Origin of the sequence: Erwinia rhapontici, assembly GCF_020683125.1 — a bacterium.
Taxonomy (GTDB): domain Bacteria; phylum Pseudomonadota; class Gammaproteobacteria; order Enterobacterales; family Enterobacteriaceae; genus Erwinia; species Erwinia rhapontici.
Genome location: NZ_CP085627.1, coordinates 4138773 through 4254115 on the forward strand (window position 1 = coordinate 4138773; position 115343 = coordinate 4254115).

Below are 115343 nucleotides of genomic sequence, written 5' to 3' on the forward strand. Positions count from 1 at the left end.
TCATCATCGGTTTCTGCATCCACCACCAGCAGCGACGGTGTGCTGTCGGCGGCCTGTTGCATCAGCGCCAGCAGCTGTGGCCCGCGCACCTGCGCCAGCGTCAGGCCGCCGCAAGGCAATGTGCTCTGCTCCAATAACCGCCGGGCAATGTTCGCTGTTGTCACCGGCGTTTTCGGGTCGCTGGCAAATTCGGTCTCGGTCAGTCGCAAGCCGTGAATAAAGCACTCACCGTCGCGGGTAATGCGCCCCAGCCGTGGAACCGCCGGAACTACCAGCGCCAGCGATGCACCGCTGGCCAGCAGAGCCGCTTCGGTTTCTGCGCCCAGATTGCCGCGCAGAGTGGAATCCATCTTCTTAAACAGCCAGCCTTCGCGGGCAACCGGCGACCAGTGCATCAGCGCACGATGCACCCGCTCTGCAGCATCCTGGGCAGAGAGCGCGCGGCTGTCCGTGCTGACCACCCAGACGTCGGCCTGCTCGTCACCACGCGGTGACTGGCTGTCAAAAAGCACATTCACCCGCGCTCCCGCTCTGGCCAGCCCGCTGCCCGCATCATTGGCCCCGGTAAAATCATCCGCAATCACCAGTACCGGCGTTTGCCATTTACGCTGCGTCATCGCCACTCCTGTACGGAACATTGAGGTGCCTGTCTGTGAAGAGAGGTTCAGGACACCACTCATTATCTTAATATGATTATATTCAATCACATTTGATTAAATGTGAGCAAGTTCAAATTAATCAGAATCAATATGCCCTATAAATTACCCATCAAAGTCGGAAAGTCCTTACAAATGACGAAATGCAATCACCCGTAACTGAAAGCGGCGTGATGAGGAGAAATCAGGCATGAACATAAACAGTACCGTGATCGCGGGCTACCAGACACTCAATGACATTGGCTACCTGTTAAAAGGTAAGCTGCGTGTGTTGCTGGTCACCGATAAGAATATTGCGGCGATCCCGGCAGTGCAGACGCTGACGGAGCAGGTACGCCGTCAGGTCTCAACCTTACATACCGTCAGCAACGTGCCACCCGAGCCGAGCCAGCATGATGTAGCAGAGATCCTCGCCGGCCTGGCCTCGCGCGATGTGGATCTGGTGATTGGCGTAGGCGGTGGCAGCGTGCTGGACGTGGCAAAACTGCTGTCGGTGCTGTGCGTTGAGAATGCGCCCACGCTGGAGGCTCTGCTGGCCGGAGAGAAACCTCAGAGACGCACCTCCTCGTTGCTGATCCCGACCACTGCAGGTACGGGGTCAGAAGCCACGCCAAACGCCATTCTGGCCATCCCGGAGAAAGAGACGAAAGTCGGCATTATCTCCCCAGTGATGCTGCCGGACTATGTGATTCTGGCCCCGGAACTGACCACCAGCATGCCGGCACATATTGCATCTTCAACCGGGATTGATGCGCTCTGCCACCTGATTGAGTGCTTTACCGCGACGGTGTCAAACCCGGTGAGTGACAACTACGCGCTGATCGGGATGAAGAAGCTGTTTGCCAGCCTGGAAACCACCGTGGCTGAACCCGGCAACCTGGAGGCCCGACTGAATATGCTGTGGGCATCTTATTACGGCGGTGCGGCCATCGCCCATGCCGGGACTCATCTGGTGCACGCCATGTCCTACCCGCTGGGAGGCAAATATCACCTGCCGCACGGCGTGGCGAACGCTATTCTGCTCGCTCCCTGCATGCGCTTTGTACGCCCGGCGGCGGTAAGCAAATTCGCCGAAGTCTACGATCTGTTGCCAGAGGCTAACCCGCAGCTCAACGCGGATGAGAAGTCTCACGCACTGGTGGATTACTTCGCGGCCCTGGTCCAGCGACTGAAGCTGCCTGCCAGCCTCGACGAGCTGGGGATCACCTCAGAACACCTGCCTTATTTAGTGGAAGCGGCACTCGATGTGCAGCGCCTGATGAAAAATGTCCCGGCACCGGTGAGCGCAAACGACGTGCGTAACGTGTACCTGACGCTGTTTCCGGCACTGAATCACTAACAGAGAGATTATGATGAGCAAAATTATTCGGGGCGTACTGACCGCCATCGTCACGCCTTTCGATCATGACGGCGCCTATGCTGAATCGGCCATGCGCCGTCAGGTGCAGCGCCAGTTGGCCGCCGGAAACGGTATTTTCTGCGGCGGCACCAACGGTGAGTTCTTCGTATTAAACGAACAGGAAAAGCTGGCCGTGACGGCCACCTGCGTCGACGAAGTGGCCGGAAAAGCCAATGTGGTGGCCCACGTCGGCGAAATTTCCACACGCGACACCATTCGCCTCGGTAAACAGGTTGCCGCGCTGGGTGTGGATGCCGTGTCGGTGATCACTCCGTACTTTGTTCCACTCAAACAGTCAGAGCTGATCGCCCACTACACCGCCGTGGCGGATGCACTGACGGTGCCGGTGTTTCTCTACAACATCCCGGCGCGTACCGGCAATACCTTACAGCCGGAAACCGTTCGCCAGCTGGCTGCCCACCCCAACATTATCGGCATCAAAGACAGCGCAGGCAGCTATGAGAGCCTGAGCGGCTTCCTGAAAGCAGCCGAAGGTATTGATCACTTTAACGTGCTGAACGGTCCGGACTCGTTGATCCATCAAGGATTCGTGGACGGCTGCTCGGCGTGTATTTCCGGTCTGGCTAACGTTGCACCGCAAGAGATCAACGCCATCTGGTCGCACTTCCACGCGGGCGATATCGCGGCCTCACGCAAAGCCCAGGAGAACGTCACCGGACTGCGTACCGACCTGTATGCCGTGGCCTTCTCACCCGCAGCGGTGAAAAAAGCCGTGGCACTGATGGGCTTTGACGTGGGTGACAGCCGCTACGCGGTGCAGTTTAGCGCGGAAGAAGAGCAAAAAATTCGCCAGATCGTTAACCAGTATCTTCAATAATTTTCCGGCAGCGGCACTGCGATGCCGCCTGCTCTGACTCAATCAGACACTAACAGCAATACAGGCACACCTTCCTGTGAGGTGTGCATCGCTCTCTTTTGCCTTTGTACCCTACTGAAGCGCCACAAGAGCCTGAAGGCCAGCGCGCTTTTTACAACTTAAGAGGTTGTTATGAAAGAATTTACCACGCAAGGTACGCTGATCATCGTCGGGATGGTGCTGGTGTACATCCTGTTTACCAGTTGGCTGACCTGGCGACTGCGCAGTAAAACCTCCGGTGAACATATGGAAGGCGCACGCGCCATGCCCGCGTTTATCGTCGGCATCCTGCTGATGTCGGAATATATCGGCGCCAAATCCACCATTGGTACCGCACAGGCGGCGTTCGAAGATGGCTTCGCGGCCTCCTGGTCGGTGATTGGTGCCGCCATTGGCTTCCCGATTTTCGGTCTGCTGCTGGTAAAACGCATCTATAACACCGGAAAAATTACTATTTCTGGTGCCATTGCCGAGAAGTACGGCAACACCACCAAATGCATTATCTCGCTGATTATGATCTACGCCCTGCTGCTGGTGAACGTGGGTAACTACGTCAGCGGTGCGGCGGCGATCTCCACCGTGCTGAAAGTGAACCTGCCGGTGGCGGCCTTTATTACCGCCATTGTCAGCACCTTCTACTTTGCCTTTGGCGGTATGAAGGGGATGGCCTGGGTCACGATGCTGCACAGTGGCCTGAAGTACATCGGTATTCTGATTATTCTAGGCGTGGCACTGAAGATGACCGGCGGGATTACGCCCATGGTTGAGAAAATGCCATCGTTCTACTGGACCTGGGATGGTCACGTTGGTGCCAGTACGATTATGGCGTGGCTGATCGGAACTATCGGTTCGATCTTCTGTACCCAGTTCGTGATCCAGGCGATCTCCTCCACCAAAAGCCCGGCCTCTGCGCGCCGTGCCACCTGGGTGGCCTTCTTCTTCTGTCTGCCGATTGGCCTGGCGATTGCGGTGATTGGCGTGGCGGCCAAGTTTCTGCATCCGGATATCAACAGTCTGTATGCCCTGCCCGTGTTCTTACAGGATATGAGCCCGTGGCTGGCGGGTGTGGTCACGACATCGCTGGTGGCCTCGATCTTCGTCAGCGTCAGTACGGTAGCGCTGGCGATTGCATCGCTGATTGTGAAGGACTTCTATGTGCCGATGCGTAACCCAACGCCAGAGCGTGAGTTCAAAATGACGCGCTGGCTGTCGCTGGCCATCGGCTTTGCCCCGCTGATTTTTGTGTTGCTGGTGCCGGAAGTGTTGAAACTATCATTCTTCACCCGTGCTATCCGTCTGTCGATTTCCGTGGTGGCGATTATCGCCTTCTACCTGCCGATGTTTAAAAGTGCGCGCGGCGCAAACTGGGGGCTGATTGGTTCCTGCGTCGTGACCTCGGTCTGGTTTGTCATGGGCGATCCGTTCGGCATCAATAACATGTACATCGCCCTGATTGTTCCGGCGCTGGTGATGGTGATTGATCGCATGATCCCATCGCGGGACAGTCAGAAAAAAACCGCACACCAAATTCAAAAAAGTGGAGCCTGATATGACACTGGAAACGCTCACCGTAGAACGTAACGGCATTATCGCTACCGAGGGTGACAGGCAGCAGGCGATGCTGCCCTCATCCTGCCCGCAAAATCATGCGGCTAACCTGCTGCCGCTGCCGGATGGCGATGTGCTGTGCGTATGGTTTGGCGGTACTCAGGAAGGGATCGCCGATATTTCTGTCTGGTGCTCACGCCTGGAGAAAGGGAGCGAGCGCTGGTCCGACGCGGTAAAACTCTCGGACGACCCGACCCGCTCGGAGCAGAACCCGGTACTGTTCCTCGACCCGGACAACGTGCTGTGGCTGCTGTACACCGCGCAAAAGTCCGGCAATCAGGATACGGCAATTGTGCGCTACCGCCAGTCAATGGACTTCGGCCAGAGCTGGGGACCGATTGCCACGCTGCTCGACCAGCCCGGCACCTTTATCCGTCAGCCAGTAGTCGTGCTGGCTAACGGCGACTGGCTGCTGCCGGTGTTCTACTGCCGTACCCAACCGGGTGAAAAATGGGTGGGCAATAATGACGACAGCGCGGTGAAAATCTCGCGGGATAAAGGCAAAAGCTGGCACGATGTGGCCGTGCCGGACAGCACCGGCTGCGTCCATATGAATATTACGCTGCTGAAAGATGGCTCGCTGCTGGCGCTGTATCGTAGCCGCTGGGCAGATCATATCTATCAAAGCCGGTCCGACGACGGCGGGCAAAGCTGGTCCGCCCCACAGGCCACCGAACTGCCAAACAATAACTCGTCGATTCAGGTGACCACGCTGGCGAACGGTGACCTGGCGTTGGTGTTTAACGCCATGAGTGCCGAAGGGGCCAGCGAACGCCGCACCTCACTGTATGACGAAATTGAAGATGAAGAGGATGACATGGCGGTCGCCGCCGAACCGGTGATCCACAGCGGTAAAACCGCCTTCTGGGGAGCACCACGAGCCCCCATGACGCTGGCGATTTCACGTGATGGCGGAAAAAGCTGGCCGTTCCGGCGTAATCTGGATGAAGGTGACGGCTACTGTATGACGAATAATTCGCAGCAGAAGCTGAACCGTGAGTTCTCCTACCCCAGTATTAAGCAGGGGCTGAACGGGGAACTGCATATTGCCTACACCTATTTCCGCCAGGCGATTAAATATGTGCGTGTGGAAGAGGAATGGGTGACAGGAGATCGCCGATGATCGCCGGTAACCTCAACCATCTGACGCTGGCTACCCTACCTGCATCACTGTTTCAACTGCTGGCGCAGCCCGCGCACAGCGTGGCGGCATTGAGTGCGCTGCCCGATGGGCGATGGCAGCCGGAGGGGGCCGCCTGGTTCTGTCATATCGGCTCACAGCAGAGTGCACCAGCGGTCACACGCCATACCGAGTTTCACCGGGAATATCTCGATATTCAGATCGTGCTGACGGGCGAGGAGGTTATCCGCTACGGACTGACCGATGCACGCCCGGCCGGCGGTGAAGAACGTAAAGCGGATCTGTATATCGTCGCCGATCCACAGCTGACGCAGCAGGTCCATCTGCGTCCCGGCGACTTTGTAACGTTTGCACCAGGCGAAGCGCATCAGGCACTGTGCGCCATCGGGCAACCGATGATGGTCCGCAAGGCCGTTTTTAAGATCCCGGTGGGAATGCTGGAGGGCACACTATGAGCCGTCATGCGCTGGTGACCGGCGCCAGTTCAGGCATTGGGGCGGCGATTGTTGATCATCTGTTAGCAAAGGGCTGGCAGGTGACAGGATTAAGCCGTAGCCACATTGAACATGATAACCCGCAGTTTCGGTCTGTCAGCGTGGACCTGTTCGACAATGCCGCGCTGGCCCGGGTACTTGCCGGAATGGAGACACCGCAGGCCATTATTCACGCGGCCGGGATGATGAAAGCGGCATTGCTGGGGGAGCTGGATGTCACGGCCAGCCAGCAGCTATGGCAACTGCATATTGCCGTAGCGGAAACGCTGGCCAATACCTTTGTGCCGCATATGCGCAGCGGTGGGCGCATCGTGCTACTGGGCAGCCGCACGTCACGCGGGGCAGCAGGCCGTAGTCAGTATGTCGCCACCAAATCGGCCATGATAGGTATGGTCCGCAGCTGGGCAGCAGAGCTGGCACCACGTGGGCTGACGGCCAATATCGTTGCGCCTGGCGCCACACAGACACCGATGCTGAACAGCCCCGGACGCGAAGGTTCGCCGCCAAAATTGCCACCTATCGGCCGCTTTATTCAGCCACAGGAAGTTGCCGAACTGGTGGGCTATCTGCTGTCACCTGCCGCCGCCGCCATTACCGGGCAGGAGCTGGTGATGTGCGGTGGAGCATCGTTATAAACCAGGCATGTATTGGCAAGGGCCGGGCATGCCCGGCTCCTGCGGGGCTTCTGCGTAAACGTTAACGCCCCTGTAAAAATTCCCGGTAGGCGGCAATCACGGCCAGAAAGTCTTCCACTCCGCAGAATGACAGACTCTCTTCATCGTAGTAATTCATCCCCTCTTCCATCTCATCGCCTTCAAAGTTGAGCTGGTTTGAACGGATCATCACTTCTTCTTCATCCAGTAACAGCGTGTACTCTTTGCCCACGCGCTGCCACTGACGCACACTGCCTTTGACGTCTTCGGCAGCGGCTTCGACCTCATCCAGCAGGGTGAGGTCTTCATTCACTTCATCATTAAACCAGTGACCGACGGCTTCATGGCCCATCGTCATGCGAACCTTCACACCACCGGTGATATCTCTTAAAAATTCATATTCCATCGCGCTTTCCTCCCGGCCAGCCTGCTCACAGGCTCAACCACATTTTGCGCGTCTGCCGCGACAATACTGAGCTTTGGCGCGCATTATCGCAGCCCGGCGCGGGAAAAGCAGGAGGTTTTACGTAGCGCTTTCCAATATTGATAACGGAACAGTGAAAATACTGGCCTGTCCGCTTTCCCCCATGGCATGTTCTGCCCGGCACAACGGTAATGCCCGTTCACCGGCAACATAAAATTACGTAATCACGGAAAAACAGTTGCTTAAAATTACGTAATTCCGTAAATTCATCAACAGGGAAGAATCGAATGAAAAAAATCTGTTTTCTTGGTAGCTCGTTGAGCGACCTTAAACACTTTCCCAGGAATGTGATGCATGATGCGGGTTATCAACTCGCTCAGCTACAGGCGGGTGCGACACCTGTAGATTTTAAATCACTGGCTGCTGTTGCCAGTGGGGTGTGGGAATTGCGAATACATGATGGTGACAGCGGGACATTTCGCGTGGTCTACGTGTCAAAGCTCCGCGATGCTATCTATGTACTGCATGCTTTCCATAAGAAAACGCTCAAGACCAGCCCGCAGGATGTGGCACTGGTCCGCCAGCGTTATCAGCAACTGATACAGGAGTTCAGCTCATGATCCAGCGTTTCGACAGTGTCTGGGATGCCCTTTCCGACACCCCGAAAGAGGCCGAACAGCTCAAAGCACGCTCACAATTACTGATGGCGTTGCAGGAAAAAATTGACGGCATGCCGCTCAAAGAGGCCGCCGTACTGCTCGGCGTCACCGTCTCACGTATTTCCGAAATTCGTAGCGGAAAGTTTCATCTTTTCAGTCTGGATAAACTCGTCACACTGCTTGCCAAAGCCGGCTATCAGGTGAAGTTCGAGATCGCAGCCATCCACTGAGCACATAAAAAAACCGGGCACATGGCCCGGTTTTTTTAGCGCTAACTGAAGATTAAACCGCAGTCTGGAAAATCACGCCGTCGGCTTTGTCGGTGTACTGACTCAACTGGTCGAAGTTCAGATAACGATAGGTGTCCACAGCGGTTTTATCCACCTGGCCCATAAACGTCAGATACTCTTCCGGCGTTGGCAGTTTACCCAGCAGAGAAGCGACTGCGGAGAGCTCAGCAGACGCCAGGTACACATTTGCACCCGTTCCCAGACGGTTCGGGAAGTTACGCGTGGAGGTCGATACCACCGTTGCGCCATCTGCCACACGTGCCTGGTTACCCATGCACAGTGAACAGCCCGGAATCTCAATGCGCGCGCCGCTCTTACCGAATACGCTGTAGTAGCCTTCCTCGGTCAGCTGTGCCGCATCCATCTTGGTTGGCGGAGCCACCCAAAGACGCGTAGGCAGCTGGCCTTTATGCGCATCCAGCAGTTTCCCAGCCGCACGGAAGTGGCCGATGTTGGTCATGCAGGAACCGATAAAGACTTCATCGATTTTTGTGCCCTGCACATCAGACAGCAGACGGGCATCATCCGGGTCATTCGGTGCACACAGAATCGGCTCTTTAATATCTGCCAGATCGATGTCGATCACCGCAGCGTATTCCGCATCCGCATCGCCTTCCAGCAACTGCGGGTCGGCCAGCCATTTTTCCATGCCCTGAACACGACGTTCAAGCGTACGACGATCGCCGTAACCTTCAGAGATCATCCATTTCAGCAGCACGATATTCGAGCTGAGATATTCGATGATCGGCTCTTTATCCAGCTTGATGGTACAGCCGGCTGCGGAGCGCTCTGCTGAAGCATCCGTCAGTTCGAATGCCTGCTCAACTTTCAGTTTCGGCAGGCCTTCGATTTCCAGCACGCGACCAGAGAAGATGTTTTTCTTCCCTTTCTTCTCAACGGTCAGCAGGCCAGCTTTAATCGCATACAGTGGGATCGCATGCACCAGATCGCGCAAAGTGATACCCGGCTGCATTTCACCTTTGAAACGCACCAGCACGGACTCTGGCATATCCAGTGGCATAACGCCGGTCGCAGCAGCAAAGGCCACCAGACCTGAACCCGCCGGGAAGGAAATACCAATTGGGAAGCGAGTATGTGAGTCACCGCCTGTACCTACGGTATCCGGCAGTAGCATACGGTTCAGCCAGCTGTGGATTACCCCATCCCCCGGACGCAGCGACACGCCGCCACGGTTCATAATGAAGTCAGGCAGCGTATGGTGCGTGGTCACATCGACCGGCTTCGGATAAGCCGCGGTATGGCAGAAGGACTGCATCACCAGGTCTGCAGAGAAACCGAGGCAGGCGAGGTCTTTCAGTTCATCGCGGGTCATTGGACCGGTGGTGTCCTGCGAGCCAACCGAGGTCATTTTCGGTTCGCAGTAGGCGCCAGGGCGCACACCGTCAACGCCGCATGCACGGCCGACCATTTTCTGCGCCAGTGAGAAGCCACGGGTACTGGCTGCCACATCTTTCGCCTGCTCGAACACATCACTGTGCGGCAGATTCAGAGATTCGCGGGCTTTGGTGGTCAGGCCACGGCCGATGATCAGTGGAATACGGCCACCAGCACGAACTTCATCCAACAGTACGTTGGTTTTCAGTTCAAAGTTAGCCAGAACTTCGTTGGTGTCGTGATTGCGGACTTCACCTTTATACGGATAGATGTCGATAACATCGCCCATATTCAGACGGTCAACATCGACTTCAATTGGCAGTGCGCCTGCATCTTCCATCGTGTTAAAGAAGATAGGTGCGATTTTACCGCCGAGGCAGACGCCACCGCCCTTCTTGTTCGGCACGTAAGGAATATCGTCGCCCATAAACCACAGCACCGAGTTGGTAGCGGATTTACGCGAAGAACCTGTACCGACCACATCACCAACGTAGGTCAGTGGGAAGCCTTTAGCCTGTAATGCTTCGATCTGTTTGATCGGGCCTACGTTACCAGCATCGTCGGGTTCGATGCCTTCACGGGCGTTTTTCAACATCGCCAGCGCGTGCAGTGGAATATCCGGGCGAGACCATGCATCCGGCGCCGGAGAGAGGTCGTCGGTATTGGTTTCGCCGGTCACTTTGAACACGGTTACGGTGATTTTTTCTGCAAGTTTAGGACGCTTCAGGAACCATTCAGCATCAGCCCACGACTGAATAATCTTTTTCGCGTGTGGGTTGCCTGCTTTAGATTTTTCTTCGACATCGTAGAAATTGTCGAACATCAGCAGCGTGTGGGACAGCGCTTCAGCGGCAATCGGTGCCAGCTTTTCATCGTCAAGCGCGTCAATCAGCGCATGGATGTTATAGCCGCCCTGCATGGTGCCCAGCAGTTTGATTGCCAGTTCAGGAGTAACCAGAGGAGAAGTTGTTTCGCCTTTCGCGACAGCAGCCAGGAAACCCGCTTTGACATACGCCGCTTCGTCAACGCCCGGCGGCACTCGATTGATTAACAGATCGGACAGAAATTCTTCTTCACCCGCTGGAGGGGCTTTTAGCAGTTCAACCAGCGCGGCCATTTGGGAAGCATCTAACGGTTTTGGAACAATCCCCTGGGCAGCACGCTCGGCAACGTGCTTACGGTATTCTTCTAGCACGACGTTCTCCTCGCTCTCATTGTATTTAGCATCCCGGGCTACCTGAGTTCACCGCAAAGTGAAAACCATCCATGTGTAGGGTAAGGTGCCCGGTTCCGCGAGGGCCAGCATAGCAGGATTTCGGTTGCGTGTTAATCCGTTTACAAAAAAGCAACATCAATAGCCTGACAGTTTTTATGGGCAAAAAAGCCTTTTTCCAGCGTTTTTAGCTGCTTTTTTAACATGACCATATTGGATGTTCTTCACTTGCGACTAAAAAACCGCATTCCTGCCGCACAGCAATCTCCCGCTACTACCTGTGGAAATAAATGCAGCTTATTTTAAACAGCGGTTCGATGACTTATGGAGAGGGGCACACAGGGGATATTTTTTGCGGGGAGAAAAACAAAAAAAGCCGCACTTGGCGGCTTTTTTATCACTAACACATCACTGCTCAGGCTAATGCCCTCATCGCTGTCGTCGGTGTTAGCGAGATTATCGCAAATTACAGAGCGATAACGTTTACAGCTGATGGACCTTTAGCGCCGTTCTCGATAGAGAACTCAACTTTCTGGCCTTCATCTAAGGTTTTGAAATCGCTGCTCTGGATAGCAGAGAAATGTACGAATACATCTTTGCTGCCGTCTGCTGGAGTGATGAAACCGAAGCCTTTATCAGCGTTAAACCATTTTACTAAACCAGTCATTTTGTTAGACATAGATATTTCCTTTCAATTTTTGAGCCACTTAACATGGCGAACATGGCCTGTTCATCAGATTTAAACTTATGGGCACTTAGGAGGAGGCTCTCGATGAAGGGATATCTTTGATAACACTTGTACTGAGGACTGCTTTACTAAAACTGCTTTCATAAGGTCTGTATTCCAAACCGATGAAGCATAGTAGACCGGATAAGACTCAACAAGCAAGGATTCATTTCACTTATATTTTTTGAACTTTATGGTTCACGTCTGGTCAGCGGGTTGTTCTGAAGGATGAGTGCTCATGTGGGTAAGCTCATGAAAATGCCACCAGGCTTAAATGATAAAAGCCCTGACAGAGATTGCCAGGGCTTTTAAGGTACTGCTAACTCAAACTTTAACATTAATGAACTTAACGAGTAATGACTTCTATTAGTACTTCGTCAAATGTACGTGTTTATTACGGATAGTATAAGTGACTAAGATTCTAGCTTACCTCCATAAATGACAGTTAACATCATCATGCCTGTCGAAAGACATGGCCGGTTAAACAAGTACACACCCAACGCGACGTAGACTCTTTGATACGTGGCTTGACTTCCATTGTGACTTATTAACACACATCACAATACTCGGACTCGCTTATATCGGTAAAACATAGCCTTATGTCATCGCGCTTACGTTCCCACCCTGCGATTTCGCAACTGACTGCGTGGCCTTAAGCATCATCGAAGCGAGTGGATAACAATAACTAAACTCACAACGACTCTCCCATACAAAAATACTTCGTGACCTTCATCGCAAAATAAACATTAAACTTTATCTGACACAACCCGGTAATATTCCCGTGCTGTGAGTTCTAATCTACTGCTTTAAAAACAAGAGTCAATACTGTTTTTAATGCCATGTGATTATTATCAGTGTTTATCACCTCAATTGTCAGGCAGGGAGAAAATCTGGTGATATAAACGCCAGCTGTCCGCCAAACCGGGTAGAAACCATTATAAATGGGCAAAAAAACAAGGTAAAAATCAATATCCATGCCAAGAAAGCCATTACTCGAAAATAATTTAGGCTACGTTCAACTTTTTCCTGCATTTATTTTTAACATGCACATGCTTCAGTCAACGCGTGGCCCTTCAGGATTGCCAAACAGCAAACGCTGCGCCCACGGGTGACATTATCGACATGATAATGCTTAGCGGGGTAAATCGCTTTCCACCAGCGTAAGCTCCTGTGCCGTATAGCGTTCACCGATAATATTCTCCGCCGCAAACAAGCGATCGAGCAGTGCCAGATCATCCTCTGCCAGACGGATATCGACGGCACGGCAGTTATCTTCCAAATGGGGAATTTTGCTGGCACCTGGAACAGGCACAATGTTCTCACCTTTCGCCAGTACCCAGGCCAGCGCCATCTGCGCCGCGCTACAGCTATAGCCGTAAGCCACGTCTTTTAGCTGCTCGACTAACAAAAGATTGTGGGCCAGCGCCTCTTTCTGGAAACGCGGCAGATAATGACGGAAATCATCGGCTGCCAACACGGGAAGCTTTCCTGAAAGGAAACCTCGACCCAATGGACTGTAAGGGACAAAACCGATGCCAAGCTGACGACAGGTTGAGAGCAAGCAGTGTTCAGGCTCACGTGACCACAACGAATACTCACTCTGCACGGCGGTGATGGGATGCACCGCATGTGCACGCTGTAATGTTTCGCTGGAAATTTCTGACAAACCCAGGTGCAGAACTTTCCCCTCACGTACCAGGTCGGCCATTGTTCCCACCACGTCCTCCACTGCTACGCTCGGGTCGAGGCGGTGTTGATAGTAGAGGTCAATCACTTCTACCCCCAGACGCTGTAAGGATGCCTCTACCGAGGCACGAATATTTTCAGGCTGGCTGTTCACGCCTTTAATACGTTCCCAGCCTTCCCCCTCATCTGTGATATGAAAACCAAATTTGGTAGCGATCTTTACTTTACCCGCGTGGCCTTTCAGTGCTTTGCCAATCAGAGACTCGTTGGTGAACGGCCCGTAAACTTCCGCAGTATCAAGGAAATCTATGCCCAGATCGAAGGCGCGATGCAGCGTTTTGATCATCTGCTGTTCATCGCCCGGCTGCCCGTAGGCAAAACTCATTCCCATGCATCCCAGACCGAGAGCGGAAACGTGAAAATGTTCACTGCCCAATGTTCTTTGTTTCATCATCTTTATCCCGTTGATTAGCGACAATGTCGTTATACTTTCCCCGGTTAAAATCAACAATTGACGCTGATTGAGCGCTTTAATGAAAAATAATCATCAATATGAAAAATCGCACTACGCTACAGGAATTAGAGATTTTCGCTGCCATCGCCCGCCATCTCAATTTCCGCAAGGCGGCGGAGGAGCGTAATGTCACACCTTCGACGTTGAGTCATACCCTCACAAATCTGGAGCAGCGTATCGGTTTGCGGCTCCTGAACCGCACCACGCGCAGCGTATCGTTAACTGAGGCGGGTCGTGCTTTTCTGTCGCGTATTGAACCGGCACTGGTCGATTTGTCCAGTGCGGTGGATGAGTTGAACACCTGGCGTGCCGATCCACGAGGCACACTGCGTCTCAATATGCCGCGCAATGCGGAAGCCCTTGCTCTGCACCCTGTATTGCTGCCGTTCCGCCAGCAGTACCCCGACATTGCCCTGGAGATAGCCACCAGCGATGGCTTTGTGAACATTGTGGAAGAGGGTTTTGATGCCGGTGTACGTTTTGGCAACGTCATTCCGCAGGATATGGTGGCGATCCCCTTCGGCATGCCCGTCACTGGCGCAGTGATTGCCAGCCCGGCGTTTGTTGCCCATCACGGTGCGCCGCAGCATCCGGATGAACTGCCAGACTATCCCTGTATCCAGCGGCGTTTTCCCAGCGGAATGCAATATAAATGGGAGTTCCAGGTGCAGAGCAAATTGAAGGAGATTGCGGTCAACGGCAATCTGACACTGGATAACGATCAGATGATGATTAAGGCCGCACAAGCCGGGGCCGGCATCGCCTTTGTGCTGCGCAACCTGAGTGAAAGCGCGCTGGCAAGCGGGGAACTGGTGGAGCTGCTGACTGACTATGTGGCGCCAGCTGAAAGTTTCTGGCTCTATTATCCCAGCCGTAAATACCACTCCGCCGCGATGCGCTGCTTTATTGAGTGGGTACAACAGGCCAATCGCGGCGTGATACACTCAAATTCCTTGCTGAATCACGCTGAGCCACGATGAATAGCGAACAACCGAATACGCAACTGGTCCGCTGCGACCGCCCCATCCCACACGTTGCGCGCCTGACGCTCCACCGCCCCGCCGCGCGTAATGCCTATAATGCCGTCATGATCAGCGAGCTGGAACAGTGCCTGAACTGGTGCGAACAGCAGGCCGATATCCGCACCGTTATCCTTACTGGCAGCGGAACCGTGTTTTGCGGTGGGGCCGATCTACAGGAGGCCTTTACCGACGGTGGCAAAGGCCTGATCAATTCGCACGGTGGGTTTAACCCGTTGCAACATCTGCCACGGCGCAAAATCTGGATAGCGGCACTGAATGGTCATGCCTTTGGTGGTGGACTGGAACTGGCGCTGGAATGTGATTTTATTATTGCCGCTGAGCAGGTGAAAATTGCGCTACCCGAAGTGAAGCATGGCCTGCTGCCGCTTGGCGGGGCCATCGGCCAACTGGCAACACGGCTGCCTGCGAGCGTTGCACGAGAGATGCTGCTTATTGGTGAGCCCATGGACGCTCAGCGTGCGCTGGCGCTGGGCCTGTTTTACCAGGTGACCACAGCGGAAGACCTTTTGGAAAATACACTGACGCTGGCTGCCAGCCTTAACCGCAACGCACCGCTGGCCGTTCAGGCCTGTAACGCCCTGCTGAAAGCAGCCCACGCCCAGGATCTTTGTCAAATCAGCGCTGCAGAATTGCAGCAGCTCCAGGCGAGCCTGGATTATCAGGAAAGTCTGCTCGCCTTCAGCGAAAAGCGCGCTCCGCAGTGGCGCGGAAAATAGGTTTAAAGCCGCACGGCTTTAAATAACGCACTTAACCCCAGCCCTCCGGCGATGCCCAACATCGCCAGACCAAAGCCGCCACTGTGCGGTTGGCCCAGAAGCTGGCTGAACAGACGCGTTACCATTATCGCGCCTGATGCGCCATAAGGATGCCCCAGAGCAATAGCGCCGCCCTGGCAGTTAATCCTCAGCTCATCAATGTGCAGCGCATCAACCGACCCCAGCACCTGGGCAGCAAAAGCTTCGTTAAACTCAATGACGTTGACCTGATCCAGCGTCAGACCCGGCTGGCGTGCCAGCAGTTTCTGCGTGGCGGGCACCGGCCCGAGGCCCAGCAGATTAGGATCGACGCCTGCGCTACAGGCATCCGCAAACAGCAGTCCTTCGGTAAAACCACTGGCACGTGCCCTGCGGCGGCTCATCACCAGAAGCAACGATGCGCCATCATTCAGCGGGCAACAGTTGCCCGCCGTTACTGTTCCGTCGGCGGCAAACACCGGCGACAATGCCGAGAGCTTAGCCAGCGAGGTGTCGGCACGCGGACACTCATCGTTCTCTACCAGACGCCCCCTGACGCTAACCGGGACAATCTCTTGCCGAAATGCCCCCTGCTGCTGTGCCGCCAGCGCACGCTGATGGCTGCGCAGGGCAAACTGATCCTGACGCTCCCGGCTGATGCCACACTGGCGCGCCACATTCTCGGCCGCCATGCCCATCTCCGGGTCACCGATATCATCCGGTGAAAACTGCGCGCGTCCGAAGAAACGCGGCATCTGTTTCAGCGATGCGGGTTTTTCTACGCGCCACGGTGCAGTACTGACACTTTCAACGCCGCCCGCCAGATAACACTCCCCTGCTCTGGCCTGCACCAGACGGCAGGCATTAATCACCGCTTCCAGCCCGGAACCACACTGGCGATCCACCGTGACGGCAGGAACAGAGAGCGGCAAGCCCGCCGTCAGCGCTGCCAGCCGGGCAATATTGCCGCCGCCGCCCGTCGCATTACCGATAATCACTTCATCAATCGCGGTAAACCCCGCTGGCAGGGTCGCCATGATCTGCTCAAACAGCGGTGTCAGCAGCTCGGCCATTGGCACACCGTCAAAGATGCCATAAGCTCTGCCAACCGGAGTACGTCGTGCAGCGACGATCACCGGCTGCCAGTCATCCTCAGGCTGGTAATTCAGTAAGCTCTTTGCTGCTGCCATGTTGTGCGATCCTTTTTTCCAGCTCGGTGCGTTTTATTTTACCGCTCGGCGTCAGTGGCCAGTGTGTAATATGATAAAACTGGCGCGGAATTTTATATTTCGCCAGCAGTGAGCGACAACGTTGTGATAACTGTGTCAGTTCTTCTGGTGCGCCCTCAACAATAGCGACCATTTTCTTACCCAGATAATCATCATCAACCGCAATCACTACGGCTTCAATAATTCCCGGCAATGATTTAATCGCTGACTCTATTTCAGAGAGATAAATATTATTGCCACCGCTGAGGATCATATTTCCCCGACGGCCAATGACATGCAGGCGATCATCATCATCGAGATAACCGATATCGGCCACCGTCGCCGTTGACTGATATTTCACGAACGCGCTGCCGTCATCGCCCCACAAATAACGGTCGATAATTTGTTCGCTGGTTATATAAATGGTGCCCGGCTGGTTCGCGGGAAGAACCTCTCCCTGATCATTACGGATGCTAATCTCCACGCCGGGAAACGCCTGGCCGACCGTTGCCAGCGATGCGCTGATATCGGCATCCTCAAGGGTGGAAACGGCAATAAAGCCCAGCTCTGAAGCACCGTAATATTCCTGCATTCGCGCGACGGGAAACAGTGTCCGCGCCTGACGGTAGTGATTTAGCTCCAGCTTGGCACCCGCGCTTAACAGACGCTGGAGGCTGGGATATGCGCTGCCTTCTGCCACACGAGCAAACCCGGCGATCATCGTGGGGACGACCACCAGCCGTTCGATCTGTCGCTGCGCAATCAACGCCAGCGCCGCCGCAGGCTGCCACTGCCCGGGGCTGTAGAAGGTTCCTCCGGCGTACAGCGTTTCATTCAGGCAGTAAAGGCCAATACCGTGAGAAAGGGGACCGGGAAACAGCGTTGAGGGGGCATGTTTTAACCCAAAGAGCGCTTCACCGTTTTCAAAGCTACAGCGCCAGGATCGTCGCGATCGGATAAAGGCTTTCGGCAGATTGGTGGTGCCGGAGGTAAAGTTGATCAGAAACGGCGTTTCAGCCTGCATCCCGGCGGTAAATTCGGGATCGTCTGGCAGAACACGTGGCGCGGGTTCGCTATCGACGGCCAGCCAGCGGATCGCCAGTTGCTCGGCCTGTGCGATCAGCGCCCGATCCTCTGCTTTCAGCAGCAACAGATCCGGCGCCAGCCGTTGCAGCATATCGTGGCGTTGTTCAACGGGCACCTGAGGATCGATAATCGACGCCGTAAAAGGCTGCGCAGTGGCCGCCAGCCAGGCAACGGGGAAGGTAATATCGTTACCGATGGCTATTGCTACAGTGCGGTTTTCACTAGTGGAAGGCATCCGGCACAGCTGCTGGTACAGCACCTGCGCACGCTGCCACAGCTGCTGCCAGCTCAGCGTGTAACCTTCAATATCAACGGCGGTCAGGTCGGGATGGTTTTCTGCATGCTGCTTAACTCTGTCGTGAACCGGCATGACGATCAGGCCCCGACAAACGGAAAGTGCCGGGTGAGCGCCTGACGGGCTTCATCCGGGATCGGGCACGGCTTATTATCCGTCAGACTTACACAGACCCAGATGAATTTGCCTTCGGCGCACAGCGTGGTTTTATCATCGAGCATTAAACGGATGGTGAAAATTAAACTGCTGTTACCGATTTTCTCAATCAACACCTGAGGTAACACCACATCATCCACTGACAGCGGATGAGAGAAAGTGGCTTCGCATTTTTTCACGTGGTAGGCCACACCCGCAGTGTGTGGTCGAAATAAAGGCAGAATATCAGCGCGGCGAAACGCATTAACCACGGCATCTTCACAATAGTCTAAATAAACAGAATTATGCACGTGACCGTTTAAATCTATATCGCGCATTGATACGCGAAATGTTTCGCTATTATACTGTTCCTGCATAAAAAACATTAACCTGTCAACCGGACAACACTGAAGAAAATATACCATGAAAGAGACTTTATTCACCAGAGCAGTCGTCCGGGAGTTCGGCAAAATCGGTGAGGTGATGCAGCTTGAACAGAGTCCACTCACAGAGTTAACCGCAGGCCAGGTGCGGGTGAAAATGGCCTTCGCCACCATCAACCCCTCTGATATTATTACTATTTCTGGTGCCTATCGTTCACGTATCGCCCTGCCCTTTGTGCCGGGCTTCGAGGGAATGGGCAGAATAAGCCAGAGTAATGAGGCCGGGTTGCCTGTTGGCCAGCGTGTGTTACCCGTTGGCAGCATGGGAGCCTGGCAGCATTATAAGGACTGCGATCCGCAGTGGTGTTTTACGCTGCCAGACTTCGTGACTGACCAGCAGGCGGCGACCAGCTACGTCAATCCAATGACCGCGCTGCTGATGCTGACCGAGGAAATGCATTTCACCCCGGGGATGCGCATTATCATCAATGCAGCAAACTCGGCCATCGGTAAAATGCTGATCCGCATTGCCAATCATCTGGGGCTGAAGCCGATTGCAATTGTGCGTAAAGCAGAGAACCTCGACATCTTCGGCGGGTATGCCACAGAGCAGGTGCTGAACAGCAGCGCACAAGATTATCCACAGGCGCTGGCCGCGTTAGCACAACGCGGCGGCGTAGCGACTATTTTCGACTGCATCGGTGGTGAAGAGTCTCTGGCGCTGGCCCAGGCACTGACGCCGGGTGGGCAGTTTATTCACTATGGCCTGCTGTCTGGTCAGCCGATCCCGGCGACCTTCTGGCGCAGCCGCCCGGATATTCGCTTCTCTAATTTCCATCTGCGTCTGTGGGTGCACGGCCATGAGAAGACGCGGGTTCAACGCAAAATCAATGAGGTGATGGCGCTGATCCGCGACGGCGTGATTGCCACCGAGATTGTCGCCGAATATGCGCTGGAGGAGATCGACCAGGCGGTCAAAGCCGTGCAGTCAGGGGAGTTGAAAGGGAAGATTTTATTGCGGATGTAACCATTATTCCGGGAAAAAACCCGGGCGAGGCTTGCCTCGCCCCCACGCAGATTCCCGTAAGGGGTCGGGCATGCCCGCCCCGTTTACAACGTCAGATAAGCCCCCACGCAGATCCCCGTAGGGGGCGGGCATGCCCGACCCGTTTACAACGTCAGATAAGCCCCCACGCAGATTCCCGTAAGGGGTCGGGCATGCCTGCCCCGTTTACAATGTCAGATAAGCCCCCACGCAGATCCCCGTAGGGGTCGGGCATGCCCGACCCGTTTACAACGTCGGATAAGCCCGGCGCACCGCGCGAATGATCAGCACCGCCAGCACCACTTTGACAATATCGCCCGGCAGGAAGCCCAGTGAACCCAGCGCCGCCTGCTTTAAAGATAACCCGGCCACTGCCGCAATCCACGGAATACCTGCCGAGTAGATCAGTACTACCCCGCCCAACACCAGGAACAGCACCTCTTTAACCAGCGTCAGTGAACGCAGGTTACGCTGATACAGGAAGCCAATCAGTAATGCTGCCAGCGGCCATGCCAGAATAAAGCCACCGCTTGGACCGAGGAAAATCCCTAAACCACCGCGACCGCCCGCCAACAGCGGCAGGCCAATCGCCACCAGCACCACAAACAGCACCAGTGCCAGCGCACCGCGCTTCGCCCCGGCAATGGCACCGGCCAGCATCGGGCCTAAAGTCTGAGCGGTGATCGGCACAGCAATCACCGGCAGACTGAACGCCGGAAACAGACCCAGCGCGGCAGTGATGGCGGCAAACAGCGCAATATAAACAATATCTCGGGTGGACATTAAGATCCTCTCACTTTCTCAGCATCGGTGCGCTCACGGCGCAGTTGGGGGTCATAAGCGCGGGCTTCAAGCGCCGCCGCAATATCATCAGCCATTTTCAGGGTACGAACGATCACCGGAATGGCAATGGCGATCAGGCTGCGATCCAGCCCACGCGCTTTTTGCGCCTCCCGCACTTCAGCAACAATCGCTGCCAGTACCGGAATAAAACGCATCGCCAGCGACAGCGCCAGGCTGACCTTCGCCGGATTAATACGTACATAACGCAGCCAGAACAGGCCTTTCTCCAGGGCGTCAATCATCTCAGTGGTGCGCGTGGTGAGCGTCACCAGCGCCGCCATCAGCATCAGCGCCGCCAGCCGTGCAATCACCAGCACGCCGGACTGCCAATTGACCATCCACCACTGCACGGCAAACAACAGCACCAGTACCCACAGCAGCGGTTTAAGCTGCAACAGCATAATGCGGGGTGAGATACGCGCCAGTGGATAGAGCAATCCTACCAGCAGAAGAGCCACCAGCGAGGTTTCCAGCCGGGGGAACACAAACAGCAGCGTGCCCAGTAACGCCAGCGAAAGGATCTTCAGGCCGGGGGGCAGCCGGTGGATCATCGAATTTCCCGGGATGTAATCGCTTAATATCATGACATCATCCTGACGTACTCTTTCAGTGCCACTGCGGGCACATCATCAATCACCACCTGCCCGCGCTCAAACACCAGCACGCGATCGAAATCCTGTAAAAATTCCAAATCGTGAGACACCACGATCGCTGTCTGATCGAGATCGGCAATCGCCTGCGCAATACGCCGTTTATTACGCAGATCGAGTAACGTGGTTGGCTCATCAAAGACGATATATTCCGGCTCCATGACCAGCACGCCAGAGATAGCCAGCAGTTGCTTTTGCCCGCCGCTTAACAGATGAGCCGGATGCTGACGCAGATCCTGCATATCGTAACGTGCCAGCGCCGCATCGGTGCGTTCGCGGATCACCTGCTTTGACAGCCCAAGGTTTTTCATGCCGAAAGCGAGATCTTCTTCAACCACCGGAAAGACAATCTGGTTGTCCGGATTCTGAAACACGAAGCCGACTTTACGCCGTACCGCTTTCCCCTGCTGACGGGTGTTCAAGCCATCAACCAGCACCTCGCCCTGTTGCGGCAGCAGCAGGCCGTTCAGCAGACGGGCAAAGGTACTTTTGCCGCACCCGTTGCTGCCGACAATACCAATGCGCTTTTCTGCGAGTTGCAGAGTGATGTTATCGAGGACCTTACGCTCACCATAAGCATGCGATACCCCTTTCAGTTCCAGCATAACGTCTCCTGGGTCAGACGGGTTTACGTGGACGATACTGCCGCCCGATGGTGAGTTGCTCCACAACCGCAGCCGGAGACAACGACATCACGAAATCAACCGCGCGGCACAGATCGTCGGTACTCAGCATCTCATCGGCTGCCAGACCGGAACCCTGCGCCATATCGGTATCCACCACATCGGGGCACAGCGTGGTGACTTTAATCCCCTGAGCTCCCAGTTCACGTGCAATGGATCGGCTGTATCCGACCAGCGCATGTTTGCTGGCGGCATAGCTGGCCACGCTGCCATAAGGCTGCACACCGCTCACCGAGGCGAGATTAAAGATGCGCCCCTCAGGCGATTTCGACAGCCAGGGAACACACAGCTGGCAAAGATGATGGATAGCAGTGACGTTAGTCGCCAGCATAGCGCTGAAATCATCCAGCGCGGTCTGCGTTGATCCGCCACGGAAGATCCCCGCCGCGTTGATCAGCACATCAAGCTGTGCGTGCACGCTCAGTGCCTGCTGCACCTGTTGTGCCACCGCCGGATAATCGCAAACATCCAGTGCCAGCGTCTGCACGCGTGCAGAGCCGAGAGTGTTTGCTAAGGCGTTCAGCGCCTGCGCATTCCGTGCAATGAGTATCAGGTGATAGCCCGCAGCATGGAGATGGCGGGCAAGATGGTGACCGATACCACGTGAGGCACCGGTGATCAGGGCAACTTTATTCGACACAACGAGCCTTTTGACCGGTCAGAAATTGCCAGCAAAGATACGCGATTTTGCGGCGCCCTGCGCGGTTTTTTACGGAAAGACAGAAAGCAAAACGGCCCCCGCAGGAGCCGTTTTTTAAACACGAAGGCGAGTTATTTCTTTTTCGCTTTCGGGTTTGGCAGGTCGGTAATGCTACCTTCGAAGATTTCCGCCGCCAGACCCACCGATTCGTGCAGGGTTGGGTGAGCGTGGATGGTCAGAGCCAGATCTTCAGCATCACAACCCATCTCGATAGCCAGACCGATTTCACCCAGCAGCTCGCCGCCGTTGGTGCCAACAATCGCACCACCGATCACGCGGTGAGTGGTTTTGTCGAAGATCAGTTTGGTCATGCCGTCTGCACAGTCGGAAGCGATAGCACGGCCTGATGCTGCCCACGGGAAGGTGGACGTTTCATAGCTGATGCCTTTCTCTTTCGCTTCTTTCTCGGTCAGACCGACCCAGGCAACTTCTGGCTCAGTGTAAGCGATCGATGGGATCACTTTCGGGTCGAAGTAGTGCTTCAGACCAGAGATCACTTCTGCCGCTACGTGGCCTTCATGCACACCTTTGTGTGCCAGCATTGGCTGACCCACGATATCGCCGATAGCGAAAATGTGTGGCACGTTGGTACGCAGCTGCTTGTCGACACGGATAAATCCGCGCTCGTCCACTTCCACGCCCGCTTTGCCAGCATCCAGGCCTTTACCGTTAGGTACACGGCCAATGGCTACCAGAACCGCGTCGTAACGCTGTGGTTCTGACGGCGCTTTTTTACCTTCCATCGTTACATAGATGCCATCTTCTTTGGCTTCAACCGCAGTAACTTTGGTTTCCAGCATCAGGTTGAACTGCTTGCTGATGCGTTTGGTGAAGACTTTCACCACGTCTTTATCAGCCGCCGGGATCACCTGGTCAAACATCTCGACCACGTCGATCTGAGAACCCAGCGCGTGATACACGGTACCCATTTCCAGACCGATGATGCCGCCGCCCATAACCAGCAGACGCTCAGGCACTTCTTTCAGTTCCAGCGCATCAGTGGAGTCCCACACGCGTGGATCTTCATGGGGAATAAAGGGCAGTTCAATCGGACGGGAACCCGCCGCGATGATGGCATTGTCAAAAGTGATAACGGTTTTAGAACCGTCTTCAGCGGTGACTTCCAGCGTGTTAGCACCGGTGAATTTACCCAGACCGTTGACCACATTCACTTTGCGGCCTTTCGCCATGCCCGCCAGACCACCGGTCAGTTGGGTGATGACTTTTTCTTTCCAGGTACGAATCTTGTTGATGTCGGTTTGCGGCTTGCCGAACACGATACCGTGCTCTTCCAGCGCTTTGGCTTCTTCAATCACCTTCGCCACGTGCAGCAGGGCTTTAGAAGGGATACAGCCGACATTCAGACAAACACCACCGAGGGTGCTGTAACGCTCAACGATCACGGTCTCCAGACCTAAATCCGCTGCACGGAAGGCTGCAGAGTAGCCTGCAGGACCTGCCCCAAGTACCACGACCTGAGTTTTAATTTCTGTACTCATCATGACCTCTTATTTGATTGTCCGGCGGGTCAGAGCAGATACCCGTCATACTTGAATCTGCATCTGTGTTGGCTACGCTCGCTCACCCGAATCACTGACTTATGTAAGCTCATCGGGATTCCCTCGCTTGCCGCCTTGATGCAGCTCCAATTATTTTGGGTATATATTTCAACGCCCTTCATCCACCGGGACGCGTTCACCGCAAGAGTTTACAGAATTGTTAATAAACTGCAAAGCGCGGTGCCACGAATCACTACAACAACTTACCAGAAGGCCGGCTTACGCCGGCCTTCTTCAGGATTACATCACCAGGCGGCGAATGTCGGCCAGTGCGTTGTTAATGATGGTGATGAAACGCGCACCATCAGCACCGTCAATAACACGGTGGTCGAAGGAGAGTGACATCGGCATCATCAGACGCGGCGTGAACTCTTTACCATTCCAGACCGGCTCAATCGCAGACTTGGACACACCGAGGATAGCCACTTCCGGCGCGTTAACGATAGGCGCGAAGTGGGTCGTCCCGATACCACCGAGGCTGGAGATGGTGAAGCAACCGCCCTGCATTTCGCCCGCAGTCAGTTTGCCATCACGTGCTTTTTTGGAGATAGCCATCAGTTCGCGAGACAGCTCAGTGATGCCTTTCTTGTTCACATCTTTGAACACTGGAACCACCAGACCGTTTGGCGTATCAACCGCCACACCGATGTTGATGTATTTCTTCAGCGTCAGTTTCTGTGCGTCTTCAGACAGCGAGCTGTTGAAGCGTGGCATCTGCTCAAGCGCAGCCGCGACCGCTTTCATGATGAACACCACCGGGGTGAACTTCACATCCAGCTTACGCTTCTCAGCTTCGGTGTTCTGCTGTTTGCGGAACGCTTCCAGCTCAGTGATGTCGGTTTTGTCGAAGTGAGTCACGTGTGGGATCATCACCCAGTTACGGCTCAGGTTCGCACCAGAGATTTTCTGGATACGGCCCAGTTCAACTTCTTCGATCTCACCAAACTTGCTGAAGTCCACTTTCGGCCACGGCAGCATGCCAGGCAGACCGCCGCCAGCAGCAGCAGGTGCTTCAGCGCGTTTTACCGCATCTTTCACATAGCTCTGCACGTCTTCTTTCAGAATACGGCCTTTACGTCCGGTGCCTTTGACTTTCGCCAGGTTTACACCGAATTCACGTGCCAGACGGCGGATAACCGGAGTCGCATGGACGTAAGCATCGTTTTCTGCGAATTCTGACTTCGCCTCCGCTTTCGCAGGCGCAGCAGCCGGAGCGGCTTTCTCTTCCTGTTTAGCCGGAGCAGGTGCAGCGGAAGCGGTGGTCTCGGCAGGAGCGGCGGCTGGCGCAGCGCCTTCCACTTCGAAGACCATTACCAGAGAGCCGGTGCTGACTTTGTCGCCAGCGCTGATTTTGATCTCTTTAACCGTACCCGCGAATGGTGCAGGCACTTCCATTGAGGCTTTGTCGCCTTCAACGGTGAGGATCGACTGTTCAGCTTCAACTTTGTCGCCCACTTTCACCATGATCTCAGTGACTTCAACTTCGTCGCCGCCGATATCCGGTACGTTAACCTCTTTTGCTGCGCTGGCCGCAGGGGCCGCTGCAGGTGCGGCTGCTGGAGCCGCTTCTTCTTTCTTCTCTTCGGCTGCTGCCGGTGCTGCTGCACCGCCTGCCGCTTCGAAAATCATGATCAGTTTGCCGGTTTCGACTTTATCGCCGGTAGCGACTTTGATCTCTTTAACCACACCAGCCTGTGGGGACGGCACTTCCATTGAGGCTTTATCGCCTTCAACGACCAGCAGTGACTGCTCAACTTCTACAGTGTCGCCCACTTTGACCAGAATCTCGGTGACTTCAACTTCGTCTGCACCGATGTCCGGGACATTAATTTCGATAGCCATTACTCTATTACCTCTTATGCCAGACGTGGGTTGACTTTATCAGCGTCGATATCGAACTTAGCGATAGCGTCTGCCACCACTTGTTTGTCGATTTCGCCACGTTTAGCCAGTTCACCCAGGGCTGCAACCACCACGTAAGATGCGTCCACTTCGAAGTGGTGACGCAGATTCTCACGGCTGTCTGAACGACCGAAGCCGTCAGTACCCAGTACGCGATAATCGCTGGCAGGGATATAGCTGCGAACCTGCTCGGCGAACAGTTTCATGTAGTCAGTCGATGCCACAGCAGGTGCATCGTTCATCACCTGAGCGATGTACGGCACGCGGGCTTCTTCTGTTGGATGCAGCATGTTCCAACGCTCACAGTCCTGACCATCACGGGCCAGTTCGGTGAAGGAAGTCACGCTGTAGATGTCAGAACCGACACCGTAATCTTTCGCCAGGATCTCTGCCGCGTCACGCACGTGGCGCAGGATAGAACCTGAACCCAGCAGCTGAACTTTACCTTTGCTACCTTCTTTGCTGTCCAGTTTGTAGATACCTTTACGGATACCTTCTTCTGCACCGGCCGGCATTGCTGGCATGTGGTAGTTTTCGTTCAGTGTGGTGATGTAGTAGTAAATATTTTCCTGAGCATCGCCGTACATACGCACCAGACCGTCATGCATGATGACCGCGACTTCGTAAGCGTATGCTGGATCGTAAGAGATACAGTTCGGGATAGTCAGAGACTGAATGTGGCTGTGACCATCTTCGTGCTGCAGACCTTCACCGTTCAGGGTGGTACGACCGGAAGTCCCGCCGACCAGGAAGCCACGAGCCTGCTGATCACCTGCTGCCCAGCACAGGTCGCCGATACGCTGGAAACCGAACATGGAGTAGTAGATGTAGAACGGGATCATTGGCAGGTTATTGGTGCTGTAAGACGTTGCCGCCGCCAGCCACGATGCGCCTGCGCCCAGTTCGTTGATACCTTCCTGCAGGATCTGACCTTTCTCGTCTTCTTTATAGTAAGCAACCTGCTCACGGTCCTGCGGGGTGTACTGCTGGCCATTCGGGCTATAAATACCGATTTGACGGAACAGACCTTCCATACCGAAGGTGCGCGCTTCATCGGCAATGATTGGCACCAGGCGATCTTTGATCGACGGGTTCTTCAGCATCACGTTCAGGGCACGTACGAAGGCGATCGTGGTTGAGATCTCTTTGTTCTGCTCATCCAGCAGCTGACGGAAATCTTCCAGTACAGGCATGGACAGCTTCTCGCTGAAGTTCGGCTCACGGGTTGGCAGGTAGCCGCCCAGTTTTTCACGCTGACCATGCAGGTAGTTGTATTCGTCAGACCCTTTATCAAAGGTCACGTACGGCAGTTTTTCGATGGCTTCATCGCTGACCGGCACGTTGAAACGATCACGGATATAGCGTACGCCATCCATGTTCATTTTCTTCACCTGGTGCGCAATGTTTTTGCCTTCGGCAGTCTCACCCATACCATAACCTTTAATGGTATGTGCCAGAATCACCACAGGTTTACCTTTGGTATCCTGCGCTTTTTTCAGTGCAGCGAAGACTTTCTTCGGATCGTGACCACCACGGTTCAGAGACCAGATCTCGTCGTCGGTCAGATCTTTCACCAGCTCAGCCGTTTCCGGATATTTACCGAAGAAGTGCTCACGAACGTAGGCACCGTTACGGGATTTGAAGGTCTGATAGTCACCGTCAACGGTTTCGTTCATCAGTTGGATCAGTTTACCGCTGGTATCTTTACGCAGCAGCTCATCCCAACGACCGCCCCAGATCACTTTAATCACTTCCCAGCCAGCACCACCGAAGATACCGTCCAGTTCGTTGATGATCTTGCCATTACCCGTCACCGGGCCATCAAGGCGCTGCAGGTTACAGTTGATGATGAAGACCAGGTTATCCAGTTTTTCACGGGTCGCGATAGTGATCGCCCCTTTGGATTCCGGCTCATCCATCTCACCGTCGCCCAGGAAGGCGTAAACGGTCTGCTGAGAGGTATCTTTCAGGCCACGGTGTTCCAGATATTTCAGGAATTTAGCCTGATAGATCGCACCCAGTGGGCCCAGGCCCATAGAAACGGTCGGGAACTGCCAGAAGTTAGGCATCAGTTTAGGGTGCGGGTAAGAGGACAGGCCTTTACCGTCAACTTCCTGACGGAAGTTGTTCATCTGGTCTTCGGTCAGACGACCTTCCAGGAAGGCACGCGCGTAAACGCCCGGAGAAATGTGGCCCTGGAAGTAAACCAGATCGCCGCCGTCTTTTTCAGTGCGCGCACGGAAGAAGTGGTTGAAACACACTTCATACACGGTGGCAGAAGACTGGAAGGAAGACATATGGCCGCCCAGATCCAAATCTTTCTTGGAAGCACGCAGAACGGTCATGATGGCGTTCCAGCGAATAGCGGAACGGATACGACGCTCTAAAGACGTGTTGCCCGGGTATTCCGGCTCATCTTCAACAGCAATAGAGTTAATGTAGTTATTGGCTCCCGCGCCGGCAGCCACTTTAACGCCACCTTTGCGTGCACCGCTCAATACCTGGTCAATCAGATACTGTGCGCGCTCAACACCTTCTTCACGGATGACCGATTCGATCGCTTCTAACCAGTCGCGAGTTTCGATCGGATCCACGTCATTATTTAAACGTTCTGACATGGGGGGTATTCCTTATCTGTGTCTAATTACGTTGAATTGTCTGGAGCCTGTCTCTTTGTGCTCTGTGGGCAAAACACAAAGAGACAGGCCCGTCGTTTATACCTTTATAGGTACGTGCCGCGTTATATTTACGCGTTAATCCTTACGTTGCTGTAAACGTCGCAAGGAGCGCTCTCTACGACTTTGCTCCCGACTTCTGTCCAGCAATACTTCCTCGATAAACGCCAAGTGGCGGTGTGAAGCCTCGCGTGCCTGCTCTGGCTCACGTGCCACAATCGCCTCAAAAATACTGGCGCGGTGGCTACTTACTTTCTCCAGCATCTCACGACGCGTGTAGAGCATTTCGAAGTTCTGTCTGACGTTCTGTTCCAGCATCGGACCCATGCTACGAAGCAAATGCAGTAACACCACATTATGCGCCGCTTCTGTTACAGCGATCTGATACTGCATCACCGCTCCCGCTTCTGCGTCGAGATCGCCATTTTGCTGGGCGGTCTGAATATGCAGATGGCAGTCGCGGATGCGTTCCAGATCGTCGTCAGTGCCGCGCAATGCGGCGTAATAGGCAGCAATCCCTTCCAGTGCATGACGTGTTTCGAGCAGGTCGAACTGGGATTCAGGATGGCCGGCAAGTAATTCTACGAGCGGGTCGCTCAGGCTTTTCCACAAATTGGTTTGGACGAAGGTACCACCGCCCTGACGGCGTAATAGCAGGCCCTTAGCTTCCAGACGCTGAATAGCTTCGCGCAGGGAGGGACGGGAGACATCGAACTGCACGGCCAGCTCTCGCTCAGGCAGCAGTTTTTCTCCGGGACGCAGTGTCCCTTCCATAATCAGGGACTCAAGCTGCTGCTCAATAGCATCAGAGAGCTTAGGTTGGCGGATCTTGCTGTAGGCCATCATCCCTTCTTTTCGATTTGCCAGAGTAAATTGGTAATACCAATTGCAAAAAGGTGCCCGTAAAGTAACAAAGTATTCACCTGATGTCCATATGGCAACTGCCCGAAACCAGACCGCCGTCTCCTTCTCTGTCAGGGCACAGGCACGCCGTTGACACGCGAATTTACCTGACGACAAATGTTAAATTTCGTCACTTTTTCGAAAGCAGGCAGCAGCTTAGTGGATAGAATACGATACCCATACCTTCGCAGATAAGGCGTTATTACCCTTTTCTGCATCTTGTTATTTACCTTATCGCACCCGGTGCGATCGGTGGTTTTTTATCCAACCCAGCACACATAATGAGAAAGAAAGTGCAAAGTACCGCTCCTAACATTATTCTCTGCGCCATACCAGACTCATACGCATTTTCGTACTGACATAAGTGTAAATATATCAGTACGTTATTGGTTTTTTAGCCGATGCAGTCATACACAGAAAGCGCATTACGAGGATTATTATGGAGCAACAACCGGGAGAGACGCTGCAGCGCGGATTAAAAAACCGCCATATTCAGCTGATCGCATTAGGCGGGGCCGTGGGCACAGGACTGTTTCTGGGCAGTGCATCGGTGATCAAATCCGCCGGTCCGGCAGTCATTCTGGGCTATGCCATTGCCGGGTTTATCGCCTTCCTGATTATGCGTCAGCTGGGTGAGATGGTTGTCGAGGAGCCAGTTGCCGGCAGTTTCAGTCACTTCGCCCACAAATACTGGGGCGCTTTTGCGGGCCTGGCCTCCGGCTGGAACAACTGGATGCTCTACGTGCTGGTGGCGATGGCTGAACTGACCGCCGTGGGCAAATATATCCAGTTCTGGTATCCGGACATTCCGACCTGGATGACAGCGGCGGTGTTCTTCGTGATCATCAATGCGATCAACCTGACCAATGTGAAGGTGTTTGGCGAACTGGAGTTCTGGTTTGCCATTATTAAGGTTATCGCCGTTGTCGCGATGATTGCCTTTGGCGGCTGGCTACTGTTCAGCGGCACCGGCGGCCCACAGGCAAGCATCAGTAACTTGTGGAGCCAGGGTGGCTTTATGCCGCACGGCATGGGCGGGCTGGTGATGATGATGGCCATCATCATGTTCTCCTTTGGCGGGCTGGAAATGATCGGCCTGACCGCCGCAGAAGCAGAGAACCCGGAAAAAAGCATCCCGACGGCAATCAATCAGGTGATCTGGCGCATCCTGATTTTCTATGTCGGTTCACTCACCGTGCTGCTGTCGCTGATGCCATGGACGAGTGTGACAGCAAATACCAGCCCGTTTGTACTGATTTTCCACGAGCTGGGTGATGCTCTGGTGGCTAACGCACTGAATGTGGTGATCCTGACCGCGGCACTGTCGGTCTATAACAGCTGCGTTTACTGCAACAGCCGCATGTTGTTTGGCCTGGCGCAGCAGGGTAATGCACCAAAAGCCCTGCTAAAAGTTGATTCACGAGGTGTGCCGGTCGCCGCTATCCTGATGTCTGCCACTGCCACCGCCTTCGGCGTGCTGCTCAACTATTTGATGCCCGCTTCTGCTTTCGAGCTGCTGATGGCGCTGGTGGTTTCCACGCTGGTGATCAACTGGGCCATGATCAGCCTTTCCCACCTGCGGTTCCGCAAACGCCTCGTCGAGCAGGGGGTTCAGCCTCGCTTTAAGGCCCTGTTTTATCCGTTTGGCAACTGGCTGTGCCTGGTCTTTATGGCTGGGGTGCTGGTTATTATGGCAATGACGCCGGGTATGGCTATTTCGGTGTGGTTGATCCCGGTATGGATTGGCATCCTGGCTATCGGCTACCAGGTTAAGCGCCGCACTTCGCGCACCTGATCTCCCTCTCCTTTATCCACGTTCCGGCAGCCTACGGCCGGAACGTTCTTCAGCCCCACTCGTAACGCCCCGTCATAAGACAATGTTATTCGTCATTTTCGATAATTTATGACAAAACAAATACAGCGATAAATGAGACGCCGCGCTGCTTTTTTAGTCGTTCCTGCGCATGTTTATCAGAAAGCGAGTGCAAACCTCTGCACATAGCACTATTCTCATCCTGAGGCTACGCCTTGAATTATATTTACTTACACAGTGCCGTAAAGTTTTTAATACACCTGGATAACAGGGCCAGCCGTAGACATAAAAAATAATAAAACATCATGAGGTCATACATGGAACATCAGCAGGGCGAAACGCTGAAACGTGGCTTGAAAAACCGCCATATTCAGCTGATCGCATTAGGCGGTGCCGTTGGTACCGGTCTGTTTCTGGGCAGCGCATCGGTCATCCAATCCGCAGGACCAGGCGTCATACTGGGTTATGCTATTGCCGGATTTATTGCCTTCCTGATCATGCGCCAACTGGGCGAGATGGTGGTAGAAGAGCCGGTAGCCGGAAGCTTCAGCCACTTTGCTTATAAATACTGGGGCAACTTTGCCGGTTTCGCCTCTGGCTGGAACTACTGGGTACTGTATGTGCTGGTGGCGATGGCAGAGCTGACAGCCGTAGGCAAATATATTCAGTTCTGGTATCCGGATATTCCTACCTGGATGTCGGCAGCGGTGTTCTTTGTGCTCATCAACGCCATCAACCTGACCAACGTGAAAGTGTTTGGTGAGATGGAGTTCTGGTTCGCGATTATTAAAGTCGTTGCCGTGGTGGCTATGATCCTGTTCGGTTGCTGGCTGCTGTTCAGCGGCACGGGTGGCCCACAGGCCAGCGTGCGTAACCTTTGGGAACAGGGCGGCTTCCTGCCCAATGGCTTTAGCGGGCTGATCATGATGATGGCGATTATCATGTTCTCCTTCGGGGGTCTTGAACTGGTCGGCATTACCGCTGCGGAAGCGGATAACCCGGAAACCAGCATTCCAAAAGCCACCAATCAGGTGATTTACCGCATTCTGATTTTCTACATTGGTTCCCTGGCGGTCCTGCTGTCGCTGATGCCATGGACCCGCGTGACGTCTGATACCAGCCCGTTCGTTCTGATTTTCCACGAGCTGGGTGATGCGCTGGTGGCGAATGCCCTTAACGTGGTGATCCTGACGGCTGCGCTGTCGGTATACAACAGCTGCGTTTACTGTAACAGCCGTATGTTGTTTGGCCTGGCGCAGCAGGGTAATGCCCCTAAAGCGCTGTTAAAAGTCGACAGCCGCGGCGTGCCGGTGATCTCTATCCTGTTCTCCGCGATTGCGACGGCATTGTGCGTACTGCTCAACTATCTGATGCCGGGTGAGGCGTTTGGTCTGCTGATGGCGCTGGTGGTCTCAGCTCTGGTGATCAACTGGGCGATGATCAGCCTCGCGCATATGAAGTTCCGCCGTAAGAAAGATCAGCAGGGTGTCACCACCCGCTTCCCGGCGCTGCTTTATCCGTTGGGTAACTGGATTTGTCTGCTGTTCCTCGCGGGAATTCTGGTACTGATGGCAATGACCCCAGGCATGGCGATCTCTGTCTGGCTGATCCCGGTATGGGTACTGATCCTCGCCGTGGGTTACTGGATTAAAAACCGCACACAGCGCGCGTAATCATCACGTCTGCTATTGATTCGGCCAGCACTAGCTGGCCGAATTGTTATCTGCTTCACACTTTCCCCTCTCCAGGCGTTTTGTCCATCTCTGCGACGTTTTGCACCTGCGCACCGCATCCGATAAGCGTGAATACTCTCAAGCACTAAAGACACGCGGGAGAATTATCCATGAAGGGCTCAAAACTCTCAGTCAGAGAGAAAATTGGTTACGGAATGGGCGATGCCGGATGCAATATGATCGGCGGCGCCATCATGCTCTTTCTTAACTATTTTTATACGGATGTCTTCGGACTGGCGCCTGCATTGGTGGGCGTTCTCCTGTTATCTGTCAGGGTGCTGGATGCAGTCACGGACCCGATTATGGGTGCGATTGCCGACCGGACTCAGAGTCGCTGGGGTCGTTTCCGCCCCTGGTTACTGTGGGTCTCCGTACCCTATGTGCTGTTCAGTGTGCTGATGTTCACCACGCCAGACTGGAGCTATAACAGCAAAGTCATATGGGCGTTTGCGACCTACTTCCTGATGTCGCTGACCTATACCGCGATCAATATCCCCTACTGTTCCCTGGGTGGCGTGATCACCAACGATCCCGGCGAACGCGTCTCCTGCCAGTCGTACCGGTTTGTGATGGTCGGGATTGCCACGCTGATCCTGTCACTGACGCTGCTGCCGCTGGCAGAGTGGTTTGGCGGTGACAACAAGGCGCGCGGCTACCAGATGGCTATGGGTGTGATGGCGCTGGTGGCACTGCTGATGTTCCTGTTCAGCTTTGCCACGGTACGCGAGCGTATTCGTCCGGCAGTGCCCAGCAATGACGACCTGAAAGCTGACCTGCGCGACGTGTGGAAGAACGATCAGTGGGTACGCATATTGCTGCTGACCTTCTGCAACGTCTGCCCTGGCTTTATTCGTATGGCTGCCACCATGTATTACGTCACCTGGGTGATGCAGCAATCGACTCACTTCGCCACGCTGTTTATCAGCCTTGGCGTGGTAGGCATGATGATCGGCAGTACGCTGGCGAAGATCCTGACCGACCGCTGGTGCAAGCTGAAAGTGTTCTTCTGGACCAACATCGTGCTGGCAGCATTCTCCGGTGGCTTTTACTTCCTTGACCCGCAGGCAACGATGCTGGTGCTGGTGATGTACTTCCTGCTGAACATCCTGCATCAAATCCCGTCACCACTGCACTGGTCGTTGATGGCCGACGTTGATGACTACGGTGAGTGGAAAACCGGTAAACGCATTACCGGTATCAGCTTCTCCGGCAACCTGTTCTTCCTAAAAGTCGGGCTGGCGGTGGCTGGTGCCATGGTCGGTTTCCTGCTCTCCTGGTACGGTTACAATGCTGGCGCGAAACAACAAAGCCCCGCTGCGCTGAACGGTATCGTGCTGCTGTTTACCGTTATCCCAGCGGTGGGATACCTGATTACGGCTGGCGTGGTACGCCTGCTGAAAGTGGACCGCACGCTGATGCTGCAAATCCAGAGCGACCTTGAGCAGCGCCGTACAAACTATCAGGAGCTGAATGACTATCATGAGCACAAAGAACTGAAAACCAAACCACAAGGAGCCGCACGATGAGCCACTGGCCTAACCCGTTAATTGAACAGCGCGCCGATCCCTTTATTCTGCGCCATCAGGGGAGCTACTATTTTATCGCGTCGGTACCGGAGTACGACAGGCTGGAGATCCGCCGCGCCGCTACCCTGGCAGAACTGGCACAGGCCGATGCCGTCGTCGTCTGGCGCAAACCTGAGCAGGGCCCCATGAGCGCCCTGATTTGGGCACCGGAACTGCATCTGATTGACGGCCAGTGGGTGATCTATTTTGCGGCAGCGCCATCACAGGAGATTAAACAAGGTCTGTTCCAGCACCGCATGTTTGCCCTCACCTGCGATGATATCGATCCACTGAAAGGAGAATGGGTCGAACGCGGTCAGATCCTGACCCCCATCGACAGCTTCGCGCTGGATGCCACACACTTCGTCCATCAGGGGAAAAACTGGTATCTGTGGGCGCAGAAAGATCCGGCCATCCCCGGTAATTCCAACCTCTACCTGGCAGAGTTGGCTACCCCCTGGCAGATAAAAGGCGAGCCGGTGATGCTCAGCCGCCCGCAGTATGAATGGGAGTGTGCAGGATTTAGCGTCAATGAAGGCCCGGCGGCAATACATCATGGCAGGCGCCTGTTTGTCAGCTACTCGGCCAGCGCCACCGATGAGAATTACTGTATGGGGTTGTTGTGGATTGATGTCGATGCGGATCCGCTACAGCCAGAAAACTGGCATAAATCTGCTGCGCCCGTATTTACCACCGACTGGGAGAACCATCAATATGGTCCGGGCCACAACAGCTTTACGGTCGGGGAGAATGGCGAAGACGTCTTGGTGTATCACGCACGCAATTACACCGAAATTGAAGGTGACCCGCTATACGACCCTAACCGCCATACCCGGGTGAAAACATTCAGCTGGAGTGCCGATGGCCTGCCGCAGTTCGGCACACCACCCGCAGACAGCGTGTTACACCAGCGTGCCGTAAATAGTCAGTAACGCCACCACCACCACGAGGACCAGTGACACTTTTTTCGCCAGCATCACTGCCACACGCGGGGTCTCCACCTTATCCAGGTGGGGATCGCGCGCCAGTGAGAACTGGGCCAGACGTGTCAGCACCTGATACTGCGGTGTGTGGCGATCGCCCAGAGACGCAAACCACGCGGGTAATGCACGCTCACCGTGCCCCAGCAAGGCATAAGCTACGCCCACCAACCGTACCGGGATCCAGTCAACCCAGTGCAGAATGGCATCAACACCGGACTGCGCGCGCGCCAGCGGATTCTGCTGCCGCGCCAGCCAGCTCTGCCAGGCACGCAGGAACGCATAGCCCACCAGCAGCACCGGCCCCCAAGGCCCCCCCACCACGAACCAGAATAGCGGTGCCAGATAGAAACGGTAGTTAATCCACAGCAGCGCATTTTGCAGTTCAGACAAAAACTCACGTTCGCTACACTCGCCGGGTACGCCGTGGATCAACGTCAATTCCTCAATCATGGCGTTATGAGCATCAGTGTCGTTATGGCTGGCCGCCTTCAGATAAGCGTGATAGTGCAGACGCACCGACCCGGCGCCAATACAGAGCAGACCGATCAGTATCCAGAACAGCAGCTTAGGCACTCCAAAAAACAGCCCTTTTAGCGCCAGTAAGCACAGAGCGACGATAGCCATGATCATCACAACCATCAACAGCGTACGCACCAGAGAAAAACGCTGACGAGCGCGGAACAGTGGCACCAGATGATGATCCAGTTGCCAGTGTTCACCCATTTTAAATAATCGTTCCCATCCGAGAACCAGCAACAGGCTGAATAACGTCATGCCTTAACTCCCATTGAGTGTGGTCAGGGTGTTATGCCCAAGGTCGGCGCGAAAACGCGCCCAGTCGAAAGAGGGTCCAGGGTCCGTCTTACGTTCAGGTGCAATATCGCTGTGCCCGGTGATGTGCTGCGCCATCATCGGGTAGTGTTCAATTAACAGCTGCGTCACGGCCTGCAACGCCTGATATTGCGCATCGGTATAGGGCAGCGTATCCGTGCCTTCCAGCTCGATACCTACGGAGAAATCATTACAGACTTCACGCCCCTGATAGCGAGAAACCCCGGCGTGCCATGCCCGCAGATGAAAAGGCACATACTGCACGATCTCGCCGTCGCGGCGGATCAGACAGTGCGCAGACACCTGTAAATGACAGATATCAGCGAAATAGGGATGAATGCCAGGATCAAGCTGACCGGTAAACAGCGCATCGATCCAGGGGCCACCAAACTCACCGGGCGGCAAACTGATATTGTGCACCACCAGCAGTGAAGGTGCTTCATCGTCAGGTCGCTGATTAACATGCGGCGACGGAACATGCCGCACGCCAGCGATCCACCCATCTCGCAACTGCATACCGATCTCCTGTGTTCAGACTCTCGCAGATTAACATGGTTTTTTTCAGCTTAATCAAACTTATCTGTCGGCCTTTTTACTGTGGCAAAAAATATTTTCATCTTTTTGCATCCGATTTCCACTCTCAACCGTAGATAGATATAACCAGCATAATTGGAGTTACAGCAGGCCAGCATCCGATGATGCTCATGCCGTTGCCGCTTCAAACATGACGGGACTATGTAAGGCAAAAATGCCTTCTCTTACCCAAAGGAATTCATCATGAAAACGTTCATCCGTACCGCTCTGTGTCTCTCAGTGTTGTTCAGTGCCGCATCAATGGCTGAGATGTCCAAGAATACCGTGATGGTGGGTGGGGCCGCTATGCTCCCTTCCCATAATATCGTTGAGAATGCCCTGAACTCGAAAGATCACACCACGCTGGTCGCTGCTGTAAAAGCGGCAGGCCTCGCGGATACACTGCAAGGCCCTGGCCCCTTCACCGTCTTCGCCCCCACCAATGCCGCTTTCGCCAAGCTGCCCGCTGGCACGGTGGATAACCTGCTGAAGCCGGAAAACAAAGCAACGCTGACCAGCGTGCTGACCTACCATGTGGTGGCCGGAAAGTATGATATGAAGACGCTGGTGAAAAAAATCAAACAAGGCAACGGCAGCACTGAGCTGAAAACCGTGAATGGCGCCCCGTTGTGGCTGATGATGAATGGCCCACACAATATTCAGGTAAAAGATGATAAAGGCAATGTTGCCAATATCAGCACCTATGACGTGCAACAAAAAAATGGCGTGATTGATGTAATTGATACGGTACTGATGCCTTAATCCATCGTGTGCCAACACCAAGGGAAAAATTAAATATACCCGCTGATGTAAAAATAAAGGGTATATAATTGGTGCAGCAGGTTTTTTTCATACTCCTTCTGCACCTCTTTTTTTTCAGGACGTTTCATGACGGACGACGTAACAGATAGCCAGATTTTGTTAATGAAGGCCATTGCGGCCGGCGATAAACGGGCTTTTGAAGCGACCTACCACCGTTATTCACCCTACCTTTTTGCCATCGCATTGCGGATGTTACGCCGACGCGACTGGGCAGAAGAGGTTCTGCACGACAGTTTCCTTACTGTCTGGCAGCGTGCTGGCAGCTTCGACCCGGCGCTCAGTGCCCCCAAGACCTGGCTCACCAATATTGTGCGCAATCGCGCTATTGATTATCTGCGCCTGCAGGACAACCGCGTTGAAGAACTGGAAGAGGATGACACCCTTTTCGATGTTGACCGTTCACCAGCAGAGTTACCTTCAGGCTCGGAGTCGCGCAGGCTGGCAGACTGTATGACGCAGTTGACGTCTGAACAGCGGCAAAGCATCACGCTGGCGTATTACCAGGGGCTGTCGCACAGTGAAATTGCCCTGCACCTGGAGCAGCCTGCCGGAACCATTAAAAGCTGGATCCGCCGTGCATTAACTCAACTAAAAGAGTGTGTGGGCATATGAAAAGCAGACGCGATTTTGACTCAGCACTGGCCGCAGAATATGCCCTTGGCACCCTGCGTGGTGCAGCACGCCAGCGTTTTTCCCGTCGCCTGACGCAGGAACCTGAGCTGGCGGCAGAAGTCAGCCGTTGGCAGAATTCACTCTCTGAACTGGATCAGCGGGTTACGCCTGTTATCCCGCCGGAAGCGGTGTGGCAACGCATCGCCCGTGGGCTTCCTGCCGATAAAATGCGTAAGAGCAGTGTGCGCTGGCCATGGCTCGGCTGGGCGCTGGCCGCCTCGTTTGCCGGGGCATTGCTGTATAACCAGTTTACTGTGCCTCCGGCACCGCAGACCGTGGCGGTCCTTAACGGTGACAGCCAGCAAGGATCCTGGGTGGTCAGCCTCAGCCCGGATAAAACGCAGCTCACAGTCCAGGCCATCAATGCCTCTGCCGTGCAGTCCGATCGCAGCTTGCAGCTGTGGCTGATCCCGCCAGGGGAAAAACCGCAATCGCTTGGGCTGATTGATCATTCAGCTCTTCAGCAGGTGGCCGTGAAGGAAATTCAGCTGGCCAGCCTGCCAACGCTTGCTATCAGTCTTGAACCGCGCGGTGGCTCCCCAACCGGGCAGCCGACCGGCCCCGTACTGTACAGCGGTAAAGTTATCCCGCTGTAGCGAGGCTGGCCTGCGGCAACACCGGGGCCAGCTGCGCAAGCAGTATTTCGCGTAAACGAGCGGCGGCAGGAGGTAAAATCTCCTGCCCCAGATGCAGCACCAGGCCTAAATCGGCCACTTGCGGCAACAGCGGATGCTGCAGTCGCTGTAGTCCGACTGGCAGGCCAAACCCGCTACGTAGCGTCACGCCCAACCCGGCGGCAGCGGCGGCCCAGATGCCACTCAGACTCCGGCTGGTAAATGCCACCCGCCACGGAATTGCAGCATGGTCCAGTGCATCAATAGCACGGGTCCGCATCACACAAGGTGCATCAAACAGCAGCAGCGGTAAAACATCACCTTGTTCCATCCATTGCGTAAACGGCGACTCATCACATCCTATCCAGCACAGCGGTGCAGCGGGTAGTGGCTGCATAAAACGTGAGGTTTCCTCACCCTGCCAGCACAGTGCCAGATCCAGCTCTCCCTGACGAATCCCCTGAAGTAGTTCGCTGTTACGCCCGATGCGCGCGGAGATCTGTATCAGAGGGTGTGCCCGGGAAAACTGCCCCAGCAGCGCTGGCAGCAACGTCTCGCCAAAATCTTCCTGTAACCCAATGCGCACGTTGCCAGCAATATCCCGCCCGGACAATGCGCTAAACGCTTCATCATTGAGCGCCAGCAGGCGCCGCCCGTAAGCCATCAGTAACTCTCCATCATCGGTGAGCATCAGGCGTCGCCCGCTTTTCTGCAACAGGAGTAACCCCGTTTGCTGTTCCAGTTTTTTAAGCTGTGCGCTGACGGCAGATGTCGAGCGGTTCAGGCGATCGGCCGCCTGCGCAAAACTTCCCAGTTCAATACCGAGAACAAACGTGCGTAACGCATCCAGATCGAAAGTCATACGTTTAAACGGTTGCATTAATCATCCTGTTTTTCGGGATTATTGATACCAATCTATGCGATTTTATAAACTATTTTCGCGTTCTATGCTGCTGACTTCTTCCTCACTACAGGAACAGCAACATGACCACCCCTCTTGACCGTCACAGCCTGGCCAGCGTCGCGCCCACGCTGGCAGCGATAACTGAGCAGACACTGTTCGGCACGATCTGGCAGAGACCCGAACTGAGTAAGCGCGAGCGCAGCCTGATCACGGTGGCGGCGTTAATCGCCCTCGGCCGAGACCAGCAGTTACCCTGGCACCTGGATTTTGCCCGGCAACATGGCCTGAGTAACGCCGAACTGGCCGAAGTGATGACGCACCTGGCGTTCTACTGCGGCTGGCCCGCTGCCGTCTCAGCCCTCGGCCATTTACCCCAGCCCGGTCATCAACCTCAGGAGTAACCGACATGCCTTTCAGCCGTATTGCCCTGCCCGCAGGCACAACGCCTGTTTTCCGTCAGGCGTTGTCTGAGATTCTGCACCGCACCCTGGTGGACTTCTTCGACGTCCCCACCGACGACTGTTTTCAGCTACTGGATGAATATGCGCCAGGCCAGCGCGTGTTCCCGCGCCACTATCTTGGCGGCCCACGCTCGGAGGGATTTATCTGGTTCCATATCACTGCCGGCCGGCCCCGCTCGACACAGCAAAAACATCAGTTCTATCATCATCTGGCACACCGATTGGCCTCTGAACTGTCGGTACGCCCGGAGGATGTGATGGTCACCCTGAGCTTTACGCAGCCAGAGGACTGGTCTTTTGCCAGCGGTAACGCCTTTCACTGGCCGGTGGAGAATGACGGATGATCACGTGGCGCTGGCTGGTATGGGTGCAGTAAACGCGCTAGCATGTCAGCCTCTGTTATCCGACCTTTCGGAGTTTGATCATGACCTCCCGCCGTTACGATCCGGACAGCCGCCGAGCTGAATTGATGGGCCGTATTGAAGATGATATTCCCCCTGGCGTTGCCCAGGCGCTGCGTGAAGATCTGGGCGGGGAAATCGATCCCTGTAAAGACATCACCGCCAGCCTGCTGTCTGCCGACACCCTGTCTCATGCGGTAGTCATCACGCGTGAACCCGGTGTTTTTTGTGGTAAACGCTGGGTAGAAGAGGTGTTTATCCAGTTGGGCGACAACGCGCAAGTGACCTGGCACGTTGAAGATGGTGATGCGATCACCGCCGATCAAATCCTGTTTGAAGTCACCGGCCCGGCGCCGTTGATCCTCACGGCTGAACGCACCGCGCTGAACTTTGTGCAGACGCTCTCGGGCGTGGCGACAGAAGTCAGCCGCTATGTTGCCCTGCTGGAAGGCACACGCACACAGTTGCTCGACACGCGTAAAACCCTGCCGGGGCTGCGCACTGCGCTGAAGTATGCCGTTCTGTGCGGCGGTGGAGCGAACCATCGCCTGGGTTTGTCCGATGCGTTTCTGATCAAAGAGAACCACATTATTGCCTGCGGCTCGATTGCCAAGGCGGTCGAGAAAGCCTCCTGGCTGCGCCCTGATGTACCGGTAGAAGTGGAAGTTGAATCGCTGGACGAGCTGGAACAGGCGTTGCAGGCCGGTGCTGACATCGTGATGCTGGACAACTTTACCGTTGAACAGATGCGTGCAGCCGTCACGTTGAGCGATGGCCGTGCACTGCTGGAAGTGTCGGGTAATGTGACGGATAAAACCCTGCGGACCTTTGCCGAAACTGGCGTGGACTATATTTCCGTAGGTGCTCTGACCAAACATGTGCGTGCCCTCGACCTGTCGATGCGCTTTCGCTAAAAGGTAACGACGCTTAAGAGATATCGCGTCAGACAATGTCCTCGTTGTACCCCAGGCCAGCCATACATGCTGGCCTTTTTTCTGCCTGCGTTTCGGTTTTGCGAGATGGCTTCCTGGTTACCCGCAACTCTCTGTAACGCCCAAAACTCTTTACGTCCCTCCTCTGAAAGCTGCCGTTTGCCGCTGGCTGACCGCACATCCCGGGTTTATGTTGCCAGCCTCAATACACAAGGAGGTTTACCATGAACTACCAAGAGGGCTTTACCCTGATCGAACTGATGATTGTCATCGCGATTATTGCGATTCTCAGCGCCATCGGCCTGCCCGCTTACCAGGGCTATCTGCAAAAAGCCGCACTCACCGATATGCTGCAAACGGCGATGCCGTATAAAACTGCCGTAGAGCTGTGCGCCATTGAACGCGGTGGCAGTGGAAACTGTAGCGCGGGGAGTAACGGGGTTCCGGCTGAACGGACCTCACGCTATGTTTCGGCACTGACCACCAATGCAGGAGTCATCACGCTTACCGGCCAGGAGAGCCTCAAAGGGCTGAGTGTGAAACTGAGCCCCCAGTGGAATAGCAATGATGGCCAGTTAAGCTGGCAGCGCAGTTGTAGCAGCACCAATAGCGGACTGAAGGACGCCTGTCAGGATGTATTCCGTTTTGATGAGGATGAGACGCCATGACAGTAGAGACACAGCGGGCGCTGGAGGCTATCTGCCACCGTTACCAAGCCGTAATTATTGAATGCAATCCGCAACGGCTTCACATTGCGCTGGCAGACTCACCCAGTCATGAAATGATGACTGAATTACGCTTCGCTACGCATAGCGCAATTAATGTCGAATGCTGGCCACAGGCAAGGCTGGAGCAGTTTTCCCGACAGACAATGACAACAGCCGCGCAAGAACCTGCCCCGGAAGAGCATAGCGGTACAGCGGTAGAAAAAGTGGATTATCTGCTGGCCCAGGCACTGCAAAAACGTGCCTCTGACCTGCATATCGAACCACAGGAAAACGGGTTACGTCTGCGCTTGCGCGTCGATGGCGTCATGCAACTGCTGCCGGCAACAGGCTGTGAAAATAGCGCAGCACTCATCGCACGACTTAAAATTCTTGCGGGCCTCGATATTGCGGAACGCCGCGTCCCACAGGACGGGCAGTTTTCACTGGCGCTGAACAATACGACGGAATCATTTCGCCTGTCGACGCTGCCCACCCGCTTTGGTGAAAAGGCGGTGGTGCGCCTGTTGCAAAGCGATACGCGGGCAATTGCACTGGAGAATATCGGTATGCCTGGCCCGCTTCTCAAGCGCTACCGTGATGCATTATCCCGCCCTCAGGGAATGATTCTGGTCACCGGCCCCACTGGAAGTGGAAAAACGTTCACGCTTTACAGTGGCCTCAGTTGGCTAAATGTCGCCACACGTAATCTTTGCAGCGTGGAAGATCCGGTGGAGATCCCCCTGGCAGGCGTGAACCAAACCCAGATTCATGCCCGATCCGGGCTCGATTTTCATCGCGTATTACGCGCCCTGCTGCGCCAGGATCCCGATGTCATTATGATCGGTGAGATCCGCGATGGAGAAACCGCTGAGATCGCCGTTAAAGCCGCTCAAACTGGACATCTGGTGCTATCGACTCTGCATACTAACTCCACTACTGAAACGCTGGTACGTCTGGGGCAAATGGGGGTGCCAGGCTATCTGCTGGCCTCTGCGCTCAAACTGGTGATTGCTCAACGTCTGGTTCGCAGGCTGTGCAAACACTGCCGCCAGCCCGCAGAAGCAACGGCCCATTTTCCGCCTCATATCTGGCCGGGTACCGTGCAGAACTGGCGTGCGGTGGGTTGTGAACACTGTTTTTCTGGTTTCTATGGGCGTCTGCCACTGTTTGAGCTACTCCCCATCACTGCGCGGCTGCAAAATGCGCTGGCAAAATCGGCACGCCCGGAAGAGCTGGCAGATATTGCACGTCAACAAGGACTGAACTCACTGTTTGTTGAGGGGCTTCACTGCGTGAATCGTGGCGATACCACTCTGGAAGAGTTAACCCGTGTAGCGGGTGGTAGTGATGAATAAACGAACACTTTTCCGCTGGCAGTCGATTGACGACGACGGGCAGTTACATCAGGGAAGCAGTTTTGCCACCAGCGCCGGGCAGATTATTGAGGATCTTGCGGCTGTTCATCAGCTCCCGTTAAAGATCGCCCGTGGCCGCAGCTATGCTCCGCGTCACTGGCAGTGGCAACAGAAGAACGCATTTGTCCGCCAGTTGGCAACGTTACTGAAAGCGGGAATTCCCCTGACGGGCAGTTTACAGCTGCTGGGCGAAGATCACCCTGAACCCGGCTGGCAGGCGCTGTTGTTGCGGCTTCAGCAGAGCATTTCCGCCGGAGAACCTTTCTCGCAGGCGCTGGCTGCATGGCCGGATGTTTTCCCACCGCTGTTTCCGGCACTGGTGCACATTGGCGAACTGACAGGGGAGCTGGATGAGTGCTGCCAGCAACTGGCAAGCCAGCAAGAACGGCAGCAACAGTTACAGCTGAAAGTGAAAAAAGCACTACGCTACCCATTCTTTATTCTGGCGGTCGCCCTGCTGGTCAGCATCGGTATGCTGGTATTTGTGTTACCGGAGTTCGTCGAAATTTACCACACCTTCAACGCGCCACTCCCCGCCTTTACCTCCGCGGTCATTGCATTTTCTAAGCTACTACAGCAACAGGCACTGATATTTATGGTGTTTATTGTGAGTATCGGTGTTTTTTGGAACGTTCAGCGCAGGACATCCCAAGCCTGGCAGCGGCGAGAACAGCGTCTGTTACTCAGATTGCCGCTGATTGCCACGCTGTATCAGGGCAGTCTGTTGACCCAGATATTTACCACGCTCTCCATGACTCAGCGTGCCGGGCTGACTCTGCTGCAAAGCCTTCAGGCGGTTGAGAAAACGCTTTCGCCCCTACTCTGGCGTGAGGCCATCATGCAGTTACAGCAACATATCGCTGCCGGTAATCCGCTGCATCAGGCGCTGAAGTCGCATACGTTGTTCACCCCACTGTGTTATCAGTTGGTCAAGGTGGGCGAAGAGTCAGGGTCACTGGATACGTTACTGGAAAGACTGGCAAGCTGGCATGAACAACAGACCCATCAGTTGGCAGACCAGTTGGCCGCCGCACTAGAGCCATTAATGATGGTGGTCATTGGGGGAATTGTGGGCACGCTGGTGGTGGCGATGTATCTGCCCGTGTTCCGGTTAGGGGATGCGCTCGGCTAAAAACCATGTCCCCGCCCGGTTGGGCGGGAGCACTTGTGGCGTTAAAGGCTATTCTTATCGGTTAAAAATGCGGTTTTCCTGCTCATTAACACGAATAAACGTCGTGCGCTTGGTCAGTTCTTTCAAGCGCTCAGCGCCCACATAAGTACAAGCTGAACGCAGGCCGCCGAGAATATCGCGTGCGGTAAACTCAACAGGCCCACGAAGCGGCAATTTAACGGTTTTTCCTTCAGCTGCACGGTATTGCGCAACACCGCCTACATGACGCTTCATGGCCGACTCTGAACTCATGCCGTAGAACAGCATAAACTGTTCGCCGTTCTCTTCGACCAGCGTCCCTTCACATTCATCATGGGCCGCCAGCATACCGCCAAGCATGACAAAATCGGCTCCGCCACCGAAAGCTTTTGCAACATCGCCAGGCACCGAACAACCACCATCACTCACGATTTGGCCGCCCAATCCATGCGCCGCATCGGCACACTCAATAACGGCAGACAGCTGCGGGTAGCCAACCCCCGTTTTCACTCGGGTAGTACAAACAGAACCCGGGCCGATACCGACTTTCACAATATCTGCCCCGGAAAGGATCAGTTCCTCGACCATTTCGCCCGTCACGACGTTGCCGGCGCAGATGGTTTTCCCCGGACAGGCTTCGCGTGCCCGCCGCAGGAAAGCCACAAAGTGCTCAGAGTAGCCATTAGCCACATCGATACAGATAAAATTGAGTGCCGGTGATAACGCCAGGATTTGTTGTAACTTCAGGAAATCTGCCTCAGACGTGCCGGTCGACACCATGACATGCTGAAGCACCGCAGGCGTGGAACGCTCAACAAATGCCCGCCACTGCTCAACGCTGTAATGCTTATGCACTGCGGTGAGGATATCGAATGAGGCCAGTGCTTGTGCCATGCTGAAAGTACCGACGGTATCCATATTCGCGGCAATGATCGGTACGCCTGACCAGGCAATACCTGAATGCTTGAAGGTAAACTGACGCTCCAGCTCAACCTGAGAACGGCTTTGCAGCGTTGAACGCTTTGGCCGGATAAGAACATCTTTGAAGCCTAACTTAATATCTTCTTCGATACGCATAACAGATTTCCTGGTTGATGGCGTTGGTGCAATAACGCACTCTGCGGGCAACACTTTTGGTCATAAGCAAATTGCCCGCTCCAGTGACGCTATCATACGCGCTAAAAACGCGCCGACAAGACTGCGAAATTTGATTTATTTAGGCTACAATTCGAGAAATTTACCTGTGAATTTGTCTTGTGATCTGTGCCTCAAATTTGCCTTCAACGCGCAAATTCCAGTACGACAAGGCAGAGAGAATCAAGACCTATGCGCTATACCGTAGCGCTGACCGGTGGTATCGGCAGCGGAAAAAGTACCATTGCGAATGCCTTTGCCTCACTGGGCGTTGATATTGTCGATGCGGATATTATCGCACGTCAGGTGGTGGAAAAGGGCCAGCCCGCGCTAGCCGCTATTCACGCCCGATTTGGCGACGATGTGCTGCACCCGGATGGCTCGTTAAACCGGCCGGCATTACGCCAGAAAATTTTCAGCTCTCCAGCGGAAAAACGCTGGATTGATAATTTGTTACATCCTCTTATCCATGCAGAAACCCGACAGCAGCTAGCATTAACCCAGTCACTATGGTGTCTGTGGGTGGTTCCTCTACTGGTGGAGAATAATTTGCAGCATCTGGCTGACCGGGTACTGGTGGTCGATGTAGACCGTGAAACGCAACTGGCCCGGACCATGAGCCGTGATAACATTAGCCGTGAACAGGCTGAGAATATTCTTGCTGCACAGGCAACACGCGAAGCGCGTCTGGCAGTAGCGGATGATATTATTGATAACTGCGGGTCGCTTGAGACGGTGACAGCGCACGTTGCCGAACTCAACCAGCGTTATCTGGCGCTGGCTGCGACACGCTATCGGGATTAACAGTATGAGTACAATGGTTCTATTTGAGCACCCTCTGAATGAGAAAATGCGCACCTGGCTGCGTATCGAATTTTTACTAAAACAGCTGACTGCCAGCCAGAAAATCACCGACCATTTGGGTGCCCTGACCTTTTTCCGTAATGCTGCCGAACTCCTGGACGTCTTTGAGCGCGGCGAGCTTCGTACAGATATCCTGAAAGAACTTGAACGTCAGCAGCAGAAACTGCTGGGCTGGGCGGAAGTGCCTGGCGTAGATATGGCGCGTATTAACACACTGCGCAGCGATCTTAAAAGTTTCGGTGCTACGTTGATGTCCGCCCCCCGCATGGGCCAGATTTTACGCGAAGAACGGCTGATAGCCCTGGTGCGTCAGCGCCTGAGCATTCCAGGAGGCTGCTGTAGCTTTGATCTGCCTACGCTACATATCTGGCTTCATATTGAACAGCACCTGCGTGACCAGCAGGTGACCACCTGGATGGCATCGCTCGTACCGATACAACAGGCGCTGACAATGATCCTCGATCTGATTCGCCAGTCAGGGATATTCCGTAATCACACCAGCCTGAATGGTTTCTTCCAGGATAATGCGGAAGGAGCTGACCTGTTGCGTATGCAACTCCGGTTGGATGATGCGTTATATCCTCAGATTTCTGGCCATAAAAGCCGTTATGCCATCCGTTTTCTGCCACTGGACAGCGAACGTGGTGAAGTTCCTGCCCGCTTCGATTTCGAGCTGGCCTGTTGTTAAGGTAAGTGTAATGAATGATGTAACCGTAGTGAACTGCCCGACCTGTAGTAAACAGGTTATCTGGGATGAACTCAGTACCTGGAGGCCATTCTGCAGCAAGCGCTGTCAGTTAATTGACCTGGGTGAATGGGCCGCTGAAGAGAAACGTATTCCCAGCAGCGGTGACCAGACTGACAGCGATGACTGGAGTGAGCAGCCATTTGATCGCGATTAATGATTAAGCGCTGGCTTTCAGTCGCGCAACAATCTCAACGTTTGCGGGGGGGAATGCCTCCGCATCCAGTTCGCTCTGCCTGACCCAGCGCTGTGGCTGCCCTTCACGCCCCCACGGCTCGCCATTCCAGCGATCGACAATGAAAAAGTGCAGCGTAACGCGCAAATCGTCATAGGTGTGATCGACAGTATCGTACGCCGTGGCATTCACCACCTCGATGCCGGTTTCCTCCAGCAACTCACGTTTCAGCGCCTGTTCGGGGCTTTCACCCTCTTCCATTTTCCCCCCAGGAAACTCCCAGCGGTTGGCCATATAGGAGTCTGCGGAGCGTTGCGCTAAAAAAATTTCTCCATCTTTACGAATAATGCCAACGGCCACTTGCAGGTGCTTCATGTTTTCCTCACTTCACTGGCTGACTTATTTTTCCCGCCACTATTCCAGCGTTGCCCCCCAATGACAAGTTGTTATGCGGGTAAGATCGGAAAGATCGAGCCTCGCCGCATGGCTGAAATGTAACATGGTGCAAATGCATTCAGCCCTGCCTTCACCCGGTATCCGGCGCTATAGTGCGCAGCATCATGGATGAGAGAGGGAGAAAATAATGCTGCAATTTGCGACGGAATCAGTATGGATTTACTGGGCATTGCTGGTGATGTCTGGACTGTGTGCAGGCAGTCTGCTGAATGTGGTGGTTTTCAGGCTTCCGCTGATGATACAGCGAAACGACCCTCACCGGTTCAACCTGGGATTTCCACGCTCTTATTGCCCACACTGTCAGATAACACTGACGATGGGCGATAACATTCCTCTGTTTAGCTGGCTGTGGCTGCGCGGGCGCTGTAGAGGATGCCAGGAGACCATTTCCTGGCGTTACCCCGCCATCGAAAGTCTGTCACTGCTGATCACATTACTGGTCGCCTGCCTCCTGCCTGCAGGACTGTTGCTGTTGGCCGCTCTGCTGCTGAGTTGGCTATTACTGGCGCTGGCGATCATCGACAGTATGCATTTTTTATTACCGGACAGCCTGACGCTTGCTTTGTTATGGGTAGGTCTGCTGTGCCATCTTGCCGGAGTGATGCCATCAGTGTCTCTGGAACAGGGGATTGCCGGCGCCGTGCTAGGTTATGGGTTATTTTGGCTACTCGCGTGGTGTTATCAGATCGTGCGTGGTGAAGAAGGTCTGGGAAAGGGGGATGCGAAATTACTGGCTGCCGGAGGGGCATGGTTGGGCTGGCAAACCCTTCCGCCATTACTACTACTGGCTTCATCTCTGGGTATCACTGTTTTCATGCTGGCGCGTCTGGTGGTTAAGCGCTCACTGTCGGCACGACTGCCCTTTGGCCCGGCGCTGGCAGCGGCGATCTGGATACTGTTCCTTTGGCAAAACACATAAAAAAAGGGCCGAAAAATTTCCGGCCCCTGGTGTTATCGTTCGCGGCTGACTACGCCAGGCGACCGTGACACTGCTTGTATTTTTTACCTGAGCCGCACGGGCACAGGTCATTGCGCCCCACTTTGCGTTCGCCGGTCTGTTCAGACAGAGACTGTGCCGCTTCGGTATCGGCATCCACATGGCTTAACTGCTGTTGCTGTGCCAGGCGCTCAGATTCCAGGCGACGCTGTTCTTCCATCTGTTCAACTTCTTCCGGCATACGCACCTGAACCTTGCTCAGGGTGCTGATCACTTCATACTTCAGTGATTCCAGCATTGCCGCAAACATTGCGAAGGACTCACGCTTATATTCCTGCTTCGGATCTTTCTGCGCGTAGCCGCGCAGATGGATGCCCTGACGCAGGTAGTCCATTGCTGCCAGGTGTTCTTTCCACAGGGAATCCAGCGTTTGCAGCATCACGCCTTTCTCGAAGTTGCGCATCATTTCAACGCCAACCACTTCTTCTTTACGCTGATACTGCTCTTTCGCCTGCTCCATGATGCGGTCACGCAGCGTCTCTTCATGCAATTCCGGCTCTTTATCCAGCCATTCCTGAATCGGCAGATTGAGGTCGAAATCGTTGCTCAGGCGCTCCTGCAAACCAGCAACATCCCACATCTCTTCCAGAGACTGCGGCGGTATGTAGCTATCAATGGTGCTTTTAAACACATCCTCACGAATACTGGCAATGGTTTCTGACACGTCAGACACATCAAGCAGTTCATTACGCTGTGTATAGATAGCACGGCGCTGATCGCTGGCAACGTCATCGTATTCCAGCAGCTGCTTACGGATATCGAAGTTACGGCTTTCTACTTTACGCTGAGCGTTGGCAATGGCTTTGGTCACCCATGGGTGCTCAATCGCTTCGCCAGGCTTCATACCCAGTTTACGCATCATATTGGTGACGCGGTCTGAGGCGAAGATACGCATCAGGGCATCTTCCATTGACAGGTAGAAGCGGGAAGAACCCTGGTCACCCTGACGGCCTGAACGGCCGCGCAGCTGGTTATCAATACGGCGTGATTCATGACGCTCAGTACCGATGATATGCAGACCGCCGGAGGCCAGCACAGCATCATGGCGAATTTTCCACGCGCTTTTGATTGCCTCAATTTGTTCAGCCGTTGGTTCTTCGATGGCAGCAATCTCTGACTGCCAGCTACCGCCCAGCACGATGTCAGTACCACGACCCGCCATGTTGGTTGCAATGGTAACCGCTGCTGGCTGGCCCGCCTGAGAGACGATATCCGCTTCGCGTGCGTGGAACTTGGCGTTCAGCACTTCGTGCTTGATGCCCGCTTTGGTCAGCTCATTAGACACCACTTCCGATTTCTCAATCGAAATGGTCCCGACCAGCACTGGCTGGCCGTTAGCGGTGCGCTCGCGGATGTCTTCGATGATCGCGCCGATCTTCTCCATTTCAGTCATATAGACCAGATCCGGCAGATCCTTACGAACCATTGGGCGGTTGGTTGGCACCACAATGGTATCCAGCTTGTAGATAGAGCTGAACTCAAACGCTTCAGTGTCGGCAGTACCGGTCATTCCGGCCAGTTTGTTATACAGACGGAAATAGTTCTGGAAGGTAATTGAAGCCAGCGTCTGGTTTTCGTTCTGGATTTCCACGCCTTCTTTAGCTTCAACGGCCTGATGCAAACCATCAGACCAGCGACGGCCCTGCATGGTACGGCCGGTGTGTTCATCGACGATGATCACTTCGCCATCTTTAACGATGTAGTCAACGTCACGGGTAAACAGCACGTGGGCGCGCAGTGCAGCGGTCACGTGGTGCATCATCATGATGTTACCTGGCGAGTAGAGAGACTCTCCCTCAGCCATAATCCCTTCACTGACCATCAATTCTTCAACGGCCACCAGGCCGCGTTCGGTCAGGTGAACCTGACGCGATTTTTCATCAACAGAGAAATGGCCTTCCCCCTGGAAGCTGTCAGAATCTTCTTTTTCCTGACGGATCAGGTTAGGAATGATTTTATTGACCTTGATATACAGCTCAGAGCTGTCTTCAGCAGGGCCGGAGATAATCAACGGTGTACGTGCTTCATCAATCAGGATGGAGTCAACTTCATCCACCAGCGCATAGTTCAGCTTACGCTGTACACGGTCTTCCGGGCTGAATGCCATGTTGTCGCGCAGGTAGTCAAAACCGTATTCGTTGTTAGTGCCGTAGGTAATATCAGCAGCATAAGCGGCACGTTTTGCTGGAGCGGGCATACCTGGCAAGTTGATGCCGATGCTCAGACCGAGGAACTCAAACAGAGGACGGTTGTTTTCCGCATCACGCTGGGCAAGGTAGTCGTTGACGGTCACCACGTGAACACCCTTACCGCTCAACGCGTTAAGGTAGGCTGGCAGCGTTGCGGTCAGGGTTTTACCTTCACCGGTACGCATTTCCGCGATGCAGCGATCGTTCAGCACCATACCGCCAAGCAGCTGTACGTCGAAGTGACGCATGGCAAACACACGCTTACTGGCTTCACGTACGGTTGCAAAGGCTTCAGGGATCAGGCTATCCAGCTCTTCGCCTTTTTCCAGACGCGCACGGAACTCGACGGTTTTCGCTTTCAGCTCGTCGTCAGACAGCTTCTCGAAATCCGGTTCCATCTTGTTGATCTGTTCTACAGATTTACGCATACGGCGCAGTGTACGGTCGTTGCTGCTACCAAAAACTTTGGTTAATAATTTGATTAACATAATAAATAATTTCTCTCAGCCATCATTGTTCATGATGGGCACTTAACGTTTGATTTTAAACAGACTGTTTTTTATGAATTAAGAGATGAGAACGGGTCCGGCACGAATGCCCTGAACCTGAGCCAGCCAGAGGCCGGTTTGATGACGGGGTGCAGCTTCGACCTGACGTTGGGCTGTATAGCGAATAATGACCGGCGGTTTGGCTTCGTGAGTCAGCAGCGCGTTGAGCGTATCCAGCAGCGCCAGTTTATGCGCTTCGTGGGGCTGTTCGGCAACCGCTGCGGGTGACACCGATGGTGTCAGCGTAAACGACAGATGACGGATGACCGTGCGGATAGCATGCTGATGCCAGTAGTCTACGCTGAATGATGGGCGTCGAGCACTTTCGAGCAATGCCAGGCTGTCAAAGCGTGCGGCGGTGCCAATATTCAGGCTTCGTGACGAGGTTTCTGCTAAGGTAGTACGCTCGTGCGCTGACGCTTGAGGCAGCCCAAGACTCGCCGCGACCATCCCCAAAAGGAGATGCGGCCAGAAATAGCGTCTGCCAAATTGTCGCCAACGATTAAGAATACCGATCACTGTGTTCCGCCGGAGCTTGCTATGCGAGATAGTCGCCCACAATCAATTGAAAGTTTTTTCGATATGGCCCAGGACCAGAGCGTGCTGCAAAACGTGCAGCAACGTGCCATTGCCCTGAACAAATTGAATCGCGCAGTGCAGGGTGTCATCCCCGCTCAACTGCATCCCTGGTGCCGTGTGGCAAACTTCCGTCAGGGGATTCTGGTCATCGAAACGGCTAATGCCAGCTGGTTGATGCGCTTACGCTATGAACAATCCAGTCTGCTGTCAGCTTTACGTGCGCAAATATTACCATCATTGACGTCAATCGACATCAGGATAAATCCTTCGCTGGCGGCAAAAGGTCAGGAATCTGTACAAGAAATAAGCAATCAGGCAAAGGACGCAGAAAAACCGCCGTTACGACAGATTAGTGAGCACAGTGCAGAAATGTTGCGAAGTGTCGCGAGCCAGAGCCCGGAAAAACTGAAGAGAATATTAGAACGACTGGCCTCGCTGGCCGGAGAGGGTACCAGCTCAACCAGTCGTAATAAGTAAGTTCAGGCTTACGCCAGAACCAGATTTGGTGCCTTGAATTTCACCGGGAGTGCAGCTTCGTCTTCAAACGTTGCCCATTCCCAGGCTTCCTGTTTCGCCAGAACAGCCTGTAACAGCTTGTTGTTTAGCGCATGGCCAGACTTGAATGCGGTAAACGCACCAATAATGTTATGGCCACACATGTACAGGTCACCGATCGCATCCAGCATTTTGTGACGGACGAATTCGTCTTCAAAGCGCAGACCATCTTCGTTCAATACGCGGTAATCATCCACCACGATTGCACAGTCAAAACTGCCGCCAAGGCACAGGCCACGGGACTGTAATGCTTCGATGTCGCGCATAAAGCCAAACGTACGAGCACGGCTGATCTGACGCGCAAAGGCTTCTGCAGAGAAGTCCATGCGGTAGCGCTGTGAACTGGAGTCAATTGCCGGGTGGTTAAAATCAATGGTGAAATCCAGTGAGAAACCGTTGTGCGGCGAAAGCTCAGCCCACTTGTCGCCATCTTCAACCCGGACAGGCTGCTTGATGCGAACAAATTTCTTGGCGCTGTTCAGTTCTTCAATACCCGCGTCCATCAGCAGATAGATAAAGGGTGCGGCGCTGCCATCCATAATAGGAATTTCAGGCGCGTTCACTTCCACCACGATATTATCAATGCCAAGTCCCGCAAGGGCTGCATTCAGATGTTCGACCGTTGAAATACGTACGTCATGCTCATTAACCAGGCAAGTACAGAGCATGGTATCACGCACGGATTTGGCATCAGCCGGGAAATCAACCGGTGGATTCAAGTCAGTGCGACGATAGATGACCCCGGTATTAGCCGGCGCAGGGCGTAACGTCAGCGTGACTTTCTTGCCGGTGTGTAAACCGACGCCAGTCGTCTGAACAATACGTTTTAATGTCCGTTGTTTGATCATCGTATTATCTCGCAAAAATTAGTCATCCGACCGTCAGTTTACTTCACTGACGGGCAAACACTTTAACACAAAGAGCGAAGAATCCCAATTTCTCAGGTTATTCTTAGTCTGCCTGCTTACGCAGGAAGGCCGGAATATCCAGATAATCAGGCTCTTTGTTCGTCTGTGCACCCGGATCATTAACCACTTTCGCAGCAGGTTTTTGTTCCTGCGGCAGCGGGGCCATTCCGTGCTGCTGATAACGGTTGTCCATCAGCGGCTGAGTCGGCTGTTTGCTGGTCACCAGGGTAATTTCTGGACGTTTGTCCATGCCGATACCGGTTGCCACCACGGTGACGCGCAGTTCGTCATTCATTTCTGGATCGAGCGATGTACCGATAACAACGGTGGCATTATCAGAAGCGAAAGCACGGATAGTGTTACCCACGGTTTCGAACTCATCCAGACGCAGGTCAAAGCCTGCAGTGATGTTAACCAGCACACCACGTGCGCCTGACAGGTCGATATCTTCCAGCAGTGGGCTTGAGATCGCCATTTCAGCGGCTTCTTCAGCACGGTCTTCGCCACACGCCACGCCTGAACCCATCATCGCGTAGCCCATTTCGGACATCACGGTGCGCACGTCAGCAAAGTCGACGTTCATCAGGCCCGGACGGGTAATCAGTTCTGCGATACCCTGCACTGCACCTTTCAGCACGTCGTTAGCCGCACCGAATGCGTCCAGCAGAGAGATACCACGACCCAGTACTTTCAGCAGCTTGTCGTTTGGAATGGTGATCAGTGAGTCGACGTGCTTCGACAGCTCGGCAATCCCCTGCTCGGCAAACGCCATGCGCTTCTTCCCTTCAAAATTGAAGGGTTTAGTCACTACAGCAACGGTCAGAATGCCGAGTTCTTTAGCCACTTCCGCCACAACCGGCGCAGCACCTGTACCGGTACCACCACCCATACCTGCGGCGATGAACACCATGTCTGCACCTTCCAGTGCCTGACGCAGTGCTTCACGATCTTCTTCTGCAGAGTTACGGCCCACTTCCGGGTTTGCACCCGCACCCAGGCCTTTAGTAATGCCATTACCAATCTGAATGGTCTGGCCTACTGCCGTTTTGCGCAGTGCCTGTGCATCGGTATTTACCGCGAAGAACTCAACGCCTTCAATACGCTCACGCACCATATGCTCAACAGCGTTACCGCCGCCGCCGCCGACGCCGATGACTTTAATCACCGCGTCGTTGGTTAATTCCATAGGTTCAAACATAATTTCTCTCCGTTATGTGCCTGTTCGCCTGGAGATCACCAATAAGTCTATACCTGCAACGTAAAAATTGCTTAGGTACAGCATGATCCCCTTTGGTAAAAATTAAAACTCTTTTCTCAGCCAGCTGTTGATTTTCTTGAACCAATTACCCACTGAGGCTCTTTTTTCTACTTCTGCCTCACCGTTAAGGTGAGATTCTTTTCCGTAGTGCAGTAAGCCAACCGCTGTTGAGTAGTACGGCTCCTGCGCGTAATCCGTTAACCCCGTGATATTCAACGGCTGTCCGATGCGCACCTGCGTGTGGAATACACGCTGGGCGCAAGCCGCCAATCCTTCAATCTGTGCTGCGCCACCCGTCAGTACGATACCGGCCGCGAGGTGATGTTTAACGCCCTGCTGGCGTAACTGCTCCTGCAATTGCAGGATTTCGTCGTTCACCAGATTCAGCAGCTCGGTGTAACGCGGTTCAATAACCTCTGCCAGCGTCTGACGTTGCAGGCTGCGTGGAGGACGGCCACCCACACTGGGGACTTCCACATTTTCGTCTTTGCCGACAATGGAACCCAGTGCACAGCCGTGGCGAACTTTAATCGCTTCAGCATCTGTCGGCGGCGTGCCGAAGGCGTAGGCGATATCGCTGGTGACCACGTTACCCGCGTACGGGATCACTTTGGTATGGCGCAGCGCGCCACCGGTATACACAGCGATATCCATTGTGCCGCCACCCACGTCAACCACGCAGACGCCCAGCTCGCGTTCATCTTCAGTCAATACGGCAAAGCTGGAGGCCAGCCCGGCGAAAATTAACTGATCCACTTTCAGGCCACAGCGTTCTACCGCTTTGACGATGTTCTTCGCCATATCATTGTGACAGGTGATCAGATGCACTTTCGCCTGCATGCGCACCCCGGATAATCCGACCGGGTTTTTGATCCCTTCCTGATAGTCGATCGCATATTCTTGCGGAATAACATGGAGGATGCGGTGTTCATCACGAACACGGACGGATTTTGCGGTGTGTACCACATTCTCCACATCTTCCTGTGTCACTTCCTCTTCGGAAATAGGAACCATCCCTATTTCGTTCTGACAACTGATATGTTTGCCCGATAATGCAAGGTAAACAGACGAAATCTGGCAATCAGCCATCAGTTCGGCTTGGTCGATAGCACGCTGAACGCATTTGACTACCGATTCCAGGTCATTGACCCCGCCTTTATCCATCCCACGAGACGGGCAGCTGCCCACCCCGATAATATTCACCATGCCATCAGGCAGAACTTCCCCTACCAGGGCGGCCACCTTCGCGGTGCCTATCTCGAGTCCAACTACCAGTTTTCTGTCCGTCGACTTGATCATTGTTGTTTAGCCTGTGCCTGTGCCTGAGTTTGTTGCTGTTGCTGATTACTGTCAGCGGCCACGATAGGTGCTGGTGCCCATCCTACTGCTGCGCCAGAGTCGTAACGCAGATCAACGTAGGTAATAAGCTTGTTATCCAACTGAGCCTGCTGTTGCAGGGTGGGGTATAACTCGATAAAGCGTTGCAGCCGCTTCATGTCTTCGTTTCGCCCCAGCTCAAGCCGGATATCATTCTCTAGCACCAACTGCCATGAACGCCGTGCGGTCATGGATGCCGCTTTCAATTTCAATTTACTGGCCGCCAGAACATCACTCATCTGGTGGAAGCCGGTTAACACTTCGGACTCGCTGCCTTCAGGGCCATACAACATTGGCATCACTTCTTTGCCGAGATGACTGGCTGGAACGCTAAACGATTTACCCTCTGCATCAACCATATGCACATCATTCCAGCGTGCAACCGGGACATACTCAACCAGATGAATTTTTAATTCGTCCGGCCACTGCTTACGTACGCTCACCTGCTGAATCCACGGCAAGCGTTCAATCTGTTGCTGAATAACATCCACATCCTGCGACATAAATGTGCCGGGTTCACCCAGCGACAAAATCGCCTGGCGGATGTCATCGTTCGTGGTGTAATGCGTCTGACCGGTGACCACCAGCTTCGACAACGGAAGCCTGGAGGCATCGTTCATCCACTTCAACACCACAAAACCACCAGCCAGCATCACACCCATGACCATCAGCAGGAAAACGATCCCAGCAAGGCGCGAACCGTTGCTGCGCCCGGTACCGGGGCGTGCTTTTTCTTGCGCTTCACGGTTGCGGACATTCAGAGCAGCCTGAGACATATCAGTCGGCCAGTTCCAGAATGCGCGTCACCAGCTGTGAAAAGCTCATGCCAGCCTGTTTGGCCGCCATCGGAACCAGACTGTGGCTGGTCATTCCCGGGGAAGTATTGACTTCGAGCAGATAGAAACGCCCGTCGCCACCCATCATCACATCAACACGGCCCCAGCCGCTGCAACCCAGTGCACGCCATGCCGCGATCACCAGTTCACTTAATTCCGCTTCCTGCTCCGCACTCAGCCCAGATGGGCAGAAGTACTGAGTATCGTCAGAAATGTATTTTGCTTCATAGTCATAGAACTCACTGGCGGTCTGAATACGGATAGAAGGTAAGATTTCTTCACCAATCACGCCCACTGTATACTCCGGCCCGCTAAGAAATGCTTCAACCAGCACTTCATCGTCATGACGGAAAGCTTCATCCAGTGCCGCAGGGAATTGCCAGGCTTCATTCACCCGCGAAATACCTACGCTCGACCCTTCACGGCTTGGTTTAACGAACAGCGGCAGGCCAAGCGCATCGATGCTTGCCAGTTCCTCAGGCGTCAGCCCCTCATCCATCTGCTTACGCGTCAGGGCAACAAACGGCGAAACCGGTAAACCGCAGCCCTGCCACAGATACTTACTGCGCAGTTTGTCCATGGTGATGGCCGAAGCCATAACGCCACTGCCGGTGTAGGGAATGTTGAGAAACTCCAGCACGCCCTGCAATGTCCCATCTTCACCGCCACGGCCATGCAGGGCGATAAAGGCTTTATCAAAGCCCTGTTCTTTCAGTTGTAAAACAGGCACATCGCGAATATCTACAGGATGTGCATCAATGCCTGCTTCCTGCAAACCTTTCAGTACCGCAGCGCCAGATAACAGCGATACGTCACGTTCTGCGGAGGTTCCACCCAGCAATACCGCTATTTTCTCAGCCATGATGTTCCTCATTAATCGTCTGCAGTTGTAACTTTTGCTCGGACAAGGTGCGGGCAATACGTCCAACGTTACCGGCACCCTGAACCAGAATCAGATCGTTGCCGGACAGTTTTGGCAACAGCATTTCCAATACCGCATCGTGGTCTGAGACCAGGATAGGGTCAACCTTGCCGCGACCACGAATAGTACGGCACAGGGAGCGACTGTCTGCCCCGGGAATCGGCGACTCACCAGCAGCATAGACATCCAGCATCAACAACACATCAACTTGCGACAAAACATTAGCAAAATCATCATATAAATCGCGGGTACGGGTATACCGGTGCGGCTGGAAGATCATCACCAGATTTTTATCCGGCCATCCTGCACGTGCTGCTTTAATCGTGACGTCCACTTCCGTTGGATGATGGCCATAATCATCCACCAGCATCGCGGTACCGCTCTGCCCCTTGGTGTCAGTCACCGGATACTCACCGAGGAAGTCAAAGCGACGTCCGGTGCCCTGGAAGCTCTCCAGCGCACTGAGGATATCTTCATCCTCAATGTTCTCTTCCGTCGCTACCGCCACCGCGGCTGCTGCATTCAGCGCATTGTGGCGACCTGGTGCATTCAGCGTAACGTGCATCAGCGGTTTATCATGGCGCACCAGAGTAAAGTGCCCACGCGCCCCGCGCTGTTCGTAGTTCTCAACGCGCACATCAGCGTCATCGCTAAAGCCGTAGGTGGTAATCTGGCGGCCAACGCGTGGGATCAAATCGCGGATCACCGCATCATCCACACACAGCACTGCACGCCCATAAAACGGCAAATTATGCAGAAAGTTAATAAACGTCTGCTTTAAATTTTCGAAGTCGCCCTGGTAAGTATCCATATGATCGGCTTCGATATTTGTCACAATCGCCACCATCGGCTGCAAATGCAGGAATGATGCATCGCTCTCATCGGCTTCTGCAATCAGGTAGCGGCTGCTGCCAAGGCGCGCATGCGTCCCTGCCGCTTTCACCAGCCCACCGTTAACAAACGTCGGGTCGAGGCCGCCTTCAGCGTAAATGCTCGACACCATCGCGGTGGTGGTCGTTTTGCCATGCGTACCCGCAACCGCAATGCCATGGCGGAAGCGCATCAGTTCAGCCAGCATTTCCGCACGGCGGATCACTGGGATGCGGGCTTCACGTGCAGCAACCACTTCCGGGTTGTCCTGCGATACCGCGGTAGACACCACCACGACGCTGGCATCACTGACGTTTTCCGAGCGATGGTTAAAGTAAATGGTCGCCCCCAGCGCGCTCAGATGCTGCGTCACCGCATTCGGTGCCAGGTCTGACCCACTGATTTCATATCCTTCGTTCGCTAACACTTCGGCAATACCACCCATGCCAGCACCACCGATGCCAACAAAGTGAATGTGCCGGACGCGACGCATCTCGGGCACGATCGAACGCAGTTTTGCCAGTTGCTGTGTATTCATCTCTTACCTGTGTTGCTGCGGGCCAGGCATGCCTGGCCCCTACTATTCTCAATCAGGTCGGGTATGCCCGACCCCTGGAAATTATTTTGCCGCTTTGCTGACTTCAGCTGCGACACGCTCAGTTGCATCCGGGATCGCCACCGCACGCGCTTTTTCAGCCATCTGCAATAACGTTGCGCGATCCCAACGAGCCAGAGTGGCAGCCACTATCTCGGCGGTAAATTCCGGCTGCTCATAAATTTTGGCGGCTCCGGCTTGCTCAAGCGGCAGAGCATTCCAGTACTGCTGACGATCTTTGTGCTGGAATGGCACGAAGATCGCCGGTAAACCTGCTGCAGCCACTTCACTGACGGTCAGCGCACCGGAACGACACACCACCACATCGGCCCAGGCATAGGCACTGGCCATATCGTCGATAAATTCCGACACCCGATGTTGCGTCTGGTTCACACGAGCATAATGTTGATTGACCGCCTCGAGTGCCCCTTTACCCACCTGATGCCACAAACTGATGTCATCGCCCAGCAACTCTGCCACCTGAGGCATCGTCTGGTTAAGCACGCGCGCCCCCTGACTGCCGCCAATGACCAGTATGCGGGTCGGGCCTTCGCGTCCGGCTAAACGTACCGCCGGTAATGGCAGAGCCAGCACATCGGTCCGCACCGGGTTACCCACCACTTCCGCTTTGGGAAAAGCGCCGGGAAAGGCCTGCATTACGGTAGTAGCAATCTTTGCCAGCCATTTGTTGGTTAAGCCGGCAATGCCGTTCTGTTCGTGCAGTACCACCGGGATGCCACAGCTCCAGGCCGCCAGGCCGCCGGGACCAGAAACATAACCGCCCATCCCCAGCACGACATCCGGCTTCCAGGCTTTCATAATTGCCCGCGCCTGGCGCCAGGCATTGAAGATACGCAATGGCGCAGCCAGCAACGCTTTAATCCCCTTGCCACGCAGTCCGCTAATGCGGATAAAATCAATGTCGATACCATGCTTCGGCACTAAGTCCGCTTCCATTCGGTCAGCGGTACCCAGCCAGCGCACCTGCCAGCCCTGCGCCATCAGATGGTGTGCGACCGCCAGCCCGGGAAAAACATGCCCGCCAGTACCGCCTGCCATCACCATCAGTCGCTTTCCACTCATCGACTACCCTCTGCTAAACGCCTGCGCTTTCGCCAGGCGCGTTTCATAATCTATGCGTAATAAAAATACGATAGCGGTCGACATAATAATCAGACTCGATCCACCGTAACTGATCAGCGGCAACGTCAGACCTTTGGTCGGTAACATGCCCGCTGCGGCCCCAACGTTTACCAACGCCTGGAAGCTAAACCAGACACCGATAGAACACGCCAGAAAGCCCGAAAAACGCTGATCGAGCTCTAAAGCACGACGTCCGATGGACATCGCGCGAAAAGCGACGAAGAATACCATTAACAGGGCTAAAACCACACCGATATAACCCAGTTCTTCACCGATAATCGAGAAGATAAAATCGGTGTGTGCTTCAGGTAAATACTCCAGTTTTTGCACAGAATTACCTAATCCCTGCCCCCAGAATTCGCCTCGGCCAAAGGCCATCAACGATTGGGTTAACTGGTAACCACTGCCAAAGGGATCTTCCCAGGGATTCCAGAAGGAGGTCACACGACGCATTCGGTAAGGTTCAGCAACAATCAGCAAACACACAGCAAAAATGCCGGAGCCGATAATCGCCAGGAATTGCCACAGTTTCGCCCCCGCCAGGAATAACATGGCCAGCGTAGTAACAAACAGCACGACCACCGTGCCAAGGTCAGGCTGGGCCAGCAGTAACACAGCCAGCACCACCATCACACCCATTGGCTTACAGAAGCCCCAGAAGTTATTACGTACTTCTTCTACCTTGCGCACCAGGTAGCTGGCGAGGTAACAGAACAGCGTCAGCTTCGATAATTCTGCAGGCTGAATACGCAGTGGCCCAAGAGCGATCCAGCGCGAAGCCCCGTTGACCGAGCTCCCCACCACCAGCACGATCAACAGCATCAGCACGGAGGCCAGCAGCATGATATTGCTGTAACGCTGCCAGAAATCCATCGGGATGCGCAGGGTGACAAGCGACATCCCCAGCGCCAGCGCAATGTAGAAGGCATCACGCTTGGCAAAATAGAACGGGTCGTCAGACAAGCGCTGCCCTACCGGCATCGATGCGGACGTCACCATCACGAAACCAATAATCGCCAGGCCGAAGGTCAGCCACAGCAGGGTACGGTCATACAACACGATAGAGTTGGTATCGCTTTCACGCGATCCCATCACCCAGGATTTCAGGCGTTCGGAGAGGCCACCGGCCAGGCTCAGACCCGGTACACGCATCAGTTTGCCTCCCGCGCCAGTTGAGCAAAGGCGTCACCACGCTGCTCAAAGTTCTTAAACTGGTCCAGGCTGGCGCAGGCGGGAGAGAGCAGCACCAGATCACCCGGCTGAACCTGGTCGGCAATCTGTTGCATCGCTTCAGCCATCGTTTCCGTCTGCACTGAAATCTCCGGACGCAAGGCGGCCAGCGCTGCACCATCACGGCCAAAGCAGTAAGTACGGATACGGTCGCCCTGCAAATAGCGGCTCAGCGAGCTGAAATCCGCCGATTTGCCATCACCGCCCAGCAGCAACCACAACGTTCCCTTCACCTGTAAACCATTCAGCGCAGCTTCTGTGCTGCCGACATTGGTGGCCTTGGAGTCATTAATCCAGCGTACGCCATTGTGTTCATGCACCAGCTGGAAGCGGTGTGGTAGGCCTCCAAAGGTGGTTAATGCTTTCAGGCTGGTGGCTCGCGGCAGGCCCACGGCATCGGCCAGCGCCAGTGCCGCCAGGGCATTGGTATAATTGTGCTGACCGACGAGGTGCATTTCGTCGGTGTTTAAGACTTTCTCGCCTTTCACGCGCAGCCAGACACTGCCCTGCTGGCGATTAAGATGATAATCGCCCACATCAGCACCAAAGCTGACACAGCGTTTATCCGCTCCGCGGACTGGCATGGTCATCGCATCGTCAGCGTTCACCACGCAGACGGCGGCATTTTCATAAATACGTAGCTTAGCGGCGCGATACTGCTGCATTCCCAGCGGATAGCGATCCATATGATCTTCAGTGACGTTGAGGATCGTGGCCGCTGCCGCCCGAAGGCTGACGGTGGTCTCCAGCTGGAAGCTGGAGAGCTCAAGCACATACAGCTGCGCGGGGTTGTCCAGCAGCATCAGCGCTGGCAAACCAATATTGCCGCCGACACCCACCTGCCAGCCCGCCGCTTTCGCCATTTCTCCCACCAGCGTGGTGACGGTGCTTTTCCCATTGGAACCGGTGATAGCCACAATCGGTGCCTGCGCTTCACGGCAGAACAGCTCGATATCGCCAACGATTTCCACCCCCGCATCGGCGGCATCCATCAGCGAAGGATGGCTCAGCGCCATACCCGGGCTGGCAACAATCAGATCGGCACTTTGCAGCCAGTCATCATTTAACGAACCCAACCAGCGCTCGACGTTTTCCGGCAGCTTTTCCAACCCCGGTGGCACGACACGGGTATCCATCACGCGTGGCGTTACGCCGCGTGAGACAAAGAAATCAACACAGGAGAGGCCCGTCAGACCCAACCCGATAATGACCACTTTTTTACCCTGATAGTCAGCCATAATTAACGCACCTTCAGTGTTGCCAGGCCAATCAGCACCAGCATCAGTGAAATGATCCAGAAACGCACGATGACGCGAGGTTCTGGCCAGCCTTTCAATTCATAGTGATGGTGGATCGGCGCCATGCGGAAAATACGTTGCCCGCGCAGTTTGAACGACCCGACCTGCAGGATCACCGACAGCGTTTCCACCACAAACACACCGCCCATGATCACCAGCAGGAACTCCTGGCGCAGCAGCACGGCGATAGTTCCCAGCGCGCCGCCCAGCGCCAGTGACCCCACATCGCCCATAAAGACCTGTGCCGGGTAGGTGTTGAACCACAGGAACCCTAAGCCCGCACCGACAATCGCGGTACAGACAATCACCAGTTCACCGGCATGGCGCAGATACGGAATATGCAGATACTCAGCAAACTTCACGTTACCCGTTGCCCAGGCCACCAGGGCAAATCCCGCAGCAACAAAAACGGTGGGCATAATCGCCAGGCCATCAAGGCCATCCGTCAGATTGACCGCATTGCTGGTGCCGACAATCACAAAGTAAGCCAGCAGCAGATACAGCAGCCCCAGTTGCGGCATCACGTCTTTAAAGAACGGCACAACCAGTTCGGTCGCCGGGGTATCTTTGCCGATCATGTACATCACGAAAGCCGCAGCCAGCGCAATCACCGACTGCCAGAAGTATTTCCAGCGGGCAATCAAGCCTTTGGTGTCTTTGCGCACGACTTTACGATAGTCATCCACAAAGCCAACGGCGCCATAGCCTAACAGCACGAACAGTACGCACCAGACATACGGATTGGAAGGATAGGCCCACAGCAGCACTGAAATCGTGATGGCAGTGAGGATCATAATCCCGCCCATCGTCGGCGTGCCGCGCTTGCTGAAATGCGATTCCGGGCCGTCGTTACGTACAACCTGACCAAAAGACATTTCCTGCAGGCGGGCAATCATTCGCGGCCCCATCCACAAGGAGATAAACAGCGCGGTCAGCAGGCTGACAATGGCGCGAAACGTCAGATACGAAAAGACGTTAAAGCCGGAATAAAATGTGACCAGATGCTCGGCCAGCCAGACTAACATGCGCCTTTCTCCTGTAAGGTTTGCACAACCTGCTCCATCGCAGCACTGCGTGAACCTTTAACCAATACGGTAATCTGTTGATGTTGTGACAGTAGCTCACGCGCACGCGCGCTGAGTGCTGCCTTATCACGGAAGTGCTCACCCACACCGCTGGCATCAGAGATGTCCTGGCTGAGTGAACCTACACTTAATACTTTGTCGATACCTGCGGCCTGTATGGCTACACCCACCTGACGGTGGCACTCGGCGGCCTCAGCCCCCAGTTCGCCCATATCGCCGACGACCATCACGCGATAACCCGGCATCTCAGCCAGTACCTGTGCGGCGGCGGTCATCGAACCCACGTTGGCGTTGTAGCTGTCGTCCAGCAGCAACTGGTCCGCACCCAAGATCACCGGGAACAGACGCCCCGGAACGGCTTGCAGCGAACTCAGCCCTTGTTTTACTGCACTCAGCGGCGCGCCAACCGATAACGCCAGTGCACTGGCGGCCAGCGCGTTGGCAATATTGTGACGCCCCGGCAGCGGCAGCATCACCGCCAAATCGCCTTTCGGCGTATGTAAGGTGAACTGCGTGCCCTGAGTGCTAAATGTCACGTCCGTGGCATAAAAATCACTGTCAGCCTGCTGCTCGGGCGAAAAACGCCAGACCGTTTTGGCATGCAGCGCCTGCTGCCAGTGCGGCCAGTCGTTGCTGTCGTTGTTGATAATCGCAGTGCCATGCAGCGGCAGGCCGTTAAAAATCTCACCTTTGGCTTTCGCCACGCCCGCCAGCGACCCGAAACCTTCCAGATGCGCGGCAGCAAGATTATTCACCAGCGCCGTTTCCGGCCGGGTCAGTTCAGTGGTGTATGCGATCTCGCCCTGGTGGTTAGCCCCCAGTTCAATCACCGCATACTGATGATCGGTTGTCAGACGCAGCAACGTCAGTGGCACACCGATATCGTTATTCAGGTTTCCGGCGGTATACAGCGTCTCACCACACTCGCGCAGGATAGCGGCCGTCATCTCTTTCACGGAGGTCTTGCCAGAAGAACCGGTCAGCGCTACAACGCGGGCACCGGACTGTTGACGGACCCAGCCTGCCAGCTGGCCCAGTGCAATACGGGTGTCCGCCACCACCACCTGCGGCACGGCGACAGGTAAGTGCTTACTCACTAATAACGCAAGCGCACCCGAGGTGAATGCATCAGCAACAAAGTCATGTGCATCAAAGCGTTCGCCTTTCAAGGCGATAAACAGACAGCCTGCGGTGACCTTACGGGTATCCGTGGTGACCGCATCCATCGTCAGGTCGCTGCCATACAGCGTGCCGCCGGTGATGTCTGCCAGTTGCCGTAGCGTAAAAGCAATCATGCGAGAACTCCCAGCAGACGTGCGACGGTCACACGGTCAGAGTAATCAAAGCGCTGGTTACCGATGATCTGATAATCTTCATGGCCTTTACCCGCCACCAGAACAATGTCGCCTTCCTGCGCCTGCATTACCGCGTTAGTGACCGCTTGCGCACGTCCCATCACCACGCGTGCACGGCCCGCATCCAGCAGTCCACTCAGTACATCGGCAACAATCGCCGCCGGATCTTCGCTGCGTGGGTTGTCGTCAGTAATCACCACGACATCGGCAAACTGCTCGGCAATGGCCCCCATCAGCGGACGTTTACCTTTGTCACGGTCGCCACCGCAGCCGAACAGGCACCACAGCTGACCTTTACAGTGCAGTCGTGCGGCTGCCAGCGCTTTCTCCAGAGCATCCGGCGTGTGGGCATAATCCACCACCACCGTTGGTTTGCCCGGTGCGCTGAACACTTCCATACGCCCGGTCACTGGCAGCAGTTGCTGGCCGGTAGAGGTCAGTGCAGCCAGCGGATAATCCAGAGACAGCAGCGTAGCCAGTGCCACCAGCAGATTGCTGACGTTAAATGCACCCATCAGGCGGCTTTCAATTTCGCCGTTACCCCAACTGGATTCAAAACGCACAGAGGCCCCACCATCGTGGTAGTTAACGTCTGTTGCTTTCAGCCAGCGCCCACGGCAGCCTGGCTGTAAATTATTTTCCATCGTGACCGCGACGGCATCGGGCAATTTTTCCAGCCAGCGGCGACCCACATCGTCATCCGCATTAATGATCGCCTGGCCCACCTGATGCTCGGAGAACAGCAGCCATTTAGCCGCTTCGTAGCGCGTCATATCACCATGATAGTCAAGGTGATCACGGCTCAGGTTGGTGAACGCTGCTGCCGCAAACGGCAAAGCAGCCACACGATGCTGCACGAGGCCGTGTGAGGAGACTTCCATCGCTGCCAGCGTAGCGCCTTTGTTCACCAGCGAGGCCAGCAGGTGTTGCACATCCACCGCCGAGCCTGTCGTATTTTCCGCAGGTGCCAGTTGTCCGTAGACACCGTTACCCACCGTGCCCATCACCGCACCGGTTTCGCCCAGCAACTGCGCCCACTGAGCCAGCAGTTGAGTGATGGTTGTTTTTCCATTAGTACCCGTGACACCAATCAGCTTCAGTTTCTCACCAGGCTGCTGATAAAAACGCCCGGCCAGCGCAGACAAACGCTGAGAGAGCTGTGCGAGGAAGATCACCGGCACACCGTGCATCTGCACGATCTGTCCGTCTTCAGCTTCACCTTCGGCTTCGGCAATCACTGCCGCCACGCCCTGGGCAATCGCCTGAGGAATAAAACGGCGCCCGTCGGCCGCGTGGCCTTTTATCGCCACAAACAGATCGCCGGATGCCGCAATACGGCTGTCCAGCGTCATTTCACGCAGCGGGAGCTCCGGTGCGCCAGGCACCCAAGGGGCCAGTAGGTCGCGCAGATTACGATCGGTCACTCGATCCCTCATTCTTGTTAGTTACCATCTCGTTCTTGTCACTGGTGGGTAGCGCATCCGGCTCAACATTCATGGTGCGCAATACACCGCCCATGATGGCGCCAAACACGGGCGCAGAGACCGCACCACCGTAATATTTGCCTGCCTGGGGATCGTTAATCACCACCACCAGTGCAAAACGAGGGTTGCTGGCGGGTGCAACACCCGCGGTATAAGCAATGTATTTGTTCACGTACTTGCCGTCCGGCCCGACTTTCTTCGCCGTACCGGTTTTAATCGCAATACGGTAACCCTTGATCGCGGCTTTCACGCCACCGCCACCGGGCAAAGCAACGCTTTCCATCATGTGCAACACGGTGCGCACCTGCGCTTCAGGGAAAACGCGTTGACCCGCCACCGGCGGGTCAACTTTGGTAATCGACAATGGGCGATAGATGCCATAGCTGCCCATTGTTGCGTAGACTCGCGCTAACTGTAACGGCGTTACCATTAGCCCATAGCCGAAAGAGAAGGTGGCCCTCTCTATGTCAGACCACCGTTGTTTTTGAGGATATAAGCCACTGCTTTCTCCGACCAACCCCAAATTGGTCGCTTTGCCGAACCCAAAACGAGAGTAAGTATCCACTAACGCATTGGACGGCATCGCTAACGCCAGTCGTGAAACACCGACGTTAGACGACTTCTGTAGTACCCCGGTCAGGGTCAATTCGCTGTAACGCGCCACGTCTTTAATCTCATGGCCGTTAATCCGGTAAGGCACCGTGTTCAGTACGCTACCTTCACGAACCACGCCACGTTGCAGCGCCGTCATCACCACCATCGGTTTGACGGTGGAACCCGGTTCGAAAATATCGGTGATAGCACGGTTGCGCATCACATCTTTGGTGGTACCAGACAAGTTATTCGGGTTATAGGCTGGACTGTTCGCCATCGCCAGCACTTCTCCCGTGTTCACATCCACCAGCACCGCCGTACCTGATTCCGCCTTGTTAAACGCCACAGCGTTATTCAATTCGCGATAGACCTGTGCCTGAAGGCGTTCGTCGATGCTCAGCGCCAGGTTATGCGCTGCCTGGCTGTCTACCGTTGAAATATCTTCAATCACGCGGCCGAAACGGTCTTTACGCACCGTACGTTCGCCCGGCTGACCTGTGAGCCACTTATCAAAACTTTTCTCAACGCCTTCAATGCCCTGTCCATCGATGTTGGTGAAACCAATCAGATGGGAAGTCACCTGCCCGGCAGGGTAATAGCGGCGTGACTCTTCACGCAGGAAGATGCCCGGCAGTTTGAGTTTCTTGATGTAATCGCCAATGGCCGGATTCACCTGACGCGCCAGATAAACAAAGCGGCCATTCGGGTTGGCATTAACACGTGCCGCCAGCTGATCAAGGGGGATAGAAAGCGCATCGGATAAGGCTTTCCAGCGGCTGTCGAGCGTAATACCGCCTTTGTCGTGCAGCTCTTTCGGATCGGCCCAGATCGCATTGACCGGCACGCTAACCGCCAGCGGTCGGCCCGCACGGTCACTGATCATCCCGCGCGAGGTTGGGATGGCCTGAACGCGCAGCGAGCGCATATCCCCTTCGCGCACCAGGCGGTCAGGGTTAATCACCTGAAGATACGCGACCCGTAACAGCAGACCTGCCAGCGCCAGAAAAATACAGCCACACAGCAACGCAAAACGCCAGCTTACAAAGCTGGCCTGATCTTCCGTGCGTTTCGACTTCTGCGTTTTGGTTGCGGCTCTCATTGAGTCCGTGTGTCCTTATTGCTGTACCACAATATTTTCCTGAGAAGGATCAACGTGTTGCATCTGAAGTTTCTCCGTTGCTGTGCGTTCCACCCGGCTGTGATCGCCCAGTGCATTCTCTTCAAGGATCAGGTTGCGCCACTCGATGTCGAGGGCGTCACGTTCGAGCACCAGCTGCTCGCGCTGAGCGGTCAGCAGGCGCGTTTTGTGCGCAGTCGTCACCACCAGAACGGCTGAAACCAGCGAGGCGACCAGCAGGATCAGAGGGATCTTGCCATGGCGCAGCAGGTCACCGCCGATCACACCCGGCAGGCTGTGACGTTCGTTGCCGATCATGACGCCGTGCGCTCCGCAATACGCAGTACGGAACTGCGCGCGCGCGGGTTGTCACCAACTTCAGTGTCGCCAGGCATCATTTTCCCCAGGGCTTTCAGACGACGTCCGCCCAGGCTGTTCAGTTGTGCTTCAGTCATCGGGATACCGTGAGGCACCTGAGGACCGCGGCTCTGTTCACGCATAAAACGCTTCACAATGCGGTCTTCCAGCGAGTGGAAGCTGATCACCGACAGACGTCCACCCGGCGACAATGCACTCAGTGCACCTTTCAGCGCCTGCTCAATCTCTTCCAGCTCACTGTTCACCCAGATACGGATCGCCTGGAAGCTACGCGTGGCAGGGTGTTTAAACTTGTCTTTCACTGGCGTTGCCGCATAGATCACGTCCGCCAGCTCTTTGGTTCGGGTCATTGGCTGTTCGCGGTTACGCTCAACAATGGCGCGCGCGATACGCTTGGCAAAGCGCTCTTCACCAAAGGTTTTCAGCACAAAGACAATATCTGTTTCTTCTGCTTTCAGCAGCCACTCGGCCGCCGACTGACCGCGCGTTGGGTCCATCCGCATATCCAGCGGCCCATCGCGCATGAAGGAGAAGCCACGTTCGGCATCATCAAGCTGTGGTGACGACACTCCCAGATCCAGCAGGATCCCGTCGATTTTTCCGGTGAGCCCACGCTCTTCGACATACTCTGCCAGTGCGGAAAAAGGACCATGAATGATGTTGAAGCGTGGATCGGTGATCTCAGCAGCGGCGGCAATAGCCTGCGGATCGCGGTCGATGGCATACAAACGTCCCTGCTCACCCAGTTGGGAGAGGATCAGGCGTGAGTGTCCACCGCGCCCAAAGGTGCCATCAATGTAGATGCCGTCAGAATGAATATTGAGGCCGTTTACCGCCTCATCTAAAAGCACTGTGGTGTGTTTAAAAGTATCCTGCATAGTTATAACGACAAATCCTGCAGCCGGTCAGACAACGGCGCCTGAGAGGACTGCTCTGCGTCAATATCTTCCTTGACTTGTTGATACCAGGTCTGTTCATCCCACAGTTCAAACTTGTTGAACTGTCCAACCAGCATCACTTCTTTTGTCAGGCTCGCATGTTGACGAAGGGTATTCGCCAGCAGTAAACGGCCTGCATTGTCCATCTGGCATTCACTGGCGTGCCCCAGTAACAGGCGTTGTACACGGCGCTCTGCTGGGTTCATGCTGGATAAACGAGACAGCTTTTGTTCAATAATTTCCCATTCGGGCAGGGTGTAGAGCAACAGACATGGCTGGTGGAGGTCAATGGTACAAACCATATGCCCTTGTGATTCCCCGATCAGCGTTTCGCGATAGCGCGTTGGCACGGCAAGCCGCCCTTTGCTGTCGAGATTGACTAACGTTGCCCCTCGGAACATGCCAGCCTCACTCCCCAGTTACCCAAGATCACCACTTAACTCCACAAATTCCCACCAAAAGAGTGTACGGAGCAGAGGAAAACATTGTCAAGCCGCAGCAATGGCTGATTGGCACTATTTCTTCGCGAGGTAAAATACGGGGAAGTTAAAAACAAACGACCTGAAGAGGAAATTTAAAAATAAACTAATGAATAATGGCAGGAAATTCTCACAAGCCTGGCAATTGCTCAAAAACTTACCACCTATCCATCGCCAAAAATAAGCTGCCCGCTTTGCGACGTGGGCGGCATTTTAAGTTATTTCTTAAAATTTTCCCAGCACAACCCCAGTGACAGCGCAGGATACTGTGACTAACAAGTAACAGAGTCTTTATAAACGTCAGGCTTTATAATCAGATGCTGACATTCCAGCGAACTGTTTACTTTTATTTACCTGACTGCCCTCCATCATCATGGCTAAATTGTGCCCATCCTTTTGGACAGATAAGAAAAAGGCAGCTTTCGCTGCCCTGATTTTTCAGTTTGTTTTTCGGTTTAAACGACCGCGTCGATAAAGATTACGGCGGATTCGTGTCAGACCCGGTTTAGGTTTACGGGGTTCATCAAGGCTGGCAAGCACCAACTCAAGGACACGCTCCGCAACATCACGGTGTCGCTGCCCCACGGCCAGCACCGGGCAATCGAGGAAGTCCAGTAACTCATGGTCACCAAAGGTGGCGATGGCCAAATCCTGCGGAAGCCGCCCTTCGCGACGTAGCGTCACATCCATCACACCCTGCAACAGACCGAAAGACGTGGTGAACAGCGCCTCTGGCATGTCATGGGTTTCCAGGTATTTCTCAAATAATGTGGCAGCGGCACTGCGCTCAAAACTGTTGGCATAGATGTAGTCGATCGGCCGTTCGTCCCCTTTCCATGCATCACGAAAACCCAGCTCACGCAGGAAGCTGACGGACAGCTCCGGCAGTGCACCGAGAAACAGCACCGATTTTGCCGGCAGCTTACGCAATTCGGCGCCCAGTGCTTCGGCATCATCCTGATCGGCGCCCACCACGCTGGTAAAGTGCTCACGATCCAGCGCACGATCCAGAGCAATGATAGGCAGTGGATCGTTAATCCAGCGCTGATAGAACGGGTGCTCCGGCGGCAAGGAGGTAGAAACAATAATCGCATCCACCTGGCGTTGCAGCAGGTGTTCAACACAGCGCATTTCGTTATCCGGCTGATCTTCCGAACAGGCGATCAATAACTGGTAGCCACGCTGGCGGGCCTGGCGCTCCAGATAGTTCGCAATCCTTGTGTAGCTGGTATTTTCCAGGTCAGGAATAACCAGTCCTATCGAACGCGTGCGTCCGGCGCGTAACCCCGCAGCCACTGCATTCGGATGGTAATTATGCTCACGCACCACCGCCATAACCTTCTCGACGGTTTTATCGCTGACACGATACTGCTTGGCCTTGCCATTAATCACGTAGCTGGCCGTCGTACGCGACACACCCGCGAGGCGCGCAATTTCATCCAGTTTCACAATAACCCCACAATTCGCTATGGATTAGTATTTGTAACATCTAACCGCAGAATAGTTGAGCGAGCAACCGCTTTTCATCTGCGATAAGGGCTTTGTGACAAAATAAAAAAACCCGGCATTACGCCGGGTTAACAAACAATCAGGATTCGGGTGGGAAGCTATCAACGCATAATGCGTTCGCCGCGCGCCACACCAACAATGCCTGAACGCGCAACTTCAACGATTTCCGCGACTTCACGTACGGCGCTGAGGAAAGCATCCAGCTTGTCACTGGTGCCCGCAAGCTGAACCGTGTAAAGCGATGGCGTGACATCCACAATCTGACCGCGGAAAATTTCAGCACAACGTTTGACCTCTTCACGCCCGTAGCCGCTGGCCTGGATCTTCACCAACATGATCTCACGCTCGACGAAAGCGCCCTGCCCGAGTTCACTGACACGCAGCACGTCAACCAGCTTGTGCAGCTGCTTCTCGATCTGCTCCAGAACCTTTTGGTCACCTACGGTCTGAATCGTCATACGCGACAGCGTCGGATCGTCCGTGGGTGCCACGGTCAGGCTTTCAATGTTGTAGCCACGCTGGGAGAACAGGCCTACCACGCGGGACAATGCGCCGGATTCGTTTTCCAGCAGAACCGATAATACACGACGCATAGTTACGTCCTCTCCGTTTTGCTCAACCACATTTCGTCCATACCGCCACCGCGAATATGCATCGGGTAAACGTGTTCCGTACCGTCAACGTTAACGTCAACAAACACCAGACGCTCGCGGCCCAGATGTTCCAGCGCTTCTGCCAGTTTCGATTCCAGTTCGTCAGGATGGCTGATGGAGATACCTACGTGACCATAAGCCTCTGCCAGGCGAACAAAATCAGGGAGCGATTCCATATAAGACTGTGAATGGCGACCGGAATAAATCATGTCCTGCCACTGCTTCACCATGCCCAGGACACGGTTGTTCAGATTCAGCACCAGTACCGGAATGCCGTATTGCAACGCGGTAGACAGCTCCTGGATATTCATCTGAATACTGCCATCGCCAGTGACACATACGACGGTTTCCTGAGGCAGAGCCAACTTCACGCCCAGTGCTGCCGGCAGGCCAAAGCCCATCGTGCCCAGGCCACCGGAGTTGATCCAGCGGCGTGGTTTATCAAACTGATAATAGAGCGCAGCGAACATCTGGTGCTGACCCACGTCGGAAGTAACGTAAGCATCGCCATTTGTCAGGCGACAGATGGTTTCGATCACCGCCTGCGGCTTGATCTTATCACTGGTACGGTCGAACTCGAGGCACTGGCGTGAACGCCATTGATCGATGCTCTGCCACCAGTCGCGCACGCTGTCGTAATTCTGCTGAACATCGCTCTGTGCCAGCAATTCCAGCATCTGTTGCAGAACCAGTTTGGCATCACCCACGATCGGCACATCCGCTGCCACCGTTTTCGAGATCGACGTCGGATCGATATCGATATGCAGCACCGTGGCATTTGGGCAGTATTTCGCCAGATTGTTGGTGGTACGGTCATCAAAACGCACACCGACTGCAAAGATCACATCGGCGTTGTGCATCGTCATATTGGCTTCATAGGTGCCATGCATCCCCAGCATCCCCACACACTGACGGTGCGTGCCAGGGAAAGCGCCCAGGCCCATCAGTGAAGTAGTCACCGGCACATTCAACGTTTCGGCCAGCTGGCGCAGTTCCTCATGGCACACCGCATTGATCACGCCGCCACCGGCATAGATCACTGGCTTTTTCGCAGCCAACAGGCTTTGCAGCGCGCGTTTAATCTGGCCTTTGTGGCCCTGAGTCGTCGGGTTGTACGAACGCATGCTGACTTCATCAGGCCAGACATACGGCAGCTTATTCGCCGGGCTCATCATATCTTTCGGCAGGTCAACCACCACCGGTCCGGGACGACCGCTGGCCGCAAGCCAGAATGCTTTCTTCATAATGATCGGGATATCTTCTACCCGTTTCACCATAAAGCTGTGTTTGACCACCGGGCGGGAAATACCCACCATGTCGCACTCCTGGAAGGCGTCGTAGCCGATCAGGGAAGACATGACCTGGCCGGATAGCACGACCATCGGGATGGAGTCCATATAGGCGGTAGCGATACCGGTAATCGCATTGGTTGCTCCCGGCCCTGAGGTCACCAGCACCACACCCACATCACCGGTTGCCCGTGCGTAGCCATCGGCCATATGCACAGCGCCCTGCTCGTGACGGACAAGGATATGATCCACGCCGCCTACAGTTTGCAGAGCGTCATAGATATCGAGGACCGCTCCGCCGGGGTAGCCGAATACATGTTTTACGCCCTGATCGATTAACGATCGGACCACCATCTCGGCTCCTGACAACATCTCCATTTTTGCCTCCAGGCTTAAGGTGCTGATTTATCTTACACGGACAGCATAACGTCACCGGACGGCAGATAAGGTCAAAACCTGTTTTTTTTATGCTCAGATAGTGGAAGTCATTTCCAAAATCCAGGTACAGGGCGAAGCCCCAGTTTTTTGAGGTTATGGCAAATACCATAACCGTAGAAAAGTTGGCAGGCAAACGGCAAACCTTACGACATGTGCGGAAAGTGATAATTAAGGCTCTGCCCGCCTGCCCCTGCCATCGACAATTACACTGACAATTTCCCGTTCTAAAAGCGGATTATTCTGCGACGAAGAAATATGCATTGTGATCGTTTTGTTATTAAAACTTTGTGGCCTTTAATGCCCGGCGCGCCAAATAATTCCCACGCTTTGAGGATTGTTATTGAAGGTTGACAGCCCCGGTCTTTATCAGGTATCAATAAAGTCACTGCCAGAATTTAATGAGGTTTGAATCAATGATCCGCACTCATCGCCTACTCGGTCTACTACTAAACGCATCCTCTTTGCGCGGTAGACTGGTGGGCGGAATCAATCACTGATTCAGGCCTGTAAAACCTAAGAAACCCGCGCCGATGCGCGGGTTTTTTTATGCTCGCAGCAGCAGGCGACGTAAACCAGACAAGGAACTATTCCATGAGCGACCAAGTCATTATTTTCGATACCACTCTGCGCGATGGCGAACAGGCATTACAGGCCAGCCTGAGTGTGAAAGAAAAACTGCAAATTGCCCTGGCACTCGAACGTATGGGCGTTGACGTGATGGAGGTCGGTTTCCCGGTGTCGTCTCCTGGTGATTTTGAATCCGTCCAGACCATCGCCCGCCAGATTAAAAATAGCCGGGTCTGTGGCCTGGCACGCTGTGTAGAAAAAGATATCGACGCGGCCTATGAAGCGCTGCGTGTTGCAGATGCCTACCGTATTCACACCTTCCTCGCCACCTCGCCGATGCATATCGCCACCAAGCTGCGCAGCACGCTGCCAGAAGTGATTGAGCGTGCAGTCAAAATGGTGAAACGCGCACGTAACTATACGGACGACGTGGAGTTCTCGTGCGAGGATGGCGGACGCACCCCCATTGATGACCTGTGCCGCGTAGTGGAAGCGGCAATTAATGCCGGTGCCACCACCATCAACATCCCTGATACCGTGGGTTACACGCTGCCGTACGAATATGCCAACATCTTTAGCGCATTACGCGATCGTGTGCCGAATATTGATAAAGCCATTCTGTCTGTTCATACCCACGACGACCTGGGGATGGCGGTAGGTAATGCGCTGGCCGCCGTTAACGCGGGCGCCCGTCAGATTGAAGGGGCGATGAATGGCCTGGGTGAGCGCGCAGGTAACTGTGCGCTGGAAGAAGTGATTATGGCGATTAAAACCCGCGGACAATTGATGAACGTTCAGACGCGGATTAATCATCAGGAGATCTACCGTACCTGCCAGACCGTCAGCAAAATCTGCAACATGCCTATCCCTGCCCACAAAGCGATTATCGGCTCCAATGCTTTCGCTCACTCTTCCGGTATCCACCAGGATGGCGTGCTGAAAAATCGCGAAAACTACGAAATCCTGACACCAGAATCCATCGGTCTGAAACAGGTGCAGTTAAACCTGACCTCACGTTCCGGCCGTGCTGCCGTGAAGCACCGCATGGAAGAGATGGGCTACACCGACAGCGAATACAATATGGATACGCTGTACGACGCATTTAAGGCGCTGGCCGATAAAAAAGGCCAGGTGTTCGATTATGACCTGGAAGCACTGGCTTTTATCAACAAACAGTCTGAAGAGCCAGAATACTTCACGCTGAATACCTTCAACGTGCAGTCCGGCTCCAGCGTGATTGCGACCGCTACCGTGCAACTGGGCTGCGGTGAAGAACAGAAGACTGAAGCGGCGACCGGAAACGGCCCGGTGGATGCGGTGTATCAGGCGATTAACCGCATTACCAGCTTCGATACCGAGCTGATCAACTATCAGCTGACCGCTCAAGGTCACGGTAAAGATGCCCTGGGTCAGGTGGATATCGTGGTGCAGTACAACGGCCGCAAATTCCACGGCGTGGGCCTGGCGACGGATATCGTCGAATCCTCGGCTAAAGCGATGGTCAACGCACTGAACACTATCTGGCGCGCACGTCAGGTTGAACAGGAATTACAGCGTAAGTCTCAGATCAAAGACCAAAAGGAAGCCGTATAACATGTCCCGCACTTACCATATCGCAGTGTTACCCGGTGATGGCATCGGCCCGGAAGTGATGGCACAGGCCAGTAAAGTCCTGGACGCTATTCGCCAGCGTTTTGATCTGCGTATCTCCACCAGCGAGTATGACGTTGGCGGTATCGCCATTGACCGCCACGGCGTACCCTTGCCTGAGGGCACCGTCAAAGGCTGTGAGCAGGCTGACGCTATTCTGTTCGGTTCTGTTGGTGGCCCAAAATGGGAACACCTTCCACCGACCGAGCAGCCTGAGCGCGGCGCCCTGTTGCCACTGCGCAAACATTTCCAGCTGTTCAGTAACCTGCGCCCGGCCAGCCTGTATCAGGGGCTGGAAGATTTCTGCCCGTTGCGCCGTGATATTGCCGATCAGGGGTTTGATATCCTGGTGGTCCGTGAACTGACCGGTGGGATTTACTTCGGCCAGCCGAAAGGCCGCGAAGGCAGCGGTATGCATGAACGCGCTTTCGACACCGAGGTGTATCACCGTTTCGAAATCGAACGCATTGCGCGTATCGCCTTTGAATCCGCGCGTAAACGCCGTAACAAAGTCACCTCGATTGATAAAGCCAATGTGCTGCAATCCTCGATTCTCTGGCGTCAGATTGTGAATGAAGTGGCGCAGGACTACCCGGACGTCGAGTTAAGCCACATGTATATCGACAATGCCACCATGCAGCTGATCAAGGCGCCGTCACAGTTTGACGTGATGCTGTGTTCTAACCTGTTCGGTGACATCCTGTCCGATGAATGTGCCATGATCACCGGCTCGATGGGCATGCTGCCATCAGCCAGCCTGAACGAAAAAGGCTTTGGTCTGTTTGAGCCGGCAGGCGGATCGGCCCCGGATATTGCCGGTAAAAATATGGCTAACCCGGTGGCGCAAATTCTGTCGCTGGCCCTGCTGCTGCGCTACAGCCTGAATTCGGCCGATGCCGCTGATGCGATTGAGCAGGCTATTAACCGTGCGCTGGAAGAAGGTTTCCGCACCGGCGATCTGGCTGGCAGCGGCAAGGCGATCGGCACCGATGAAATGGGCAGCGTGATTGCCCGGTTTATTCGCGAAGCATAAAAATATGAAAACACTGTACGAGAAGCTGTTTGATGCGCATGTCGTGCACGAAGCACCCAATGAAACGCCGCTGATCTATATCGACCGTCACCTTGTCCATGAGGTGACGTCAGCGCAGGCCTTTGACGGTCTGCGCGCACACGGTCGCCCGGTGCGCCAGCCGTCAAAAACCTTTGCCACGATGGATCACAACGTCTCCACTCAGTCGCGTGACATCAATGCCAGCGGCGAGATGGCACGGATTCAGATGTCGATGTTGATCAAAAACTGTGAGGCCTTTGGCGTCCAGCTGTTTGACCTCAGCCATCAATTCCAGGGCATTGTGCATGTGATGGGGCCAGAGCAGGGATTATCACTGCCTGGCATGACCATTGTTTGCGGTGATTCCCACACCTCAACCCACGGTGCACTCGGTGCGCTGGCCTTTGGCATCGGCACCTCCGAAGTGGAGCACGTACTGGCAACGCAAACGCTGAAACAGTCACGGGCGAAAACCATGAAGGTTGAGGTACGCGGTCAGACTGCGCCAGGGATTACTGCAAAAGATATCGCGCTGGCCATTATCGGTAAAACCGGCAGCGGTGGCGGCAACGGTCACGTTGTGGAGTTCTGCGGTGCAGCTGTCGAAGCGCTGAGCATGGAAGGGCGTATGACCCTGTGCAATATGGCAATTGAACTGGGTGCCAAAGCCGGGCTGATTGCGCCCGATGACACCACCTTTAACTACGTCAATGGCCGCCGTTTTGCCCCTAAAGATGCCGCCTGGCAGCAGGCCGTCGACTACTGGCGTACGCTGAAAACTGATGAAGGCGCGCACTTCGACAAAGTGGTCACGCTGGATGCAGCAGATATAGCGCCGCAGGTCACCTGGGGAACCAACCCCGGTCAGGTGATTGCCGTCAGTGACCCGATTCCCGATCCGGCTTCGTTCAGCGATCCAGTGGAACGTGCCTCGGCAGAAAAAGCGCTGGCCTATATGGACCTGAAACCCGGTATCCGTCTGACCGACGTGCCGGTGGATAAAGTGTTTATCGGCTCCTGCACTAACTCGCGCATTGAAGATTTACGCGCGGCCGCAGCCGTGGTGAAAGGGCATAAGATTGCTCAGGGTGTGCAGGGCTACGTGGTGCCGGGTTCTGGCCCGGTGAAAGCGCAGGCAGAAGAAGAAGGTCTGGATAAGATCTTTATCGATGCGGGCTTTGAATGGCGTTTACCGGGCTGTTCTATGTGCCTGGCGATGAATAACGATCGCCTCAGCCCCGGAGAACGCTGTGCCTCCACCAGCAACCGCAACTTTGAAGGTCGTCAGGGCCGTGGCGGACGTACCCATCTGGTCAGCCCGGCCATGGCCGCCGCAGCGGCGGTCGCTGGTCACTTTGCTGATATCCGCGAGCTGATTTAAGGAACTGTTATGGCGAAAAAATTCACGCAGCACAGCGGTATCGTGGTGCCGCTGGATGCGGCTAACGTTGATACCGATGCGATTATCCCTAAGCAGTTTTTGCAGATGGTGACGCGCACCGGTTTCGGCCGGAACCTTTTTTATGACTGGCGTTATACCGACCCCGAAGGGCAAATTTCCAACCCGGAATTTGTGCTGAATAAGCCCGAGTTTAGTGGGGCCAGCATCATGCTGACGCGGGAAAACTTTGGCTGTGGTTCCTCACGCGAACATGCCCCCTGGGCGCTGACAGATTACGGCATTCAGGCCATTGTCGGTTCCGGTTTTGCCGATATCTTTGCTAACAACTCATTTAATAACCAGTTGCTGCTGGTAACGCTGAGCGAAGCGGAAGTGGATGAGATGTTCCAGTTAGTGGCAGCGGAACCGGGCATTCGCTTCACGGTTGATCTGGAAAATCAGCAAGTGCGGGCCGGGGATAAAACCTACCCGTTTGAGATCGACAGCTTCCGCCGCCACTGCCTGATTAACGGGCTTGATGCGATTGGCCTGACCTTGCAGCACGATGCTGATATCACCGCGTACGAGCAAAAACAGCACACGTTTTTGCGTTGATATTGCGGGCTAACCGAAAAAGAAGGTCAGCCCCTGCAACCTCTGTAGGGGCCTGGCATACCTGGCCCGTATTTATATCACGCGCTGTTCTCTGACCCGCCACGACAGCGCAAACGCCACCAGCGCCAGCAGTAACGCCACCCAGTACACCGAGTGATGGCCGAACGTCTCCGCCAGCGCGCCCTGCACAACACCCGCCAGGATCACCCCGGTTGAGATACTGTTGGTAAACAGCGTGGTGGCCGCACCAGGCCGCGACGGCATCAAGTCCTGAAACCAGATCATGCCAATCCCGGCAATAATGCCGATATACACCGCATTAAACAGCTGCAATATCATCAGTGCGCTGCGACTCTGGAACAGCACCAGACCAAGATAAAACAACGCCCCGCAGGCCACCGCCAGCAACATCATATTGCGCTTACCAAAGCGTTTCACGTAGTGCCCTGCCAGCAGCATCACCGGGATCTCCAGCCCCGCCGCCGTCCCCATCAACAGACCGGCCAGCGTATCCGGCATGCCCAGCACGCTACTGATATACAACGGCATATCAATAATATACATCGTGTTACAGGTCCACATCAGGACCGATCCGATAAACAGCATACGCACATCGCGGCTCTTCCAGCCGCTGATATTGGTGATGGGCACGTCTGCTGTCGCGGCCTGCGCGCGCGGCACCGACGGCAGGGTAAACCAGATTAACGCCACACAGACCACGAACAGCAGTGCAGCGACGAGAAACATGGTGGTAAAACCGTAGTTCAGCGCAATGGCAAAAGAGAGCGGTGGCCCAATCACCCACGCCAGTGATAACTGGGCGCGCATCACGGAACTGAACATCACCGCTTCACGGGCAGAGCTGTCAGCATATTCGCGTGCCAACGCAAAAATTTGCGGCATCGCCACGCTGGCGACCGCAGACAAGAAGACCCCGGCGGTAATTAACGTCAGATAATGACGATTGAAGGCGAATAACAACGCGTTACCTATCGCCATCACGCAGCAAAACAGGATCAGCATACGTCGGTCACCACGACTGTCCGAGCGTTTTGCCAGCAGCAGACTGACCACGATCCCCGCCACCGCATTCACCGTATAAAACAGCCCAACCCAGAAGGGGCGCGCCGCCACTTCACGGCTCAGAAACAGGCTAAGAGTGGGGGCCTGCAACGCACCGGCAATCCCAACCATGAAAGAAACCGCCATAAAAGCCAGATAGACCGGATGAATACGACGGCGTTGGAGCGATGTCATGACGGATGCCTCGACTGGCTGAAATAAGAGTGAACAGACTCAGAGCTTAGAAGAAAACCGACGAAAAAAGCCAGCGGCTTACCGCTGGCTGGTGAAAAGCACCATACTCAGAATCAGGGCTTACGCCACTGTGAATGATTGAACGCCATTCCGAAGAATGCCTCCCGCTCTTTCATCTGTTGCCATTATCGCCGTAATATAAGGCAGGAAAAACAGACAGCTTTTAACACAGGGTTCCTCTTTTATGTCCTCACCCCGTTTACAGCAGCAATTTATCCGGCTCTGGCAATGTTGCGACGGCCAGCCACAGGAAACCACGCTCAGCGATCTGGCGGTACAGCTTAGCTGTTCCCGGCGTCATATGCGTAACCTGCTGAATGCCATGCAGGATCAGGGCTGGCTGGAGTGGCAGGCTGAGGCAGGACGCGGCAAGCGTTCACGCCTCACTTTCCGTTATACCGGGCTGGCGTTACAGCAACAACGGGCAGAGGACTTACTGGAACAGGACCGCATCGACCAACTGGTGCAACTGGTGGGGGATAAAAACCGCGTACGTCAGATGCTGCTCTCCCATTTAGGCCGCAGTTTCCGCCAGGGTAAACATATTCTGCGCGTGCTCTACTACCGTCCGTTACTGAATCTGCTGCCCGGGACGCCGCTGCGCCGCTCGGAAACGCATCTTGCGCGGCAAATCTTCAACGGGCTGGCACGGATAAATGAGGAAAACGGGGAAATCGAACCGGATATTGCCCATCACTGGCAACAGATCGCCCCGCTGCACTGGCGCTTCTTTCTGCGCCCGGCCATCCACTTCCATCATGGCCGTGAACTGGAGGTTGAGGACGTCATTGCCACGCTCGTACGCTTAAAAGAGCAACCGCTGTTCAGCCACCTCGAACGTATTGAATGCCACACCCCCTGGACGCTGGATATCCATCTCAGCCAGCAGGATAACTGGCTGCCCTGGCTGCTGGGCAGCGTCAGCGCCATGATCCTGCCGAAAGAGTGGCCGCATATGCGTAATTTTGCCCGTCAGCCGGTGGGCACCGGCGCCTACGAGGTGGAACGCAACCAGCACAGCCAGCTGCGCATTGCCGCCTTTGATGATTACTTTGGTTATCGCGCATTGATTGATGAGGTCAATATCTGGGTGCTGCCGGAGATAAGCGACGAACTGGTTTACTCCGGTGTCAAACTGCAAAGCGAAAGCACCGATGAAAAATCCGAAGAGAGCCGACTGGAAGAGGGCTGCTATTTCCTGATGTTTGATCAGCGTTCTGAGCATGGACGTAACGAACAGCTGCGCCGCTGGATCAGCACCATTTTCAACCCTATCGCCCTGCTGAACCACAGCGGCATTGCCTACCAGCGCTACTGGTTCCCGGCCTACGGCCTGCTGCCACGCTGGCATCATCGCCGCGATATGGCCATTGCTGAGAAACCCGCCGGGCTGACGTCGCTGACCATCACCTGGTACAGCGATCATATTGAACACCAGGGCATTGCCAACGCGCTCGGACCGATCCTTGCCGCACACGGCGTTGAGCTGATCACTCAGGAAATTGATTATGAAAGCTGGTATCGCGGCGAGGCTAAAAGCGATATCTGGCTGGGCAGCGCCAACTTTACCCTGCCGCTGGAGTTCTCTCTGTTTGCCCTGCTGTATGAGATCCCGCTGATGCACCACTGTGTGCCGACTGACTGGGAAAGCGATGCCCGACTCTGGCGCGAGCAGAAACTCTCGCTGGCCGACTGGAGCAAGCAGTTGATCGACAGCAACTTCCTCCATCCGCTGTTCCACCACTGGCTCCTGCTGCATGGACAGCGCAGTATGCGCGGTGTACGCATGAACACGCTGGGCTGGTTCGACTTTAAATCTGCCTGGTTCGCTCCCCCCGAATCATGACGCTTTCGTAACAAAGACGAAACCACTAGAATGAGCCGTTCTCAACGGGGTGCGAAAACATCAGCTGACGCCGGATCACTGCACGACGCCGAATCAATGCCTGCGCAGCACGTTTTCGCTGAGATAAAACCCGTCGAACCTGACCCGGATCATACCGGCGTAGGGATTTGAGAGTGTCACTGACTCAGATCCTTTGCGCATACCTTTAAGGAACGCAAAGTGTTGAAAAAATATTTAGCTCTGCTGGTGCTGTTTTCCCTGCCTGCCCTCGCGGCCAAAGAAACCCTGACGGTTTACACCTACGACTCCTTCTCTGCCGAATGGGGACCGGGGCCTGCCATCAAGAAAGCCTTTGAAGCACAGTGTCACTGTGAACTGACATTCGTGGCCCTTGAAGATGGCGTCTCGCTGTTAAACCGGCTGCGCATGGAAGGCAAAAACAGTAAAGCAGATGTGGTGCTGGGCCTGGATAACAACCTGCTGGATGCCGCAGAAAAAACCGGGCTGTTCGCCGCCTCAAACACCGATACGTCCCACAGTACCGTCCCCGGCGGCTGGAAGAACACGACGTTTGTCCCTTATGACTACGGCTGGTTTGCTTTTGTCTATGACAAAACCAAGCTACAGAACCCGCCGAAAAGCCTGAAAGAATTGGTCGAGAGCGATCGTCCCCTGAAGGTGATCTACGAAGATCCGCGCACCAGCACCCCGGGCCTTGGCCTGCTGTTGTGGATGCAGCAGGTGTTTGGCGATAAAAGCCCGGAAGCCTGGCAGAAGCTGGCAAAGAAAACGGTGACCGTCACTAAAGGCTGGAGCGAGGCGTATGGCCTGTTCCTCAAGGGCGAAAGCGATATGGTGCTCAGCTACACCACCTCTCCCGCTTATCATCTGATTGAAGAGAAGAAAGATCAGTACGCCGCCGCCAACTTCAGCGAAGGGCACTATTTACAGGTGGAAGTCGCCGGTCAGTTGAAGTCCAGCAAGCAACCGAAGCTGGCGCAGCAGTTTATGCAGTTTGTGATGACTCCAGCGTTCCAGGACACCATCGCCACCGGCAACTGGATGTACCCGGCAATCAGCACGACGCTACCGGCGGGCTTCAATACCCTGACCGTCCCCACGACCTCACTGCAATACAGCCCACAGGACGTGGCAACACAGCGCAGCAACTGGATTAGTGCATGGCAACGCGCCGTCAGCCGCTAATTCCCGGCTGGTTAGTGCCCGGCGTGCTGGCTGCGATGCTGCTGGTCAGCGTGGCCTCGTTAGCGTTTTTTGCCCTTTGGCAGAATGCGCCCACCACCGACTGGCGCGGCCTCTGGCAGGATAGCTATCTGTGGCACGTGCTGCGCTTCTCCTTCTGGCAGGCACTGCTGTCCGCGCTGCTCTCGGTGTTGCCCGCCATTCCTCTGGCCCGGGCCCTTTACCGCCGCCGCTTCCCTGGCCGCAGCACGCTGCTGCGGCTGTGTGCCATGACGCTGGTGTTACCGGTACTGGTGGCGGTATTTGGTATTCTCAGCGTATATGGTCGCAGCGGCTGGCTGGCGCAGCTGTGCGCCCTGCTTGGCGTTGACTACACCTTCTCGCCTTACGGCCTGCAAGGTATCCTGCTGGCCCACGTCTTTTTCAACCTGCCACTGGCCACCCGCCTGCTGCTGCAGGCACTGCAGCAGATCCCCGGCGAACAGCGGCAGATCGCTGCACAGCTAGGCCTGAGTGGCTGGGCACATTTTCGTATTGTCGAATGGCCATGGCTACGGCGCCAGATCCTGCCCGCCGCAGCGCTGATCTTTATGCTGTGCTTTGCCAGCTTTGCCACCGTACTGTCGCTGGGCGGCGGTCCGCAGGCGACCACCATTGAGCTGGCGATCTTCCAGGCATTGAGTTTCGACTACGATCCCGGGCGCGCAGCCCTGCTGGCGCTGTTACAGATGCTGTGCTGCCTGGGGCTGGTTATGCTAAGCCAGCGTCTGAGTAAAGCGATCCCAGCGGGCAGCGACAGCCTGGGCGGCTGGCGCAATCCGCAGGACAGCTGCCGTGCTCGCATACTGGATTTGTTGCTGATCGCCGCCGTATTACTGCTGATCCTGCCACCGCTGCTGGCCGTGGTGATCGACGGGTTGAATCAGGGGTTCAGCACGGTACTGCATCAGTCTGCGCTGTGGCAGGCAATGTTAACCTCTGTGCGCATTGCACTGGGAGCGGGAATACTCAGCGTGGTTCTGACGATGATGCTGCTGTGGAGCAGTCGTGAGCTGCGCCTGCGTCAGCGCCCGTTATGGGGACAAACGCTGGAAATGAGCGGTATGCTGATCCTCGCGATGCCTGGGATTGTGCTGGCAACCGGCTTTTTCCTGTTGCTCAACCAGACCATCGGGCTGCCCGAGTCAGCGGAAGGGATGGTGATCGCTACCAACGCACTGATGGCCGTTCCCTACGCGATGAAAGTGCTGGAAAACCCGCTGCGCGATATTGCCGGGCGCTATAGCCTGCTGTGTCTGTCGCTGGATATTCGTGGCTGGAACCGCCTGCGGCTGATTGAACTGCGCGCGCTGAAACGCCCACTGGCACAGGCGCTGGCCTTTGCCTGCGTGTTGTCGATTGGTGATTTTGGCGTAGTGGCGCTGTTCGGTAATGAAAACTTCCGCACACTGCCCTTTTACCTTTATCAGCAGATAGGCTCGTATCGCAGCAGCGACGGTGCGGTCACCGCCCTGTTGCTGCTGTTGCTCTGTTTCCTGCTGTTTACCCTGATTGAAAAACTGCCGGGGCGCCATGTTAAACCTGACTAATCTGACTTATCTGTATCACCACCTGCCAATGCGCTTTACCTTCAGCGTACAGGCGGGTGAACGCCTGGCGATCCTCGGCCCAAGCGGGGCGGGAAAAAGCACCTTACTGAGCCTGATCGCCGGATTTTTACCGGTGAAAAGTGGTGAATTACAGCTGAACGGCAGCGAACATCGCGACAGCGCGCCAGCCCAACGCCCGGTATCGATGCTGTTTCAGGAGAATAACCTGTTCCCACACCTGACCGTGGCGCAAAACATTGGGCTGGGGCTGCACCCTGGCCTGAAGCTTAACCACCAGCAGAAGCATGAGTTACAGAATATCGCCCAGCGCGTCGGTCTGACGGACCACTTACAGCGTCTGCCCCATCAGCTTTCAGGCGGTCAGCGCCAGCGTGCGGCGCTCGCCCGTTGTCTGGTGCGTCAGCAGCCGATCCTGCTGCTGGACGAACCCTTCTCAGCGCTGGATCCGGCGCTGCGTAAAGAGATGTTAGGCCTGGTGGATGACGTCTGTACCGAACGCAATATCACCCTGCTGATGGTGTCGCACAGTATTGAAGACGCCGCGCACATTGCGCCGCGTAGCCTGCTGATTGTTGATGGGCGGGTTTACTGGGATGGCAGCACCGCGCAGTTACAGCGCGGTGCAGTGCCAGAAGCGGCGATATTGGGCATCGCCTTAGAAGAACACATCCCACAATAAGTGACGGAAAATCGGCATCATTGGATGGAACTGGATCGCCGTAAAGCTCACCACCGCCAGCACTATCATCAGCGGCGCCAGCCAGCGCAGACGCGTCAGGGGCAGATACGACGTAGCCCAGTCGTTCTGCTTCCTGGAACGCAGCCAGCGCCAACCCAGCCAGCAGCCCAGCCATACCAGTATCGCAACGCCTAACAGCAGCCACTTAAAGAGGCCGCTGCTGGCATCCTTTGGCACATCAATCGCCACCCCGGCGAGGATCCCCGGCAATAAGTAAAGCGGCGGCCACAGAATGCAGCCGATGATATTCGGGGGAATAAACTTGCGGACTGGCAGTTCAAGCATTCCGGCGACCAGCGGGATGAGCGGGCGTGTTGGCCCCACAAAGCGGCCAACGATGATGGTAAACATGCTGTGCTCATGCAGCGCGTGCTCCGTTTTATCCATCAGCTTCTGGTGTTTTTTAATAAACGACCAGCGGTGCAGCGGCCCTTTGAACTGCCAGCCAATAAAATAGGAAATCCAGTCGCCCAGCAGACAACCCAATGTGCCAACGGCCCAGGCAGGATACAGCCCAATCTGCCCGCTGCCGATCAGTGCGCCAAATGACGCCATCAATACCGTACCCGGTAACAGCAACCCGACCAGCGCCAGCGATTCAAAAAAAGTCACCAGCCCAACGGCCAGCAGTGACCAGGCCAAAGATTGGGTGATTAAATGTTGCAGCCAGGCTTCCATAACATTCCAAAAAAATGAGCAGAACCCCGGATTGTCCAGAGGCGGCAGGAAAGCGTCAAGGTCTGTTTTGTATGGGAACGTAGCAACGGAGTAAAGGTCTGGATTCAGGAGATGAACACTGTATAAATAAACATGCTAATATTAACACTTCATCACCCCCGGGAGACAGTGTGAACGACGCACAGGCAGGCTTTCTACTCACACGCCACTGGCGGGATACACCCGCTGGCAGTGAAATCACACTCTGGCTGGCGACGGATGCTGGCCCGCAGATGGTGGTGCTGCCGCCGCAGGAGTCCGTGGCGTTTATTCCAGCTGAACAGCAGGCAGCAGCCACGCGGCTGTTAGCGGGTGAGCGCGACTGGCGTTTTGCCCCGCTTGAGTTGAAAGATTTTCGCCAGCGTCCGGTGGTTGGCCTGTATTGCCGACAGCAACGTCAGCTACAAAAGCTGGATAAACTGCTGCGTGAGAATGGCATCACGCTGTATGAAACGGATGTACGTCCGCCGGAGCGCTTCCTGATGGAGCGGTTTATCACCGCTCCCGTCTGGTTCAGCGGTCAGCCCTCCGGGGACCGACTGACACAAACCCGTCTGAAACCACACCCGGATTATCGTCCGCCGCTGAAATGGGTATCGCTGGACATCGAAACAACGCGTCACGGCGAGCTGTACTGCATAGGCCTGGAAGGGTGCGGCCAGCGGGATGTCTACATGCTTGGCCCGGAAAACGGCGATGCCAGCCACCTCGATTTTAATCTGGAATATGTCGCCAGCCGCCCGCTGCTGCTGGAAAAACTCAACGCCTGGTTTGCCCGTCATGACCCCGATGTGCTGATCGGCTGGAACGTGGTGCAGTTCGACCTGCGTGTGCTGCAAAAACATGCCGAACGCTACGGCATACCGCTCAATCTGGGGCGGGGTTACAGCCCGGCGCTGGAATGGCGCGAACACGGGTTTAAGCCGGGTGTTTTCTTCGCCCAGGCCAGCGGACGGCTGATTATTGACGGTATTGAAGCCCTGAAATCTGCCTTCTGGAACTTTGAATCCTTCAGCCTTGAAGCGGTTTCACGCGAACTGCTGGGGGAAGGGAAAGCCATCAATAATCCCTGGCAGCGTATGGAAGAGATTGATCAGCGCTTTGCGGAAGATAAGCCCGCCCTGGCCCACTACAACCTGAAAGACTGCGAACTGGTGACGCGTATTTTCCAGCACACTGAACTGATGCCGTTCCTGCTGGAACGCGCATCGGTAAATGGCCTGGCCGTCGATCGCCACGGCGGTTCGGTGGCCGCATTTGGTCACCTCTACCTGCCGCGTATGCATCGTGCCGGTTTTGTGGCCCCAAATCTGGGGGATGTCGCGCCAGAGGCCAGCCCTGGTGGCTATGTGATGGACTCACAGCCCGGCCTGTATGACTCAGTGCTGGTGCTGGATTATAAAAGCCTGTATCCGTCGATTATCCGCACCTTTTTAATTGACCCGGTCGGGTTGGTTGAAGGCATGGCACAGCCGGATGAGGCCCATTCTGTCGCAGGCTATCGCGGTGCACGTTTTTCCCGCACCAACCACTGCCTGCCCGCCATTGTGAATCAGATCTGGCAGGGACGGGAAGAAGCCAAAAAGCAGGGCAATAAGCCGCTGTCGCAGGCGCTGAAAATCATTATGAATGCCTTTTATGGCGTACTGGGCACCAGCGCCTGTCGTTTCTTCGATCCGCGTCTTGCCTCCTCCATCACCATGCGCGGTCACGATATTATGCGTCAGACCCGGGAACTGATTGAAGCCGAGGGTTTTGATGTGATTTACGGCGATACCGACTCCACCTTCGTCTGGCTAAAATCGGCTCACGACGAAGCGCGCGCAGCGGAGATTGGCCGCCGTCTGGTGGACACCGTCAATCAATGGTGGCAACAGCATCTGCGCGCAGAATTCAACGTAGAAAGCGCACTGGAGCTGGAGTATGAAACCCACTTCAGCCGTTTTCTGATGCCAACCATCCGGGGTGCCGAACAAGGCAGCAAGAAGCGCTATGCGGGGCTGATACGCAGCGGTGAGAAGCCGCGTATGGTCTTTAAAGGATTAGAAACGGTGCGTACCGACTGGACGCCGCTGGCACAAAAATTTCAACAGGAGCTCTATCTGCGCATTTTTACCGGGCAACCCTATCAGGACTATATCCGGGAAACCGTGCGCCAGCTGCTGGAGGGGGAACTGGACGATCAGCTCACTTACAGTAAAAGGCTGCGTCGCCCGCTGGGTGAATACCAACGAAATGTGCCCCCGCACGTGCGTGCCGCACGTATCGCTGATGAACAAAACCAGAAGCTTGGCCGGCCACTGCTCTACCAGAAAGGCGGGAAAATCCGCTATGTGATGGCCACCTCTGGCCCGGAACCGCTGGAAGCGAGGATCACGCCACTGGACTACGATCACTATCTGACGCGCCAGTTACAACCGGTGGCCGAGGGTATCCTGCCGTTTATGCAGGATGACTTTGCTACACTGGTAACAGGACAGCTGGGGCTTTTTTGACAGGTGACGAATGGGCGACCTTCCAGTACCATAGCGCTCCTCCTAAGTATCAATCGTTCTGAATTCACCGCCAGGTACTTTTTTACCGGGCAGCAGTGCTATTGCCTGAAACAAACTAGACGAGAATCGAGCCGAATATTTATGCCTTTTACACTTGGTCAACGCTGGATAAGCGATACGGAAAGCGAACTGGGATTGGGAACTGTGGTTGCCGTAGATACACGTATGGTCACCCTGCTCTTTCCTGCCACGGGCGAAAACCGTCTCTACGCCAGAAATGATTCTCCCATCACTCGTGTGGTGTTCAATCCTGGCGACACCATTACCAGCCATGAAGGTTGGCAAATGGTCGTTGACGAGGTAAAAACCGACAATGCCGTTGTCAGCTATGTCGGAACCCGGCTTGATACCGAAGAAGCAAACGTCGTCCTGCGTGAGGTGATGCTCGACAGCAAACTGGTGTTTGGTAAACCACAGGATCGCCTGTTTGCCGGACAACTGGATCGTATGGACCGTTTCGCGCTGCGTTTTCGCGCGCGTAAATATCAGAGTGAGCAGTACCGCCTGGCCACCAGCGGCCTGCGCGGTATGCGTACCAGCCTGATCCCCCACCAGTTGCATATCGCTCACGATGTCGGCCGCCGTCATGCGCCGCGCGTGCTGCTGGCCGATGAAGTGGGCTTAGGGAAAACCATCGAAGCCGGGATGATCATCCACCAGCAACTGCTGGCGGGCCGCGCCGAACGTATTCTGATTGTTGTGCCAGAAACGTTGCAGCATCAGTGGCTGGTTGAGATGCTGCGTCGCTTCAACCTGCGCTTTGCCCTGTTTGATGATGACCGTTACGCCGAAGCCCAGCACGACAGCGACAACCCGTTTGAAACCGAGCAGATGATTATCTGTTCGCTCGACTTTGTCCGCCGCAATAAGCAGCGTCTGGAAAAACTGGCCGATGCCGAGTGGGACCTGATGGTTGTGGATGAAGCCCATCACCTCGTCTGGTCTGAAGAAGCACCAAGCCGTGAGTATCAGGTGATTGAGCAACTGGCCGAGCAGATCCCGGGCATCCTGCTGCTGACCGCTACCCCGGAACAGCTGGGGATGGAAAGCCACTTTGCGCGTCTGCGTCTGCTGGATCCCAATCGTTTCCACGACTTCGCACAGTTTGTTGAAGAGCAGAAGCACTTCCGTCCGATTGCTGATGCCGTCGCGATGCTGCTGGCCGACAAAACCATCGGTAACGATGAGCTGAATCTGCTCAATGATCTGATGGGTGAACAGGATATTGAGCCGCTGCTGCAAACCGCCAACAGCGACCGTGAAGGCAAGCTGGAAGCTCGTCAGGAGCTGATCAGCATGTTGATGGACCGCCACGGCACCAGCCGCGTGCTGTTCCGTAACACCCGTAACGGTGTGAAAGGCTTCCCGAAACGCGAACTGCATCAGATCCGTCTGCCACTGCCGACGCAGTATCAGACGGCAATCAAAGTCTCCGGCATTATGAGCGCCCGTAAATCAGCGGATGAGCGCGCACGCGATATGCTCTACCCGGAGCAGATTTATCAGGAATTTGAAGGCGACAGCGGCACCTGGTGGAACTTCGACCCGCGTGTAGAGTGGCTGATGGGCTTCCTGACCAGCAACCGCGACAAAAAAGTGCTGGTGATTTGCGCCAAGGCAGCCACAGCCCTGCAACTGGAGCAGGTACTGCGTGAGCGCGAAGGTATTCGTGCCGCCGTGTTCCACGAAGGTTTGTCGATCATCGAACGTGACCGCGCAGCGGCATGGTTTGCCTCGGAAGAAGATGGCGCTCAGGTGCTGCTGTGTTCGGAAATCGGTTCAGAAGGCCGTAACTTCCAGTTCGCCAGCCAGATGGTGATGTTCGACCTGCCCTTTAACCCGGACCTGCTGGAGCAGCGTATCGGCCGTCTTGACCGTATTGGTCAGGCACACGATATCCAGATCCACGTCCCTTATCTGGAAAAAACCGCGCAGTCGGTGCTGGTACAGTGGTATCACGAAGGGCTGGATGCGTTTGAGCACACCTGCCCGACCGGTCGTACCGTTTACGACAGCGTTTATGCGCCCCTGATTGAGTACCTGGCCGCGCCGGAAAATACCGAAGGGCTGGATGACTTTATCCATCAGTGCCGTAAACAGCATGATGCCCTGAAAATACAGCTGGAGCATGGCCGCGATCGCCTGCTGGAACTGAACTCCAACGGCGGCGAAAAAGCTCAGGCGCTGGCGAACCTGATCGCCGAGCAGGATAACGATATTGAGCTGGTGAACTTCGCACTCAACCTGTTCGATATCGTGGGCATTAATCAGGAAGATCGCAGCGATAACCTGATTATCCTGACCCCAGGCGATCATATGCTGGTGCCAGACTTCCCTGGCCTGCCAGAAGATGGCTGTACTATCACCTTCGACCGTAATCAGGCGCTGTCGCGTGAAGATGCCCAGTATGTCAGCTGGGAGCACCCGATCATCCGTAACGGTCTGGATCTGATCCTCTCCGGTGATACCGGCAGCTGCGCGATTTCACTGCTGAAAAACAAAGCGCTGCCGGTTGGTACCCTGCTGCTGGAGCTGATCTACGTGGTGGAAGCTCAGGCGCCGAAGCATCTGCAACTGACACGCTTCCTGCCGCCTACGCCGGTGCGCATGCTGGTTGACCGCAAGGGCACTAATCTGGCCGCGAAGGTGGAGTTCGAAAGCTTCAACCGTCAGCTTAACGCGGTCAACCGCCACACCGGCAGCAAGCTGGTCAATGCCGTACAGCAGGATGTCCATGAGATCATCAAACTGTCGGAAGATGAGGCGGCCGTAGAAGCCCGCAAGCTGATCGATGCAGCACGCGCAGAAGCGAATGAGAAACTGAGTGCCGAACTGTCACGTCTGCAAGCATTAAGCGCCGTCAACCCAAACATCCGCCAGGATGAAATGGATGCGCTGGAAAACAACCGTGATCAGGTGCTGGCGAATCTGGACGAAGCGGGCTGGCGCCTGGACGCGCTGCGCCTGATCGTTGTCACACATCAGTAACGAGACAGGGCCGGCGCACGCCGGCCCTTACGAGAGAGTTATGGAACCCTACAACCCACCACAAGAACCCTGGCTGCATATTCTCTATCAGGATGACCACATCATGGTGGTGAATAAGCCCAGTGGACTCCTTTCCGTTCCCGGTCGTCTGGAAGAGCACAAAGACAGCGTAATGACGCGCGTACAGCGTGATTATACAGCCGCGGAATCGGTCCATCGCCTGGATATGGCCACCAGCGGTGTGATTGTGGTGGCACTGACAAAAGCCGCCGAGCGTGAGCTGAAGCGGCAGTTCCGCGAACGTGAACCGCAGAAAACCTATGTGGCGCGCGTCTGGGGACATCCGCAGCCAGAAAAAGGGTTGGTCGATCTACCGTTAATTTGTGACTGGCCGAACCGGCCGAAGCAGAAAGTTTGTTTTGAAACCGGTAAGTCTGCACAAACGGAATATCAGGTGCTGGATTACGCCAGTGATAACAGTGCCCGCGTACAGTTAAAACCGATTACCGGGCGCTCGCACCAGCTACGCGTGCATATGCTGGCGCTTGGCCATCCGATCCTCGGTGATAACTTCTATGCGCACGACGAGGCAAAAGCGATGGCTCCTCGCCTGCAGCTGCACGCCGAGAGCCTGAGCATTACCCATCCACAGTTCGGTACGCCGATGACATTCAGGCAACCAGCGGATTTCTGATTTATTGCCTGGCATCGGCACGGGGTGGGCATCACGCGAACGGGTTGGTGCAAATCATCGGCACGGGGCGGGCATGCCCGCCCCCTACAATGTGTGTTTCGTCGTAGCCGGGCATGCCAGCACCGACAATGTGTGTTTCGTCGTAGCCGGGTATGCCAGCACCGACAATGTGTGTTTCGTAGTGGCCGGGCATGCCCGGCCAGCCAGCCTGATAACTATTTAAACCCTTTCTCGCGTTTGATGAGATCGTACGCGCCCTGAATCTCCTGCGCTTTCTGCTTCGCCATCTCCATCATCTCTGGCGGTAAGCCTTTCGCCACCAGCTTATCCGGGTGATGCTCCCCCATCAGCTTGCGATAAGCGCGTTTGATGGTGGTGCCATCGTCAGTGCTTTTCACCCCCAGCACGCTACAGGCATCTTCCAGCGTGGGTCCACGCTGCGCCCCCGTAAATCCGCCCTGAGACGATCCACTATAGTGCGAACCACCGCCAAACTGCTGACCGCTCTCCATCATCCGTAAGAACTGATCGAACTGCGCGCGCGAAATGCCCAGCTCCTCGGCAATCACATACAGCACCTGGCGCTCATTGGGATGCAGTGAACCGTCGGCAAACGCAGCCTGAATCTGAATTTCCAGGAACATACGGATCAGATCGAAACGGCCAAAACAGGCGCTACGCAACTCACGCAGCTTGTCCCGCAGAGGATAATCGCCCTCCTTGCCTTCGCGGAAAGCCTGCTGCGCGGCAATACGGCCGTTACTGTCCAACTGCATACGATCCATCAGCAGCGATGCCATCTGAATGTCGGCATCCGTCACCCGGCCTTTTGACTTTGTCAGATGCCCCATCACCTGGAAGGTGGTGCGGAAAAACAGCGCCTGACGCGTCTGTTGATTCGCAAAATAGCCCTGCCGTGCCGGCGAACGTGCTTTATCTATCAGATGCCCGGCCACAAGGCCAAAAAGCACACCCCAGAAGCCCGCACCCGATAAGAAACCCAGCACAAGACCCAATACTTTTCCCCAATAGCGCATATACTCCTCAATTCGCCATGCTGAAGGCTAAAAATTGCATTATCATACCTGTCATTTCTCTCACAGCCTATTGGTACGCGGCCAGACAACCAGAAGTATACCTGTCATAAAAGATGCAGGGTATGACTAGCGCAATGCAGTTGAGTACGTTAGTCTCTGACCGTTTGTCGGCATGATGCCAGTGATTACGGAATTCTCGATACCGCGTATGAATAAAAGACTACCTACGTTGCTGGCCACCTTGATTGGTTCAGCACTCTACAGCCATCAAGGGCTGGCTGATGACCTCGCATCCCAATGTATGCTCGGGGTGCCCAGTTACGACCGTCCGCTGGTACAGGGAAAGGCAACCAACCAATTACCCGTAACGATTGATGCCGATAGTGCCAAAGGCAATTATCCCGATGATGCAGTCTTTACCGGTAATGTGGATATTCGTCAGGGCAATAGCCGTCTGCAATCCGACGAAGTTCAGTTGCATCAAAAAATGCTCAGTGGGCAGACAACGCCAACACGTACCGTCGATGCACTGGGTAATGTGCACTACGATGACAACCAGGTCATCCTGAAAGGTCCGAAAGCCTGGTCAAACCTGAATACCAAAGACACCAACGTGTGGAATGGTAACTACCAGATGGTAGGCCGCCAGGGGCGCGGTGATGCTGACCAGATGAAACTACGTGATGATAACCGCTACACCATTCTGGAAAACGGCACGTTTACCTCCTGTCTGCCGGGTCAGAATAGCTGGAGCGTGGTCGGCTCTGAAATTATTCATGACCGCGATGAACAGCTGGCTGAAATCTGGAACGCCCGCTTCAAACTGGGCTCGGTGCCGATATTCTACAGCCCTTATTTACAGCTCCCGGTGGGCGATAAGCGCCGTTCCGGCTTCCTGATCCCGAATGCAAAATACGGCAGTAACAGCGGCTTCGAGTTTATGCTGCCGTACTACTGGAACATTGCACCGCAGGCCGATGCCACGCTGACACCGCACTATATCAGCCGCCGTGGCATGCAGTGGCAGAATGAATTCCGTTATCTGACTGGCGCAGGTACAGGTCTGGTGGAGTTCGACTATCTGAATTCAGACCGCGTCTATAACAGCGATCATCCGGATGATAAAGACGCCAATCGCTGGCTGTTCTACTGGCGTCATTCTGGCGTTTACGATCAGCACTGGCGGTTCAACGCCGATTACACCAAAGTCAGCGATCCTTACTATTTCACCGATCTCGACTCGGTGTATGGTTCAACCACTGATGGCTACGTTACGCAGAAGTTCAGCATTGGGTATGCGGAACAAAACTGGGATGCCACGCTGTCGACCAAACAGTTCCAGATTTTCTCCACCAACGCCACTAACGATGTGTATCGTGCCGAACCGCAGTTCGACTTCAATTATTACAATAATGATATCGGACCGTTCGATACGCACGTCTATGCGCAGGCAGTGAAATTTACCAATGTGGATGAACGTTTGCCAGATGCCACGCGTCTGCATCTTGAACCCACCATTGACCTGCCGCTCTCCAACGGCTGGGGCAGCATCAATACCGAAGCCAAACTGCTGGCCACGCATTACGAGCAGAACGACATTGATTATTACAACTCGCTCAGCACCAGTAGCGATAATCAGCTGAAAGACTCGGTGAATCGCGTCATGCCGCAGTTTAAAGTCGACGGCAAGATGGTATTTGACCGGGATATGAACTGGTCACCGGGTTACACGCAGACGCTGGAACCGCGCGTGCAGTACCTCTACACGCCTTATCGTGATCAGAGCGACATCCGCGCCTACGACTCCACGCTGCTGCAAAGTGACTATACTGGCCTGTTCCGGGACCGTACCTACAGCGGCCTGGATCGCATCGCTTCAGCCAACCAGGTCACTACCGGTGTGACCTCGCGAATTTTTGATAACGATCTGGTTGAACGTTTTAATGCTTCCATTGGTCAAATCTACTCGTTCACCCCTGCTCGTACCGGGTTGAACAACACGGATGACGACGACCGCGGCAGCCTGGTGTGGGCTGGCGACACTTACTGGAGGGTGAGTGACAACTGGTCAGCACGCGGTGGATTGCAATACGACACCCGTCTGAATAACGTTTCTCAGGGTAACGCCGTGCTGGAATGGCGTCGTGATGCTGACCGTATGGTGCAGTTGAACTACCGCTATACCAGCGAGGAGTATGTTCAGCAAACGCTGACCCAGTACAACAATGCGTTGTACCAGAAAGGAATTTCGCAGGTTGGTGCAACAGCAAGCTGGCCTATCGCTGATGCATGGTCAGTGGTCGGTGCATGGTATTACGATACCAAAGCAAACCAGGCTGCCGATCAACTGCTCGGTGTACAGTACAGCTCCTGTTGTTATGCACTCCGTCTGGGCTATGAACGTAAAATCACCAGCTGGGAAAACGACAGCAGTAAATATGACAATAAAATCTCGTTCAACATTGAACTGCGTGGCCTCAGCCCAAGCTATGGCTTAGGCACCGGTCAAATGCTGCGTCAGGGCATCCTGCCTTATCAACGCGCTTTCTGATGTTGTAATGTTTGGTATGCAAACCCGCAGTGCGGATAGAAGAATGGAAAAAGTATGAAGAACTGGAGAATGCTGATCCTCGGTGCAGCCCTGACAGCCAACACTGCGTTCGCAGCCCCGCAAGTTGTTGATAAAGTTGCCGCCATCGTGAATAACGGCGTAGTGTTAGAAAGTGACGTGGACGGCATGATGCAGTCCGTGAAAGGCCAGTCGCAGCAAGCCGGCCAGCAGTTACCGGATGATAAAACCCTGCGTCACCAGATCGTTGAACGTCTGGTGATGGATAATATCCTGCTACAGATGGCCAAACAGGCCGGAATTCAGGTGAGTGATGCGCAGCTGGATCAGGCGATTGGTAACATCGCCGCGCAGAACAAAATGAGTGTTGATCAGTTGCGTAGCCGTCTGGCGTACGATGGCATGAACTATGCCACCTACCGCGAGCAGATCCGCAAAGAGATGATCACCTCAGAAGTCCGTAACAACGAAGTGCGTCGTCGTGTCACGATCCTGCCTCAGGAAGTGGATCAGCTGGCAACGCAGATGGCATCGCAGAATGATGCTGGCACTGAGTTGAACCTCAGCCACATCCTGTTGCCACTGCCGGAAAACCCGACCCAGCAGCAGGTTGACGATCAGGAAAGCCTGGCAAAACAGCTGGCAGGTGAAGCCAAATCCGGTTCGGATTTCGGTAAACTGGCTATCACCTACTCTGCTGACCCACAAGCGCTGAAGGGCGGCAACATGGGCTGGGGCCGTATTCAGGAGCTGCCATCCCTGTTTGCTCAGGCGCTGGTGACAGCGAAAAAAGGCGATATCATTGGTCCGATCCGCTCCGGTGTGGGTTTCCATATTCTGAAAGTGAACGATATGCGCGGTGATAACCAGAGCATTTCAGTCACTGAAGTACATGCACGCCATATCTTGCTCAAACCATCCCCGATCATGACTGACGATCAGGCCCGTCAGAAGTTGCAAGAAGTGGCCGCTGAGATCAAAAGTGGCAAGCTGACCTTTGCCGACGCTGCTAAACAACTGTCGCAGGATCCGGGTTCAGCGAACCAGGGCGGCGATCTGGGTTGGAGCTCACCGGAAGTGTACGATCCTGCTTTCCGTGATGCCCTGCTGCGTCTGCAAAAAGGCCAGGTGAGCGGCCCGGTTCACTCTTCCTTCGGCTGGCATCTGATCCAGTTGCTGGATACCCGCAAGGTGGATAAAACTGACGCGGCGAAGAAAGAGCGTGCTTACCGCCTGCTGTTCAACCGTAAATTCTCGGAAGAAGCGCAAACCTGGATGCAGGAACAACGTGCTGCCGCCTACGTGAAAATTCTGGATGCGAATGCTCAGTAATCAACGTGTGGTGGTGACCCCCGGCGAACCCGCCGGGATTGGTCCCGATTTAATCGTTCAACTGGCACAGCTTGCCTGGCCGGTTGAACTGGTTGTCTGTGCTGACCCCGAGCTGCTGCGCACCCGCGCGGCAGCTTTGCATTTACCCCTGACCCTGCGCGAATATCTTCCGGGAAGCCCGGCGCAATCCCAGCAGGCAGGTACGCTCACCGTGCTGACTGTGCCGCTGACACAGCCAGCGGTTGCAGGCGAGCTTTGCGTGGATAATGGTCACTATGTGCTGGCAACCCTTGCCCGCGCCTGTGACGGCTGTCTGAGCGGCGAATTCGCCGCCCTGATCACCGGACCGGTGCACAAGGGTGTCATCAACGATGCCGGCATCCCGTTTAGCGGGCATACCGAATTCTTCGCCGAACGCGCTGGCTGTGAGCGCGTGGTGATGATGTTGGCAACGGAGGAGTTGCGTGTTGCGCTGGTGACTACCCATTTGCCGCTGAAAGATGTGGCGGCCGCCATTACCCGCGACAGCCTGTATGAAGTGATCACCCTCCTCCACGCCGACCTGCAAAGCAAGTTTGGTCTGGCTTCACCGCATATCTTTGTTTGCGGTCTGAACCCCCATGCAGGGGAAGGCGGCCATATGGGCCGTGAAGAGATCGATGTGATTATCCCGGCGCTGGATGAACTCCGCCAGCGCGGTATGCAACTGACTGGACCTCTGCCAGCAGATACCCTGTTCCAGCCCAAGTATCTGCAACATGCTGATGCGGTGCTGGCGATGTATCACGATCAGGGGCTTCCAGTGCTAAAATATCAGGGCTTTGGTCGGGCGGTGAATATCACCCTCGGTCTGCCATTTATCCGTACGTCTGTTGACCACGGCACAGCTCTCGAGCTGGCTGGAAGCGGCCAGGCTGATGCGGGCAGCTTTAAGACGGCGCTTAACCTCGCCATTACCATGATTAAGAGCAGTAATGAATAGTCGCGTTCACCAGGGCCACTTCGCCCGCAAACGTTTTGGACAGAACTTCCTTAACGATCCGTACATTATCGAAAGCATCGTCAATGCCATCCACCCACAAAAGGGCGAGGCGGTTGTCGAAATCGGCCCAGGCCTTGCTGCACTTACCGAGCCGGTAGGCGAGCGTCTGGACGCCATGACAGTGATTGAGATTGACCGCGATCTTGCCGCGCGTCTGCAAACTCATCCGTTCCTTGGCCCAAAACTGACCATTTTCCAGCAGGATGCGATGGCCTTTGACTTCGCCGCCTATGCGCAGGAAAAAGGTCAAAAGCTGCGTGTGTTCGGTAATCTGCCGTATAACATCTCCACTCCCCTGATGTTCCATCTGTTTAGCTATACCGGTGCCATTCAGGACATGCACTTTATGTTGCAAAAAGAAGTGGTTAACCGCCTGGTTGCCGGGCCTGGCAGCAAAGCCTACGGTCGTCTGACCGTCATGGCACAGTATTACTGCCAGGTGATCCCGGTGCTGGAAGTGCCACCCGAATCCTTTACCCCGGCACCGAAAGTCGACTCTGCCGTGGTGCGTCTGATGCCTTATGCACAGATCCCACACCCGGTTGACGACATTCGTGCCCTGAGCCGCATCACCACGGAAGCCTTCGGTAAACGCCGTAAAACCCTGCGCAACAGCCTCGGCCATCTTTTCTCTGCGGAAGCACTGGCAGAAATGGAGATTGACCCGACGTTGCGTGCAGAGAATATCAGCGTTGCACAATATTGCCGTATGGCGAACTGGTTGACTGCGCATCCTCAGCCGCAGGAGAACTGAGTATGAACGATACGCCCAAAGTCTGTGTTCAGGTACAAAGTGCCTATATTGCGTCACAGTCTGCACCTGAAGAAGAACGTTATGTGTTTGCTTACACCATCACGATACGTAATCTGGGGCGTATCCCGGCTCAGCTCATTGGCCGTTACTGGCTCATCACTAACGGTAACGGCCGTGAAACCGAAGTTCAGGGCGAAGGTGTGGTTGGCGAACAGCCGCACATCGAGCCTGGCGGCGAGTTTCAGTACACCAGCGGGGCCGTTCTTGAAACCCCGATGGGCACCATGCAGGGTCACTATCAGATGATCGATGCCAACGGCGAACCGTTCACCGTTGATATCCCGGTCTTCCGCCTGGCGATTGCCACCCATATTCACTAATCCGGCCTTTTTGCATGAGCACTTATTTAATCGGTGATGTCCACGGTTGCTACGAAGAATTGCGATCGCTTCTTAACCAGGTCGCCTTCGATCCTCAGGTTGATCAGCTCTGGCTGACCGGCGATCTGGTCGCGCGTGGGCCAGCTTCGCTTGAAGTTCTGCGTTATGTTCGTTACCTCGGGGACTGCGTAAAAATGGTGCTGGGCAACCATGACCTGCATCTGCTGGCGGTCTACGCCGGTATCAGTCGCAATAAACCTAAAGATCGCATTACACCGCTGCTGGAAGCCCCTGATGCTGACCTGCTGATCAACTGGCTACGCCGCCAGCCGCTGTTACAGGTTGATGAAGAAAAAAAGCTGGTGATGGCCCACGCCGGGATCACTCCGCAGTGGGATATCGAGACAGCGAAAAGCTGCGCGCGTGAAGTGGAATCGGTCCTCAGCAGCGATACGTATCCGCTGTTTCTGGATGCGATGTATGGCGATATGCCCAATAACTGGACACCGGAGCTCAGCGGTCTGGCGCGTTTACGCTTCAGTGCCAATGCCCTGACGCGAATGCGTTACTGCTTTCCAAATGGTCAGCTGGATATGATCGCGAAAGAAGCCCCGGACAGCGCTCCCCCACCGCTAAAACCCTGGTTCACCATTCCCGGACCGGTATCGAATGATTACACCATTGCGTTTGGTCACTGGGCATCGCTGGAAGGAAAAGGAACGCCGGAAGGGATTCTCGCCCTGGATACCGGTTGTTGCTGGGGAGGAACATTGACAATGCTACGCTGGGAAGACAAGCGGGTGTTTGTGCAGGTATCGAACCGGAAAAGCGAAATATTGTAAAAGACACCGTTGTTCGGGTCGGGCATGCCCGACCCGTATTATTTTAACGACGGTCTAAAATCTCAAAGCAGAAACTGTGCGAGTTTTTCTCATCAGCATCATGGAACTCGCTGAAGGTTGACTGCCACTCATCCGGCTCGTAGTCCGGGAAATGCGTATCCCCTTCCACTTCGGCATCAATATGCGTCAGATACAAACGGTCAGCACGTGCCAGCATCTGCTCATAAATGCGCCCGCCGCCAATCACCATCAGCTCTTCCACATCACCTGCGGTTTTTAACGCCTCATCAATAGAAGTCACCCAGGTCACACCGTCGGCATCCCCTTTACGGCTGCTGATCACAATATTCAGGCGACCTGGCAACGGGCGTCCAATGGACTCCCAGGTACGGCGGCCCATGATCACGGGTTTATTCAGAGTATGCTTCTTAAACCATGCAAGGTCGGCCGGCAGATGCCATGGCATGGCATTTTCCATCCCAATCACACGGTCGGCCGCAAGGGCCGCAATCAGGCTAATCATCATATAAAACTCAGCAGGGGGTAAAATTGGCGCCATCATACGGAAAGGCGAAACTTTCGTCGATAGCTAACCGGAGGATATTCAGTAAAGGTTTACAGGGTATCGGTTGCGTCACCTTCTGCCTGTTTTTCCCCCACATTAACCCCAGAGGCATGATAGAATTCTCGGCTCGTTCAGCTACAGACCTTCGTTATGTTAGAAACCAGTTTATTTGTCGCCACCATTGCGGCGCTCGGGATGCTTTCTCCCGGCCCTGATTTTTTCCTGATTATCAAAAATGCTGCCCGCTACCGCCGCAGCGCGGCCATGATGACCGCGATGGGCGTGAACTGCGCCGTTGCCACGCATATGGCTTACTGCGTTGCCGGGCTGGCCGTGGTGATCACCACCACGCCGTGGCTGTTTATGCTGCTGAAATATGCCGGTGCCGGTTACCTGATTTATATCGGTATCCAGGCACTGCGTTCCCGTGGCAGCAGTAAAATGGATCTCAGTAACGTGGCCCCTGAGCACACCTCGCTGAAGAAAGCCTTTATGCAGGGTTATCTGTGCAACCTGCTGAACCCCAAAGCTACGCTGTTTTTCCTGTCGATCTTTACCCAGGTATTGAGCGTTGGCTCCAGTGTGCATGAAAAGCTGCTGTATGCGGGTATTATCCTCGGCCTGTCGACGCTGTGGTGGCCGCTATTAGTGGTACTGATCCAGAGCGCCCCGGTACGTCGTGGCCTGGCCAAAGCCCAACGCATCGTTGACAAACTACTGGGTGGCGTACTGATTGCGCTGGGAATTAAAGTCGCACTGTCGTAGGGGTCAGGGACGCCTGACCCGGTGCGGGCTATATATAGCCATAGCCCGCCCCTACAGCCGCACCTGACTGTCCGCATCAAACAGCAGCACGCGATCCACATCGATCTTCATGCCCACCGTCTCCCCCGCCCGGCAATCCGAACGCAACGTGCTGTAGATCATCACCGGCTCACCGTACAGGGTTCCGTGGATCAGCTCGGATAGCCCTGTCGGTTCGATCAGCGACACCTGCAACGGCAACGCCCCTTCATCCGCCAGATCGCATAACGTGATATTTTCCGGGCGGATGCCGTACGTCACCGCCTTCCCCTGTGGCAGCAAGCCGCGATCGCTCAAGGGCAGCACCAGCGGTGCGCTAACCTCGACGCAAGGACCACGATCCCCGGCACGCACGGTACCACTGATAAAGTTCATCGGCGGTGAACCGATAAAGCTGGCGACGAATTTATTCGCCGGTGTGTCATACAGCTCCAGCGGACTGCCTACCTGCTGGATCACACCGTGATTGAGCACCACAATGCGATCCGCCAGCGTCATGGCCTCGACCTGATCGTGGGTCACATAAACAATGGTATTATTCATCTGCTGATGCAGCTTTTTGATCTCCACGCGCATCTGACCGCGCAGCTGGGCATCAAGGTTCGACAGCGGCTCATCGAACAAAAAGACCTGCGGCTGCCGCACAATCGCCCGCCCCATCGCCACGCGCTGGCGCTGGCCACCGGATAACTCTTTTGGCCGCCGGTCGAGTAAATGCGTCAGGCTGAGGATCTCCGCCGCACGCTGCACCGCGGCCTCAATTTCTGCTTTGGGCCGCTTTTGCACTTCCAGGCTGAAGCCCATATTGCGCGCCACGGTCAGGTGCGGATAGAGCGCATAGCTCTGAAACACCATGGAAATATCACGATCTTTCGGTGCCACCTCATTCATCAGCCGCGTGCCAATACGGATGTCACCGCTGCTCGCCAGTTCCAGTCCGGCGATGGTACGCAGCAGCGTCGACTTCCCGCAGCCCGAAGGCCCCACCAGCACCACAAACTCACCATCGGCGATGGTCAGGTTAATATCACGCAGCACTTCAACATTGCCGTACTGCTTCTGGATTTGTCGCAGAGAAATTTGAGCCATCAGGATTATCCTTTTACTGCGCCAGCCGTCAGCCCCTGGATCAGGTAGCGCTGAATGAAGGCGAAAAACAGACACGCGGGGATCAGTGCCAGCACGGCGGCAGCCATCATATCTCCCCAGGAAACGGCGAATTTCGACACGAAGCTCAGCAATCCTACCGGGAAGGTCATCACATCGTTTTGGTTGATCAGCATCAGTGAGAACAGCAGCTCACTCCACGCGGCAGTGAACACAAATCCCAGCGTGGCGGCCATGCCCGGCAGTGTCAGTGGCACCAGTACGCGGTACAGCGCCTGAAAACGTGTGCAGCCTTCCAGCATGGCGGACTCTTCCAGATCTTTCGGGATTGCATCGAAAAATGACTGCATCAAAAAAGTGGCAAACGGCACGTTAAATGCGCTGTAGACCAGGATCAGGCCCAGCAGGCTGTTGGTCAGCCCGAGCGGTGCCATCACTTTGTAGATTGGGGCCAGGATCATCACCAGCGGGAACATCTGCGTAAACAGCAGCAGCGCCGCCATCACCGTTTTTCCACGGAAACCAAAGCGTGAAAATGTATAGCCCGCTGCCGCTGCCACCACCGTGGACAAGCCCGCGGTGCCAAACGACACAATCAGACTGTTGGTAAAGAAGGTCGGGAAATCGCTCTCCACCAGCACGCGCTTAAAATGGTCAAGGGTCAGCGCAGCGGGCCACAGGGTCACCCCTTCGCTGAACAGCAACGGGTCAGGCGTAAAGGCAATTTTAATCACCCAGTAGAGCGGAAACAGCGCAAATACCAGATAGAACAGGATACCGACGCGGTGCCCAATCAAACGTAACAGTGCGTTCATCGACCTCTCCTTATTTCAACAACTGATGGCGAATACGCAGTAACAACAATGCATAACAGGTCATCAGCACCAGCAGGAACACCGCCATCGCTGAGGCATAACCAAAGTCGAGCTTGCGGTAGGCAGTGGTAAAGATGTAGCTGGAGAGAATCGAGGTGGATCCCGCAGGGCCACCGTCGGTCATCACCACGATCAGGTCGGCAAAGTTGGCAATCCAGATGGTGCGCAGCATGACGGTAATCGCAATCATCGGTGCAAGAAATGGCAGCGTGACACGCTTAAACTGCTGCCAGCCGCTGGCACCGTCCATGGATGCCGCTTCGTAGAGATCTTTCGGAATGGATTGCAACGCCGCCAGCAGAGTGATGGCAAAAAATGGGATGCCAAACCAGACGTTGGCAATCACGGGTCCGTACAACGCGAGGGTGGGATCGGACAGGATGTTGTACGGTTCGCTGATCAGATGCAGATCTACCATCCAGTGCGGCAAAATACCAATCACCGGATTCAGCAACCATGACCACGTCAGACCGGAGAGAAATGCAGGCACTGCCCACGGCAGGAATACCAGTGCCTGTGCCCAGCGCCGTAACGGGAATTCGCGGTTCAGCAACAGTGCCAACCCCAGACCGAGGAAGAATTGCAACGTCAGCGAGGTCAGCGTCCAGTTTACCGTATGGCCCAGCGCCTTAAAGAAACGTCGGTCATCGAACATAGTGCGGAAATTATCCAGACCGACCCAGCCACTGTCCATCGGGTTCAGCAGTTGGATATTCTGGAAGGCATACGAGATGCCAATCATCATTGGTACAAAAATAAACAGCCCTATCAACACCAGCGTTGGGGTGAGGTAAAGCCAGGGTTCCGCCAGCATACGCAGGCGCAAAAAGCGTGGCGCTCGATCGGCGGGTTCGGTGGTGGCGTCAAGCATCATAGGGCGTCTCCGGTATGAGGTTGGCGGGGGGCCGATCGTCTGTTCCGATCGGCCCGATCACCAGGTTATTGCGCAGCCAGCCAGGCTTTCTGCTCTTTTGTCAGATACTTCGCCCAGTCCTGAACCATCGATTCGGTATCGTTCTGGTCGAGTAATGTTTCCTGGCTGCTCTCTTTGACGATCACCGAGTTAAAGTAGCCCCAGCCTTTCAGATGGGTCGGCATGGTCAGCGGCACATATTTCGGGTCATTCAGTTCGGCGAACCAGCCTGCGAACTGCGGTGAATGGTAGTAAGGGTCGCTTTCTGCGCCTTTATAGATGGGCAGCGTACCGACGAACTTCGACCAGGTGAGGTTGTTCTCTTTGTTACTGAGGAACTGGATCAACTGCCAGGATTGATCCTTCTGTTTCGCCTGCTTAAACACCGACCAGCCGGTATAACCTATCGTCGGGAAGGCTTTACCCGATGGCCCTACCGGCATCGGTGCTACCGCGAAATCGTCCGCTGGCATGCTGTTTTTAATTGCGATCAGCGCATCCGGATCCTGGTCAAGCATCGCGCATTTACCCGAGTAGAACCCGGATACGATCTCGTTAAAGCCCCAGTTCACACTGTCTTTCGGTGCGCCGCCGCTTTTGTACAAATCCACCAGCAGCTGTGCGCCCTTCAGTGCACCAGGCTGGGTGAGCGTACTGTTACCCTGCTTATCGAAGAAGTCTGGAGAGCCGTTCATCGCTGCCATAAACATCATCCAGGCATTGGTGCCTCCAACGCCACCACGCATGCAGTAGCCGCTGATGCCATTACCCAGTGCGGTAATTTTCTTCGCGTCCGCGACGAACTCATCCATGGTTTTCGGTGCTTCGCTCAGCCCGGTCTGCTGGAACAGCTTCTTGTTCCAGAACATGGCGCGCAGATAGAAACCGTACGGCACCATCGTGGCTTTACCGTTGGCGGCACGCGCCATCGTCAGCGCTTTATCCGTCAGCTCTGGCGTGCTTTGCCAGCTTTTCAGGCGTGGCTCAAGATCCTCCAGCATATTGTTACTGGCATACAATCCCTGCCAGGTATCCGGCATCTCCACCACATCCGGCACCTGCCCGCTTTGCAGCATGGTGCCCAGTTTTTCAAACGCCTGACCCCACGGCAGCGAGATCACTTCAATTTCCGTATCCGGATGCTGTTTTTTATACTCCGTCAGCATGGTTTGCAGCACGGCTGTCCGCGCCGGGCTGGTGATCACTTCCACCAGCGTCAGCTTAGTGGCGGCGATACTGCCGAAGGCGGTGGTCATTCCCAGGGTCAATACCACGCTTTTGAATAATGCAGAGCGCAAAGGATGTTGCATCATACTGTCCTCTTGTCGGGTGAAGTTAGCGGGCAGCAGCGATCGCCTGCTGCAAGTCGAGCCACAGGTCATCGGTCTCTTCCAGGCCGATAGAAATACGGACAACGCGCGGAGACACGCCAAAATCGCGCGCTGAGTTAAACTCTCCGGCCTGATTCAGCACCGAAATAGCCGGCATCACCAGGCTCTCGAAGCCGCCCCAACTGACGCCCATATGGAAAAGATTCAGGGCATTACAGAAACGCGGGATATCCACCGAGTCATCGAGTTCGAAGGAGAACAGGCCGCTGTAACCACTCAGTGTTGAGAAGGGCTGCGGGTCCAGCCCTGGGTGATAAACCCGGGTGACCTGTGGATGATCCCGCAGTTGCTGCGCAATCGTCAGGGCGCTGTGATGGTGCTGGCGCATACGCAGTGGCAACGTGCGCAGGCCGCGGATCAGCAGCCAGGCTTCGTTGGCAGAGAGCTTACCGCCGAGGAAAGGGCTGACGCCGCGGGTAATGGCCATGATGTGCTCACGGCTGGCAATCACCAGCCCGGCCACCACATCGCTGTGGCCACTGATATATTTCGAGGCAGAATGCACCACAATATCCACGCCCAGGGTCAGCGGTTTTTGGAACAGCGGCGATGCCCAACTGTTATCAATCATCGTGGTCACGCCATAACGTTTGGCCAGAGCGACCAGCGCACGCAGATCCTGCTCACCCATCACCCAGCTGCTCGGGCTTTCAAGATAGAGCAGCGTTGCCCCCGGCAGCGCGGCTTCTACCGCCGCGAGAGAATCACCGTCTACAAACTCGCTGTTGATGTTAAAACGCTGGCAGAAGCCACGTAGAAAGCGGTAGGTATCCGGATAAACGTGGTTGATACACACCACTTTATCGCCCGGTGACACCACGCTGAGAATGGCGTTGCTGATGGCCGCCATCCCGCTACTGAAGGCCAGACAGGCTTCCCCCTGTTCCAGCAAGGCCACTTTGTCCTGCAACGCTTTGACCGTTGGGTTGTCCACGCGTGAATAGAGCGGCTGGTCACTGTCACCGCGAAAACGGGCGATCATGCTGTCGTAGTCGCTGAAGCTGAACAACGACGACTGGTAAATCGGTGGCGATACCGCGCCTTTATCATGGCGGACATCGTGCGTTAGCTGGGTCTGGTCTTTATATTTTTCTGGCTGCATGGATCACGTCCTTCATGTCACGTTCGGTGATATCGAGAATTAAATGGCTGACGCGCGTCGCCTCAATGGCATCACGGCGTGCAATGGCTTCGAACAGCGTGCGGTGCAGCGGAAAGGAGTCGCTGAACAGTGCCTGTTCGGGGGGAGATTCGAAGAACGCGTGCAGGGTGTCGTATAAACCGACCACCATATGTAGCAGTAACGGGTTATGGGCGGCCTGATAGATGCTGGCGTGAAACGCCCAGTCTTCGGCCCCGGCAGAACCTATGGACAGATGTACCCGCTCCATCTCCACCAGCCGCTGTTCTATCAGCAGCAGGTCTTCACGGCTGGCGCGGATCGCCGCCAGGCCACAGGATTCGGCCTCGATGATGCGTCGCACCTCCAGCGCATGCAGCATGTTCTGTGAGTCGTTCTTAAAGCGCAGGGAGAGGAAACTGTCATTGCTGGTGACTTCGGCATGCAGGAAGGTGCCGCTGCCTTTGCGGCGCACAATAATGCCCAGTGCCTCCCAGCGTTTCAGCGCTTCACGTACCGTGTTACGGCTCACCCCCAGTTGCTCTGCCAGTACACGCTCTGGCGGCAAACGTTCACCAATCTGAGTCCCGGACTGCGCCACATAGCGCGTCAACGCGTCCAGCACCAACACATCGCTGTGCTGTACCGCAATCGGCGACAAACTGGCGTTTAATGATGACATCCTGCCCCCTGATAAATTGGCCCAACAACTCAACCTCTTTCAGGTAACGCAATTTTGATGCCAAAAAATCAACCTATTGATTCAAATGATTTTAACTGAGAAATAAGCAAATCTTCTGAGCGTTAACAGTGCAGATTTGCGAGGCGTTGCGCAGGGAATGAGCAAGTCATGGGACATATCAGCAGGAAGGAGGCAAAATCATCAGGTTCAAAAAACAAACAAAATTCACTTGAACTAACTCATTATTGGGGATAGTTTAAGCCCATCAGGAGATACAGCAGTGGATGCTATCTTTATTGAACTTCCGCCTTTCGCACGTCACCGTGTCGATTATTTTTCTGACGATGCATTTCGCAGTTTGCAGAATCTGTTAATGCTCTGTCCCACCTGCGGTGATGTTATCCAGCACACCGGAGGGCTGCGTAAACTCAGAGTAGGCGATGCCCATCGCCATAAGGGAAAACGCGGAGGTTCACGGGTGATTTATTACTGGTGGCAGGAACAGGCACACTTTCTGCTGTTCACTGTTTACAGCAAAGGAGAGGCAAGCGATCTCTCCCCGGCACAGCGCGACAGCTTACGTTCGCTGCTGGCAAACCTGACTAAAGGAGGGTGATTTTATGGAAAAACGCGATCTTTACCATGAACTGGTCGAGGGGTTTACCGCGCTGGCTGAACATCACCAGGGCAAGAAAACGCTGAAGACGCATCGCCTGGCGGCAAAAGCTGAGGTGGTACTTGCCCCGGAGGAATTGCGCACTATCCGTGAAAACTTACAGCTTTCTCAGGCGGTCTTCGCACAGTACTTACAGACCGGATTAACCACCTATCAGAACTGGGAGCAGGGGCGGGCAAAGCCGAATAAACAGGCCATTTTGCTGATCCGCTTAATTGAAAATGAGTCTACTACGCTGGAAATACTGGCAAAACTGGCTTAAGAAAAGTGTAACCGGAAAAGAATCTCTCAAAGGGCGACCGTAAAAAAGGTCGCCCACTACGGGGGGCTATTCGTTTAAAGCGCGCTGCCTTTCAGACGCTTGAATTCATCTTTGGCTTTTTGCAGCTGGCTGACAAAGGTCGGTTCAGCGTGCAGACGTGCCACAATCGCCGAGGCCACCACGCGAGCCGCGGTGACGTCACTCTGCCAGTGATAACCGCAAATCACCCGGCTCTGGCCCATCTCATAGCCACGTTGCAGAATTTGCCCCTGGCGGTCGGTATTGATCTCAGCCAGCACCAGCGCAGTGGCCCAGCCAATGGTGGTGTGGCCTGAAGGATAGGAGCCATTGGTTGAGAGCTTGCCTTCGTCATCGGAACGGCAGGTGGCTTCATGATAGAAAGCAAAAGGACGGATGCGCATGTAGTGTTGCTTGGCGCTGCGTGTGGCCAGGTCGCCCGCATCTTCGCGCATTTTCTTCACCAGTCGATACTGTTCCGGCGTTTTCTCCAGCGTAATTTCCATGCCGTAAGCCTCGGAGAATGCCTCTGCTACGCCATCGCCCTCAACGTTAGCATCTTTCCAGGCCTGCTTGCCTCTTGGCGTGTCACGCAGCATTTTACCCACGTCATACTGGGTTTTATCATTCAAAAACTCGATGCTGTCCATCGCCGGAGGGGGTGGCAGCAACGCCAGGCTGTCGATGGACTGTGATTCTTTCAGAAAGTAAACGTCAGGTTGCGTGGTGACATCTTTGGCCGCATACGCAGATTGAGCCACTACCGCTCCAACCAGCATCGCCAGAACAATTCTTTTCATGGTTAATTTCCCTATAATCATTGGTGTAAAAAGTGGCTGTTTTTCAATACATAATGTAAAACCCAGCGCCAGTCATCCTAACGAACCCTGACAATGCTGCAACCTGTGCGATCACAAAACCGATAATCAGAAACGACTTTTGCCGAATCGCGCCCCAAAAAAAACCCCGCCGGGGCGGGGTTTGTTGCTGTCACGATGACCGGCGTTAAGCGTTGATCTGCGCGTGCATTTCCTGCACGGAGATCACCTGCTCAGTGGCGCTGGCATTCAGTGACGTGGTGGTGGCGAAAGCACCATTCAGTGTGGTGTCGTAGTGCACCTTGTACTGCAACGCACTGCGGCGGATGAGTTTGGAATCCTCAATCGCCTGGCGGCCTGCGGTGGTGTTAACAATATAGGCGTACTCGCCGTTTTTCACCCGATCCTGAATATGCGGACGACCTTCATGCACCTTATTCACCTGGCGCACCTCAATCCCGGCAGTTTTCAACACCTCAGCAGTACCCGCAGTAGCATCCAGTTCAAAACCAGAATCCTGCAGGCGACGAGCCAGCTCAACGATGCGTTTCTTATCGCCTTCGCGCACTGACAGCAGCGCACGACCGCTCTTCTTCATGTTGCTCTGTGCGCCCAGCATCGCTTTGCAGAAAGCTTCTGCGAAGGTACGGCCCACACCCATCACTTCCCCGGTGGAGCGCATTTCCGGGCCAAGGATAGGGTCAACGCCCTGGAACTTGTTAAACGGCAGCACGACTTCTTTCACGGAGTAATACGGTGGGATGATCTCTTTCGTCACACCCTGAGCAGCCAGCGTTTTGCCCGCCATCACGCGTGCGGCAACCTTCGCCAGCGGCATCCCGGTCGCTTTAGAAACAAACGGTACGGTACGCGCAGCACGTGGGTTCACCTCAATCAGGTAAACCTCGTTGTCTTTCACTGCAAACTGCACGTTCATCAGACCGCGTACGCCCAGTTCAAAGGCCAACTTTTTCACCTGGTCGCGCATCACATCCTGGATTTCCTGGCTCAGCGTATACGCTGGCAGTGAACAGGCTGAGTCACCGGAGTGAACGCCCGCCTGCTCAATGTGTTCCATAATGCCGCCAATCAGCACCTGCTCACCGTCACAGATGGCATCTACGTCAACTTCGACGGCGTCATCCAGGAAACGGTCCAGCAGAACCGGCGCATCATTAGAGACGGAAACCGCCGTGTTGAAGTAACGCTTCAGGTCGATTTCGTCGTATACGATTTCCATCGCACGGCCGCCCAGCACGTAAGACGGACGCACCACCAGTGGATAGCCAATCAGTGCTGCTTTTTCGACGGCCATTTCAATGGCGGTCACGGTGGCGTTAGCCGGCTGTTTCAGGCCGAGGCGATCAACTGCCTGCTGGAAACGCTCACGATCTTCTGCACGGTCAATGGCATCCGGGCTGGTACCGATAACCGGCACGCCTGCGGCTTCCAGCGCACGCGCCAGTTTCAGTGGCGTCTGGCCACCGTACTGTACGATCACCCCCTTAGGCTTCTCGATGCGCACGATTTCCAGCACATCTTCCAGGGTCACCGGCTCGAAGTACAGACGGTCGGAGGTGTCGTAATCGGTAGAGACGGTTTCCGGGTTACAGTTGACCATAATGGTTTCGAACCCGTCTTCGCGCAGCGCCAGTGAGGCGTGTACGCAGCAGTAGTCGAACTCAATGCCCTGGCCGATACGGTTTGGACCACCGCCCAGCACCATGATTTTGTCACGGTCCTGGTTAGGGTTCGCTTCGCACTCTTCTTCATAAGTGGAGTACATGTAGGCGGTATTGGTGGAGAACTCTGCCGCACAGGTATCAACACGTTTGTAGACCGGGTGCAGGTTATGCTGCTCACGCAGCGCACGGATTTCGGCTTCAGAGACACCGGCCACATCGGCCAGGCGTGCGTCGGCAAAACCTTTACGCTTCAGGGCACGCAGGAAGTCATAGTTCAGGCCATTAATGCCCTGCTCTGCTACCTGCTGTTCCAGCTTCACCAGCTCTTCAATCTGCACCAGGAACCAGCGGTCAACGTTGGTCAGCGCGAAGACATCTTCCACGCTCATCGCAGCACGGAAGGCATCAGCGATGTACCAGATGCGGTCGCAGCCAGCATCTTTCAACTCGCGACGAATGGTCGTCAGCGCTTCCGGGTCGTCAAGGCCCACTTTCGGGTCAAAACCATGGGCGCCCACTTCCAGACCGCGCAGGGCTTTCTGCATCGATTCCTGGAAGGTGCGACCAATTGCCATCACTTCACCCACAGATTTCATCTGTGTGGTCAGACGATCATTGGCACCTGCAAATTTCTCGAAGTTAAAGCGAGGGATCTTCGTCACAACGTAGTCGATGGACGGCTCGAAGGAGGCCGGAGTCAGGCCACCGGTGATGTCGTTGGTCAGCTCATCCAGCGTAAAACCGACGGCCAGCTTGGCGGCGATTTTCGCAATCGGGAAACCGGTCGCTTTGGATGCCAGCGCTGAAGAACGTGATACGCGCGGGTTCATCTCAATGACAATCAGGCGACCATTTTCCGGATTTACCGAGAATTGTACGTTTGAACCGCCGGTTTCCACACCGATCTCACGCAGTACCGCCAGCGAGGCGTTACGCATAATCTGGTACTCTTTGTCGGTCAGCGTCTGTGCTGGCGCAACCGTGATGGAGTCACCGGTGTGAATGCCCATGGCATCGAAGTTTTCAATCGAGCAGACAATGATGCAGTTGTCGTTTTTATCACGCACCACTTCCATCTCGTACTCTTTCCAGCCAATCAGCGACTCATCAATCAGCAGCTCATTAGTCGGTGACAGGTCGAGGCCGCGCTCGCAAATCTCTTCAAACTCTTCGCGGTTGTAAGCGATACCGCCACCTGTGCCACCCATGGTGAATGACGGACGGATAATGCACGGGAAGCCCACGTCAGCGGCAACCGCCAGCGCTTCTTCCATTGTATGTGCGATACCGGAACGTGCGGTATCGAGGCCGATTTTCTTCATCGCAACGTCGAAACGACGACGGTCTTCCGCTTTATCGATCGCATCAGCGGTGGCGCCGATCATCGTGACACCAAATTCAGCCAGCACACCCTGACGTTCCAGCTCCAGCGCACAGTTCAGCGCAGTCTGGCCGCCCATGGTTGGCAGCACGGCATCCGGGCGCTCTTTCTCAATGATTTTGCGCACGACTTCCCAGTGGATAGGTTCGATATAGGTCGCATCGGCCATATCCGGGTCGGTCATGATGGTGGCCGGGTTGGAGTTCACCAGGATAACGCGGTAGCCCTCTTCGCGCAGCGCTTTACACGCCTGCGCACCCGAGTAGTCAAATTCGCAGGCCTGGCCGATAACAATCGGGCCAGCACCGAGGATCAGGATACTTTTTATGTCTGTACGTTTTGGCATTGTCTTTCTCTCCCGACCTTAAATAGCTTTTTTAATCAGTTCGATAAAATGATCGAACAAGGGGGCGGCATCGTGCGGGCCTGGGCTGGCTTCCGGGTGCCCCTGGAAGCTGAAAGCGGCTTTATCGGTGCGGTGAATACCCTGTACCGTATGATCAAACAGTGAAGTATGGGTCACACGCAGATTAGAAGGCAGCTGGCTGTCGTCAACGGCAAAACCGTGGTTCTGGGCGGTAATCATCACGGTATTGTTATCGTGATCTTTCACCGGGTGGTTACCACCGTGGTGGCCCAGTTTCATCTTCACGGTCTTGGCACCGCTGGCCAGCGCCAGTAACTGGTGGCCGAGGCAGATACCGAACACCGGAATGTCGGTTTCCAGTAGGCGTTTAATCGCCGTAATCGCGTAGTCACACGGCTCCGGGTCGCCAGGGCCGTTAGAGAGGAACACCCCGTCCGGATTCAGCTTCAGCACGTCTTCCGCGGAAGTCTGTGCCGGAACAACGGTCAGACGGCAGCCGCGATCCACCAGCATACGCAAGATGTTACGCTTCACGCCGTAATCATACGCGACAACATGGAACGGCAGGTCTGCATCAGTCTTCGGCGCAGGCAGCTCACCTTCCAGCGTCCAGCTCCCCTGCAGCCACTGATA

At 54.9% G+C, this 115343-nt stretch carries 105 protein-coding genes and 1 riboswitch (2 of these 106 cut by a window edge); of the genes, 50 read left to right on the plus strand and 55 right to left on the minus strand.

Annotated features, from left to right (window positions below; all coding sequences use genetic code 11):
* Positions 1–617, minus strand: the beginning of a protein-coding gene (gene dtnK, locus LJN55_RS19090) for a D-threonate kinase (protein ID WP_227535050.1). Its footprint begins 667 nt before the window's first position; 617 of the gene's 1284 nt are visible here — the first part of the coding sequence; its start codon is at positions 615–617; its stop codon lies beyond the left edge, outside the window.
* 229 nt (positions 618–846) lie between these two features.
* Between dtnK and LJN55_RS19095 the strand changes: the two genes are divergently transcribed.
* From LJN55_RS19095 to LJN55_RS19120, 6 genes are all read left to right on the plus strand, one after another.
* A complete protein-coding gene (locus LJN55_RS19095; RefSeq protein ID WP_227535051.1) occupies positions 847–1995 on the plus strand; it encodes an iron-containing alcohol dehydrogenase in 1149 nt (382 codons plus the stop codon).
* A gap of 13 nt (positions 1996–2008) precedes the next feature.
* On the plus strand, positions 2009–2893 hold the full coding sequence (locus LJN55_RS19100; RefSeq protein WP_227536416.1) for a dihydrodipicolinate synthase family protein: 885 nt from the start codon (positions 2009–2011) through the stop codon (positions 2891–2893).
* Between the two features lie 171 nt (positions 2894–3064).
* Entirely contained in the window at positions 3065–4480 is a 1416-nt protein-coding gene (locus LJN55_RS19105; protein ID WP_133842242.1) for a sodium:solute symporter family protein, read from the plus strand.
* A gap of 1 nt (position 4481) precedes the next feature.
* Positions 4482–5663 carry a sialidase family protein gene (locus LJN55_RS19110; protein ID WP_227535052.1) on the plus strand — a complete coding sequence of 394 codons (1182 nt, stop codon included), beginning with the start codon at positions 4482–4484 and terminating at the stop codon, positions 5661–5663.
* Entirely contained in the window at positions 5660–6136 is a 477-nt protein-coding gene (locus LJN55_RS19115) for a YhcH/YjgK/YiaL family protein (RefSeq protein ID WP_133842244.1), read from the plus strand. Before LJN55_RS19110 ends, LJN55_RS19115 begins: the two co-directional genes overlap by 4 nt.
* Complete coding sequence (locus LJN55_RS19120) at positions 6133–6810, plus strand: SDR family NAD(P)-dependent oxidoreductase (RefSeq protein WP_133842245.1); 678 nt, start codon at positions 6133–6135, stop codon at positions 6808–6810. Before LJN55_RS19115 ends, LJN55_RS19120 begins: the two co-directional genes overlap by 4 nt.
* A gap of 61 nt (positions 6811–6871) precedes the next feature.
* Here LJN55_RS19120 and yacL read toward each other — a convergent pair whose 3' ends face one another.
* A complete protein-coding gene (gene yacL, locus LJN55_RS19125) occupies positions 6872–7234 on the minus strand; it encodes a protein YacL (protein WP_133842246.1) in 363 nt (120 codons plus the stop codon).
* Positions 7235–7539: 305 nt separating this feature from the next.
* Here yacL and LJN55_RS19130 point away from each other — a divergent pair, with 305 nt between their 5' ends.
* Complete coding sequence (locus tag LJN55_RS19130) at positions 7540–7872, plus strand: type II toxin-antitoxin system RelE/ParE family toxin (RefSeq protein WP_227535053.1); 333 nt, start codon at positions 7540–7542, stop codon at positions 7870–7872.
* Positions 7869–8141 carry a helix-turn-helix domain-containing protein gene (locus LJN55_RS19135; protein ID WP_133842248.1) on the plus strand — a complete coding sequence of 91 codons (273 nt, stop codon included), beginning with the start codon at positions 7869–7871 and terminating at the stop codon, positions 8139–8141. Before LJN55_RS19130 ends, LJN55_RS19135 begins: the two co-directional genes overlap by 4 nt.
* 52 nt (positions 8142–8193) lie before the next feature.
* Here the strand turns inward: LJN55_RS19135 and acnB are convergent, their stop codons facing one another.
* The 3 genes from acnB to LJN55_RS19150 all read right to left on the minus strand — a co-directional run bounded on the left by acnB (position 8194) and on the right by LJN55_RS19150 (position 13673).
* Positions 8194–10791 carry a bifunctional aconitate hydratase 2/2-methylisocitrate dehydratase gene (gene acnB, locus LJN55_RS19140; RefSeq protein ID WP_159336902.1) on the minus strand — a complete coding sequence of 866 codons (2598 nt, stop codon included), beginning with the start codon at positions 10789–10791 and terminating at the stop codon, positions 8194–8196.
* A gap of 484 nt (positions 10792–11275) precedes the next feature.
* Entirely contained in the window at positions 11276–11488 is a 213-nt protein-coding gene (gene cspE, locus LJN55_RS19145; RefSeq protein ID WP_133842250.1) for a transcription antiterminator/RNA stability regulator CspE, read from the minus strand.
* 1180 nt (positions 11489–12668) lie between these two features.
* Positions 12669–13673, minus strand: coding sequence for an aldo/keto reductase (locus LJN55_RS19150; protein WP_133842713.1), 1005 nt, complete (start codon positions 13671–13673; stop codon positions 12669–12671).
* Positions 13674–13774: 101 nt separating this feature from the next.
* Here LJN55_RS19150 and LJN55_RS19155 point away from each other — a divergent pair, with 101 nt between their 5' ends.
* Both LJN55_RS19155 and LJN55_RS19160 read left to right on the plus strand, forming a co-directional pair.
* Positions 13775–14716 (plus strand): LysR family transcriptional regulator, encoded by a 942-nt coding sequence (locus LJN55_RS19155; RefSeq protein WP_133842251.1) that lies wholly within the window; start codon positions 13775–13777, stop codon positions 14714–14716.
* Positions 14713–15495: an enoyl-CoA hydratase/isomerase family protein gene (locus tag LJN55_RS19160; RefSeq protein ID WP_167863212.1), complete on the plus strand. Its 783-nt coding sequence runs from the start codon at positions 14713–14715 to the stop codon at positions 15493–15495. Before LJN55_RS19155 ends, LJN55_RS19160 begins: the two co-directional genes overlap by 4 nt.
* Positions 15496–15497: 2 nt before the next feature.
* Here LJN55_RS19160 and LJN55_RS19165 read toward each other — a convergent pair whose 3' ends face one another.
* The 3 genes from LJN55_RS19165 to LJN55_RS19175 are packed head-to-tail and all read right to left on the minus strand — an operon-like array spanning position 15498 to position 18623.
* Positions 15498–16703 carry a thiolase family protein gene (locus LJN55_RS19165; RefSeq protein ID WP_227535054.1) on the minus strand — a complete coding sequence of 402 codons (1206 nt, stop codon included), beginning with the start codon at positions 16701–16703 and terminating at the stop codon, positions 15498–15500.
* A complete protein-coding gene (locus LJN55_RS19170; RefSeq protein ID WP_227535055.1) occupies positions 16666–18177 on the minus strand; it encodes an AMP-binding protein in 1512 nt (503 codons plus the stop codon). The genes LJN55_RS19165 and LJN55_RS19170 overlap by 38 nt, the downstream gene beginning before the upstream one ends.
* Positions 18178–18182: 5 nt before the next feature.
* Entirely contained in the window at positions 18183–18623 is a 441-nt protein-coding gene (locus LJN55_RS19175; protein ID WP_133842255.1) for an acyl-CoA thioesterase, read from the minus strand.
* A 37-nt stretch (positions 18624–18660) separates the two neighbouring features.
* Here LJN55_RS19175 and LJN55_RS19180 point away from each other — a divergent pair, with 37 nt between their 5' ends.
* Entirely contained in the window at positions 18661–19647 is a 987-nt protein-coding gene (locus LJN55_RS19180) for a zinc-dependent alcohol dehydrogenase family protein (protein ID WP_227535058.1), read from the plus strand.
* A 264-nt stretch (positions 19648–19911) separates the two neighbouring features.
* On the opposite strand, the gene LJN55_RS19185 is transcribed toward LJN55_RS19180, so the two are convergent.
* The 8 genes from LJN55_RS19185 to pdhR form a co-directional block, all read right to left on the minus strand.
* A complete protein-coding gene (locus LJN55_RS19185) occupies positions 19912–20448 on the minus strand; it encodes a biotin transporter BioY (protein WP_133842257.1) in 537 nt (178 codons plus the stop codon).
* Positions 20448–21092, minus strand: coding sequence for an energy-coupling factor transporter transmembrane component T family protein (locus LJN55_RS19190; protein ID WP_133842258.1), 645 nt, complete (start codon positions 21090–21092; stop codon positions 20448–20450). The genes LJN55_RS19185 and LJN55_RS19190 overlap by 1 nt, the downstream gene beginning before the upstream one ends.
* Positions 21089–21763, minus strand: coding sequence for an energy-coupling factor ABC transporter ATP-binding protein (locus LJN55_RS19195; RefSeq protein WP_133842259.1), 675 nt, complete (start codon positions 21761–21763; stop codon positions 21089–21091). The genes LJN55_RS19190 and LJN55_RS19195 overlap by 4 nt, the downstream gene beginning before the upstream one ends.
* A gap of 13 nt (positions 21764–21776) precedes the next feature.
* Positions 21777–22481 (minus strand): SDR family NAD(P)-dependent oxidoreductase, encoded by a 705-nt coding sequence (locus LJN55_RS19200; protein ID WP_159336897.1) that lies wholly within the window; start codon positions 22479–22481, stop codon positions 21777–21779.
* 131 nt (positions 22482–22612) lie between these two features.
* A complete protein-coding gene (gene lpdA / locus LJN55_RS19205) occupies positions 22613–24040 on the minus strand; it encodes a dihydrolipoyl dehydrogenase (protein WP_133842715.1) in 1428 nt (475 codons plus the stop codon).
* Positions 24041–24340: 300 nt separating this feature from the next.
* Complete coding sequence (gene aceF, locus LJN55_RS19210; RefSeq protein ID WP_227535060.1) at positions 24341–25942, minus strand: pyruvate dehydrogenase complex dihydrolipoyllysine-residue acetyltransferase; 1602 nt, start codon at positions 25940–25942, stop codon at positions 24341–24343.
* A 14-nt stretch (positions 25943–25956) separates the two neighbouring features.
* A complete protein-coding gene (gene aceE / locus LJN55_RS19215) occupies positions 25957–28620 on the minus strand; it encodes a pyruvate dehydrogenase (acetyl-transferring), homodimeric type (RefSeq protein ID WP_159336895.1) in 2664 nt (887 codons plus the stop codon).
* Positions 28621–28755: 135 nt separating this feature from the next.
* Positions 28756–29520 (minus strand): pyruvate dehydrogenase complex transcriptional repressor PdhR, encoded by a 765-nt coding sequence (gene pdhR, locus LJN55_RS19220; protein ID WP_133842270.1) that lies wholly within the window; start codon positions 29518–29520, stop codon positions 28756–28758.
* A 499-nt stretch (positions 29521–30019) separates the two neighbouring features.
* Here pdhR and aroP (LJN55_RS19225) point away from each other — a divergent pair, with 499 nt between their 5' ends.
* The 4 genes from aroP (LJN55_RS19225) (at position 30020) to LJN55_RS19240 (ending at position 35623) form a co-directional block, all read left to right on the plus strand.
* Positions 30020–31375 (plus strand): aromatic amino acid transporter AroP, encoded by a 1356-nt coding sequence (gene aroP / locus LJN55_RS19225; RefSeq protein ID WP_133842271.1) that lies wholly within the window; start codon positions 30020–30022, stop codon positions 31373–31375.
* Positions 31376–31710: 335 nt separating this feature from the next.
* A complete protein-coding gene (gene aroP / locus LJN55_RS19230; protein ID WP_133842272.1) occupies positions 31711–33066 on the plus strand; it encodes an aromatic amino acid transporter AroP in 1356 nt (451 codons plus the stop codon).
* A 170-nt stretch (positions 33067–33236) separates the two neighbouring features.
* Positions 33237–34652 carry a glycoside-pentoside-hexuronide (GPH):cation symporter gene (locus LJN55_RS19235; RefSeq protein ID WP_159336894.1) on the plus strand — a complete coding sequence of 472 codons (1416 nt, stop codon included), beginning with the start codon at positions 33237–33239 and terminating at the stop codon, positions 34650–34652.
* Positions 34649–35623 carry a glycoside hydrolase family 43 protein gene (locus LJN55_RS19240; protein ID WP_200641629.1) on the plus strand — a complete coding sequence of 325 codons (975 nt, stop codon included), beginning with the start codon at positions 34649–34651 and terminating at the stop codon, positions 35621–35623. The genes LJN55_RS19235 and LJN55_RS19240 overlap by 4 nt, the downstream gene beginning before the upstream one ends.
* Here the strand turns inward: LJN55_RS19240 and ampE are convergent.
* Both ampE and ampD read right to left on the minus strand, forming a co-directional pair.
* Complete coding sequence (gene ampE, locus LJN55_RS19245) at positions 35594–36448, minus strand: beta-lactamase regulator AmpE (RefSeq protein WP_133842275.1); 855 nt, start codon at positions 36446–36448, stop codon at positions 35594–35596. The two genes, LJN55_RS19240 and ampE, sit on opposite strands and share 30 nt — an antisense overlap.
* Positions 36449–36451: 3 nt before the next feature.
* Positions 36452–37021, minus strand: coding sequence for a 1,6-anhydro-N-acetylmuramyl-L-alanine amidase AmpD (gene ampD, locus LJN55_RS19250; RefSeq protein WP_227535062.1), 570 nt, complete (start codon positions 37019–37021; stop codon positions 36452–36454).
* 261 nt (positions 37022–37282) lie between these two features.
* Between ampD and LJN55_RS19255 the strand changes: the two genes are divergently transcribed.
* The 3 genes from LJN55_RS19255 (at position 37283) to LJN55_RS19265 (ending at position 39168) form a co-directional block, all read left to right on the plus strand.
* The gene (locus LJN55_RS19255; protein ID WP_133842277.1) at positions 37283–37840 is read left to right on the plus strand and encodes a fasciclin domain-containing protein; all 558 of its coding nucleotides are present in this window, start codon (positions 37283–37285) and stop codon (positions 37838–37840) included.
* Between the two features lie 126 nt (positions 37841–37966).
* Positions 37967–38512 carry an RNA polymerase sigma factor gene (locus tag LJN55_RS19260; RefSeq protein WP_133842278.1) on the plus strand — a complete coding sequence of 182 codons (546 nt, stop codon included), beginning with the start codon at positions 37967–37969 and terminating at the stop codon, positions 38510–38512.
* The gene (locus tag LJN55_RS19265) at positions 38509–39168 is read left to right on the plus strand and encodes an anti-sigma factor (RefSeq protein WP_167863369.1); all 660 of its coding nucleotides are present in this window, start codon (positions 38509–38511) and stop codon (positions 39166–39168) included. The genes LJN55_RS19260 and LJN55_RS19265 overlap by 4 nt, the downstream gene beginning before the upstream one ends.
* Here the strand turns inward: LJN55_RS19265 and LJN55_RS19270 are convergent.
* On the minus strand, positions 39155–40066 hold the full coding sequence (locus LJN55_RS19270; RefSeq protein ID WP_133842280.1) for a LysR substrate-binding domain-containing protein: 912 nt from the start codon (positions 40064–40066) through the stop codon (positions 39155–39157). The genes LJN55_RS19265 and LJN55_RS19270 overlap by 14 nt on opposite strands.
* A gap of 104 nt (positions 40067–40170) precedes the next feature.
* Here LJN55_RS19270 and LJN55_RS19275 point away from each other — a divergent pair, with 104 nt between their 5' ends.
* The 6 genes from LJN55_RS19275 to hofC all read left to right on the plus strand — a co-directional run bounded on the left by LJN55_RS19275 (position 40171) and on the right by hofC (position 45138).
* The gene (locus tag LJN55_RS19275) at positions 40171–40491 is read left to right on the plus strand and encodes a carboxymuconolactone decarboxylase family protein (RefSeq protein ID WP_227535064.1); all 321 of its coding nucleotides are present in this window, start codon (positions 40171–40173) and stop codon (positions 40489–40491) included.
* A 5-nt stretch (positions 40492–40496) separates the two neighbouring features.
* Positions 40497–40895 carry a tautomerase family protein gene (locus tag LJN55_RS19280; protein ID WP_133842282.1) on the plus strand — a complete coding sequence of 133 codons (399 nt, stop codon included), beginning with the start codon at positions 40497–40499 and terminating at the stop codon, positions 40893–40895.
* Between the two features lie 80 nt (positions 40896–40975).
* Entirely contained in the window at positions 40976–41866 is an 891-nt protein-coding gene (nadC, locus tag LJN55_RS19285; RefSeq protein ID WP_133842283.1) for a carboxylating nicotinate-nucleotide diphosphorylase, read from the plus strand.
* 242 nt (positions 41867–42108) lie between these two features.
* A complete protein-coding gene (gene ppdD / locus LJN55_RS19290; protein ID WP_159336888.1) occupies positions 42109–42552 on the plus strand; it encodes a prepilin peptidase-dependent pilin in 444 nt (147 codons plus the stop codon).
* Entirely contained in the window at positions 42549–43946 is a 1398-nt protein-coding gene (gene gspE / locus LJN55_RS19295) for a type II secretion system protein GspE (protein WP_159336887.1), read from the plus strand. The genes ppdD and gspE overlap by 4 nt, the downstream gene beginning before the upstream one ends.
* Positions 43939–45138, plus strand: coding sequence for a protein transport protein HofC (gene hofC / locus LJN55_RS19300; protein ID WP_227535065.1), 1200 nt, complete (start codon positions 43939–43941; stop codon positions 45136–45138). Before gspE ends, hofC begins: the two co-directional genes overlap by 8 nt.
* Positions 45139–45192: 54 nt before the next feature.
* Here the strand turns inward: hofC and LJN55_RS19305 are convergent, their stop codons facing one another.
* Positions 45193–46233 (minus strand): GMP reductase, encoded by a 1041-nt coding sequence (locus LJN55_RS19305; protein ID WP_133842287.1) that lies wholly within the window; start codon positions 46231–46233, stop codon positions 45193–45195.
* A gap of 249 nt (positions 46234–46482) precedes the next feature.
* On the opposite strand from LJN55_RS19305, the gene coaE reads away from it, so the two are divergent.
* The 3 genes from coaE to yacG are packed head-to-tail and all read left to right on the plus strand — an operon-like array spanning position 46483 to position 48056.
* Complete coding sequence (gene coaE / locus LJN55_RS19310) at positions 46483–47094, plus strand: dephospho-CoA kinase (protein ID WP_133842288.1); 612 nt, start codon at positions 46483–46485, stop codon at positions 47092–47094.
* Between the two features lie 4 nt (positions 47095–47098).
* A complete protein-coding gene (gene zapD, locus LJN55_RS19315) occupies positions 47099–47842 on the plus strand; it encodes a cell division protein ZapD (RefSeq protein ID WP_133842289.1) in 744 nt (247 codons plus the stop codon).
* 10 nt (positions 47843–47852) lie between these two features.
* The gene (gene yacG / locus LJN55_RS19320) at positions 47853–48056 is read left to right on the plus strand and encodes a DNA gyrase inhibitor YacG (RefSeq protein ID WP_133842290.1); all 204 of its coding nucleotides are present in this window, start codon (positions 47853–47855) and stop codon (positions 48054–48056) included.
* Positions 48057–48059: 3 nt separating this feature from the next.
* Here the strand turns inward: yacG and mutT are convergent, their stop codons facing one another.
* The gene (gene mutT / locus LJN55_RS19325) at positions 48060–48449 is read right to left on the minus strand and encodes an 8-oxo-dGTP diphosphatase MutT (RefSeq protein WP_133842291.1); all 390 of its coding nucleotides are present in this window, start codon (positions 48447–48449) and stop codon (positions 48060–48062) included.
* Positions 48450–48657: 208 nt separating this feature from the next.
* On the opposite strand from mutT, the gene LJN55_RS19330 reads away from it, so the two are divergent.
* Positions 48658–49449 (plus strand): prepilin peptidase, encoded by a 792-nt coding sequence (locus tag LJN55_RS19330; RefSeq protein ID WP_227535066.1) that lies wholly within the window; start codon positions 48658–48660, stop codon positions 49447–49449.
* 49 nt (positions 49450–49498) lie between these two features.
* Here LJN55_RS19330 and secA read toward each other — a convergent pair whose 3' ends face one another.
* On the minus strand, positions 49499–52204 hold the full coding sequence (gene secA / locus LJN55_RS19335) for a preprotein translocase subunit SecA (RefSeq protein ID WP_167863366.1): 2706 nt from the start codon (positions 52202–52204) through the stop codon (positions 49499–49501).
* A gap of 78 nt (positions 52205–52282) precedes the next feature.
* The gene (secM, locus tag LJN55_RS19340) at positions 52283–52783 is read right to left on the minus strand and encodes a secA translation cis-regulator SecM (RefSeq protein ID WP_159336885.1); all 501 of its coding nucleotides are present in this window, start codon (positions 52781–52783) and stop codon (positions 52283–52285) included.
* 21 nt (positions 52784–52804) lie between these two features.
* On the opposite strand from secM, the gene LJN55_RS19345 reads away from it, so the two are divergent.
* Positions 52805–53320 carry a DUF721 domain-containing protein gene (locus LJN55_RS19345; protein WP_227535067.1) on the plus strand — a complete coding sequence of 172 codons (516 nt, stop codon included), beginning with the start codon at positions 52805–52807 and terminating at the stop codon, positions 53318–53320.
* A gap of 8 nt (positions 53321–53328) precedes the next feature.
* Here the strand turns inward: LJN55_RS19345 and lpxC are convergent, their stop codons facing one another.
* The 19 genes from lpxC to ilvI all read right to left on the minus strand — a co-directional run bounded on the left by lpxC (position 53329) and on the right by ilvI (position 75094).
* On the minus strand, positions 53329–54246 hold the full coding sequence (lpxC, locus tag LJN55_RS19350) for a UDP-3-O-acyl-N-acetylglucosamine deacetylase (protein WP_133842296.1): 918 nt from the start codon (positions 54244–54246) through the stop codon (positions 53329–53331).
* Positions 54247–54349: 103 nt separating this feature from the next.
* A complete protein-coding gene (ftsZ, locus tag LJN55_RS19355; RefSeq protein ID WP_133842297.1) occupies positions 54350–55504 on the minus strand; it encodes a cell division protein FtsZ in 1155 nt (384 codons plus the stop codon).
* 102 nt (positions 55505–55606) lie between these two features.
* On the minus strand, positions 55607–56863 hold the full coding sequence (ftsA, locus tag LJN55_RS19360) for a cell division protein FtsA (RefSeq protein WP_048914885.1): 1257 nt from the start codon (positions 56861–56863) through the stop codon (positions 55607–55609).
* Positions 56860–57717, minus strand: coding sequence for a cell division protein FtsQ (gene ftsQ / locus LJN55_RS19365; RefSeq protein WP_167863365.1), 858 nt, complete (start codon positions 57715–57717; stop codon positions 56860–56862). Before ftsQ ends, ftsA begins: the two co-directional genes overlap by 4 nt.
* A gap of 1 nt (position 57718) precedes the next feature.
* Complete coding sequence (locus LJN55_RS19370; RefSeq protein WP_227535068.1) at positions 57719–58639, minus strand: D-alanine--D-alanine ligase; 921 nt, start codon at positions 58637–58639, stop codon at positions 57719–57721.
* Positions 58632–60107, minus strand: a complete 1476-nt coding sequence (murC, locus tag LJN55_RS19375; protein WP_227535069.1) for a UDP-N-acetylmuramate--L-alanine ligase — start codon at positions 60105–60107, stop codon at positions 58632–58634. Before murC ends, LJN55_RS19370 begins: the two co-directional genes overlap by 8 nt.
* An 81-nt stretch (positions 60108–60188) precedes the next feature.
* Positions 60189–61247 (minus strand): undecaprenyldiphospho-muramoylpentapeptide beta-N-acetylglucosaminyltransferase, encoded by a 1059-nt coding sequence (gene murG / locus LJN55_RS19380; protein WP_200641650.1) that lies wholly within the window; start codon positions 61245–61247, stop codon positions 60189–60191.
* Positions 61248–61250: 3 nt separating this feature from the next.
* Positions 61251–62459 (minus strand): cell division protein FtsW, encoded by a 1209-nt coding sequence (ftsW, locus tag LJN55_RS19385; RefSeq protein WP_133842302.1) that lies wholly within the window; start codon positions 62457–62459, stop codon positions 61251–61253.
* Positions 62459–63775: a UDP-N-acetylmuramoyl-L-alanine--D-glutamate ligase gene (gene murD / locus LJN55_RS19390; protein ID WP_227535070.1), complete on the minus strand. Its 1317-nt coding sequence runs from the start codon at positions 63773–63775 to the stop codon at positions 62459–62461. The genes ftsW and murD overlap by 1 nt, the downstream gene beginning before the upstream one ends.
* A gap of 2 nt (positions 63776–63777) precedes the next feature.
* Positions 63778–64860: a phospho-N-acetylmuramoyl-pentapeptide-transferase gene (gene mraY, locus LJN55_RS19395; protein ID WP_133842304.1), complete on the minus strand. Its 1083-nt coding sequence runs from the start codon at positions 64858–64860 to the stop codon at positions 63778–63780.
* Entirely contained in the window at positions 64854–66215 is a 1362-nt protein-coding gene (gene murF, locus LJN55_RS19400) for a UDP-N-acetylmuramoyl-tripeptide--D-alanyl-D-alanine ligase (protein WP_227535071.1), read from the minus strand. Before murF ends, mraY begins: the two co-directional genes overlap by 7 nt.
* Complete coding sequence (gene murE, locus LJN55_RS19405) at positions 66212–67699, minus strand: UDP-N-acetylmuramoyl-L-alanyl-D-glutamate--2,6-diaminopimelate ligase (protein ID WP_133842306.1); 1488 nt, start codon at positions 67697–67699, stop codon at positions 66212–66214. The genes murF and murE overlap by 4 nt, the downstream gene beginning before the upstream one ends.
* Positions 67686–69452 carry a peptidoglycan glycosyltransferase FtsI gene (locus LJN55_RS19410; protein WP_133842307.1) on the minus strand — a complete coding sequence of 589 codons (1767 nt, stop codon included), beginning with the start codon at positions 69450–69452 and terminating at the stop codon, positions 67686–67688. The genes murE and LJN55_RS19410 overlap by 14 nt, the downstream gene beginning before the upstream one ends.
* A 15-nt stretch (positions 69453–69467) precedes the next feature.
* The gene (ftsL, locus tag LJN55_RS19415) at positions 69468–69788 is read right to left on the minus strand and encodes a cell division protein FtsL (protein ID WP_133842308.1); all 321 of its coding nucleotides are present in this window, start codon (positions 69786–69788) and stop codon (positions 69468–69470) included.
* The gene (rsmH, locus tag LJN55_RS19420; protein ID WP_133842309.1) at positions 69785–70726 is read right to left on the minus strand and encodes a 16S rRNA (cytosine(1402)-N(4))-methyltransferase RsmH; all 942 of its coding nucleotides are present in this window, start codon (positions 70724–70726) and stop codon (positions 69785–69787) included. The genes ftsL and rsmH overlap by 4 nt, the downstream gene beginning before the upstream one ends.
* Positions 70727–70728: 2 nt before the next feature.
* Entirely contained in the window at positions 70729–71187 is a 459-nt protein-coding gene (gene mraZ / locus LJN55_RS19425; RefSeq protein WP_200641654.1) for a division/cell wall cluster transcriptional repressor MraZ, read from the minus strand.
* Between the two features lie 516 nt (positions 71188–71703).
* Positions 71704–72714: a catabolite repressor/activator gene (gene cra / locus LJN55_RS19430; RefSeq protein WP_133842311.1), complete on the minus strand. Its 1011-nt coding sequence runs from the start codon at positions 72712–72714 to the stop codon at positions 71704–71706.
* A gap of 161 nt (positions 72715–72875) precedes the next feature.
* Positions 72876–73367 (minus strand): acetolactate synthase small subunit, encoded by a 492-nt coding sequence (gene ilvN, locus LJN55_RS19435; RefSeq protein WP_133842312.1) that lies wholly within the window; start codon positions 73365–73367, stop codon positions 72876–72878.
* Between the two features lie 2 nt (positions 73368–73369).
* Positions 73370–75094, minus strand: coding sequence for an acetolactate synthase 3 large subunit (gene ilvI, locus LJN55_RS19440; RefSeq protein ID WP_227535072.1), 1725 nt, complete (start codon positions 75092–75094; stop codon positions 73370–73372).
* Between the two features lie 473 nt (positions 75095–75567).
* Between ilvI and leuL the strand changes: the two genes are divergently transcribed.
* The 5 genes from leuL to leuD all read left to right on the plus strand — a co-directional run bounded on the left by leuL (position 75568) and on the right by leuD (position 80421).
* Complete coding sequence (gene leuL, locus LJN55_RS24075; RefSeq protein ID WP_133842717.1) at positions 75568–75651, plus strand: leu operon leader peptide; 84 nt, start codon at positions 75568–75570, stop codon at positions 75649–75651.
* Positions 75652–75745: 94 nt separating this feature from the next.
* Positions 75746–77314, plus strand: a complete 1569-nt coding sequence (gene leuA, locus LJN55_RS19450) for a 2-isopropylmalate synthase (protein WP_227535074.1) — start codon at positions 75746–75748, stop codon at positions 77312–77314.
* Position 77315: 1 nt separating this feature from the next.
* Positions 77316–78404, plus strand: a complete 1089-nt coding sequence (gene leuB / locus LJN55_RS19455; RefSeq protein WP_227535075.1) for a 3-isopropylmalate dehydrogenase — start codon at positions 77316–77318, stop codon at positions 78402–78404.
* A gap of 4 nt (positions 78405–78408) precedes the next feature.
* A complete protein-coding gene (leuC, locus tag LJN55_RS19460) occupies positions 78409–79806 on the plus strand; it encodes a 3-isopropylmalate dehydratase large subunit (protein ID WP_133842316.1) in 1398 nt (465 codons plus the stop codon).
* Positions 79807–79815: 9 nt separating this feature from the next.
* Complete coding sequence (gene leuD / locus LJN55_RS19465; protein ID WP_227535076.1) at positions 79816–80421, plus strand: 3-isopropylmalate dehydratase small subunit; 606 nt, start codon at positions 79816–79818, stop codon at positions 80419–80421.
* 72 nt (positions 80422–80493) lie between these two features.
* Here leuD and LJN55_RS19470 read toward each other — a convergent pair whose 3' ends face one another.
* Positions 80494–81678 (minus strand): MFS transporter, encoded by a 1185-nt coding sequence (locus tag LJN55_RS19470; protein ID WP_227535077.1) that lies wholly within the window; start codon positions 81676–81678, stop codon positions 80494–80496.
* Positions 81679–81922: 244 nt separating this feature from the next.
* On the opposite strand from LJN55_RS19470, the gene sgrR reads away from it, so the two are divergent.
* The 4 genes from sgrR (at position 81923) to thiQ (ending at position 87076) form a co-directional block, all read left to right on the plus strand.
* Positions 81923–83584: an HTH-type transcriptional regulator SgrR gene (gene sgrR, locus LJN55_RS19475; RefSeq protein WP_227535078.1), complete on the plus strand. Its 1662-nt coding sequence runs from the start codon at positions 81923–81925 to the stop codon at positions 83582–83584.
* Between the two features lie 35 nt (positions 83585–83619).
* A riboswitch (TPP riboswitch) is annotated at positions 83620–83768 on the plus strand.
* A 35-nt stretch (positions 83769–83803) separates the two neighbouring features.
* Complete coding sequence (thiB, locus tag LJN55_RS19480; protein WP_227535079.1) at positions 83804–84790, plus strand: thiamine ABC transporter substrate binding subunit; 987 nt, start codon at positions 83804–83806, stop codon at positions 84788–84790.
* On the plus strand, positions 84766–86376 hold the full coding sequence (gene thiP, locus LJN55_RS19485; protein ID WP_159336883.1) for a thiamine/thiamine pyrophosphate ABC transporter permease ThiP: 1611 nt from the start codon (positions 84766–84768) through the stop codon (positions 86374–86376). Before thiB ends, thiP begins: the two co-directional genes overlap by 25 nt.
* Positions 86360–87076 carry a thiamine ABC transporter ATP-binding protein ThiQ gene (thiQ, locus tag LJN55_RS19490; RefSeq protein WP_227535080.1) on the plus strand — a complete coding sequence of 239 codons (717 nt, stop codon included), beginning with the start codon at positions 86360–86362 and terminating at the stop codon, positions 87074–87076. The genes thiP and thiQ overlap by 17 nt, the downstream gene beginning before the upstream one ends.
* On the opposite strand, the gene LJN55_RS19495 is transcribed toward thiQ, so the two are convergent.
* Entirely contained in the window at positions 87053–87814 is a 762-nt protein-coding gene (locus LJN55_RS19495) for a DedA family protein (protein WP_133842323.1), read from the minus strand. The genes thiQ and LJN55_RS19495 overlap by 24 nt on opposite strands.
* A 170-nt stretch (positions 87815–87984) precedes the next feature.
* Here LJN55_RS19495 and polB point away from each other — a divergent pair, with 170 nt between their 5' ends.
* From polB to rluA, 3 genes are all read left to right on the plus strand, one after another.
* Entirely contained in the window at positions 87985–90348 is a 2364-nt protein-coding gene (polB, locus tag LJN55_RS19500) for a DNA polymerase II (RefSeq protein ID WP_171149232.1), read from the plus strand.
* 141 nt (positions 90349–90489) lie between these two features.
* On the plus strand, positions 90490–93396 hold the full coding sequence (gene rapA, locus LJN55_RS19505) for an RNA polymerase-associated protein RapA (RefSeq protein ID WP_227535081.1): 2907 nt from the start codon (positions 90490–90492) through the stop codon (positions 93394–93396).
* Positions 93397–93436: 40 nt separating this feature from the next.
* On the plus strand, positions 93437–94090 hold the full coding sequence (gene rluA, locus LJN55_RS19510; protein WP_227535082.1) for a bifunctional tRNA pseudouridine(32) synthase/23S rRNA pseudouridine(746) synthase RluA: 654 nt from the start codon (positions 93437–93439) through the stop codon (positions 94088–94090).
* Positions 94091–94305: 215 nt separating this feature from the next.
* Here the strand turns inward: rluA and djlA are convergent, their stop codons facing one another.
* Positions 94306–95127: a co-chaperone DjlA gene (gene djlA, locus LJN55_RS19515; protein ID WP_133842327.1), complete on the minus strand. Its 822-nt coding sequence runs from the start codon at positions 95125–95127 to the stop codon at positions 94306–94308.
* Positions 95128–95299: 172 nt separating this feature from the next.
* Between djlA and lptD the strand changes: the two genes are divergently transcribed.
* From lptD to apaH, 6 genes are read left to right on the plus strand one after another with little or no spacing between them, the layout of a single operon-like run.
* Complete coding sequence (gene lptD, locus LJN55_RS19520; RefSeq protein WP_133842328.1) at positions 95300–97678, plus strand: LPS assembly protein LptD; 2379 nt, start codon at positions 95300–95302, stop codon at positions 97676–97678.
* Positions 97679–97732: 54 nt separating this feature from the next.
* A complete protein-coding gene (gene surA, locus LJN55_RS19525) occupies positions 97733–99028 on the plus strand; it encodes a peptidylprolyl isomerase SurA (protein ID WP_133842329.1) in 1296 nt (431 codons plus the stop codon).
* A complete protein-coding gene (gene pdxA / locus LJN55_RS19530; RefSeq protein ID WP_227535083.1) occupies positions 99018–100010 on the plus strand; it encodes a 4-hydroxythreonine-4-phosphate dehydrogenase PdxA in 993 nt (330 codons plus the stop codon). The genes surA and pdxA overlap by 11 nt, the downstream gene beginning before the upstream one ends.
* Entirely contained in the window at positions 100003–100824 is an 822-nt protein-coding gene (gene rsmA / locus LJN55_RS19535; RefSeq protein WP_133842331.1) for a 16S rRNA (adenine(1518)-N(6)/adenine(1519)-N(6))-dimethyltransferase RsmA, read from the plus strand. Before pdxA ends, rsmA begins: the two co-directional genes overlap by 8 nt.
* 2 nt (positions 100825–100826) lie before the next feature.
* Positions 100827–101204 (plus strand): Co2+/Mg2+ efflux protein ApaG, encoded by a 378-nt coding sequence (apaG, locus tag LJN55_RS19540; RefSeq protein WP_133842332.1) that lies wholly within the window; start codon positions 100827–100829, stop codon positions 101202–101204.
* Between the two features lie 14 nt (positions 101205–101218).
* Positions 101219–102046, plus strand: coding sequence for a bis(5'-nucleosyl)-tetraphosphatase (symmetrical) ApaH (gene apaH / locus LJN55_RS19545; protein ID WP_227535084.1), 828 nt, complete (start codon positions 101219–101221; stop codon positions 102044–102046).
* Between the two features lie 43 nt (positions 102047–102089).
* Here the strand turns inward: apaH and folA are convergent, their stop codons facing one another.
* Positions 102090–102572: a type 3 dihydrofolate reductase gene (folA, locus tag LJN55_RS19550; protein WP_171149235.1), complete on the minus strand. Its 483-nt coding sequence runs from the start codon at positions 102570–102572 to the stop codon at positions 102090–102092.
* 189 nt (positions 102573–102761) lie between these two features.
* Between folA and LJN55_RS19555 the strand changes: the two genes are divergently transcribed.
* Positions 102762–103376: a LysE family translocator gene (locus LJN55_RS19555; protein ID WP_159336879.1), complete on the plus strand. Its 615-nt coding sequence runs from the start codon at positions 102762–102764 to the stop codon at positions 103374–103376.
* A gap of 51 nt (positions 103377–103427) precedes the next feature.
* Here the strand turns inward: LJN55_RS19555 and LJN55_RS19560 are convergent, their stop codons facing one another.
* From LJN55_RS19560 to LJN55_RS19585, 6 genes are all read right to left on the minus strand, one after another.
* Positions 103428–104504, minus strand: a complete 1077-nt coding sequence (locus LJN55_RS19560) for an ABC transporter ATP-binding protein (RefSeq protein WP_133842335.1) — start codon at positions 104502–104504, stop codon at positions 103428–103430.
* 5 nt (positions 104505–104509) lie between these two features.
* Positions 104510–105337, minus strand: a complete 828-nt coding sequence (locus LJN55_RS19565) for a carbohydrate ABC transporter permease (RefSeq protein WP_227535085.1) — start codon at positions 105335–105337, stop codon at positions 104510–104512.
* A 10-nt stretch (positions 105338–105347) separates the two neighbouring features.
* A complete protein-coding gene (locus LJN55_RS19570) occupies positions 105348–106271 on the minus strand; it encodes a carbohydrate ABC transporter permease (RefSeq protein WP_227535086.1) in 924 nt (307 codons plus the stop codon).
* A gap of 65 nt (positions 106272–106336) precedes the next feature.
* Entirely contained in the window at positions 106337–107623 is a 1287-nt protein-coding gene (locus LJN55_RS19575) for an ABC transporter substrate-binding protein (protein ID WP_227535087.1), read from the minus strand.
* Between the two features lie 22 nt (positions 107624–107645).
* On the minus strand, positions 107646–108803 hold the full coding sequence (locus LJN55_RS19580; RefSeq protein ID WP_227535089.1) for a PLP-dependent transferase: 1158 nt from the start codon (positions 108801–108803) through the stop codon (positions 107646–107648).
* Positions 108784–109503: a FadR/GntR family transcriptional regulator gene (locus LJN55_RS19585; protein ID WP_133842339.1), complete on the minus strand. Its 720-nt coding sequence runs from the start codon at positions 109501–109503 to the stop codon at positions 108784–108786. Before LJN55_RS19585 ends, LJN55_RS19580 begins: the two co-directional genes overlap by 20 nt.
* 280 nt (positions 109504–109783) lie before the next feature.
* Between LJN55_RS19585 and LJN55_RS19590 the strand changes: the two genes are divergently transcribed.
* A complete protein-coding gene (locus tag LJN55_RS19590) occupies positions 109784–110119 on the plus strand; it encodes a type II toxin-antitoxin system RelE/ParE family toxin (RefSeq protein WP_133842340.1) in 336 nt (111 codons plus the stop codon).
* 4 nt (positions 110120–110123) lie between these two features.
* Positions 110124–110441 carry a helix-turn-helix domain-containing protein gene (locus LJN55_RS19595; RefSeq protein ID WP_159336876.1) on the plus strand — a complete coding sequence of 106 codons (318 nt, stop codon included), beginning with the start codon at positions 110124–110126 and terminating at the stop codon, positions 110439–110441.
* 74 nt (positions 110442–110515) lie between these two features.
* Here the strand turns inward: LJN55_RS19595 and LJN55_RS19600 are convergent, their stop codons facing one another.
* The 3 genes from LJN55_RS19600 to carA all read right to left on the minus strand — a co-directional run.
* Positions 110516–111259, minus strand: a complete 744-nt coding sequence (locus tag LJN55_RS19600) for an acid phosphatase (RefSeq protein ID WP_212813282.1) — start codon at positions 111257–111259, stop codon at positions 110516–110518.
* A 205-nt stretch (positions 111260–111464) separates the two neighbouring features.
* Complete coding sequence (gene carB, locus LJN55_RS19605) at positions 111465–114689, minus strand: carbamoyl-phosphate synthase large subunit (RefSeq protein ID WP_133842343.1); 3225 nt, start codon at positions 114687–114689, stop codon at positions 111465–111467.
* Between the two features lie 18 nt (positions 114690–114707).
* Positions 114708–115343 carry the 3' portion of a glutamine-hydrolyzing carbamoyl-phosphate synthase small subunit gene (carA, locus tag LJN55_RS19610; RefSeq protein ID WP_133842344.1) on the minus strand. 501 nt of this gene lie beyond the right edge of the window, so only the last 636 of its 1137 coding nucleotides appear in the window; its start codon lies off the right edge, out of view — the gene reads right to left on this strand; it ends in the stop codon at positions 114708–114710.

Coding starts and splice junctions, on each gene's coding strand:
- murD (WP_227535070.1), bottom strand. CDS start 63,775: ATGGCTGACTATCAGGGTAAAAAAGTGGTCATTATCGGGTTGGGTCTG.
- LJN55_RS19135 (WP_133842248.1), top strand. CDS start 7,869: ATGATCCAGCGTTTCGACAGTGTCTGGGATGCCCTTTCCGACACCCCG.
- LJN55_RS19175 (WP_133842255.1), bottom strand. CDS start 18,623: ATGTTTTTTATGCAGGAACAGTATAATAGCGAAACATTTCGCGTATCA.
- coaE (WP_133842288.1), top strand. CDS start 46,483: ATGCGCTATACCGTAGCGCTGACCGGTGGTATCGGCAGCGGAAAAAGT.
- LJN55_RS19170 (WP_227535055.1), bottom strand. CDS start 18,177: ATGCCGGTTCACGACAGAGTTAAGCAGCATGCAGAAAACCATCCCGAC.
- murC (WP_227535069.1), bottom strand. CDS start 60,107: ATGAATACACAGCAACTGGCAAAACTGCGTTCGATCGTGCCCGAGATG.
- LJN55_RS19575 (WP_227535087.1), bottom strand. CDS start 107,623: ATGATGCAACATCCTTTGCGCTCTGCATTATTCAAAAGCGTGGTATTG.
- LJN55_RS19095 (WP_227535051.1), top strand. CDS start 847: ATGAACATAAACAGTACCGTGATCGCGGGCTACCAGACACTCAATGAC.
- mraY (WP_133842304.1), bottom strand. CDS start 64,860: ATGTTAGTCTGGCTGGCCGAGCATCTGGTCACATTTTATTCCGGCTTT.
- thiQ (WP_227535080.1), top strand. CDS start 86,360: ATGTTAAACCTGACTAATCTGACTTATCTGTATCACCACCTGCCAATG.
- LJN55_RS19185 (WP_133842257.1), bottom strand. CDS start 20,448: ATGTCCACCCGAGATATTGTTTATATTGCGCTGTTTGCCGCCATCACT.
- LJN55_RS19160 (WP_167863212.1), top strand. CDS start 14,713: ATGAATAGCGAACAACCGAATACGCAACTGGTCCGCTGCGACCGCCCC.
- ppdD (WP_159336888.1), top strand. CDS start 42,109: ATGAACTACCAAGAGGGCTTTACCCTGATCGAACTGATGATTGTCATC.
- ftsA (WP_048914885.1), bottom strand. CDS start 56,863: ATGATCAAGTCGACGGACAGAAAACTGGTAGTTGGACTCGAGATAGGC.
- LJN55_RS19130 (WP_227535053.1), top strand. CDS start 7,540: ATGAAAAAAATCTGTTTTCTTGGTAGCTCGTTGAGCGACCTTAAACAC.
- LJN55_RS19155 (WP_133842251.1), top strand. CDS start 13,775: ATGAAAAATCGCACTACGCTACAGGAATTAGAGATTTTCGCTGCCATC.
- leuA (WP_227535074.1), top strand. CDS start 75,746: ATGAGCGACCAAGTCATTATTTTCGATACCACTCTGCGCGATGGCGAA.
- ampE (WP_133842275.1), bottom strand. CDS start 36,448: ATGACGTTATTCAGCCTGTTGCTGGTTCTCGGATGGGAACGATTATTT.
- ampD (WP_227535062.1), bottom strand. CDS start 37,021: ATGCAGTTGCGAGATGGGTGGATCGCTGGCGTGCGGCATGTTCCGTCG.
- LJN55_RS19235 (WP_159336894.1), top strand. CDS start 33,237: ATGAAGGGCTCAAAACTCTCAGTCAGAGAGAAAATTGGTTACGGAATG.
- LJN55_RS19195 (WP_133842259.1), bottom strand. CDS start 21,763: ATGCTGGAACTGAAAGGGGTATCGCATGCTTATGGTGAGCGTAAGGTC.
- gspE (WP_159336887.1), top strand. CDS start 42,549: ATGACAGTAGAGACACAGCGGGCGCTGGAGGCTATCTGCCACCGTTAC.
- ftsZ (WP_133842297.1), bottom strand. CDS start 55,504: ATGTTTGAACCTATGGAATTAACCAACGACGCGGTGATTAAAGTCATC.
- LJN55_RS19330 (WP_227535066.1), top strand. CDS start 48,658: ATGCTGCAATTTGCGACGGAATCAGTATGGATTTACTGGGCATTGCTG.
- LJN55_RS19115 (WP_133842244.1), top strand. CDS start 5,660: ATGATCGCCGGTAACCTCAACCATCTGACGCTGGCTACCCTACCTGCA.
- LJN55_RS19275 (WP_227535064.1), top strand. CDS start 40,171: ATGACCACCCCTCTTGACCGTCACAGCCTGGCCAGCGTCGCGCCCACG.
- LJN55_RS19370 (WP_227535068.1), bottom strand. CDS start 58,639: ATGGCTGAGAAAATAGCGGTATTGCTGGGTGGAACCTCCGCAGAACGT.
- ilvI (WP_227535072.1), bottom strand. CDS start 75,094: ATGGAGATGTTGTCAGGAGCCGAGATGGTGGTCCGATCGTTAATCGAT.
- LJN55_RS19595 (WP_159336876.1), top strand. CDS start 110,124: ATGGAAAAACGCGATCTTTACCATGAACTGGTCGAGGGGTTTACCGCG.
- LJN55_RS19265 (WP_167863369.1), top strand. CDS start 38,509: ATGAAAAGCAGACGCGATTTTGACTCAGCACTGGCCGCAGAATATGCC.
- leuL (WP_133842717.1), top strand. CDS start 75,568: ATGATCCGCACTCATCGCCTACTCGGTCTACTACTAAACGCATCCTCT.
- leuC (WP_133842316.1), top strand. CDS start 78,409: ATGAAAACACTGTACGAGAAGCTGTTTGATGCGCATGTCGTGCACGAA.
- LJN55_RS19305 (WP_133842287.1), bottom strand. CDS start 46,233: ATGCGTATCGAAGAAGATATTAAGTTAGGCTTCAAAGATGTTCTTATC.
- leuD (WP_227535076.1), top strand. CDS start 79,816: ATGGCGAAAAAATTCACGCAGCACAGCGGTATCGTGGTGCCGCTGGAT.
- LJN55_RS19570 (WP_227535086.1), bottom strand. CDS start 106,271: ATGATGCTTGACGCCACCACCGAACCCGCCGATCGAGCGCCACGCTTT.
- LJN55_RS19105 (WP_133842242.1), top strand. CDS start 3,065: ATGAAAGAATTTACCACGCAAGGTACGCTGATCATCGTCGGGATGGTG.
- LJN55_RS19560 (WP_133842335.1), bottom strand. CDS start 104,504: ATGGCTCAAATTTCTCTGCGACAAATCCAGAAGCAGTACGGCAATGTT.
- folA (WP_171149235.1), bottom strand. CDS start 102,572: ATGATGATTAGCCTGATTGCGGCCCTTGCGGCCGACCGTGTGATTGGG.
- thiP (WP_159336883.1), top strand. CDS start 84,766: ATGGCAACGCGCCGTCAGCCGCTAATTCCCGGCTGGTTAGTGCCCGGC.
- LJN55_RS19585 (WP_133842339.1), bottom strand. CDS start 109,503: ATGTCATCATTAAACGCCAGTTTGTCGCCGATTGCGGTACAGCACAGC.
- lpxC (WP_133842296.1), bottom strand. CDS start 54,246: ATGATCAAACAACGGACATTAAAACGTATTGTTCAGACGACTGGCGTC.
- rluA (WP_227535082.1), top strand. CDS start 93,437: ATGGAACCCTACAACCCACCACAAGAACCCTGGCTGCATATTCTCTAT.
- LJN55_RS19270 (WP_133842280.1), bottom strand. CDS start 40,066: ATGCAACCGTTTAAACGTATGACTTTCGATCTGGATGCGTTACGCACG.
- LJN55_RS19470 (WP_227535077.1), bottom strand. CDS start 81,678: ATGACATCGCTCCAACGCCGTCGTATTCATCCGGTCTATCTGGCTTTT.
- ftsQ (WP_167863365.1), bottom strand. CDS start 57,717: ATGTCTCAGGCTGCTCTGAATGTCCGCAACCGTGAAGCGCAAGAAAAA.
- LJN55_RS19410 (WP_133842307.1), bottom strand. CDS start 69,452: ATGAGAGCCGCAACCAAAACGCAGAAGTCGAAACGCACGGAAGATCAG.
- LJN55_RS19345 (WP_227535067.1), top strand. CDS start 52,805: ATGCGAGATAGTCGCCCACAATCAATTGAAAGTTTTTTCGATATGGCC.
- apaG (WP_133842332.1), top strand. CDS start 100,827: ATGAACGATACGCCCAAAGTCTGTGTTCAGGTACAAAGTGCCTATATT.
- murG (WP_200641650.1), bottom strand. CDS start 61,247: ATGAGTGGAAAGCGACTGATGGTGATGGCAGGCGGTACTGGCGGGCAT.
- lptD (WP_133842328.1), top strand. CDS start 95,300: ATGATGCCAGTGATTACGGAATTCTCGATACCGCGTATGAATAAAAGA.
- hofC (WP_227535065.1), top strand. CDS start 43,939: ATGAATAAACGAACACTTTTCCGCTGGCAGTCGATTGACGACGACGGG.
- secA (WP_167863366.1), bottom strand. CDS start 52,204: ATGTTAATCAAATTATTAACCAAAGTTTTTGGTAGCAGCAACGACCGT.
- LJN55_RS19110 (WP_227535052.1), top strand. CDS start 4,482: ATGACACTGGAAACGCTCACCGTAGAACGTAACGGCATTATCGCTACC.
- ftsL (WP_133842308.1), bottom strand. CDS start 69,788: ATGATCGGCAACGAACGTCACAGCCTGCCGGGTGTGATCGGCGGTGAC.
- LJN55_RS19495 (WP_133842323.1), bottom strand. CDS start 87,814: ATGGAAGCCTGGCTGCAACATTTAATCACCCAATCTTTGGCCTGGTCA.
- rapA (WP_227535081.1), top strand. CDS start 90,490: ATGCCTTTTACACTTGGTCAACGCTGGATAAGCGATACGGAAAGCGAA.
- LJN55_RS19600 (WP_212813282.1), bottom strand. CDS start 111,259: ATGAAAAGAATTGTTCTGGCGATGCTGGTTGGAGCGGTAGTGGCTCAA.
- cspE (WP_133842250.1), bottom strand. CDS start 11,488: ATGTCTAACAAAATGACTGGTTTAGTAAAATGGTTTAACGCTGATAAA.
- LJN55_RS19180 (WP_227535058.1), top strand. CDS start 18,661: ATGAAAGAGACTTTATTCACCAGAGCAGTCGTCCGGGAGTTCGGCAAA.
- murF (WP_227535071.1), bottom strand. CDS start 66,215: ATGATTGCTTTTACGCTACGGCAACTGGCAGACATCACCGGCGGCACG.
- mutT (WP_133842291.1), bottom strand. CDS start 48,449: ATGAAGCACCTGCAAGTGGCCGTTGGCATTATTCGTAAAGATGGAGAA.
- aceF (WP_227535060.1), bottom strand. CDS start 25,942: ATGGCTATCGAAATTAATGTCCCGGACATCGGTGCAGACGAAGTTGAA.
- ftsW (WP_133842302.1), bottom strand. CDS start 62,459: ATGCGTGTACCGGGTCTGAGCCTGGCCGGTGGCCTCTCCGAACGCCTG.
- yacL (WP_133842246.1), bottom strand. CDS start 7,234: ATGGAATATGAATTTTTAAGAGATATCACCGGTGGTGTGAAGGTTCGC.
- mraZ (WP_200641654.1), bottom strand. CDS start 71,187: ATGTTCCGAGGGGCAACGTTAGTCAATCTCGACAGCAAAGGGCGGCTT.
- apaH (WP_227535084.1), top strand. CDS start 101,219: ATGAGCACTTATTTAATCGGTGATGTCCACGGTTGCTACGAAGAATTG.
- LJN55_RS19190 (WP_133842258.1), bottom strand. CDS start 21,092: ATGATATTAAGCGATTACATCCCGGGAAATTCGATGATCCACCGGCTG.
- nadC (WP_133842283.1), top strand. CDS start 40,976: ATGACCTCCCGCCGTTACGATCCGGACAGCCGCCGAGCTGAATTGATG.
- aroP (WP_133842271.1), top strand. CDS start 30,020: ATGGAGCAACAACCGGGAGAGACGCTGCAGCGCGGATTAAAAAACCGC.
- ilvN (WP_133842312.1), bottom strand. CDS start 73,367: ATGCGTCGTGTATTATCGGTTCTGCTGGAAAACGAATCCGGCGCATTG.
- yacG (WP_133842290.1), top strand. CDS start 47,853: ATGAATGATGTAACCGTAGTGAACTGCCCGACCTGTAGTAAACAGGTT.
- LJN55_RS19555 (WP_159336879.1), top strand. CDS start 102,762: ATGTTAGAAACCAGTTTATTTGTCGCCACCATTGCGGCGCTCGGGATG.
- LJN55_RS19260 (WP_133842278.1), top strand. CDS start 37,967: ATGACGGACGACGTAACAGATAGCCAGATTTTGTTAATGAAGGCCATT.
- LJN55_RS19240 (WP_200641629.1), top strand. CDS start 34,649: ATGAGCCACTGGCCTAACCCGTTAATTGAACAGCGCGCCGATCCCTTT.
- LJN55_RS19150 (WP_133842713.1), bottom strand. CDS start 13,673: ATGAAACAAAGAACATTGGGCAGTGAACATTTTCACGTTTCCGCTCTC.
- LJN55_RS19120 (WP_133842245.1), top strand. CDS start 6,133: ATGAGCCGTCATGCGCTGGTGACCGGCGCCAGTTCAGGCATTGGGGCG.
- aroP (WP_133842272.1), top strand. CDS start 31,711: ATGGAACATCAGCAGGGCGAAACGCTGAAACGTGGCTTGAAAAACCGC.
- surA (WP_133842329.1), top strand. CDS start 97,733: ATGAAGAACTGGAGAATGCTGATCCTCGGTGCAGCCCTGACAGCCAAC.
- leuB (WP_227535075.1), top strand. CDS start 77,316: ATGTCCCGCACTTACCATATCGCAGTGTTACCCGGTGATGGCATCGGC.
- LJN55_RS19280 (WP_133842282.1), top strand. CDS start 40,497: ATGCCTTTCAGCCGTATTGCCCTGCCCGCAGGCACAACGCCTGTTTTC.
- lpdA (WP_133842715.1), bottom strand. CDS start 24,040: ATGAGTACAGAAATTAAAACTCAGGTCGTGGTACTTGGGGCAGGTCCT.
- LJN55_RS19255 (WP_133842277.1), top strand. CDS start 37,283: ATGAAAACGTTCATCCGTACCGCTCTGTGTCTCTCAGTGTTGTTCAGT.
- rsmA (WP_133842331.1), top strand. CDS start 100,003: ATGAATAGTCGCGTTCACCAGGGCCACTTCGCCCGCAAACGTTTTGGA.
- rsmH (WP_133842309.1), bottom strand. CDS start 70,726: ATGCAGGATACTTTTAAACACACCACAGTGCTTTTAGATGAGGCGGTA.
- LJN55_RS19580 (WP_227535089.1), bottom strand. CDS start 108,803: ATGCAGCCAGAAAAATATAAAGACCAGACCCAGCTAACGCACGATGTC.
- LJN55_RS19100 (WP_227536416.1), top strand. CDS start 2,009: ATGAGCAAAATTATTCGGGGCGTACTGACCGCCATCGTCACGCCTTTC.
- carB (WP_133842343.1), bottom strand. CDS start 114,689: ATGCCAAAACGTACAGACATAAAAAGTATCCTGATCCTCGGTGCTGGC.
- aceE (WP_159336895.1), bottom strand. CDS start 28,620: ATGTCAGAACGTTTAAATAATGACGTGGATCCGATCGAAACTCGCGAC.
- djlA (WP_133842327.1), bottom strand. CDS start 95,127: ATGCGCTATTGGGGAAAAGTATTGGGTCTTGTGCTGGGTTTCTTATCG.
- sgrR (WP_227535078.1), top strand. CDS start 81,923: ATGTCCTCACCCCGTTTACAGCAGCAATTTATCCGGCTCTGGCAATGT.
- LJN55_RS19165 (WP_227535054.1), bottom strand. CDS start 16,703: ATGGCAGCAGCAAAGAGCTTACTGAATTACCAGCCTGAGGATGACTGG.
- LJN55_RS19565 (WP_227535085.1), bottom strand. CDS start 105,337: ATGAACGCACTGTTACGTTTGATTGGGCACCGCGTCGGTATCCTGTTC.
- zapD (WP_133842289.1), top strand. CDS start 47,099: ATGAGTACAATGGTTCTATTTGAGCACCCTCTGAATGAGAAAATGCGC.
- pdhR (WP_133842270.1), bottom strand. CDS start 29,520: ATGGCCTACAGCAAGATCCGCCAACCTAAGCTCTCTGATGCTATTGAG.
- pdxA (WP_227535083.1), top strand. CDS start 99,018: ATGCTCAGTAATCAACGTGTGGTGGTGACCCCCGGCGAACCCGCCGGG.